Here is a 112,731-nt window from a genome sequence, read left to right as displayed (position 1 = left end):
TAGCGGTCTACCCGGGTGCTCGGGCGAGCAGCCCTCGAACACACCCTGTCTGACCTTGCTCCAGGTGGGGTTTACCTAGCCGCGCCAGTCACCTGGCGCGCTGGTGGTCTCTTACACCACCGTTTCACCCTTACCCCAGACGCGGACGTCTGTGGCGGTCTGTTCTCTGTGGCACTGTCCCGCGGGTCACCCCGGGTGGGCGTTACCCACCACCTCGCTCTGTGGAGCCCGGACGTTCCTCGGCAGGGCCGAAGCCCTGACGCGGTCGTCTGGCCAACTCATCCGCGTCCCCAAGGGTACGCGACCCGGAGTGGTCGGGGCCGCACCTCCCGGCTCCCGAGCTCGTCCCCCGCCGAGGCTCACACCTCGACCGTGTACCCCAGCGTCAGCTCGTCGCCGCTGACCCCGCGGATGCCCCAGCTCTCGCGGGGGCTCTCGATCAGGACGATCTCGAGGTCGTCGACGGGTAGGTCGAGCGGACCGCAGACGCGCTCGTACATCTGCCGGATCAGCTCTCGCCGGGCTTCACGGCTGCGTCCGGTGAAGGCGACCACCTGGACGACGAGGTACCGGGGGCCGCGCTGCGGGGCGACGAGGTCGTCGTCGTCGAGCCAGACGAAGCGCTGGAACTTCTTCTCGGGCGGGTACTGCCAGGCGTCGACGAGCGCGGCGTGCAGCGCGTCGGAGAGCTCTTGACGCTGGTCGCGCCACTGCGAGCGCCTGCCGTGCACGATGATCTGACCCATGCGGGCGACCTTAGGGGCGTGCCGGGGACCCGTGCAAGGATTGTGTGCATGAAGTTCGACGACGCCTCCTGGCACACCGAGGGAGACTTCCCCGAGGGTCTCCCACCCGAGGCCGGTGCGACACACATCGGCATGTTCCTCACCTGGTTGATCCGGGCCCAGCACCTGTCGGACGAGGTCTTCGCCGACGCACCCGAGGACATCTTCGCCGTGCAGGCGGGCACCATGTCAGGCGCGGAGTTCCTGCTCACCTGGTTCGACGGCCAGCTCGGAGACGCCGTCCTGTCGAAGACCGGTGCGGACTTCGCGATGGCGTACTACGAGGGGGCCGGCGGGGACGTCACCTTCCTGTCCGACTACGCAGAGGCCTTCTCGGACGTCCCCGGGATCGACACGCTGTACAAGGTGCCGGACACCCAGGAGAGCTACGACCGCGTCGGCCCGATGATCTCCTACCGCTTCGAGCAGTGGCTGCACGACGGCCGTCCTGCGTTCCTCAGCTGAGAGGCACGACGATGACCACCTCTGCATGGACGACCCTGTCGTCGACCGTCGCGTACGAGAACCCGTGGATCCGGGTCCGCGAAGACGCCGTCGAGAGGCCTGACGGCTCCGAAGGCATCTACGGCGTCGTCGAGATCCGCAACCCTGCGGTGTTCGTCGTCGCCCTCACGGACGACGACGAGGTGGTGCTCGTCGAGCTCGAGCGCTACACCATCGGCCAGATGTCGCTCGAGGTCCCCGCAGGCGGCTCCGACGGTGAAGACCTGCTGCTCGCCGCGCAGCGCGAGCTGCGCGAGGAGACCGGGCTCGAGGCCGACTCGTGGGAGCCCATCGGCTCGATGCTCACGCTCAACGGTGTGTGCCACGCCCCCGAGCACGTGTTCCTCGCACGGGGCCTCCGTCCCTCCGCGCAGGCGCACGAGCAGGCGGAGGAGGGCATCGTCGGGACGCGGACGGTCCCGTGGGCACAGGCCCTGGACCTCGTCCGGGACGGGACGATCACCGACGGCGAGACGGTCGCCGCGCTCATGTACGCGGCGCTCGCCCTCGGTCGGGTGCGATAGGACGATTCATACACGAAGCGCACATCTCGTCCACGTCGGCTAGCCTTCCTCCAGGACCGCACCTCACCGGTGCGCGCTGAGCGAAGGAGCTTCGATGACGACCTCCCTGACCGACCCAGACTCCGCCCCTGAGGTGCTGCGCAACGATGCCGGCGCCCCTGTCGGGATCGTCGAGAAGCATCGGTGGACCCCGCCGAAGATCGCCCTCTGGGTCGCGATCGGTCTGCTCGGAGGTCTGGGCTGGACCATGATCGCGATCGTCCGCGGCGAGCAGGTCAACACGATCTGGTTCATCGTCGCGTCGGTCTGCACGTACTCCTTCGCGTACAGGTTCTACGCGCGCTTCATCGAGCGTCGCCTCATGCGTCCCGACGACCGCCGGGCGACACCTGCCGAGCGCATCGACAACGGCAAGGACTTCGACCCGACCGACCGTCGGGTGCTCTTCGGCCACCACTTCGCCGCGATCGCCGGCGCCGGGCCGCTCGTCGGGCCTGTCCTCGCGGCACAGATGGGGTACCTGCCGGGGACCATGTGGATCATCTTCGGCGTGGTCGTCGCGGGCGGCGTGCAAGACATGCTCGTGCTGTTCTTCTCGCTGCGGCGCGGCGGCCGGTCGCTCGGTCAGATGGCTCGCGACGAGATCGGCCGGGTGGGCGGGACCATCGCGATGGTCGTCGTCTTCGTCATGATGATGATCGTCCTGGCGGTCCTCGCCCTCGTGGTCGTCAACGCCCTCGCGGAGAGCCCGTGGGGTGTGTTCTCGATCGGCTGCACCATACCGATCGCGCTGTTCATGGGCGTGTACCTGCGGTTCATCCGGCCGGGGCGGGTCACCGAGATCTCGCTCGTCGGCTTCGTGCTGCTCATCGCGGCGATCGTCGGCGGTCGTTACGTCGCCGAGAGCTCCTTCGGCGAGGTGTTCCACCTCTCCCCCGTGGCTCTCACGTGGGCGCTCATCATCTACGGCTTCGGCGCCGCGGTGCTGCCGGTGTGGTTGCTGCTCACCCCGCGGGACTACCTGTCGACGTTCATGAAGGTCGGCACGATCCTCGTGCTCGCCGCAGGCATCGTCGTCGTCATGCCGATGGTCCAGATGCCCGCGGTCACCGAGTTCGCGAGCAACGGCGAGGGCCCGGTGTTCTCGGGTTCGCTGTTCCCCTTCCTGTTCATCACCATCGCCTGCGGAGCCCTCTCCGGGCTGCACGCGACGGTCGCCTCAGGCACCACGCCCAAGATGGTCCAGAAGGAGTCGCAGGTCCGGCTCATCGGCTACGGCGGCATGCTCATGGAGTCCTTCGTGGCGATCATGGCGCTCGTCGCCGCGATCTCCCTCAACCAGGGCGTGTACTTCGCGATGAACATGCCCGAGGCCATGACGCAGGGCACCACCCAGGGTGCTGTCGAGGCCGTCGACGGTCTCGGGATCACCGACATCGCGGGCGACCCCGTCGAGGTGTCGTGGGAGACCGAGATCGACGGCGAGATCGTGACGCTCACCGGGGCCGAGGCTCTCGACGCCGTCGCCTCCGACGTCGGCGAGCCCTCGGTGGTCTCCAAGACCGGTGGCGCACCGACCCTCGCCGTCGGCATGGCGAACATCTTGCACAACGTGTTCGGCGGCAAGGCGATGATGTCGTTCTGGTACCACTTCGCGATCATGTTCGAGGCCCTGTTCATCCTCACGACGGTCGACGCCGGCACCCGGGTCGCGCGGTTCATGCTCTCCGACTCTCTCGGCAACTGGGTGCCACGGTTCCGCAACCCCTCGTGGCGGCTCGGCAGCTGGTTGTCGACCGCTGTGGTCGTCGGAGCGTGGGGTGCGCTGCTCATGATGGGCGTGACAGACCCGCTCGGCGGGATCCGGACGCTGTTCCCGCTGTTCGGTATCGCCAACCAGCTGCTGGCCGCAGCAGCGCTGACCATCGTCACCGTGATGGTCGTGCGCCGCGGGTACGTGCGGTGGGTGTGGATCCCGCTCGTGCCGCTCGTGTGGGACGTGGTCGTGACCTTCACGGCGTCGTGGCAGAAGATCTTCTCCGACGTCCCAGCGATCGGGTACTTCGCACAGCGCTCGCTCTACCAGGACCGCATCGCCGCCGGTGAGTTCACCGACGCGGCGGCTCTCGCAGACGCCGAGGCCGTCGTGCGGAACACCACGGTCCAGGGGACGCTGTCGATCATCTTCGTGCTCATGGTCGCCGCGTTGCTCGTCACGGCAGCACGGGCGATCTGGGTCGCACTGAGGTCCCCTGGGGAGGTCACGACCTCGGAGGACCCCTTCGAGGAGTCCTCGCTCTTCGCACCGCAGCACCTGCTCGCGACGCCAGCCGAGAAGGAGCTCGAGGCGGAGGTCGCGGCGGGCGGCAGGCCGGCGCCCAGGCGCGGCGGGCACGACGGGCACGGTCCCGGCGGTCGCTCACCCGGTGCCTCCGACGGACCGGACGGAGCGGGACGATGAGGAGCGTGGGAGGTACGCAGGTGACGGATCGCGAGGTCGTCGCTCACGACGTCGACGTGACGACAGGGTCGAACGCCGCGGCTCACGACCCGGCGTCCCGGCGGAGCCCCGCCACCCGTCTGCTCCGCCGGTCCTGGCACCACATGACCCGGGCCGCCTCCGGCATCCGGTGGTACGTGCACGAGCTCATGGGCGACACCGCCTACGCCAAGTACGTCGCCCGGCACGAGGTACTCCACCCGGGGGTCGAACCGTTGACCGAACGGGCGTTCTGGCGGCAGCGGACCGACGAGGCGGAGCGGGCACCCGTCGCCCGCTGCTGCTGAGCCGACGACGGGCGTCCCCACCTCTCGCCGCTGACTAGACTTCTCCGGGTGCTGATCCTGCTGCCCCCGTCTGAAGGCAAGTCTCCGGCGACCGCAGGGACGCCCGTCGACCTCGCCGCCCTGAGCGCCCCGTCGCTCACCCGGCACCGCACGAAGGTCATGCGGGCCCTCGCCAAGGCCAGTGCCCGCAAGAATGCCCTCCACGTCCTCGGCGTCGGGCCGAGCCTGGCTGAGGACGTCGCCCGCAACACCCGGCTCGACTCCGAGCCCGCCGCCCGGGCTGCGTCCGTCTACACAGGGGTCCTCTACGCGGCCGCCGGGCTCGACGACCTCACGGTCGAGCAGGCTGCGCTGGCCGCTGCCTCGGTCCGCACGGTCTCAGCCCTCTGGGGTGCGGTCTCCCCCGACGACGTCATCCCCGCCTACAGGTTGTCGATGGGCACCGACCTCCCGGGCGTCGGCCCGCTGGCCCCGACGTGGCGGCCCCACCTCGAGAAGGTGCTGAGCCCGCTCGCGACCGGCGACGTCGTGGTCGACTGCCGCTCGGCCGCCTACCTCGCCGCGTGGAAGCCCGCGAAGAGCACCGACTGGGTGAGCGTCCGCGTGCTGCGCGAGCTCGACGGCAAGCGGTCTGTCGTCTCCCACAACGCGAAGCACACCCGCGGGGTCCTCACCCGCCACCTGCTCACCCGCGCGGGCGAGCAACCGCGCACCGCCGAAGAAGTCCTCAAGGCCGCGCACGAGCTCGTCGGCGGCGCGCTGCTCGACGCGACGCTGCTCGACGGCAAGAACGGCGCGTCGACCCTCGAGCTCGTCGTCGTCTGACCCGGACGCCGTCCGACGCCGCGCTCCTCGGCACAGCGCCGTCGCAGTCCGCCGCGACTCACCCCAGCGTCGACGCGTGGTCCGGCACGTAGGTCTGGAGCTCGCGCGGGGTGCGCCTGTAGCCGGTCGACGCCGGGCGCTCCGGCAGGGAGATCGGCGGGTGGGTCACCTCTTCGTAGGGCACCGTCGAGAGCAGGTGGGAGATCATGTTGATCCGCGACCGCTTCTTGTCTTCGCTCTCGACCACGAACCACGGCGAGGCCGGGGTGTCGGTGTGGATGAACATGTCGTCCTTCGCGCGGGAGTAGTCCTCCCAGCGGGCGATCGACTCGAGGTCCATCGGCGACAGCTTCCACTGGCGCATCGGGTCTTCGAGCCGCGACGCAAAACGCTTCTCCTGCTCGGCGTCCGAGACGGAGAACCAGTACTTGCGGAGCATGATGCCGTCGTCGATGAGCAGCTGCTCGAACACCGGGCACTGCGCCATGAAACGCTTGTGCTCGGCAGGCGTGCAGAACCCCATGACCCTCTCGACGCCCGCCCTGTTGTACCAAGACCTGTCGAAGAGGACGATCTCTCCCGCGGCCGGCAGGTGCTCGACATACTTCTGGAAGTACCACTGAGACTTCTGCCGCTCGGTCGGTGCCGGCAGCGCGGCGACGCGCACGTGCCGGGAGTTGAGGTACTGCGTGACGCGCTTGATCGCCGAGCCCTTTCCTGCGGCGTCGCGCCCCTCGAAGACGATCACCAGCCGCTCGCCCGACTCGCGCACCCACTCCTGGAGCTTGACGAGCTCGGACTGCAGCCTGAACAGCTCTGCCTCGTAGACGGACTTCTTGAGCTTGGGCAGCTTCGGCGGAGAGTCGTCGCCCGTGTCCTGGGGACCTCCGGGGACGTGGACGTCGCCGGCCTCCGTGGCCGGGACCGGCTCGGTCGCCTTCGAGCGGCGGGAGCGGGATGAGCTGGTGTCGTTCGCCATCGGACGTCCTCCTCGGTGCGGGCCCACGAGCAGGGCCGACGTGTGGTGCTGCGACCCATCATGCACCCCAGCCCGCCTGCACGGCCCGGCCGGGAGACCCCGATAGCCTCAGACGATGACCGACACCGAAGAGCCACTGTCCGGGGGCAACGCGTCGCAGGGCGTGGTGCGGGTCGGGGAGACAGTCCGCAAGCCGTGGACCGCCGCGACGCCTGCCGTCCACGAGGTGATGCGACGGGTCCGCGCGGCTGGTGTCGACGTCCCCGAGGTGATCGGCCAGGACGAGCAGGGCCGCCAGGTGCTCGAGATGATCCCGGGGACGCTCGCCATGGACTCCCCGCCGCTGACCCACGAAGAGCTGGCTCGCGTCGGACGGCTGGTCAGGTCGATCCACGACGCGACCCGCGACCTCGTCCCCGACCCGGCCGTCCCGTGGGAGGACCTGCTCCCGACGACAGGCGCGGACCTCGTCTGCCACAACGACCTCGCGCCCTGGAACCTGCTCGTCGGTGAGCGGTGGGTGTTCATCGACTGGGACGGGGCCGGTCCGAGCACCCGGCTGTGGGACCTCGCCTACGCCGCCCAGTCCTTCACGATCAACGACTCCAGGATCGACCCGGCCGAGGCCGCAGCTGGCCTGGCAGCCTTCGTCGAGGGATACGGGGCCGACCAGGCGCTGCGAGACGAGCTCCCGCAGACGCTGGGCCGCCGCACCGCAGCGATGCACGATCTGCTGCGCTCCGCGCACGAGACGGGCCGCGAGCCCTGGGGCACCATGTACACCGCGGGCCACGGGTCGCACTGGCGCGAGGCCACCCGGTACGCCCGCGCGCACGAGGAGACCTGGCGGCGCGCGCTGCGCGGTCGCTGACCGGTCAGATCTCGGGCGGGATGCCGATCGCGGTGATCTCCGACGTGCCGTCGGCCCAGTACCGGATCATGCTCACCGACGCCGGGGCGATCCGGATGCGGTGCCACTGCGAGGCCGGCGCCCCGAAGGCCGTCCCGATGACCGATCGCAGGGCGACGGCGTGCGAGACCACGACGACGGTCTTGCCGAGGCTGCTCGCGATGAGGTCGTCCATCGCTCCTGCGAGGCGCTGCCCGGTCTGGGCGATCGACTCGCCCCCGGGGATCGCGAAGGTGCCGGTCTCGTGCCAGTCGCGCAGCTGACCAGGCCACCGCTCTTCGATCTCGTCGGAGGTCAGCCCCTCCCACTCGCCGAAGTCGCCCTCGGCCAGGCGTGGGTCGGTCACCACAGCGCGGCCGAGCCGGCGGCTGATCGCCGTCGCCGTCTCCTGCGTACGGATCATCGGGGAGGCGACGATCGCCGTAGCACGCGGGACGTCGGGCCAGATCTGCCGTCCGATGCGGTGCACCAGGTCGGCGGCCTGCGCGGCCTGGATCCGGCCGTGCCCGCTCAGGCTCGGTCCGGGGACCCCGCCGCCCGAGTAGGCGCCGCTCGTCGTGTGGGGCGTGACGCCGTGCCTGATGAGGATCGCGGTGAGCGGCTCGTCGGTGTCAGGACGGTATGTCGCGCCCGTCGGACGGGCGACCTGGAGCCGGGTGTGGCCGACGTCCCCGCCGGAGACCTGGTGCTCGGCAGCCTCGTCGGGGGTGATCGTCTCTCCCGGCTCACGCGGTCCTGCTCCCCCGGTGGTCTCCGGCGTCTGGCTCATCGTCACTCCTTCGGGCGGTCGTCCTTGATACGGACCAGGATGCGCCCACACTCTTCGCAGCGCACGACGTCCTCAGGGGCTGCGGCACGGATCGCGGAGAGGTCGGTCTGGTTCATGTCGAGCTGGCAGCCCTCGCAACGACCGCCGCGCAGCGCTGCGGCACCCTGGCCACCGAGCTGCGTGCGGATCTTGTCGTAGAGCGTGACGAGCGCGGCGTCGAGCCCGTCGACGGCCTTCGCCCGGTCGGCCTGGACGACCTCGAGCTGGGCGTTGATCTCCGCGGTCTGGGCGTCGACCTCGGCGAGGGCGGCGGCCTTCGCGTCGGCGGTCTTCTGGTGCGCCTCGTCGAGCTTCGCGAGGGTGTCCTCGTGGGCCTCGAGACGCTCCATGACCTCGAGCTCGACCTCTTCGAGAGCCTCCTGGCGGCGGCCGAGCGACTCGAGCTCGCTCACGAGGGCCTGGGCGTCCTTGGCGCCGACGGCGCCCGAGTCGAGGCGCTGCTGGTTGCGGGTGGCACGCGTGCGCACCTGCTCGACGTCGCCCTCGGCCTTGGCGAGCTCGCGGCGGAGGTCGCTCGCGGCGGTCCTCGACGCGACCAGAGCGCTGTTGAGGTCGGCGAGCTGTCCGTCGATCTCCTTGACCGTCGCGAGCGCGGGGAGCGTGGTGCGACGGTGCACGAGCTGCTGGGCTCGGGTGTCGAGCGCCTGGACGTCCAGGAGTCGGCGCTGGTCCTCGACAGGGGCCTTGGTCACAGCTGGTGTCCTTCCGTTGGGTCTTCAGAGTTCAGGTCGTCGGCGTCAGGCGAGCCGAACCGTGCGGTCCACGGGTCGGTGCGCAGGACGCTGACTCTGGTCACCACCGTAGTGCCGTCGGCGGTGCAGTCGTGCACGAGGTCCTCGGCTGCGTAGGCGAGCCAGGGCCACTCGCTCGCGAAGTGCGCGGTGTCGATCAGGAACGGCGTGCCGCTGCCCGCCGGTGCTCCCGCTGCCAGAGCGTCGAGGCGCGCCTGCTCGCGGGCCTCGGACACGCCGTGGTGCTTGAGGTCGGAGGTGACGTAGACGTCGGCCCCGGCGGCGCGCGCGGCACCGATGAAGGAGTCGCCCGAGCCCCCGAGCACGGCGACGGTCTCGACCGTCGCGTCGAGGTCACCCGAGGCCCGGACGCCCTGGGCCGTGGCGGGCAGGACAGCCGCGACGTGCTCGGCGAAGGCCCGCAACGTCGTGGGGCTGGCGAGGCGACCGACCCGCCCGAGGCCCGTCGCCGCACCGGGCTCGTGCGGGTCGAGCGGCCGGCGGTCGACGATGCCCAGGAGGTCTGCGAGCGCGTCGTTGACGCCGCGCTCGGCGGCGTCGCCGTTGGTGTGCGCGACGTAGAGCGCGCACCCGGCCTCGACGAGCCTGTGGACGACCGAGCCCTTGACCGTCGTGGCGGCGACCGAGTGGACGCCCTTCAGCAGGAGGGGGTGGTGGGTGACGACGAGGTCGGCACCCCAGGCGACCGCCTCGTCGACGACGTCCGCGACGGGGTCGACGGCGAAGAGCACGCGGCGCACCTGGCGCTGCGGGTCGCCGACGACGAGGCCGACGGCGTCCCAGTCTTCCGCGGTCGACGGCGGGTAGCGCTCGTCGAGGAGGTCGACGACGCGGGCGAGCGTCGGAGACGGGCTGGTGTCGGTGGGCTGTCCTGGCTCGTCGGTCACTGTGGCAGGTTACCGTCCGGCGGGTGGCTGGCGCTGGACCCGGCGCGAGGCACGACCGGTCGACGGGCGTCCGTCAGCTGTTGAGCGAACAGCTGGAGACGACCTGACCGTCGATGATCACGGACGACTCCGCCGTCCATCCCGGCCCGAGGTCGCTCACACCGAGCGTGAGGTCGCCGAACGGGGTCCCGTCGACGTCCGTGGCACCGTCGGGCGTTCCTGCAGGCAAGACCGTGTTGGTGATCTCCTCGGTGCCGTCGGCACCGGTGACCACGAGCTCGACGGTAGTCGGCTCTGCAGTGCTGCGGTGCCACCTCCAGCTCGCTGTGACCTCTTGCGCCGGGTTGAAGGTCGTCCGCTCGACCCAGAACCGTCGCTCGGAGGTGACGCTGCTGTCCGCCCGGATCGTCACGCCCGTCGGCGCGAAGGAGCCAGAGTCGAGGATCGGGAAGCCGCAGTCGACCATGTCGGAGCTGCTCGATCCTGCGGTCGACCAGGGGAACGAGAAGCACGCGAGCACGACGCTCACGACAGCGACCCCTCCGGTGACGCGGTTCTCCCACTCGCCGGTCGCCGGTTCGCCGATCGTCCCGCGCGCGCCCGGCCGCCCGGTCCAGGTGCCGTCACGGCGTGTGGCGATCCGGGCCACGAGCGGGTGGGCGCGCACGGTCCGTGTCCGCAGGACGACGGTCCCGAGGAGCGAGTCGGCGAAGGTGCGTTCCTCCGGGTGCCAGAGGGGGCGCAGGTACCCGATGCAGAGGATGGCGTCGAGCAGGTGGGCGAGGTCGCGCAGCACCGTGCGCACGAGCCCGACGGGCTGGCCGGTCTGGTCGTCGACGACTGCGATGCCGACGATGCGCTTGCCGGGAGTCGCACCGCCGTAGGCCTGGAGCAGCACGAGGGAGAGCACGGCGGCGGCGACGGCGACCTTGCTCCCCCAGGTCAGGCCTGCGAGGGTGAGGCCGTCAGAGTCCGGGAACGGCACCGGGAGCGTGAAGGTGCTGGTCCCGTACGCGGCCCCGGCGACGAGGAAGATCAAGCCCCCGAGGACGAAGCCGTCGATGATCACGGCGACCACGCGTGACGACCACGCGGCGTAGCTCCTGTCGTCGAGGACCTCGGGGACGACGTCGGGGCGGGAGTCGGCGATGACCATCAGACCATCCTGGCACGGGCGTCCGCCCGGACCGAAGAGGGGCGTGGGCGAGGTCAGGTGCGCAGCGCACCCGCGACCACGGCGAGCCACCCAGCCCAGAAGGCCTTCCACCGCTCGCCGTCGGCTGCCGAGGTGAGCCTCTCGTGGCTGACCGTGACCCGGCAGCGTCCCTCCCCCGCTGTCGCGAGGGTGAAGAGGATGCTGCCGAGCGGAGCGCTGCCGTCGGCGAGCGCGAGACGCAGCGCCTTGGAGGTCGGCTTGGACCGGAGCGTGACGTCGAGACCGGGGAGCAGAGCGGCACGGGTGCCCTCGTCGAGGAGCGCCGTCCGGAGGTCGCTCTCGTCCGCCGAGAGGGTCGCGGTCTTGCTCACGGCGAAGGACCCGTCGGCCATCTGGCCGGGGACCCGCTGCCCGGTGAGCCGTCGGACTCCGACGGCGACGCCGTGCGCCCACCACCCGGCGAGGCCGTGCTGCTCCCCCGCCCAGGTGGCGATCTCTGAGTGCGAGGCTCCCCGGCCCGGACCGTCCGCGGCGAGCGCGACCCACTCGTCCCAGCCGCGTCCAGTTCCCGCGCGGATCTTCTCGTCGGACATCTCAGGAGCGGAGGAGTCGGGGCTCGTCTCCTCCGTGCCGGCAGACAGGCGGTCCTGGCGTTCCTGCTCGACGAGCCCGGTCAGAGGGGCGAGCGCGCTGAGGTCGACGATGGCGGCGGCTGTCATGGACCGAACCTAGTCGTGATCAGCCCCCGGGGACCAGGGCCGTAGGCCCCTGCCCGGGCTATCCGAAGACCGTGAGGTCGACGTCCTCGACGCTCATGAGCGACGGCAGGTGGTGCACCCCAGCACCAGCGGCCCGCACCCGTTCGACAGCGAGGGCCGCCATGAGCCCCGTGGCGCGGGACTGCCCGACGCCCGTGGCGCTGCCGTGGACGCGCTCGGCGTCGCGGACCTGGAGGTACCAGCGCTCACCGCCGGGCATGGGGATGCTGGTCGGCAGGTGCCGTGCTCCGGGTACCCAGGTGAGCGCGGCGAGGGAGGTCGTCGCGAACCGTGAGTCGAGGCCGAAATAGCTGCGGACGGGGCGGTCGAGCTCTGCGGTCAGGGTCGTCTGGTCGGAGAAGTCTGTGCGGTACAGGCGGCGGCGCCCCGTGGGGAGGTCGAAGGTGGCAGGGCGGGTGTAGCTGCGGACCGGCGACCCTGTCGCGGGGTCCACGAAGCTCTGCCCGAGCATCCCGTAGACCCAGGCGGCCCCGGCAGCACCGTGCTGCTCACCGGCACCGAGGACGATCGCGACGTCGAGCGGGAGGGTGCTCTGCCTGGCTGCGGCGTGCGCCAGCAGGTTGGTCAGCCCGGGGGCGATGCCGACGCTGAGCGCGACAGGTGCGGCGAGGTCGAGAGCCTCGATGCCGGCGATGTAGGTCGCTGTCGCGGTGATGTCGACGAAGGCCGCTCCGGCTCCTGTCGCGGCGGTGACCACGCGCGGGTCTTCGCGTCCGGAGGTGTTGAGGACGATGTCGGCCGATGCAGCGGCGCGCGCGACGGCGGTGAGGTCGCCGAGGTCGAGGACCAGATCGGCGCGGGTCGCATCCCGTCCGGCTGTCGTCACGGTGTGCCCGCGGGAGCGCAGGTGCTCGACGGCGTAGCTGCCGGCTGCGCCGTAGCCGCCGAGGGCGAGGACCGTGAGTGCGGAGCTGCTGGGCTGGGGCTGGAGTGGGGCGGGGGACGTCATCAGATCCTCTTCTCGAACAGTGGTGTTTGAGATGGAACCTAGCACAACATGAACACCGCTGTTTGAGATCGGTGCGACGTCGGCTAGCCTGAGCCTGTGACCACCACCTCCCCACGACGCTCGGATGCCCGACGCAATCGCGAGGCGATCCTCGCGAGCGCCCTGACGCTCTTCGCGCGGGACCCGAATGCGTCGATGTCGGCCATCGCCGCGGCGGCAGGCGTCGGCAGGGTGACGCTCTACGGGCACTTCGCCGGCCGCGACGAGCTGGTCGAGGCCGCGCTCGCCGCAGCGGTCGAGCAGTCAGACCGGCTGCTCGCCGAGGTCGACCTGTCCGGCGACCCCCTCGACGCGCTCGTCCGGCTCATCAGGTCCTCGTGGCGCCAGGTCGAGGCCAACAGCGCCGCGCTCGACGCGGCGCTGGCAGCCCTGGGCACGGATCACGTGCGCGCGTCGCACGACGGTGTGCTCGCCCGGGTACAGGAGATCATCGAGCGTGGGCAGGGCTCGGGGACGTTCCGCGTTGACCTGAGCGCGGGCTGGCTCACGGCCGTCGTCTACTCGACGCTGCACACAGCCTGCGCGGAGGTCGCGTCGGGCCGGCTGGCGGCCGACGAGGCGGAGAGCGCCATCATCGCGACGGTGACGAGCGCCCTGGCCGCCTGACCACGACGCCCGCAGGGCGACCTGCTCGCGCCGGGGAGCGACCTGCTCGCGCAGCGGACAGGGGGTGCGCCGACGAGCGAGAGGGTGGTACACCACCGTCGTAGGCCGCGGGCCCACGGCAGCGGCTCTCCCGTCGACATCACGCACAAGGAACGGTCCGTCCCATGACACCGACGACGACGCCCCGTACAGGCTCGCTCCTCGCCCTCGCGCTGGCAGGTGCCCTCCTCAGCGGGTGCAGCGGCCCAGCAGACAGCGAGGCCACACCCGCTCCCGCAGCAAGCCTGGCAGCGACGAGCACCTCGGCACCGGAGCCCAGCGCCGAGCCCGCAACGGCGACCGCGACCGCGACCGCGACCGACGATGCGCCTGGCGCGACGGCCGGGGACTTCCCCACCTGCGACGAGGTGAAGGCAGTGCTCGGACCCGTGGTCGAAGGCCTCGTCGAGCTCGACGAGAGCGAGAACGGTGTGGCCACCGGGGCCACCGGCGCCGCCCTCGGCTGCAGCTGGTACACGCCCGAGACAGACGGATCGAGCACGGCCCTCGATCGGTACGGCTTCATCTCCCTGGGCGTGTCCCACGACCCCGAGTACACCGCGGAGAGCATGGAGCCGCTGGGGTGGGTCGTCGACGACCCCGCGGTCTCGGCCGCAGGCGCCTGGGCCCTCAAGGTCGGCGGAGGCTACGACCCAGCCGCCCAGCTCGACGCGACAGGTGTCCAGGTGGTGCGGGACGGCGTGGTCGTCGTCCTCACCTCAGGCGGTGTCGCCCTCCAGGACGTCCCCCAGCTGGCAGCACTAACCGAGGAGTGGGCGTTGGGCGCCGGGGTGGCAGTGCTCGACCTCATGGGCTGACCCCGGGGGCTGGCTAGAGCAGGCCCGGCGTCTTGCCCGGCCGCATGCCGTCAGGTCCCGGTGCGCGGCGGGCACGGGTCGCGATGTAGCGCAGGAGTGCGCTGTCGACGAGGAGGACGACACCGATCGCCCCGGCCCAGAGCTGACCCTGGACGATCCCGAAGGCCAGGAAGGCGAGCCCGAGGACCGCGAGCGCCACGGCGACGGCGGGGCGCAGCTGCGCGAGCCCGTCGAGGCCGGTGGGCCGGGCAGGTCGGGGCGCGTCGGGGAGCGGGGGTCTGGCGTCGTACGTCATGTCGGCTCCTGTGGTCGGGGTCTCGGTCCCGCGCATCGCCGACCGCCAGGGCGGACCGGGCACGGGTCGGACACCCAACCCTAGGCGCAGTGCTCGTCACCCGCCCGAGAAGAGCGTCGGCACGGCCCCACCGCTGTGTCCCGGGCCGTCCTGGCTCGCTGGTCTCACCTCCGTCGACGACCGTCGCGTCTCGGCCGACACCTCGTCGGAGTGGGCCATCAACTGTGCGCGGTCACAGTACGTGACTCAGTCGTGCGGCGCCGGGCACACACAGAACGTTCTCCTGCCTCGAAAGCCTCGCCCTCTGGGACTGTGACCGTGTACAGTCCACCGCGACACATCCTCCAGGTCAGGTCATGGACGACCGCCGAACCCTCGACCACCGTCGCGGCCCCTGAGGACCCGGGTCACCTTCGAACAAAGATGCTCGACAGGAAAGGACTCCCCCGAATGCACCCAGCACGACGACGTCTCCCCCGCAGTCTCGCGGCGGCGGCCACGGCAGGTGCCGTGCTCCTCACCCCGCTCCTCGCGACCTCCGCGAGCGCGGCCGACGACCCCACCGGACCTGTCGACGCCGGGATCGTGGTCGACAAGGTCGACGGCCTCCCCGCGGACTTCATCAACGGCGTGGACATCTCCTCGATCCTGGCCCTCGAGGAGAGCGGCGTGACGTTCCGCGACTGGGACGGCCAGACCGCCGACGTCTTCGACGTGCTCGAGTCGGCCGACGTGAACTACGTGCGCGTCCGAGTGTGGAACGACCCCTTCGACGCGCAGGGCAACGGCTACGGCGGCGGGGACAACGACATCGCTGCGGCGGTCGAGATCGGCGAGCGCGCCACAGCGCACGGCATGAAGCTGCTCGTCGACTTCCACTACTCCGACTTCTGGGCCGACCCCGCCAAGCAGAAGGCCCCCAAGGCCTGGTCCGCCATGACGGTCGCGCAGAAGGCCGAGGCCACCGAGGAGTACACGGCCGACGCCCTCACCCAGCTCAAGGACGCCGGCGTGGACGTCGGCATGGTCCAGGTCGGCAACGAGACCAACAACGGCGTCGCCGGGGTCACGGGCTGGGCGGGCATGTCGCAGATCTTCAGCGCGGGCAGCAGCGCCGTCCGCGAGGTCTACCCGGACGCCCTCGTCGCGGTGCACTTCACCAACCCTGAGCGCGCGGGCTCCTACGCGAGCATCGCGAAGCAGCTCGACACCTACGGCGTGGACTACGACGTCTTCGCGAGCTCGTACTACCCCTTCTGGCACGGGTCTCTGAGCAACCTCACGACTGTGCTGGACCAGGTCGCGACCACCTACGGCAAGCAGGTGATGGTCGCCGAGACCTCGTGGAACTACACCCTCGAGGACGGCGACGGCCACGAGAACACCATCCGCCCCGCGACCGTCTCGTCGAAGTACCCGTCCTCCGTCCAGGGTCAGGCGACGGCGGTCCGCGACGTCATGCAGGCCGTGAGCGACGTCGGCCCCGAGGGCATCGGCGTCTTCTACTGGGAGCCCGCGTGGCTGCCTGTGGGCACGCCCGACCAGCTCGAGCAGAACAAGCTCTTGTGGGAGGCGCACGGCTCCGGCTGGGCCTCGAGCTACGCGGCCGAGTACGACCCCGAGGACGCCGGCGAGTGGTACGGCGGGTCGTCGTGGGACAACCAGGCGCTCTTCGACGTCCAGGGGAAACCGCTCGAGTCGCTCCGCGTCTTCCAGTACGCCCGCACCGGTGCCACCGCGCCGCGTGAGGTCGTCAGCGTCGAGAAGGTCACCCTCAGCGTCGCCGACGGCTCGCCCGTCGCGCTGCCCGCGACGGTCCAGGTCACGTACAACGACGGCAGCGTCGAGGCGCACCCCGTCACCTGGTCGATCTCGGTCGACTGGATCCGTGGCCCCGGCACGTACACGATCTCGGGGAAGACGGTCGACGGTGTCGCTGTCTCGGCGACAGTGACGGTCACCGCGGTCAACCACGTCGTGAACCACAGCTTCGAAGACGCGAGCACCGCCCCGTGGACCCTCAGCGGGCCGGGTGCGGGGACAGGCGCGTCGATCACCGCTGACGTCGACGCAGCAGACGGTGCCCGCGCCCTGAAGTTCTGGGACGATGCCGCCTACGCCTTCAGCGTCGAGCAGACGATCACCGGCGTCCCGGCCGGGACCTACACGCTCACCGCGAAGAGCCAGGGCGGCGCAGTCGGACCGACCGACACCCTCACCCTGAGCGCCTCGAGCGGTGGGACCGAGCTCTCAGCCCCGATCACCCTCGACGGGTGGCGCGTCTTCAGCACCGCGACCGTCGGCGACGTGGTCGTCGGCGACGACGGCACCGTCACCGTCGCAGCCCGGTACTCCCTGAGCGCAGGAGCCTGGGGCAACCTCGACGACCTGCGCCTCACCCGCGTCGAGACGTCCGGGGACATCGACACGAGCAGCCTGGAGAACGCCCTCGCGGTCGCCCAGACTGTCGACCGCGCGCTCTACACCCCGGAGTCGCTCGCGACCCTCGACCTCGCGGTCGAGACGGCCGGTGTCGTGCTCTCCGGCTCGCGCGCCACCCAGGACGACGTGGACGCTGCGACGGCCCTCGTCGACGCGGCTGTCGCCGGGCTCGTCGAGATCGAGGCCGAGCTCGTCTCGATCTCCGTCACGCCGCCGACCCGCACCACCTACGCGGTCGGCGACACCTTCGACCCGGCCGGGATGACGGTCACGGCGACCTACGCTGACGGCTCGACGGCCGACGTCACCGCCCAGGCGACAGTGACCGGGACCGACTTCTCGACTCCCGGCACCAAGGCGCTCACGGTGACCTTCGAGGACCAGACCGCCACTGTCGTCGTCACCGTCGACGGGACCACGACCCCCGAGGTCCCGGGCACCCCGGAGATGACGCTCAACGCCACGTCGGTCACCGCGGGCGACGACGTCACCGTGACGGTCACCGGGCTGGAGCTCCCGGAGGTCGAGATCGGCATCGAGAGCGAGTACCAGCGTCTGGCCGGGGTGACGGTCACCGACGGCACCGCGTCCGCGACGGTGACGATCCCGGCCACCCTCGAGGCCGGGACGCACACCCTCCAGGCGCGCGACGCCTCCGGGGTCGTGCTGGCCCAGGCCGAGATCACGGTCGCCGCCGCGACCGTGATGACACCGACGGACCCGACCGCCCCGGGCACCACCGAGCCGACCGGAGCCGCGACACCTGCCGCCGGCTCGGGCACGGGGACGACCGCCACCGGGACGCTCAGCCAGACCGGTGCCGACGTGGCACTGCTCGCCGGGCTCACCACGCTGCTCGTCGCGGCGGGTGCCACGGTGCTCGTCCTGCGCCGCCACCGCGCGGGTACCTCACCCGTGCGCTGACGAGGAGCTGCAGCACCGGACGGCGGGCCGGGACATCGAGGAGCACAGCTCCTCGGGTCCTGGCCCGTCGTGGTCTGCACCGGTGGACGTCGTCGTCGGTGCTCGGTGGTGGCGCCCCGCTCCGGACCGACGATGCTGCGCGGCCCTTCTCCGGTCCCCGGTGCCGGGCTCCGGCATCTCGAGCCGCTGCGCCTGGTCGTCCGGTCAGCGCAGCAGGAAGAGGCTCGCGGTGATGGTCAGGCCGATGACGAGCCTCTCGAAGAGCTTCTGGTCGATCGAGCGCAGCAGGCGCCTGCCGACCACCGCCCCGAGCAAGACCAGCGGCACGAGCACGAGAGCCGTGCGCAGGGTGTCGAGGGTGACGAGGGACAGACCGATCGAGAAGGGCAGCTTGACGAGGTTGGTCGCGAAGAAGAAGCACGCGGCGGTCCCCATGAACCGCAGCTTGGTCGCCCCGACCGACAGCAGGTAGAGGCTCATGACAGGCCCGCCCGCGTTGGCGACCATGGTGGTGAACCCGGCGAGGGTCCCGTAGACCGACCCGACCCCGAGGTGCGGACGCTGAGCAGCTAGGTCTTCTGCAGGGACCGACGCACCGAGCGCGACCGGCATGTCAGCGGCGTCAGCGGCACCGGCGTCGCCGGACCCGTCCTGCGCGGCATCGCGCTCCGCCCGCCGGGCCGACCGACGGTCGACGAACCAGCGCAGGGCGCGGACCGCGAGGAGCGCCAGCAGCACCCCGCCGATGGTCCGGCGCATGACGAGGTCGTCGACCCGCGCGAGGAAGACCACCCCGACGAGCACACCGCCCAGCACGGGCAGCAGCATCCTGGACAGCAAGCGCCAGTCCGCCTGGCGCCAATAGCTGCTGACCGCGACGAGGTCCCCGCAGAGCAGCAGCAGGAGCAGCAGCCCTGTCGACTCCTTCGCAGGCATGACCGTGGCGATCAGCGCGACGCCGAGCGTCGAGAGCCCCGGCAGTGCGGACTTGGAGACGCCGACCGAGAGCGCGACGAGGGCGAGGACGAGCCAGGTCGTGAGGGTCATGGAGGGTGGAGGACGCTCAGCGTCCAGGCACCCCGGCCTGCTCGTCGGCGGACGTCCAGAGAGCGCTGGCCCCGTCGGCCAGGTCCTGGGACCCGGGGTGCTCGGCCGTCGCGAGCGGGACGAGCACCGTGTCGACCAGCCTCTCGAGGTACGAGGGGTCGAGAGGCTTGCCCGTGGTGACCTTCTGGTAGGAGATCATCGCAGGGGCGATGGTCGCGATCATGTCGAGGTCGCGCCCCGGGGGGATCTCGCCCCGGCGCTCGGCGCGGTCGAGCAGGTCACGCATGAGCTGTGTCCGCGCCTCGACGAACTGGCGCTGGAAGGCCGCGGCGACCTGAGGGTCCTCGCGGATGACGGCGGTCAGGCCGGCCATGAGGTCTTCGGTGTCCGAGCGCAGGTGCTTGACCTGCCGGATGCTCAGCAGGTCCCCGCGGAGCGATCCCGTGTCAGGGATGTCGTCGACGGTGAGGTCGCCGTAGCGCCGGCAGGTGATCGCGTCGACGGTCAGATGCGTCTTGGACGGCCAGCGCCTGTAGAGCGTGGCCTTGCCCGCGCCTGCGCGCTCGGCGACGGCGTCCATCGTCATGTTCTCGAAGCCGCGCTCGACGAGGAGCTCGCGGGTCGCGTCGAGGATCGCCTCGTCGCGCGACTCGTCCCGGCGCCGTCCGGGCCGGCGTGCGCGCTCGGGCGACGTCGCTGTCACGTCCTCGTGCTCCACGTCCATCAGGCCCCCTCTCGTCGGTGCCCATTGTGGGCAGAGAGCACCGCGAAGAACAAATCGAGACCGAGGGGTTCCGGAACTGGTCAGTTCTGTATTACGGTCAGTGCTCCGACCACGACGTCCCCGGAGACACCCATGCCCTCACCCTCCACGCCCCAGAAGCCCGCGGCTCCGCCCGCCGGGCTGGCGGCGACCCCGACGTCGACGCACGGCTCGCGCCGCTGGCTCGTCCTCGCGACCGTCGCCCTCGCCCAGCTCATGGTCGTGCTCGACGCGACCATCGTGAACATCGCCCTCCCCTCGGCCCAGCTCGACCTGGCCTTCAGCGACAACGACCGCCAGTGGGTCGTCACCGCCTACGCCCTCGCCTTCGGCAGCCTGCTGCTGCTCGGCGGGCGGCTCTCCGACATGCTCGGCCGCCGCCGCATGTTCCTCATCGGCCTCGTCGGCTTCGCCCTCGCCTCCGCCCTCGGCGGAGCAGCCGTGAACTTCCCGATGCTCGTGGGCGCCCGTGCGCTCCAGGGTGTCTTCGCAGCCGTGCTCGCACCGGCCGCTCTCTCGGTCCTGACGACCACCTTCACCGACCCCAAGGAGCGCGGTCGCGCCTTCGGTGTCTTCGGCGCGATCGCCGGGATGGGCGGCGCCATCGGCCTGCTCCTCGGCGGCTTCCTCACGCAGAACCTCGACTGGCGCTGGAACCTCTACGTCAACGTGCTCATCGCGGTGATCGCCTTCGTCGCGGGCACCGTGCTGCTCCCCCGCGGCGGGCACTCGGGTCGTCAGTCCCTCGACGCCCCGGGCGTGCTGCTCGGGTCTGTCGGGCTCTTCGCCCTCGTCTTCGGCTTCTCCCAGGCCGAGCCGCAGGGCTGGGACGCTCCCGTCACCTGGGTCTCGCTCGCCCTGAGCGTCGTGCTGCTCGTCGCCTTCGTGCTGCGTCAGCGGACCTCCGCGAACCCGGTCCTGCCCCTCGGCATCATCCTGGACCGCGACCGCGGCGGCGCGTTCATCGCGATCCTCGTCGCCGGCTCGGGCATGTTCGGCGTGTTCCTGTTCCTCACCTACTACCTGCAGGCGACCCTCGCGTTCAGCCCCATGCGTACGGGCACGGCCTTCCTACCGATGGTCGTGTCGATCATCATCACCGCGCAGATCCAGAACAACATCCTGCTGCCGCGCCTCGGCCCGCGGATCATCGTGCCGATCGGCATGGCCCTCGGCGCCCTCGCGATGTTCTCCTTCACGCTCCTCGAGGTCGACAGCACCTACATCCACGTCCTGCCAGGTCTGATCCTGCTGGGTGTCGGGATGGGCTCGATCATGCCGCCGTCCTTCCAGATCGCGACCCTCGGCATCGACCGCCGCCAGGCTGGAGCGGCCTCGGCGATGGTCTCGACCTCGCAGCAGGTCGGTGGCGCGATCGGCACAGCGCTGCTCAACACGCTCGCTGCGACGGCCGCGACCAGCTACATCGCGACGCAGTCCTCCCAGACCCCGCAGGTCATGGCCGAGGCGGCCCTGCACAGCTATTCGACCGCCTACACCGCGTCAGCCGTGATCTTCCTGCTCGGCGGGATCGCGACGGTGTCGCTGTTCCGCACCCGCACCGACCGAGCCGCACGAGCCGCCGCGAGCGCACCGCTCGACGGCGACCAGGCCCCTGTCGTCGCGCACTGACGATCGCCCTGCACCGGGTCGTGACCAGACCCAGCTCAGCACGACGACGCGCCTGCGAGATCTTCGCAGGCGCGTCGTCGTGTGAGAGAGGCGGTCGAGAAGAGGCCCGGAGGCGCGTAGGTCCGGCGCGACGGCTGGTGACGCTGTCGTTTGCGCTCCGGACCGGCGGCCGCCCCGTTCCTCTCGGCTCAGCCCGCCAGACGCACCCGGTACGTGCGCACCTCGAAGGGCGTGAGCGCGACGGCGATCTCGCCGCCGGGTGCTGAGACCTCGGCCGCGACGTCTTCGATGAGCGACGCCTCGTGGACCGCCGCGGCAGGAGCCGCGACCTGCACTGTCCCGGTCACGCGACGCCCGTCGGGCTCGTAGACCCGGACGACGAGGTCGCCCGAGCGGTCGGCCGCGAGCTTGACGCCCGAGACGACGATCCCGTCGGTGGCCGAGACCAGGGCCTCGACCGGCGACCCGGTCCGCTCGCGGGCCGGGAGGTTGAGGGCGAGCCCGGCCTCGGTCGCGTCGGCCGTCGACGCACCGATGACAAACCCGTAGCGATGCGTGTGCTCCCCCTGGTCGGTCTCCGGGTCGGGGAAGCGCGGCGCACGCAGCAGCGAGAGCCGCAGCGTGGTCGTCACACCCGTCTCGGGGTCGGCGTCGCGGGTGACGTCGTAGCCGTAGGTCGAGTCCGTCACGAGCGCAGCGCCGAAGCCCGGCTCGCTCACGTGCACGAACCTGTGCATCGAGGTCTCGAACTTCGCGACCTCCCAGCTCGTGTTGGTGTGCGTGACGCGCTTGGCGTAGCCGAACTGTGTCTCGGCGGACGTGTGCTCGGCCTGGATCGCGAGCGGGAAGGCGATCTTGAGGAACTTCTCGGTCTCGTGCCAGGCCGTGGTCTGGGTGATCTCCACGGTCCGCGACCCAGGCCTGAGCACCAGCTCCTGCACCACACGCGACGCCGAGAACGACCGCTCAATGCGCACGTGTGCCGCACCGTCGCGCGTCTCGTGGTGCAGGGCGTCGACCCTGCGGAGGTCGTCGACGCGGTTGCGGTAGTACCTGTCGACGTCCCACGCGTCCCACATGTTCGGGAAGTCCTGGTGCAGCTGGAGCAGGTTCGCCTCCTGTCCTGTCGCGACGGTCTCACGCCCTGTCGTGAGGTCGACGGCCGAGGTGATGAGACCCTCGGCCGAGATCGTCACGCGGACGAGGTCGTTCTCGAGCACCAGCGTCCCGTCGGCCTGGGTCAGGGAGACGGTCCCGGTCGCCGGCGCCGCGACAGCCGCCGAGTGACCGGCCACGCCGTCACGCAGCAGCGGCGAGGCGTTGAAGACGATGCGCTCCTGCCCCTCCCCTGCGAGCACAGCCTGGGCCTGCTCGATGATCGCTGTCGCCTCGGCCGCCACCCGGGCGTACTGCTCGACGGCCTCACGGTGCACCCAGGCGATCGAGGTGCCCGGCAGGATGTCGTGGAACTGCAGCAGCAGCACCTGCTTCCACAGGGCGTCGAGCGCGTCGTGCGGGTAGTCGAGCCCGGCCCGGACGGCAGCCGTCGCGCTCCACAGCTCGGCCTCGACGAGCAGGTGCTCGGTGAGCCTGTTGCCCTGCTTGGTCTTGTGCTGGCTGGTCAGGGTGGCGCGGTGCAGCTCGAGGTAGAGCTCGCCGACCCAGACCGGCGGCTTCGGCAGCTCGCTCTTGGCCCGCTCGAAGAACACGTCGGGGTGCTCCCAGCGCACGCGTGCGCTGCCCTCGAGGTCGGCGAGGCGCTCGGCCTTGCCGGTCATCTCACGCGTGGTGCCACCACCGCCGTCCCCCCAGCCGACAGGGGCGATCGACCCTGTCGCGACGCGCGACTCGCGAAACTGGCGGGATGCCTTGGCGACCTCCATGCCGGACAGCTGGGAGTTGTAGGTGTCCATCGACGGGAAGTGCGTGAACATCCGGGACCCGTCGATGCCCTCCCACGCGAAGGTGTGGTGCGGGAACTTGTTCACCTGGTTCCACGAGATCTTCTGCGTGAAGAACCAGTCGAAGCCTGCCCGTCGCATGAGCTGCGGCAGGGCCGGGGAATAGCCGAAGGAGTCCGGCAACCACACGCCCGCCGAGCGCACACCGAACTCCTGCTCGAAGAACTGCTGCCCGTAGAGGAACTGCCGGGCGATGGCCTCACCCGTGGGCATGACCGTGTCCGACTCGACCCACATGCCGCCGAGCGGCAGAAAGCGCCCGTCCGCGACGGCGGCCTTGACCTTGGCGTAGACCTCGGGGCGGTGCTCCTTGATCCACGCGTACTGCTGCGCGCTCGACATGCCGTAGAGGAAGTCGTCGGTCTGCCCGATGAGCTCGGTCATGGTCGACGTGGTGCGGGCGACCTTGCGGATCGTCTCGCGGACGGGCCACAACCAGGCGGAGTCGATGTGCGCGTGACCGACGGCCGACACGACGTGCGCGCTGGCCTCGGCGGGCGAGGCGAGGGCCGGGGCGAGCGCGGCACGGGCGTCGGGAGCCGTCTCGGGGATGCGCTGCAGGTCGAGGACGTCGAGGGCGTCGTCGAGGGCCTGGAGGATGCGCATCCGGCGCGGCGAGCTCTCGGGGAGCTCGGCCTGGAGCTCGAGCAGCACCTCGACGTCGAGGGAGAGCTCGTGCACCTCGGGCTCGAAGACCGCGAGGTCCGCGTGCCGGAAGGTGTACAGGCGCTTCGGCGAGGAGGTCCGGACGTCGCCCTCCTGGGTGGGGAGGAAGGGGTGGTAGTCGAGCAGGACAGGGTTGGAGGCGGCCTCGAGGAAGAGGTCGACGGTCTCGTCACCGTCGGCGTGGTCGGCGACCGGCACCCACTGGTTGCGCGGGTTGAGGGACTTCACGGGTTCACCGTCGGCGGTGTAGACGAGGCCTTCGCACTGGAAGCCCGTCATGTTCTGGTCGAAGCCGAGGTCGACAAGCAGCTCGACCCGGCGGCCGGCCCACTCGGCAGGAACCGTGGCCGCGAGGTGGAACCAGGTGGTCCCCCAGGCCGGTCCCCAGAGGGACCCGACCTCGAAGGGGCTGAAGTCGAGCGCCCGACCCTCGGCCGGGGCGATGGGCTCCCCGGGGAGCTCGTGCCACGACACGTCGACAGGCGTGCGGTGGGAGTGGATCGCGGGGCGGATGCGCTCGGTCAGGACACGGGCGGCCCGTCCTGTGGTGAGGGGGATGTCGTCGTGCATGGTCTGGGTGATCCGTTCGTCGGGAGCGGTGGTCCGCAGCACTGCGGGCGGCGGGTCGGTCGGCTCGGGTCGGTGGGTGAGGCGTGGCAGGTCGGAGAGACGAGGTCGAGGCGGTCAGATCCGGTCGAGGTGGACGAGGTGCGAGCCTCGCCCGATGGGTGCGGGTCGTGTGACGCGCACCGGTCAGGTCGACAGCGTCGCGGCCGCTCCCCCGAGGAGCGCAGAGTCGTCTCCGACGGTCTCGGTCGAGTCGTCAGCGCCGCCGGTCGGCCTCTCGAGGCGGGCGACCCCGCGGCCGTCCAGCAGCACGCTGTCGTCCACGCGGGACTGCAGGACGACCTGCGGTCCCCGGCCGTCTCGGTCGGCCGCGTGCATCCACGCGTCGAAGAAGCTGCCGCCGGGTGCGCACGACGCCCTGTACGGCGCCGAGTCGTCGAGCACCAGCCCGGCGGCAGACGGTGCAGGTGCAGGGGCGTCGCGCAGCTCGCGGGCGAGCTCGGCGAAGGCGTGACCCGTCGGCTTCACACGTCCGTGCTCGTCGATCAGCCCGAGGTCGTACTCGACCGGCGGGAAGTCGAGCATGCTGCGCGAGACGTCGTGCGAGCACCACCAGGTGATGCCCGACAGCCCCGGCACGTCTGCGGAGTTCCGGACGGTCTGCTCGAGGAAGGACACGGCGTCGTCAGGGTCGACGACTGTCGTGGGGACCCCGACCTCTTGCAGCCAGACGGGGCGCTGCGCGTCCGTGTGCCACGCAGCCGCGAGCTGGACCAGGTACTCGGCGTGCCGCACCGACCCGGTCCCGAGCCCACCGTGCCGCTGGGCAGCGCCGTTGAACACCCACGAGTGCACGACGGTCTCGTCGCCGAGCTCGGCGGCGTGCTGGGGCACGAAGGGCTGACGCTCGTCGTACCAGGTCGCGTCGTAGGCGGCGTGGGTGACGATCCCGTCGGTCACCTGCCGCGCGGCGCCGAGCAGCCGCTCCAACCAGGCCTGCGCCTGGGGCGCGTCGATCTCGTGCGGTCGGGGGTGCGGCCGGGCGGCGAACTGGTTGACCTCGTTGCCGAGCGTCAGCCCCAGGAGGTTGGGCTTGTCACGCAGCACGTCGCCGAGCGCCCGGAGATAGCTCTCCTGGCCCGCGAGCGCCTCGGGGTCGGTGAACATGTTGCGCTCGTGCCAGGTGGTCAGCCACGCGGGCAGGAAGTCGAAGCTCGACAGGTGACCCTGCAGGGCGTCGACGTTCACGTCGAGCCCGGCCTCCCCCGCGGCGTCGACCATGTCGGCGACAGCGGCGAGACCGGCTGGGCGGATGAGCCCGCGGTTCGGCTGGATGAGGTCCCACAGCGGGAAGATGCGCACGTGGTCGAGACCGAGCCCGGCGATCTGCTCGAAGTCTCGGCGGACCTCGTCGAGGTCGAGGTCGAGCCACGAGTGGAACCAGCCGACACGCGGCGTGTAGTTGATGCCGAACCTCATCGCTCGGACCTCCTGCCGGGACGCTCGGCAGTCCCGGGTGCCGGGTTCCGACCGGGCTCGTGCAGAGGGTGCCGGTCGAGCGGGTCGGGCAGGACAGATCTCATGGAGGTGCTCCGGGGGTGTGAGGACGAGGTGCCGGGTTCGGCTGCGAGCAGCGGATTCGGTGGGTGGACGCTCACCCCTTCACGCCGCCCTCTTCGATGCCCTTGAAGAAGTGCCGCTGCAGCGTCGCGAAGACGATGGCGATCGGGATGAACGCGATCATCGAGCCTGCCGCGATCATCCGCTGGTCGTTCGCGAAGGTCCCCGAGAGGTACTGCAGCCCGATGGTCAGCGTGAACTGGTCAGGGCTGGTGAGGACGATGAGCGGCCAGAGGAAGTCATCCCATGCGCCGATGAAGCTGAAGATCGCGATGACCGCGACGGTCCCGCGCACCGACGGCAGAGAGACGCTCCAGAACCGTTGGAAGGCGTTGGCGCCGTCGATGACGGCGGCCTCGTCGATCTCACCGGGCAGCTGGCGGAACGCGTTGTACATGAGCAGCACGTTGAGCGCGGCGATCATCCCCGGCAGGGCGACTCCGAGCAGCGTGTCCGCGAGGTTGAGGTTCCGGATGGTCACGAAGTTGGCGATGATCGTCGCCTCGCCGGGCAGGATCAGCGTCGCGAGGAACAGACCGAGCGCGATCTTGCGGCCGCGGAAGCGCAGCCGTGCGAGCGCGAAGCCGGCGAGCGTCGAGAAGACGACGTTGCCCGCGACGGCCAGGGCGGCCACGAAGAGCGAGTTCCCGATGAAGGACAGCACGGGGATCGCATCCATGACGCGGGTGTAGTTGTCGAGGGTCGGCTCGGACGGCCACAGCTGCGGGATGCGGGTGTAGATGTCTTCGCCGGTGCTCTTGAGGGAGGTCGAGAGCTGCCAGAGGAACGGTCCGATCGAGATGAGCAGCACGAAGATCAGCAGCACGTAGCGCAGCACGAGCTCGCGCCGGGTCACCGACCCGAAGACCTTCGACTGGCGGCGACGGGTCTTCCTCTCCGGCGGGGCGGGCGTGGGCGGGACGACGGCGGGGGTCTTCTGGTCGGTCACGGGGCTCATTCGCTGCCCTTTCCGTTGAGCTTGCCGAGCAGGAGCAGCGGGACGAGCGTGATGAAGAACATGAGGATGCTCAAGGCGCTCGCATAGCCGAGGTCGCCGGTGAATCCGCGCGAGTACTGCTGGATGAGCATGACCAGGGTCATGGCCTCACCTCCGGCGCCGCCCGTGCCACCGGTCATGATGAACACCTCGCTGAACACGCGCAGCGCGGCGACGCAGACGAGCACCGCGATGAGGAGCATCGCGCCGCGCACGGCAGGGAGCGTCACGGCGAAGAAGCGTCGGACCGCACCGGCGCCGTCCATCGCAGCCGCTTCGTGGAGGTCCTTCCCGACGTTCCCGAGCGCCGCCAGGTAGATGATCATGTAGTACCCGAGGCCCTTCCAGACGGTCAGGCTGACCGCGCTGAGGACGATGAGCCACCGGTCGGTGAGGAACGGCAGCGGACCCTGGATGATCGACAGCTCTTGCGCGAGCCCGTTGACGAGGCCGCGGTCGTCGAGCATGAAGGTCCAGATGAGCGCCACGACCACCGCCGAGGCGATGACCGGCGTGTAGAAGGCCGTCCTGAAGAACGTGATGCCTGGGATCTTCTTCTCGACGAGCAGCGCGATGAGCAGCGGCAGCACTGTCAGCAGCGGCAGGCACACCAGCATGAAGACCACGCTGTTGACCAGCGCGTTGACGACCTGGTCGTCACGCAGGATCAGCGAGAAGTTCTCGAAGCCGATGTACTTCTCGTTCCCGCCGAGCGGCTTGGCGTTGGTGAAAGCCATCCGGACCGTGTTGAGCGAGGGCCAGATCGAGAACACCATGAGCCACCCGAGCGCGGGGGCGAGGAACAACCACGGCGTGATCCGGCGTGTGGTGCGTGTGGGCCCGGTGTCCCGCCGGGGACGACCGGAGACCGGTCCTCCCGCGGCGGGAGCGGAGACGTCGGTGACGGTCATCTCCGCGTCCTACTGGCGGGCCAGGAGGTCGTTGAGCTTCTCGACCGACGCGTCGAGGGCCTCCTGACCGCTGATGTCGCCGCGGATCGCGAGGGCGATCTGCTGGGCCAGGTAGTCGTTCATCGCACCGTTCACGGTGTACGGGGTGAGCACCTCGGCGGTCTCGAGGGAGGCGAAGCCGAGCACCCGGGCGTCGCCCGACGGGGTGCCGTCGGTCTCGGTGAAATACGAGTCGTCCGAGGACCCGAGGGTCGACGGGAAGACGTTGGCGACCCGGGCGAAGTCGTTCTGGTTCTGCGCGTTCGTCACGAACTCACCGAAGGCGATGGCGGTCGCGAGGTTCTCGCTGTTCGCCGAGACGCTCACACCCTGCACGTAGAGCGGCGAGATGTTGAGCGCCTTGCTCATCGCGACGTTGCCCTCGAGGCTCGGGTTGTCCTTCTGGAAGTCGTCGATCGACGTGGCGCCGCCGGTCGTCCAGGCGACCTTCCCCTGCGTGAACAGCTGGGAGTTGCCGAGGTAGTCGGCGTTGAGCACGCTCGGCGGCATCTCGCCGTTGGCGTAGGCCGCAGCATAGCGGTCGATGATCGCGGCGGCCTCGGGGGTGTTGAAGACGAACTCGGTGCCGTCCTCGTTGAGGATGTCGATGCCCTCGAGCGTGAAGTCGCCGACGCCGGGCACGCGGCTGATGAGGTAGTTCTCGGGGCAGTTCTCGGCCATCGTCGAGGCCTGCTCGAACAGCTCGTCCGTGGTGGCCGGCGGCGCCGAGGAGTCGAGACCGCACGCGTCGAGCTGCTCGGCGTTCCAGTAGTTGACGTCCGTGCCGAGGTACCAGGGGTAGCCGTAGACCCCGTCCTTGCCGGTGAAGCGGAACGCGTCGACCGACCCGTTGACGTAGGTGGCGTCCATGTCGGTGCTCTGGCTGACGTCGTAGAGCAGGTCCTGCTCGGCGAGCGGGAGCACGAAGTCCGGCGGAAGGTTGACGACGTCCGGGAGCGTGTTCGTGGAGGCCTGCGAGAGGACCTTCTCGGAGTAGCCGTCGCCCGGCTGGTCGACGAGCTCGACGGAGGTGCCCGGGTTGGCCGCCTCGAAGTCGGAGATGACGCCGTCGAGGTACTCCTTGTAGGTCGGCGTGAGCGACCAGGTCTGGAACCGGATCGAGCCGGCGACCTCTCCGTCGGCGTCGGAGCCGCCTGACGACCCTCCGCCGCCGCAGCCTGCGAGCAGGGCTGAGGCGACGAGGACGCCGACTCCTGTAGCCAGTGGTGTGCGGGAGAACCTCATGGTGCTGCTCCTTCGTTGGAGGGGCCGGCCGGCGGCGCTCGTCGTCGAGCGGCGCGCCGTGATGGGCCGAGGTGACCGTCGGGACACCGGGTAGATGACCGCGGTGACGCTGGGTGATGAGGTGTATCTTTGGCAACTAAACCGAGTAAGTCAAGGCCGTGTCAACCGGTTAAGTGCCGACTGAGGTGAGGATCGATGATGAGTCCCCGGGTCACACCACCGCGCCGCCGTGCGACGCTCAGCGACATCGCCGTGCGGCTGGGCGTCTCCAAGGCGGCGGTCTCCTTCGCCCTCAACGGGCGGCCCGGCGTGAGCGAGGAGCTGCGCGAGCAGGTGCTCGCGGTCGCCGCCGAGCTCCACTACCGCCCCAGCTCCGCGGCGCTCGCCCTCGGCGGGTCCAGGGCCGACGTCATCGGGCTGGTCCTCAACCGTCCCGCCCGGACCCTGGGCACCGAGGCGTTCTTCCCCGAGCTCATGGCCGGCATCCAGGCCGGCCTCGCCCCGACGCACACCGGCCTGCAGACCCTCGTGGTCGCGTCCCTCGCCGAGGAGGTCGACGCCTACCGCACGTGGCAGGCCACCCAGCGGGTCGACGGCGTCATCCTCATCGACCCGAGGCGCGACGACGAGCGCGTCGCCCTCGTGGCGGAGCTCGGGCTCCCTGCTGTGCAGATCGGCAGCCACCCGAGCGTCGACCCGACGGTCCCGACCGTCTGGGTCGACGACCACGAGGTCGCCACCCGCCTCTTCGACGCGATGTTCGCCCTCGGGCACCGCCGTGTCGGGTACGTCATGGGTCCGCTCGACCTCGAGCACACCGAGCTGCGCCGCCAGGCCTTCCACGACTGCGTCGGACGCTACGACGCCGGGACCCCGGTGTCCGTCGAGACGGACTACTCGGCAGAGGAGTCAGCGGCCGCGACGCTCGAGCTGCTGCGCCGCGACGACCGCCCGAGCGCCCTCGTCTACGACAACGACGTCATGGCCCTCGCGGGGCTGCGCGTCGCGCAGGAGGAGGGGGTGGCGGTCCCCCGCGAGCTGTCGATCGCGAGCTTCGACGACTCGATCGCGATGCGGCTCGTGCGGCCGTCGATCACCGCGCTGACGCGTGACACGTACGCGCTCGGGGAGCTTGCTGCGCGGACGCTCATGCAGGTGGTCACGGCGGCGGGGTCCGATGCGATGGTCGAGTCTGTCGCGGGGATGACACCGACGCTGTCGGTGAGGGAGAGCACGGCGCCGTCGCTCGACGCGCAGGGGTGACCAGCCGCCGGCCCGACCTGCGTCGTCACCCGTGAGACGAGCGACGCGCCTCACCCCCAGCGTCGCGACCCCGCTGCTGCACCCGCACACCGGCGTCGGGTAGAGCGCCGCAGGTCGCGGCAGGGGGCGTACTGGTAGATCTGAACCCGGATGGGCTATCGTCTGCCGCAGAGGGAAAAAACCCGCCTCGCCCCGGCGAGCGGAGCCGCGTACGCGTCTCACCGGAGTCGCCACTTCTTCATCGAAGGAGTGCGCCCATGCCCGTGCGAACCGTCGCCACCACCACAGTCTCGTCGTCCCCTCCACGCCTCCGAGACGCGTGGGTCGCGCTGTCCGGTCTCTCCGCTGTGTTCCTCTTCGAGATGCTCGACAACTCGGTCCTCAACGTCGCGCTCCCGACGATCGGCCGCGACCTCGCGGCCTCCACAGGGTCGTTGCAGTGGGTGTCGGGGGCGTACTCGGTCGTCTTCGGCGGACTCATGCTGCTCTTCGGTGCGGTCTCCGACCGCGTCGGCCGCCGCCGCGTCATGCTCGTGGGGCTGACCCTGCTCGCGTGCACGAGCATGCTCACCGTGATCGTCACCTCCGTCGAGCAGCTGGTCGTCGTCCGCGGGCTCATGGGGGTCGCTGCCGCTATGACGACGCCGGGATCCATGGCGCTGGCCTTCCGCCTGTTCTCGACCGAGGACCTCCGCGTCCGGGCGCTCACGGTCATCTCGACCGCAGGGCTCGTCGGGCTCGCGGTCGGACCGACCGTCGGCGGGTTCGTCCTCGCCGTGGCCCCCTGGCAGGTGCTCCTCGTCGCGAACGCGCCGATCGCCGCGATCGCCTTCCTCGGCATCCGGGCCGGCATCTCCGCTGATCGGCCGGACGACCTGCACCGTGACCCCGTCGACGTCGCGGGCGCCCTCCTCGGCACCGCGACCGTCATCGGGGCGCTCGTCGCACCGACCCTCTTCGTCGTCTCGACCTCCGACCGGACCGCCTGGTTCGCCATGGCCGCGACCGTCGTCGCGGCGACCGGGTTCGTGGTCCGGGAGCGCACCGCACGGCACCCGTTGCTCGACCTGCGGCTCGTCACCCAGCCGCTGGTCGCCAGCGGCCTCGCGTACAAGGCGGCCGCCGGCCTGGCCATGGCGGGACTGTCGTACATGGTGACCTTGCAGCTGCAGCTCGCGTGGGGGTGGTCGCCGGCTCTCGCTGCTGTCGGCACCCTGCCGCAGGTCGTGGTCCTGCTCGCCAGCGGACGGCTCGTCGGACCGTTCGTGCGACGAGTGGGCCTCGACCGCGCAGCATGGACGAGCGCCGCAGCGGTCGTCGCCGGCCTCGCCGTCTTCGCCACGCTCGGGCGCTTCGGCTATCCCTGGGTCCTGACAGGACTCGTGCTCGTCGCCGCGGGGATGCGGGTGGTCGGTGTCGTCGCCGGCACCACCGTCCTCCGTGGCCTGCCAGCGGACCGCACCTCCGTCGGGGCTGCGCTCGTCGACACCGCCAGCGAGCTCGCGACGGCGGTCGGTATCGCCGCCACCGGGACGATCCTCGCCGCCCTCGTCGGCGGCAGCATCACCGCCACGACGTGGACCCCGGCCCAGTCCCACTCGTTCCAGGCGGCGATCTCGGTCGCCGGCCTCACCCTCACCGCCGTCGCCGCCGCGCTCGTCGGTCTCGGCGCCGTCCGTGCGCGCCGCACCACCCCCTCGTCCACCCCGATCGTCCAGGAGCCCTCCGATGTCTGACACCACCACCCGCCCCCCGTTCGACCCCGAGCTCGCCACCTTCCTCACCGCTCTCGAGGCACGTGGCCCCTTCACGCTCACCGTCGAGATGCTGCCGCACATGCGCCAGCTCGACGTGACCGAGGAGGTCCTCGACGAGCGCCTCCGGTCCCACGGCTACGGACGGCAGACCGTGACGGTCCCCGGCCACCTCGGCGACCCGATCCAGCTCGCCGTCATCCAGCGTGCCGACCGGACCGGCGCGACGACCGCCGTCTACGGCATCCACGGCGGCGGGATGATGTTCGGCCACTACCTGTCCAACATGGACTCCTACGACTGGCTCCTCGAGCACGACGTCGTGCTCGTCAGCGTCGACTACCGCCTCGCCCCCGAGCACCCGGACCCCTACCCGGTCGAGGACTGCTACGCCGGGCTCGTGTGGGTGGCCGAGCACGCGGAAGAGCTCGGTATCGATCCCGAGCGCATCGTCGTCGCGGGGCAGAGCGCGGGCGCTGGGCTCGCCGCCGGCGTCGCGCTCCTCGCGCGCGACCGTCGAGGCCCGGCGCTGATGGCCCAGATCCTGGTGTCACCGATGCTCGACGACCGCGACGAGACCGTCTCGACCCAGCAGATCGACGGGATCGGGGTCGCGGACCGGCAGATGACCCGCTTCGGCTGGGACGCCTACCTCGGAGAGCGCCGCGCCACCGACGACGTGTCCGTGTACGCCGCCCCCGCCCGCGCGACAGACCTCTCAGAACTGCCGCGCACCTACATCGACTGCGGCAGCGCCGAGGTCTTCCGCGACGAGACTGTCGCCTACGCCAGCGCGATGTGGGCTGCTGGTGTCAATGCGGAGCTGCACGTCTGGCCGGGCGCCTTCCACGGCTTCACCAGCATGGTGCCGCAGGCGGCTGTCTCGAAGAGCGCGACAGCGGCGCTGGCCGACTGGACGCGACGCCTGCTGGCGACGCCGACGCCGGTCGCCGCGCTCGACTAGGCAGGCTGTACCCGTCGGCGGCCGAGGATCGGACGAGCGGGCTCGCATCCCAAGGGATGAGAGATGTCTTCGGCCGCCGTCACCACCAGATGTAAGGGCAGGCTAACCTTCTGGTCATGGACCTCACGGCGATCCCACGCCCACGCCCAGCACTCGCTCTTCTCACAGCTCTGACTGTCGGCCTCGTCGCCGCGTGCAGCACCGAGACCGACTCGCCTCCTGAGTCGTCTGCGACTGCCGCGACCACGACCATCACGCACGCCTTCGGTGCGACCGACGTGGGTAGCACAGACCGCGTCGCGGTCCTCGACGGCGACCGCACGCTCGAGGCTGTCGTCGCACTCGGCATCGACCCTGTTGCTGCCGTCGTCCCGCCACTGACTGGCGACTACGCGCCCCTGGTGCGTGAGGAGCTCGACGGAGAGCCCGCCGACGTCGGGACCTCCGACGGAGGCATCAACCTCGAGGCGCTGGCTGCCGCCGAACCCGACCTCATCGTCATGCAGAGCGAGGGGGCCGAGGAGCTCTACCAGCAGGTCTCCCAGATCGCCCCGACCGTCGCCGTCGAGTACACGCCCTCCAGCTGGAAGGACACCCTCACCCAGATCGGCGGCTTCCTCGGCAGGGAGGACGCTGCAGCCGACCTCGTCACCGCGTACGACGAGCGAGCCGCCGAGGCCGCAGCGACCGCGACGCAGGACACGGGCACGCTGTCGATCGTCCGGGTACGGACCGACGGGGTCCGGTACATGACGCAGGAAGGATCCTTCCCGTGGTCGGTCGCGCTCGACCTCGGCCGCCAGGCGCCGGCGGTCCAGGACCTCGGCGAGGACGGTACGCAGGCGGTCGACGTGAGCCTGGAGCGGCTCGACCTGCTCGTCGCCGACGACATCGTCATCCTCGTCGACGCCGGCGCCGAGGCTTCCGCGCAGCAGGTCGAAGACCTGCTGCGCGTCATGGCCCCGGACGCGACGTACTCGCAGATCCCGTCGAAGGACGTCTTGTTCGGGAACGTCCTGACCGCCCAGGCCTTGCTCGACACCCTGACGACCAGCTGACCGGACGGCGTCAGTCAGTGCCGTCGCCGGCACCCAGCGTGAGGTCGGGGCCGATGCCCAGACGCTCCTCGGCCCGCTCCACGTCGGCGAATCGCTGCCCCTGCACGACGAGCAGCACCTTCTTGGGCACCGTCTTGAGCCAGATCCTGCCGCCGTTGTCCAGCTCCCAGTAGTGGTCTCCGTCTTGGGATCCGGAGGGCTGACCCAATCGTCCGCTCAGCGCTGACTGCAGCCCATCTGCGGCGCCCCGCAGCCCCCTCGAGTCGCCGCTCTTGTCGGAGACCGCGATCGTGACCTGGGCTAGCGCATCATCTGCGACGAGGGAACGGACGGTCGGCAGGTTCACGGAGTACCCAGAACGGTGGTGGACTCCGCTCGACGTCTCCAGCTTCAGCTGCCATCCGAGACGCTCCGCGAGCGCCTTGAAGTCGTCCCGACCGAGCGGCCACGACACCGAGACGAAGGCTTCGCAGATGGTGTCGATCTGAGCGTCGGTGACTCTGGAGAGCGCGTCCATCCGACGATCCTAGGGCGGCTCCGTCGTCCTGGACCTCGTCGGGCCCGTCCAGCCGGCAGAGACCTCCGTGCACCCCCGCGATGGCGATCTCGCAACCTCTGCGTTGCGAGGTGCGCCTGTGGCCGCCCATGGTGAGCAGGTGCGCGTGCCGGAAGGGCGGACCGCCCCTGCCGAGAGGCCCGGCGCGTCCCCCGAAAGAGCAAGCACCGGTCTCGTACGACACCTCATGAGGTCAGACCAGCTCAGCAGAAACAACGACCACGGTCAGGAACTGACGGGCTTGATGTGCACAGTCCGCCACTTGAAGCCATCCTGGTCCTCCACGGCTTCGTAGGTCGCTTCGACCCTCTGGCCTGCTTCCAGCGTCCGGTAGCCGTCCATCTCGATGTCCGAGTAGAAGCCCCAGACTGCAGGACCGTCGTCGATCTGGAGATGACCGAAGCCGCCCTCGGCGTCCCAGGAGACGACGACGCCCTTGCCGTGCTCTAGGTTGTCCATCGCTCGCCTCTACTTGGTGATCTTGAAGGTCTTGAACATCGTCTGGTTCTAGTCGACGAGCTGCTGTTCCCGACCGCACCTGAGGGTGGTGAGCGCGGCAGCCGTCGTGGCAGCTCCGGCGGGGTTCGTCAGGATGGGTCCCGGGTGGCGTGGGTCGAAGGTGGATGCCGAACCCTTGGCGAACTTGGTCTTGAGGGCTGCGGACGTGGTGAGGGTGTGGTTGCTGAGGCTCGGGACCATCTCCTCCACCCCATCGACCACCGCAGCGCATTCCTCCATGCTCAGCCCGTCTCGCAAGATTCTCAGGAGCCCCTAGCTCCCGACTAGGGGCTGAGGTCCCGCCGACCTAGGCAGCACGAACGCACTCAGCTTCACATGGTGTGCGGGAACCTTCTCCCAGGGCGAGTCGCCCACGAAGCGCGATCGGGAGCGGCGCTGCCGATAAGAGACGCCTCGCAACCCATGGGTTGCGAGGCGTCTCATCAATCGACCGGATCGTCGAACAGCTGTGCCCGGAGAGCGGGCGAGAACCGCGCCGCGCGGAACCGACCGTCAAGGCTCATCGTGGACGATCCGTCGCTGCCCCTCGTTCATCTGGACGGCAGTCACGACGGACGGGTCGTCGTCTGCTGCGAGCATCTCCACCACGTCGTCCGGCAAGGTGTCCTCCCCCGCCAGGTACCAGCGGGCGATCGCTGAACCTTCTGCCGCCCTGCGTCGAGCGCACTGGGGATCAGGGGCGAGTCCCTCGGCTGGCGCGTCAGCTCGCTCGACCGCCAGCTGCATCATCGCCGGGATGCGGTGGGCCCCGTGCCAACTCTGAGGAGAGAGGCTCACAGAGATCTCAACGTCGCCGGCGAACCACCTGCTCCAGCTCCACACAGGCTCCGCTCGACGTAACGGCCCCACCTGCCCCGAATTCAGCAAGGCGTGCAACGACTCCGTCCATCGCTCCTGCTGCACGTCGTCGCCGCGGACGAAGATCGACAGCGAGGGAGGATGGCCCGCAGACTCGACAGACCACGACGGATCGGCCACGAACGACCACGAGCCGCTCCGAAGCCCTCGAGTCCACCCGGTCTCGGACAAGACGAGCGCCATGCTCTCGACGGTGCCGAGCACCTCTGACTGCGCAGCGCGTCGCAGCAGCTCGACCACCCCGGACGGGAGCCGCCGAAGGTCGCACTCTTCACTCATCGCCAGTCCCCCATGGCCTGAACCTATCGCCCGACCGGGACGCTGGCAGATCGAGCTCGTGCCGACAAACCGCCGAGCCGCTCACATGAGCGCACTCACGGCCGGAAACCCGACACGCGCCACCGCCTCGCATCCCTAGGGTTGCAAGGCGTCTCGTCCAACCCCTGGCCTCCGACGTATGGACTTGATCGGTAGATGGCGGTGTTCTGTGCTCGCTCGGCGGCGGTTTCGGCCAGGTGACTTGCGGTTGCCGACAGGGTCCGGTTCAGCACTTCTGCGACACCTATCTCGCATCGGGTGTACCCAACCAGGACAGGCCTCAGGGTCGCGCGGATCCGCTCCGCCCGGCCTCTTCGTCACCGGGAGTCATGGACGCCGGTATCGCCGACATCTGCGTCCCCAGCTTCGTCGTCGACCCACTCGAAAAGGTCGCCTGGCTGACACTGGAGGGCGCGGCACATCGCATCCAGCGTCGACAGACGGACAGCCTTGGCTCGACCGTTCTTGAGTATTGCGATGTTGGCCGGCGTGATGCCCACCCGATCGGCGAACTCCTTGACACTCATCTTCTGACGCGCAAGTTGCACATCGATCCGACTGACAATGGCCATCGCTCAGACAACCGCATCCATCTCGACCTTGAGCTCCGTCGCTCGGACGAGCAGGCCTCTGAGGACGACGACCAGCAGGACGACCGCGAGTCCAACCATGAGACTGAGCAACTCAGTTAGGACGATCCACGGAGCAGAAACGTTCTGGATCGTCTGCCATGCGCTGGTAACCAGCACGATGCACCATCCAGCACCGAGGGCGCCGAGGATGACATCGACCCACCGCCGCGCACCAGCGTCGAAGATCTCGTGACGAGCAACCCGGCCTAGCAGCTCCCACGTGGCCAGCAGTGTGGCTTGGATGCAGGCAAGGAAGGCGATCAACGAAATGGCCAGCTGCCATCGCGCCCAAGCGAACTCCGGGAAATCGGTCGCCATCCATCCGGAGACCACCGGCACGACCACGACTTGGGCGAAGAGGAGGCCGAGGCCCGATAGGACGACGACAACTTGAAGGGTTCGAGTCAGACCGCGAGTCATACATCGAGTATCAGCAGACATCTATCGAAAGTCAATCGAATCGAGCTGCGCGGACGGCGCGCGGCCAGTTTTTCACCTTCGCTCCGGACGGAGCAGGACGGGGTGGCGGGCCGCCGTCGCGACACCGCGATCTGGCGCGCGGCGAACTGCCGAGATGATGAACCCAAACGGCCGCGGCATGCGCGCCGTAAACGACCGTCCACGAGACACCACGGCAGGCGAGCGTCCAGATCGGCGCGCCGTGTCTCATGGCCCGTGTCCGAGACCTATGTGCCGCGAGGGACGTTGACGGTACATTCGGGTCATGGCTTCGATCGGATACGCGCGCGTCTCGACCCGGGAGCAGAACCCGGACGGGCAGACAGACCTGCTCGCCGCCGCGGGGTGCGAGAAGGTGTTCGTCGAGCACGCCTCGGGAGTGCTGGCCAAGCGACCCGCGCTCGACGACGCTCTGGACTACCTGCGCTCAGGTGACACCCTCGTGGTGACCAAGCTCGACCGGCTCGGGCGGTCGGTGCGCAACCTCAAGGAAGTCGTCGAGAGCCTCCAGCAGCGAGGCATCGGTCTCAAGGCGCTGTCTCAGGGCATCGATACCACGACACCGGGTGGCCGCCTGTTCTTCCACATGCTCGCCGCCATCGCCGAGTTCGAGCACGACCTGATCGTCGAGCGCACCCAGGACGGCCTTGCCGCCGCCCGAGCCCGAGGTCGCAAGGGTGGGGGCCGGTTCAAGATGACGGCGACCAAGGCGCGCCAGGCACGGGCGATGTACGACGAGAAGTCCTACACGGTCCAGCAGATCGCTGAGACGTTCGGGGTCTCGCGCGGCACGATCTACCGCCACCTCGCCCAAGACGCACGCCCGATGTGAGGTGAGGGGACGTGCCGGCGCGGTGGGAGGTCTCCGACAAGATCGCTCTCCTGCGCCAGCACGACGACGGTGTCCCATGGACACGGCTGGCAGCCGAATCGGGAGTCCCGCTGCGCACACTCTCGCGCTGGGCGCGCGCCTACCGGGCTGACCCCACCTCGCACAGCTTCGCTCGGCGCCAACGCAGCGATCATGGCCAGCGCCGCATCCCGGCAGAGCTGATCGAGATAGTCGAAGCGCTCGCCCTGGCAAAGCCAGCTCCCACAGTGGCGTTCATCCACCGCCGCGTGGCTGGGATCGCGCATGACCGCGGCCTGTCTGCCCCCAGCTACTCCAGCGTCCGGAGCCTAGTCACCGGGATCGATCCCGGGCTGCGCGCTCTGGCCGAGCACGGGGACGCGGGATACCGGGACAGGTTCGAGCTGGTGCTGCGGCGCTCGGCCGAGCGACCCAACGAGCAGTGGCAGGTCGACCACACTCTCCTGGACGTGGCGATCCTCGGCGCCAAGGGAACCCAGGTGCGCCCGTGGCTGACTGTGGTCCTGGACGACTACTCCCGCGCCGTGGCCGGCTACACCCTCTTCCTCGGCGCACCTTCGGCCGAGCAGACCGCGCTCGCCCTGCACCAGGCCGTCAACGCCAAGACGAACCCGGGCTGGCCGGTCTGCGGGCTGCCCGAGGTCCTCTACAGCGACCATGGTTCGGACTTCACCTCCGCTCGCCTCGAGCAGGTCTGCCTGGACACCCACATCCGGCTGATCCACTCCCGTGTCGGGATCCCTCAAGGGCGGGGGAAGATCGAACGGTTCTACCGGACCATCACCACTGAGCTCCTGCCGCACCTGCCTGGGTACATCCCGCACGGCACCAACGGCGCACCGGTCACGACCCCGGCACTGACGCTCGAAGACCTCGACGCCATCCTCGAGCAGTACATCGTCGCCGAGTACAACACCCGCACCCACTCCCAGACCCACCAGGAGCCGACCGACCGGTGGAGCGCGAGCGGCTTCATCCCACGCAGCCCCGCCCACCCCGAGGACCTCGACCTGCTCCTGCTCACCGCGGCCACCACCCGCAAGGTCCAGCGCGACGGCATCCAGTTCGCCTCGACTCGCTACCTCTCCACGGTCCTGGCCGCCTACGTCGGGGAGCAGGTCACCGTCCGCTTCAACCCACGCGACGTCGGGGAGATCCGCGTGTACTTCAACGACGAGTTCTTGTGCCGGGCGATCGCCCCCGAGCTGTCCGCCGAGTCGATCTCCCTCGACCAGCTCCAAGCCGCCCGCCGCCAACGCCGCCGCGACCTCAAGGACCAGCTCCGCCAACACCGCACCCTCGCTAGTGCCCTGCCCGGCGATACCCGTTACACCCCACCAGCAGTCAGCACCGACGACACAACACCGCCACCGGCCCCAGAGCCCCGACCACGACATGGACTGCGTCTGTATGCCACCGACTAACAAGCTCTCCGTGCTCGGCAAAGACGACGATGGCCGGCGGTTCCTGACCGGCACCTTCGACGAAGTCAACTCCGCCGCCCCGCACCCTCACACCGTCCCGTCCTTCCACAGCACCCGCGAGCACCGGCGGTTCACCGAGTTCGCCGACACCGTGCGCACCCACCGCTACATCGGACTGTGCTGGGGCCCACCCGGGATAGGCAAGACGCTCTCAGCCCGTCACTACGCCGGCGTCGACGCCTGGGAGCAGTGGCAGTCCGTGGTCGCCGACACCGTCGGACCCGTACCTCCACGCGTCCTAGAAGCACGCACCGCGTTCTACACCCCCACGGTGGCCGCCACCATCAAGCAGATCGACCAAGGCCTACCCCGAGCCTGCCAAGCGATCTCCTACGCGATCGACTACGCCGAGCTCGGCCTCGTCGACCCCTACCTCTACGACGCCTCGCGCTCCTCCGGGCGCACCGAGCTCCTCATCATCGACGAAGCCGACAGGCTCAAGAGCACCGGCCTCGAGCAAGTCCGCGACTACTACGACCGCCACCACATGGGCGTCATCCTCATCGGCATGCCCGGCATCGAAAAGCGCCTCGCTCGCTACCCCCAGCTCTACAGCCGTATCGGTTTCGCCCACGAGTACCGACCCCTCGGCACCGACGAGCTCACCGCTGTGCTCACCGCACGGCTACCCGCACAGCACCACACCGAGCATGACCCGATCGCGCACGCCACCGCCCTGGCCACCATCGCCCGCATCACAGCCGGCAACTTCCGACTCCTCGATCGACTGGCCACCCAGATCGAACGCATCCAGACCATCAACGACCTTCACACCCTCACCCCAGAGCTCGTCGACGCCGCCAGAGAAGCCCTCCTCATCGGCCACTGACCGCTACCAGAAGCACGCCACCAAGCGATGTGATCTACACGCCAGGTGCTCTCGGCCCTGCGCGGGCGAGGACTGCAGCTGGTCGGGGCCACTACCGTCGTCCTCACCGTGGGGCACTACACCGCCTACACCTACGTGTCGCCAATCTTGCTCTCCGCAGGCGTCTCCCAGGACGCCCTGAGCATCGTCCTGCTCGCGTACGGAATCGCTGGCGTAGGCGGCCTGGTGCTGGCGGGTGCCCTCGCAGACCGGTTCCCCGTGGGCCTCCTGCGTGCGACAGTCTTAGTGACCGCCGCCGCGCTCGGGGTAGTCGCTCTCGTCGCCCAGAGCGCGACGGGGGTCATCGTGTCGGTCGTCGTGTGGGGGGTCGCGTTCAGCGCCGTGCCGACCCTGCTCAATGCCGCCGCCCTGCGAGCGAGCACAGTCCCCGACGCTGCACCCGCGGTGGTCAACGCGATGTTCAACGTCGGGATCGCCGCCGGCGCCTGGCTCGGCGGGCACGCATTGCTGACTGGTGGCACGACCACAGTCGCTCTCGTCGCGGCGCTGCTCGTAGGGCTCTCACTCCCCCTCACGCTGTCTGGTCGGCGCGAGAGGGCAGCCCGCCCGCCCGCGCCAGGGCCAGTGGGAGCCGTCAGCGACTCCTGAGGTCAGGCTTGTGAGGTGTAGCGAAGACCGTGGCCGAACTTGTATCTCGGGGAGTCGGTGTCGAAGGGGACGTCGGGACGGCTGTTGCGCACGGCCTCCATGCTTGCCGGGATGTCGAAGGGCAGGGCGCCTCGTGGCTCGTCGACGCCGGTGAGGACGTCGAGCAGTGCGCTGTCGTTCGCTCCATAGTTCGCGATGACGGCAGAGACCCGGTCGGCGACCGGTCCTAGGATCGCCGGGCGGTCGAGGAACACGTCGACGACCACAGGAGCGTGCTCCGCCAGGTCCGCCAGGTGCTGGAGGACCTCTGGGCTGAAGTCGAGGGAGCCCGCGTGGAAGTAGTTCTCGAAGACCGTCGCCCGTGTCTCGAACGGCGCGTGCGTCCGGACGATGATCACGTCCGCCTGCGCAGGGTCGTCCACGACAGTCCCGTACATTGCTGCGACCTCCGGCGCGATGCCTTCGACGTACAGCCGCGAACCGCGAGCCAGAGGCAGCAACGGCGCTCCCCCCTCGGTCAGCGAGGTGTTCTCCAGGAGGGTGAGGGAAGCGCGCTGGGCGGCCTGCCCAGCAGCCACGAAGGCTGCCGAACCCACGAGCTGGACCGCAGCGTCGACGTCGACGTACCGGGTGTCGAAGAGACCGAGCGTGAACTTCTCCCTCAGGAGGCGCCGCGCGGACTCGTCGATGCGCGTCTCGGAGATGTCGCCGGCCCGCACCAGGTCGACCAGCATCGCTGGGTCGGCCTCTCCTCCGAACTGGTCGGCTCCGGCCTCGATGACCTTGAGCATGCGCTGACGCGGGGAGAGATCTTCGACGCCCCAGGCTCGCGCGGGGAACGGTTCTCCTTCGACCTCGGAGTCGTTGATCAGTCCCCAGTCGGTGCACACGATGCCGTCGAAGCCGTACTTCTCTCGCAGCAGCCCCGTGATGACCGAGCGGTTGAAGCCGAATCCCACCTCTTCGAGGTCTGTGCCGACCGGCATGCCGTAGTACGGCATGATCTGGCTCGTGCCCGCCTCGAACGCGGCCTCGAAGGGCACGAGGTGGAGGTCGAACTGTCCTCCCGGGTATACCTGCTCGCGACCGTAGGCGAAGTGGGGGTCTTCGCCGTCCTTCTGCGGGCCTGCCCCCGGGAAGTGCTTGGTCATGGTGGACACAGATCCCGGGCCGAGGGCCGGGCCCTGGAACCCGCGGATGTAGGCCGCCCCGAGGGTCGCGGTCACCTCGGCGTCCTCACCGAAGGTGTCGAGCTGTCGGGCCCAGCGCGGTTCTGTGGCCAGGTCGACCTGCGGGTGCAGCGCGAGCCGGATGCCGACGGCTGAGTACTCCTGCCGCGCGACGTTCCCGAACTCTTCGACGAGCGAGGCGTCGCGGGTCGCGGCGAGCCCGAGCGTCTCGGGCCAGACCGAGAACGCGCCAGCGAGCAGCCCTGCGAGTGGGTTGTCGCTGTAGGAGTGGCGGGGGTCGCTGGAGACGGTGACCGGGATGCCCAGGCGGGTGCTGGCCGCCAGCGCCTGGAGGCGGTTGTGCCAGCGCGCCATCTCCTCCGCCGTCCCACCGGTGAGGAGGTTGAAGTGGTTCATGGCGCGCCCGACGACGTACTCGTGCGTGGAGGGGATGTCCCAGTCTGCGTCTCCGCCTGACAGCTGACCTTCCTCGCCCATCGAGATCATCGTGTGGAAGAAGAGCCCTGCCTTCTCCTCGAGCGTCATCTGGCCGAGCAGGATCTCCACGCGCTCGTCGACGGGCACCGCCGGGTCCAGGTACCGGGTGTCGAGGGGGGCTGGGGTGACGGTGTTCTCGTCGGTCATCGAACTTCCTTGATCCTGTAGACGGTGATGGCTCCGGTCACGGCGACGACGGCCGCGACCAGGTAGAACAGCGAGTACCCGCCGATAGCGGTGGTCGCACCCAGGGCGATGACGGCAGGGGCGATGGCCGGTGCGATCGACTGGGGCAGGGCGTTGGCGACGTTGATCATCCCGAGGTCTTTCGCGACGTCGTGCTGGTCAGGGAGCACCTGGGTCGCCAGCGCGAGGGAGACAGACTGGAACGCGCCGGCGCCGAGCCCGATGATCGCCTGGCCTGCGACGACGACCCACAGTGACGGGGCGAAGGCGAGCACGACCAGTCCGGAGACCATGATCAGGCTCGCTGCGGCGACGAACGGGCGTCGCCGTCCGAGGCGGTCGGAGAGCACGCCAGCGAGAGGCCCGCTGATCGCCAGACCGATCGTCGAGGCGATGTTGCAGACCAGGATGAAGGTGATCGCGGTGCGCTCGTCGAGCTCGAAGCGCTCTGTGAGGTAGAGGGGGAGGAAGGTCGCCACACCTGCGTACCCGAACATCACGAGGAAAGTCGTCAACCAGGTCCACCCGAAGTCGGGGTGCTTGCGGGGGTTGAAGATGAAGGACCCGAAGAAGTCTCGGACGCCGTACCTCGTGGCTGGCTTGGTCTCCAAGACCTTGTCGTGGAGGACGAGGGAGAACAAGGCGACGAAGACGAGGGCGACGATGCCCGGCACGACGAACCTCAGTAGGTCGCTGTCGATGAAGTTGACGGCAAAGCTGCCCGCCAAGATCGCGAGGCTGGTCGTGACACCGACGATCCCTGATGCGAGCCCGCGTCGGGCCACTGGCACCTGGTCGGAGATCGTCGCGTTGAAGGCGGCGAGAGAGCCGTTGACGCCTGCCTGCACCAGACACCACCCCACAAGCGCGACCCACACGCTCTCCGCGGCGCCGATCAACGTCAGTGCGGCGAGCGTGAGCAACGCGCCGCCGAGGATCCATGGTCGGCGCATCCCGAACCTCGACGTCGTCCTGTCCGAGAGACGACCCACCATGGGGTTGACGACCAGGGCGAAGAGCGCTCCCACACCAGAGACCAGCCCGAGAGCAGCAGCGGCCTCGGACGGAGTCTCGGTGATGTGCTGAAGCTTGAACGCAAGAGAGACGAAGACGGGCGTCAGAACAGCGAAGTACAGCCCGAAGTTCCCCAGACCGAGCATCGTCAGGTAGCTACGCGGTAGTAGGAGCGGCTCTCTAGGGCCGGCTGGACCGGCGGCGTGGTGACCAGCTGACGCTGCCGGGGTATGGATCTCGCTCATGGGCATCTCCTTTGATCGCGCCCTAACAGCGCGACCATAGACCCAATCTCGCTTCTCTGGCAACCGAATCTCGATGGACTGGGAACTCGATGTGGGGCAGGATGGTTCGGTGCGAGCGCAAGCGGAGACCAGGGCAGAGAGCGCGATGCGCACACGGTCAGCGATCCTCTCAGCGGCCCGCCGGCTCGTCGTCGACCGGGGATTCGAGGCCGTCTCGCTGCGCGAGGTCGCCGAAGCCGCAGGCATCTCCCACCCTGGCCTCCAGAAGCACTTCCCCTCGAAAGCCCTCCTGCTCGTGGCGGTCCTGGAAGAGTGTGCGACGCCCCTCGCTGAGCCCCGCACTGTGGACGCACTCCTGCAGCACGTCCGCGACGTCGCCGCTGATCCGGTGCAGACGCGACTGGAGGTCTCCCTCGCGGTGGCCGGCTGGGACGAGGAGCATCCTGCGCACGACTGGTACGACCAGCTGCACCGGTGGCGGGAACGAGTCGTCGGCCGCCTGCTCGTCGACGACGTAGTCGCGATCGACCACCAGAGGCAGGTGCGTCGGCTCGTGGCGATCTGGGAGGGGCAGCAGGTTATTTCCGCCTACCTCCCCGACCAGCCGTCGGCGGACGTCGTCCTCAAGCACTCGCTGGCCCCGTCCCGGGCCGCCGAGGCCACCACCGCCTATGCGCAGGCACCGGTCGATCATGTCGGCCTGGCGACGATCGGCCACGAGGAGCACGAGGGATACGCCCCAGGCAGACAACGCCGGGAACGCATCATCAGCGCGGCCGTGGAGCTGTTCGCCACACAAGGTTTCCACGCGACGACGCTCAACGAGGTCGCAGCCCAGGTCGGATCGAGCGCGTCCACGCTCCGGCACTACTTCGGGTCGAAGGAAGACCTCCTGACAGCCGTGCTGCGCCACCGCGACGCCGAGCTCGTGCTCTACGAGAAGGCACCCACCGCGTCCGCCACGCAGATCCTGCGATCAGCCGGCGACGACGCACGTCGCGACGAAGAGCAAGAACCGGGCCTCATAGCGCTCTACGCGACGATGTCGTGCGAGGCTGTCGTGAGCAGTCACCCGGCGCACGACTACTTCTCGGCACGGTTCGCACGGACCCTCGCCTACTTCGAGAACCTCCTGCACCGGGCTGCCCTGGAAGGAGGTCTGCTCCAGCCTTCTGACGCGCGCCTCGAGGCCTCGACCCTGGTGGCGCTCTGGGACGGTCTGCAACGCCAGTGGATGGCAGACCCCCTCGCGGTCGACATCGGCGCTGAGCTCGACACCCACCTCGCCGGTCTGCTGAACCCAGACCAGGCACACTCGACGTGATCGGCTCAGTGGGCCATGTCGTACCCGGCTCGGGCCGTGAGCACCTCGCCCACGTGAGATTCCGCCCATCGGGCCAAGGCCGTCAGCGGGTCTCGCAGAGTCTGACCCAGTGCGGTCAGCTCGTACTCCACACGCGGAGGCATCTCGTCGAAAGCGGTGCGGGTCACCAGACCGTCACGTTCGAGCTCGCGCAGCGTCTCTGCAAGGACTTTCCCACTGATTCCCTGGACGGCCTCTCGAACCTGACCGAAGCGCAGCGGCCCGCCGCTGAGCGCGATGACGATCATCGCGGTCCACTTGTTGGCGATGCGCGCGAGCGAGGTGCGCGACGGGCAGGACGAGACCATGACGTTCCACTCTGGCTGCGACACGAGATCCTCTTCCCAGTTACGTTGAGGTAACAGGTTACCAAATGCAACCATGGAGTCACACTATCCAACAGAGGAGAGCATCATGAGCACCCAGACCCCTGAGCAGACCGCCGCCACCTACTTCGACGCACTGTCCAGCGGAGACGTCCCGACCGCGATGAGCCTGTTCAGCCCGGACGTGGTCTGGCACCAGCCCGGCGCGCACCAGTTCTCCGGAGACCACACGGGAGTCGAGGGCGTGGGCGCCCTGCTCGGCGGCATGATGGAGACCAGCGAAGGAACCTTCCAGCTCGTCGTGAGCGGCGACGCGATGGTCAACGGCGACATGGTTGCCGTCCCTGTCCGGTTCTCCGGCCAGCGCACCGGCGCATCGATGGACATGTCGGGGATCGACCTGCTGACCGTCCGCGACGGGAAGATCGTCGAGGTGCATCTCTTCTCCGAGGACGCGGCCTCGGAGAACACCTTCTGGGGTCACGTCTGATCGCAGGCCCTTCGGGGAAGGAGCGGACTGCCACGGCGCGTCGGCCCCTTCCCTCTGCCTGTTGGGCAACGAGCACGATCGGTGCGACCACGTCAGTGGTCGCACCGATCGTGCTCCCCCACTGCCCATCACCGCTTGAGACGAAAGGACCGACCATGGCCGAGCCCCACGAGAGCATCCGCCGCGCCACCTCCTCCGCGCCCCGAGCGATCGAGGTTCGCGGTGCCCGGGTGAACAACCTCGCGGACGTCGACGTCGACGTTCCCCTCGGCCAGCTCGTCGCGATCGCCGGCGTCTCCGGGTCTGGAAAGTCCTCGCTCGCGCTGGGCGTCCTGTACGCCGAGGGGTCGCGCCGCTACGTCGAGGCCCTCTCGACCTACACCCGCCGCAGGATGACCCATGCGCCCCGTGCCGCGGTCGACTCGGTCCGCCACGTCCCGGCAGCCCTGGTCCTGCGACAGCGCCCGCAGGCCGGCGGCATCCGGTCGACCTTCGGCACATCGACCGAGCTGCTCAACGTCCTGCGGGTCATGTACTCCAGGCTCGGCTCGCACCTGTGCCCGAACGGGCACCGCCTCTCCCCCACGATCGACGTCGCGGCCAACCTCGACCTCACCTGCCCGGTGTGCGCCGCTGTGTTCTACCCCCCGGGCGCGGAGACCTTCGCCTTTAACTCCGACGGCGCCTGCTCGACGTGCTCGGGCACCGGCGTGGTCCGCGACGTCGACGACCAGCGCCTGGTCCCCGACGCGTCACGGTCGATCGCCGACGGGGCGGTCGCCCCCTGGGGCATGTTCGGGCTCGCCGTCATGCCCCAGGTCGCCGAGGCCCTCGGCGTGCGCATCGACGTCCCCTACGCCGAGCTCTCAGACTCCGAGCGCCACACCGTCCTCGACGGGCCCGCGGTCAAGCGGCAGATCACTGTGCCGTCCAAGAGCGGCAAGCTCTTCGACCTCAACTTCACCTACCGCAGCGCCCGGCAAGCCGTGCGCGAAGCGATGAACAAGGCGACGAGCGAGCAGGGCCTGGCGCGAGTCAACCGGTTCATCACTGCCGGGACATGCCCGGCGTGCCACGGCACCAGGCTCAGCGAAGCGGCTCGTGGGACCCACGTCGCAGGGATCGACCTGGCCCAGGCCACGGCCCAGACCCTCAACGAGGTCGTCGTCTGGGCACCGTCGGTGGTGCCCGACCTGCCCTCCGAGATGCACTCGATGGCACGGATGATCGTCGAGCAGCTCACCGACACCGCGCGCCGCCTCGTCCAGCTGGGGCTGGGGTACCTGACCCTGGACCGGGCCACCACCACGCTCTCGACCGGGGAACGCCAACGCGTCCAGCTCGCCCGTGCCGTCCGCAACCAGACCTCGGGCGTCCTCTACGTCCTCGACGAACCCTCCATCGGCTTGCACCCGGAGAACATCGCCGGCCTCATCGGGGTCATGGACGACCTCCTCGAGGACGGCAACTCCGTCCTGCTCGTCGACCACGACGTCCAGGTGCTGCGGGAGGCCGACTGGATCATCGAGATCGGCCCCGGTTCTGGAGCAGACGGCGGGCACGTCATCGCGACAGGGCCTGTCGCAGAGGTCGCGGCAGACCCACGGTCGGTCATCGGGGGCTACCTCAGCGCCGCGCAGCCCACGCTGGTCCGAGACCGCGTCCCGGCAGACCAGGTCTTCGCCGACGGCGCCGTCACGATCAGCACGGGTCAGATCCACACGGTGCACGCCCTCCAGGCGTCCGTCCCGAAGAACAGGCTCACGGCCGTCACCGGGATGTCGGGGTCCGGCAAGACGACGCTGATCCTCGAGAGCCTGGTCCCCGCGCTGGCCGCCCGGCACCAGGGCGACGACCTACCGAGCCACGTCCGCTCGCTCGAGACCGCCGGGATCGACCGCGTCGACGTCGTTGACGCGACACCCGTCGGGACCAACATCCGGTCGACGATCGCCACCTACGCCGGCGTGCTCGACGACCTGCGCCGCAGCTTCGCGCAGCTCGACGCCGCAAGACAGCGCGGTCTCAAGGGTGCGGACTTCTCGTACAACACCGGGTCGCTGCGGTGCCCCCGGTGCGAGGGAACGGGCCAGGTGGTCCTCGACGTCCAGTTCCTGCCCGACGTCGACATCCCCTGCCCCACCTGCCAGGGCTCGCGGTACAGCCCAGCGGCGGCCGAGATCGAGCTGGCCACGGCCGTCGGGCCGATGTCCCTGCCGCGGCTCCTAGCCCTGCCTGTCGTCGAAGCCGCGGCAGCCCTCTCAGGACTGCCACGCACCCACGCAAAGCTCACGACACTCGTCGACCTGGGCCTCGGATACCTGTCCCTCGGGGAGACCACCACCGCGCTCTCCGGTGGCGAGGCCCAGCGGCTCAAGCTCGCCGCCGAGCTACCCCGCAACCAGGCCGGCACCCTATTCGTGATGGACGAACCCTCGGTCGGCCTCCACCCACAAGACGTGCGCGTGCTGCTCTCCGTGATCGACAGGCTCCTCGGTGCGGGAGCCACGGTCATCGTCATCGAGCACGACCTCGACGTCATCGCCAACGCCGACCACATCATCGACCTCGGCCCTGGCGGAGGCGCCGCCGGAGGCCACATCGTGGCCACCGGCACACCGGAACAGGTCGCCGAAGACCCACGAAGCGTCACCGGCGTCTACCTCGGCCAGGCGCTGGCCCGGCACAGATGACCACGGCCGTGGCGAGGCATACCCCACGGCGTGAACCTCAGAGCGAGGTCCAGTGCTAGGAACCGCCTCGGCGAAGACGAAGGAGGGGAGAGGCGCTAGGCGCCTCTCCCCTCCTCACAGCGCCGCAGGGTCAGATGCCCATCGCGCGCAGCCACTCCACCACTGATCGCGGCTGGACGCCCAGCAGGGCCTGCGCGGACCGTGCCTGGTCGATCTCCTCGTCAGGCTGTCCGAGGCGATACTCGTAGGAAGCCACGACGGGAGCGGACGCATCCTCTCCGAAGAGTGGACGGATCATGTCGCCGAACTCCTCAGGTGTGATCGCCGTGTAGCTCACCGACGTCCCGAAGTACTCGGAGAACCCCTCGGCAAGGTCCGATCCCAGCAGCCCCGGGAGCGCACCCACACCGACGACGCCAGAGACCTCGGTGGAGCTGAGCAGACGCACGACGACGTCAGCGACGTCGAGGTGGGAGCTCCACGACGTCGCATAGTCATCACGCAACGGGTAGGGCAGCTCTCCCTGCCGCGCCGCGGCGATCATGGGGGGAAGCAGCAAGTTCTCCAGGTACAGACGAGGTGCCACGATGGCGTAGGAGACGCCGGACGCAGCGAGCTCGCGAGCCATCACGTTGGGAGCGTCCTGGCTATCGCCCTCGACGTCGACCGCATAGCCGCTGGTGGAGAACACGACGCGCGCGGGCTTGGCCTTCTTGAGCGCGGCGCCGATCGCCAGAGCCTGCTCACGCTGGGCGTCGGGGTGCCCGAGCGGCAGGTGGACGAAGACTCCTTCAGCACCTTCGTAGGCGGCAGCCAGCGACTCCACGGAGGAAGCATCGACCTGAACGGCATCAACACCCTCGACCTTCGATGTGTCGCGGACTGCGGCGCGGACGGAGTGCCCGGCAGCGAGGAGGGCGGAGACGACGGGGGAACCTTGGGCGCCGGTGGCGCCGTGCACGATGAAAGTCATGCGACCATTACTGCATACGATGCATCAGTTACGTCAACTGCAGTATTGGAGTCAGTGCCCATGTCTTTCGACCACTGTGACCTTCAGGAGTGCGGGGTCGCCCGGTTCTTGAGCCTGCTCGACGGACCATGGGCGACCCTCATCGTGCGGGAGCTGCTCACGGGACCGCACAGGTTCAACGAGCTTCTGGCTGCACTGCCAGGCATCAGCGCGCACACGCTCACCAGCCGCCTGCGCAAGTTCGTCGCGCACGACCTGGTGACGCGCACGGCATACGCCGAGATCCCCCCACGCGTCGTCTACGAGCTGACCCCGGTGGGACATCAGCTCCGACCTGTCCTGGACGCCATGAACACCTGGGCCATGACGGTCCCGGCGAGCGTCTTCGGGCTTGAGGATCATGCCGAATGGCAACCGCACAGCCATGACGAGAGGAAGTGACCTGAAGATGGGCATGTACGAGATGTTCGTGCGCCCTGCCGGGCGTGACGGCAACGCAGGTGGACGCCTGATGGCGCAAGAAGGAACGTCGATGGCTCGCGAGGTGGTGGCTCTGCTCGGCTCTCTCCCCCCTCGAGGGAGGGTCCTGGAGGTCGGCTTCGGGCCCGGGGTTGGAATCGCAACGCTCTTGAAGGTCCACCCTGAGGTGCAGGTCTACGGTGTCGACCACTCCGCGCTCATGCACGAGCACGCAGCAGCCCGCAACGCCGACGCCATCGAGGCTGGGCGCGTGGTGCTCTTGCTGGGCAGCGCTGGACACCTCCCGGTCGAAGACTGCTCGTGCGATGCCGCGATGGTCGTCGACAACCTCCACTTCTGGCCCGACCCGCACGCAGGCCTCAGAGAGCTCCACCGAGCCCTTCGCCCAAGGGCAAAGGTCGTCTGCGCCTTCACCCCACCCTCTGGCGGCCCTCCCTCGTCGCTGGTCGAGATGTTCGCACAGACCGGCTTCGAGGAGATCGACGAGAGGCAGACGACAGCTGGCTACCTGCTGCACGCTGTCCGTCCATGACCTCCGGCCCCCTCTAGAGACACGACTTCTTCAACTCACGTCGTGCTGTGACCCGCACGATCTCTAGAGCGCTCATCACCGCTCCGGACCGGTCACCATCGGGCTCCAGACCTTCGGCCCCGGCGAATTACTGGCCCAAGAGCTGTTGGTCGCTGGCCCCTGAGGCGTCGGCTGCGCTGGGTCAGGGACGGGTGCCTCGGGGGCTGCGCCCTCCAGCAGGTCGTCGTGCGACGCTCTGCCGTCGCCGAGCTAGGTCGGCGCGCACCGCAAGCAGCGTCATAACGACCAGGATCCCGGCAGCCTTGAGCAGCCACGCCTCGACCGATCCCGCGTCGAACTCACGGTCGTCGTCCGCCCCCACGACGGCGCGGTACGCGACGACTGCGCCGACGAGGACCAGGACGGTGATCGCGAGGGTCTCCGTGGCCGCGGCGAAGGACCGCCCAGGGGGAAGAGGCAGCAGGACCACCAGCACACCCAGCACCAGTGCGACCACAGACGCTGGGTTCGCGACCGCCTCTGCCAGCTCCGCGTCGAGATAGCTCCGGCGCCCCGGCGGGCCCATCATCGCCGTCGAGGTCACCGCAGCCACGAGGACGACGCCGAACATCGTCCCCCACAGACCTGCATACGCTCTCATCAGACCTCCGCGCCCAACCATCGCCGCCGCTCACACCGGTTGTCGAAGCCAGGAATGACGTCCCCGACAAAGTTGCCGCAACCCTACAACTGCACCTCAGGTCACGTTCGGCACGGTGCGCGAGGGGCGTTGTCGCCTACGGCTGGCGGATGACCCTCTAGCGCTCCGTCGTGACGCCGGCTGTGGTCGATCAGCCGAAGATGGCTCAACGGGCCTGATCAAACTTCACCAAAAGACTCCGTGACTGAGTGCCGGGCATGGCACTGGCTCTGCGGGACCTGGTCAGGGCGTCCCCAGGTGCGGGAGGCGCAACGCCCCCTCCCTGGATTCACCAGAAACGCCTGATGCTGGGTTTCGGGCGGACGAGGTTTCGGGAGCGGGTTTCGGTGCGCCCGCGGCCGGCGTGTCGCACTCAGACTGGCCGAGCCGCGACCTCACCCAAAAACGATGGCGGTCTCAACCGATCACCGCACCACCCCGCTGTCTCTCGAGGGTAGATCCTGGCACCTGGTGGCTCGAGTCGACATCGGACCCGCCGCGCCCGATTCTGATCGCCTCATCTGCCCCTCAAGCATCGAGACCCTTTACAGATCATTAGGGGAATCGCGTCGCTATGCCCCGATAGCCGGACGCAGGTGCGTAGGATCTCTATCGTGCGCCATCAGTCGAAGTTCACGAGCCGCGAGTGGAGCCACGCGCTGCTTCCTGAAGTGAGTTCAGCCCGTCGTGTGCTGGCGACTGCTGACCGGCTACTACGCAGTGGAGAATCGTTTGACGCTGAGATTGACGCCATCTTGGCGACGTACTCAATCGGGGTCGAGCGGCTGATGAAGCTGGCCTTGGGGACGTCTGCAGTCTCTCGCGGCGAGGGGTGGCCGAAGATGGGCTCTACTCGAGACGGATGGGGCCACGCGCTCGATGAGATGGACGCACGCCTGCAAGCAGAGCTCGCCACTGCGGTGCGAGACGGGGACTGGGAGCATCGACGTCTCTTGGAGTCTTGGGTCTGCACCCTTGAGAAGGACCCTGTCTGGAACGCGGCTGTCCGCACCCTGCGCAACTACGCTGACGCTGGCCGCTACTACCACCTCGATCAGCTCCGAGGGGGTGCGGTCAAGGCGCGATCCTCACACGAGATGTGGAACGAAGTCGAAGAAATTGCCATCGAGACCAACCCAGTTCTCAAGGCCCTGCATCTGGCAGCGATACGGGGTGAGGGATTTGAGGAATTCGAGCTGGCTGTGCGGGCCACTGTCGCCGACGCGATCAAACGTTGGACGAGCCTAATCTGCATTTTCGGTCTTCACGGCGTCCTCGGCGAAGACTGGCGAGCGATCGGAGCCGATGCCCTCCCCGACGACGCTGTACCCGTTCACGCTCTACCAGAATGCGAACTGACGCCTCCTTCAGGTCTGTAAGACAGCCTGGAGATGCGACCAGTAGCGGTCACGGGCACTGGCCCAGTCCAGGACCCGCCTCGGGCGCGTGTTGATGCGTTCGGCAAAGTCGTCGAGGTCGCGCATGGAGAACGAGCGGAGATCTGCGCTCTTGGCCAGGTACTGGCGCAGGAGACGGTTGGTGTTCTCGTTGGTGCCGCGCTGCCACGGGCTGCGACGGTCGCAGAAGTAGACCTCGATGCCCAGGTCAACGCTGAGTTCCTGGTGTCCTGCCATCTCTCGGCCACGGTCCCAGGTCAGCGACTTGCGCATCGAGGCTGGTAGCTGAGAGAGGTCGTCGCGGAGCGCCCGACGCACAGCGTCGGCCTTGTACCCATCGGGCAGAGCTACGACGCGCACGAAGCGGGTCGAGCGTTCAACCAACGTCGCCACGGCCGAGGGTCGTCGGCCCATAACCAGGTCACCTTCCCAGTGCCCGACCTCGACCCTGTCTTCGACCGCGGCTGGACGGTGGTGGATCGAGACCATGTTCCTCAAACGCCCTCGCCCATCAGTCGCCCGGACCATACGCGGTCGGCGCACAGACTGCCCCGATCGCAGATGCTTCGAGGGCCTGTCGCCGAGCTCACGCCGGCCTGCGATGTAGATGGAACGGTAGATCGCCTCGTGAGAGACCCACTTGGAGGCCTGATCTGGGTACTGCTGCTTGAGCCACACCGCGATCTGCTGAGGCGACCAGTCCGCCTCGAGCCTGCCCTGCACATCTGCAAGCAGCGCAGGGTCCGCGGCTAGGCGGGAGACCTTCGGCCGACGCGCCCGGTCGAAGGCAGCCACGTCCGCAACCGACGCACGATAGAGATGGCGACCACCGTTCCGGACGATCTCGCGCGAGATCGTCGACGGCGACCGTCCGAGTTGATGCGCGATCGACCGGCTCGAAAGACCTGCAGCCAAACCACGAGAGATCTCCTCCCGCTCACCGCTGCTCAAGTGACCGGGATCCCGCCGTCGAGGCTCAGGGCGCACCCCTCCGCTCCTGGCCAGCTCACCGCGGACAGCAGCTGGGCTGCACCCCACCGTTCGAGCGATCAAGCGGCTTGAGTCTCCAGCCCTCCACCTGTCCCACACCACATCAGCCTGCATCCGCGTCAACGCCACATCACACCTCCGGTACGTCATCCTGCCCGAGGGTGGTGCGGTGATCGGTTGAGTCCACCATCGTTTGCGGTTCGCCTATGGTCGCGAGCTCGCACCACACCAGGCCGCCCAGCAGCGCCGCGCCGTGGGCTCTCCCACGAGCCCACGTAAGGCGGTCCAGCAGCCACCCAAGGGCAAGGACGGTCCCCGCAGGTCAGGGCCGGCACGGACACCGGCCCGGATATCTCTCGACAACCTGAGTGCCCTCTGACCACCTGACCGCCCGCACACCGCTCGCGCCCTCACCCCAGCAACACCAGCCGGCGACTACGTAAGCGCGACCCGTGCACAGCCTGGATGGTCTGTGGGGCCCCCGCCGCCCGATCATCTCGCCACAGAAACCGCCGTCAAGGGCGCTACGCGTCACACGCGAGACAGCTACGTCGCCCCCTCTGACAACGACGTCTGAGGCGAAGAATCCGCAGTTATCGGGCAAGGGGTAGACCGGCTCGAACTACGCGACGCGACGCGCGGACGGGCCACTCCACGCATAAGGTTCGCTAGCGGACCGGACAACGTTCAAAGTGCGGTCCCGAGCGGATCGGCGGGGACCCAGGCGACACGTCCTTGCCAGTGGACCTGTCGCGATACTGGGAACAAGAAAGCGATCCAGGGGGCGTCATGCCGGCGTTGGGGTCAAGGCGGGGAAACCGCAATGGCTCGAGCTGGTACAGGGACCCCAAGGATGAGCTCCAACTGTAGAGACGCAACTCGTGGAAGATCGGACAATTGGACATCGTAGAGGGTGTTAAAACCGGCAGAATCGCTGGCCATGACTCGCAAGACGTACTCGGGACGTCCACTGAGGCGTAGTACCTCGATCACCTCCGGTAGAAGGCTGGCCGCCTGTTCGAACTCTTCAAACCTGCCGACAGTCCCGGGCTCCAAAGATACAAAGACGAGGGCGTGGAACGTGAGACCGACGCGCTCGGGATCGATGATGGCTCGGTAGCCAGCGATGTAGCCCGCCCCCTCGAGGCGGCGCAGCCTCCGGTGGCATGTCGACAGGGTGGACTTGGTGAGAGCGGCAAGGCCGGCAAGGGTGATGCGGGGGTCGCGCTGCACGGCGTTCAGGATTTTGGCGTCGATCTCGTCCACTGTGAGGTTACCTCCGGATGTGGGACCTAGCTTCTTAAGTCCCACGGTTGGTTGGGCGATTACTCACGCAACGCGAACGCTGCCCGATGTCTTACGTTCGTAGAAGTCTAGATTCTGGATGGGTATATTCGCAGCCGGGGCGGTTGCGGATGGGTGCCACCCCGCGTTGGGCGCAACCGTTCCACCGTTGAGGGGACGCGGCGTGCGCGCCCGTTGAACGGCGCTAGTGCGAGCGCGACAGAGTGCGCCCAATCGCACCTTCGGGGTAGAGCGCGGGACCACCTGTCATCCCGAGGCCCGACAGCGGGATGACCGAGAGCGCGGCCAGAGCGAGGCGCCCATCGGTAGAGCAGCAGAACGCAGCGGACAGCTGGAGTTCGTGCCGGTAGCCAGCGCTTCCCGGCTGACAAAGCTGAGCTGATCGGTCTTCGCCAGCGTGGGCCCAACGGGACGAGCCCAGACGTTGGCCAACGGCGATCGCATCGAAGACCCCTGACTAGGTCGCCGGCCGGCAGTTCGCACGCGCCCAGGTCAAGAACCGGACCATTTCAGGGCCTCGACGCACTCCGCACGCGGCGGCGTCAACTGCCTGAGATAGATGAGACACGCTCGATGCCACTGAACCAAACCGTGTTCGGGGCCGTGCTCGCACGGCCCCGGGACCCGCATTCAGTTGAATGGGATCCCATGGCCCCTCGGATCGCAGACCAAGAGGCGAGGCTCTTCGTACGGGCGCAGTGGTGGCCACAGTGCTGGACTAACGCACTGTGGCCACCTGTGGATGACCCGCCCGCAGACGACAGATCAGGTCACGCCACCTGCTCCCCGCAGGTATCAACCAGCGGTGATTTCATCACCTCGCCTGCGCCGGGCGGCCAGAGTCAGACCTGCACCGCCGAGCACGAGAATTACGCCGATCCCGACCACTCCTGCCACCCCGGCGCCGGTCTGCGCCAGCGGCGGCATGTTCCCTGGAGACGGGGGCGCCGCCGGAACGTTGACAGTGATCTGCACCGTTGATGGCGGTGACGTCACGGGACTACCACCCGGAGGCACGGCCGTGGCGGTTGCCGTGTTCGACAGAGAACCCATCGAAAGGTCTGCCTGGGTCACTACGTATGTTGCCGTGAACGTCGTCGACGCTCCTGGCAGCAGTGTCGCGACCGACTCGGGCGTGACGGCACCTAGCTGGCCACTGCCAGTGAACGCTCCCTCGACCACGTCGACGTCGGACACCGTGACGTTGCCCGTGTTGGTCACGAGGAAGGAGTAGGTGATCGTCTGGCCAACTCGTGTGATGACAGTCTGATCGGCCGTCTTCACGATTGTCAGCGCCGGCGCGGCGATCGAGGGGATCTCGACCGTCGAGGGCGGCGACTCGACCGGCGGACCGGTGGGCGGGACGCCCGTGGCCGTTGCCGTGTTGGTCGTGGACCCACGTGCCATCGAACTCACCCTCGTCGACCGTGACGTCAGTCATCGTCACGTTGCCCGAGTTGGTCACCAAGAACGAGTAGGTCAGCTCCTGGCCCACCTCGTACGACTCCTGACCAGCGGGRTCCACCGACTTCACAACGGTCAGCGCCGGCGCAGCGATCGAGGGGATCTCGACCGTCGAGGGCGGCACCGGAGGTAGCTCGGTACCCGGAGGCGGCGTGCCACCAGCGGTTGCCGTGTTCGCCAGAACACCTCCATCGACGTCCGCCTGGGTGACGGTGTAATCGGCGGTGAACGTGGCCGACTGGCCGGGGATCAGCGTGGCTGACTCAGGAGTGATGGCCCCCAGGTCGCCAGTGCCCGAGAACTCCGTCTCGACGGGCGCCGCGTCGGTCACGGTGACGTTGCCGGTGTTCGTGACGACGAACGAGTACCTCACGACCTGCCCGGCGGCGGTGATCTCCGTGAGGTCTGCGGACTTCACGACTGTCAGCGCCGGGGTCGGGGCCGAGGGGATCTCCACCGTCGAGGGCGGCGACTCGACCGGCGGACCGGTGGGCGGGACGCCCGTGGCCGTTGCCGTGTTGGTCGTGGACCCACGATCGACGTCAGCCTGGGTCAGCGTGTACGTCGCGGTGAACGTCGTGGAGTCACCCGGCGCGAGAGTAGCGACCGAGGCAGGCGTGATCGCTCCCAGCTCACCCGTGCCATCGAACTCACCCTCGTCGACCGTGACGTCAGTCATCGTCACGTTGCCCGAGTTGGTCACCAAGAACGAGTAGGTCAGCTCCTGGCCCACCTCGTACGCCATCGAACTCACCCTCGTCGACCGTGACGTCAGTCATCGTCACGTTGCCCGAGTTGGTCACCAAGAACGAGTAGGTCAGCTCCTGGCCCACCTCGTASGACTCCTGACCAGCGGGGTCGACCGACTTCACMACRGTCAGCGCCGGCGCAGCGATCGAGGGGATCTCGACCGTCGAGGGCGGCGACTCGACCGGCGGACCGGTGGGCGGGACGCCCGTGGCCGTTGCCGTGTTGGTCGTGGACCCACGACGATCGACGTCAGCCTGGGTCAGCGTGTACGTCGCGGTGAACGTCGTGGAGTCACCCGGCGCGAGAGTAGCGACCGAGGCAGGCGTGATCGCTCCCAGTTCGCCGGTGCCATCGAACTCACCCTCGTTGACCGTGACGTCAGTCATCGTCACGTTGCCCGAGTTGGTCACCAAGAACGAGTAGGTCAACTCCTGGCCCACCTCGTACGACTCCTGACCAGCGGGGTCGACCGACTTCACAACGGTCAGCGCCGGCGCAGGTGCAGCCGTCACTTCTGCAGAGCTCTCGGGACTAGTGACTGTCTCTCCCCCGGGGGTGTCACCCGAAGCGGTCGCGGTGTTGCTGATAGTGCCTGCATCGACGTCGGCCTGCGTTGCTGTGTAGGTGGCGGAGCACGTCGTCGTGCCGCCGATGGCGAGCGTCGTGACGTCGCAGACGATGGCGCCGACCTCGCCGGTGCCGGAGAAGGCTGTCTCGGCGATGGACACTCCGGACAGCGCTGTGTTGCCAGTGTTTGAGACGGCGAAGGAGTACGCGAGCTCCTGGCCCGCCGCGGAGATGGTCTGCGGAGAAACGGTCTTCGTCATCGAGATGCTCGGAGTGAGCGGCGTGATCCCGACAACCTGGGTGAAGGCATCCCCTTCAACGCCCACCCCGGCGTTGCTGAAACCGATGGTGATGCTCTCCACGGTGGGCGTGGGCGTACTGATGGCGTAGGTGCCGCAGCCGAAGCCGGCGGGATCGCAGCTATTGGTCGAAGCGGCAGTGCCCACTCGACCTGCGGGGTTGATGATCCCTACTGTCGTTCCTCCGTTGGTGATTGCGACGTTCGAGGTCTGCGATCCGGGGGTGTCGAGGCTGAAGGTACCGCCGGACGTGAGGGTCTGGGGGGTGTTCCGGTACTCCGAGAATGTCGGGGGGTTAGAGGCGGGGATCACTCCCGAGCCGATGTCACCCGTATAGAAGACGGGCGTGGTCACCGGCTCGGAGAACGCGTATGTGATCGAGCCGCAGCCGCTCGGCGCCGTACTCGTGCAGGTCGTGTTGATGAACTGCAGGGCTTCGGTCGTGGTTGGCGGGAAGAAGGCTGGCGACGGCCCGCCGAAGACGAGTCCTCCCGAACCGGCGAACGTCACCGGTCCGGTCAGGGTGGCAGTGACGACAACACCGCTCGGCGTGGTTCCCGTCGCGACGTTCCCCGCGATCGTCCAGGACGCGGGGTACTCCGAGCCCGCCGGGACTGCCTCAGCGCGGGGAACCGAGAAAGCGAAGGCGTTGAGCATCGCCATCACTAACCCTAGGACTACTCCGAGCACCAACGCACGGAACGGAACGGAGTGACGGTCGAGTCGCAATAACCCGAGCCCTCCGCTGCGAGAATTGGTCATAACCTGCCCTTTCATATCGTCTACGTCGACGCGAGGCCGTGGCCCCGCACGGTCTTCTCCAAGACGGAATCTACGGCAAGAAGAGCGTGATCGCCATCACTTCATCCCGACCCGAAAGCAAGGTTTATGGCCTGTATTCTCGGGGATCCGCTCACGTATGGGAAATATTCTCGCTCGACAAAGAGATGTCAGGAACTTTTTGATCGTAAATACGGTTAGGTCGAGATTTTGTGGGCCTGCACCTCGATCCGGTGGCGTGGTCGCGCCGGCGCCCAAACGTAGGTCCAACCCAGCGACCGGCCCCGTCTGCCACGTCGAACGAACCATTGGCGCCAGGGGTCAGGCAACAGCACGAAACACGCCCGTCTGGAGTAGCAGCAGAACTCCCGCCCCTGGCACGGGGCGGGCCTTCTGGCTTCGCGGCCTGGCGGGGCCGCGTCAGGTTCTAGCCTGACGTCACTCGCGCTGGGCGGTGGCTCGAGCGCCGGGGCGGACCTCGCCGATCTCGTCCCGACCGGCGACGAGGCGCGAGCCCCGCAGGCCGGCGAACGCCGTGACGGTGAGGCCGATCAGGAGGACAAGTTGAAGAAATCCGTCGACCATCGAGAGAAGGACCCCTGGTGCTCCACAGGTGGTCGCTCCGTGGCACCCTCCGCGCTCAGCGCCAGCGGAACCCGTCGACGACGCGGGCAGCACCAGGGATCCGCCTCACGCCCTCGAGCAGCGCGAGGCCGACCCCGGTGCCCACCACGTTGAAGAGCAGGTCGTTCACGTCAGCGACGTGCCCACCTCCGAGGAGGTTCGCCGTCACGTACTGCGACACCTCGATCAGCAGGCTCAGCCCCGCTCCCAGGAGCAGCACCTGCCACCACGGCGCACGCACGAAGAACAGCGGGAGCAGCACCCCCAGCGGCACGAAGACCGCGACGTTCGTCACGGCGTCGACGACCTCGTAGCCGACCAGCGGCACCAGGTTCAGGTACGCGTCCCACGGCTGGCCGGAGGAGGGCTTGCCGAGGAAGATCGGGAACACCGTGTTCGCGAGCACCCCCGCCAGGTAGACGCACAGCGTCAGCGCGACGGCTGCCCGCTGCGGGGTGAGCCGCGCGCGTCGGTGCAGCGACCACAGCAAGACCACGAAGGCCAGAGCGGCGACGGGGACGACGACCGGTAGCACCGGAACCTGATGAAACATCTGAGCTGCTCCCAGTCGCGGGTAGAGACGGCAGTGTCCACCTGCGCACCGGGCACCCGGGCACGGCGTGGGCACGGGGCACCGCTGCGACCTGCACGGGGGCCCCTCCGACACCGTAGAGCGGATCGCCCCGGAAGAGGTCCACCGCAGGCATGACCCTGTGCCGCCCCCGTGCTCCCCAGGGTGGACCGAGGATCCACACGCCGCGCTGCTGGTGGTCGGCCGGGGACCGCGAAGGATGCCGAGGACGGCGAGCCGTCCGCAGGCACCGACCCCGGGGTCGAGTCAGCGAGGTCGGGTCAGCGGGGTCGACGGCGGGTGAGGAACCGGAAGCTGACGTCCCAGACGTACTCGAGCGGTCCCCTGGGGAAGAACCGCAGCCAGACCTTGGCGAAGAGGATCACCAGAGCGCCGATGACGAGGAACATCAGGATGGTGCCGATCAAGGGGTCGAGCATCGGTGAGAGAGGAGAGCTGCCGATCCAGCGCTGGGCCACCCGGCCGAGGACGTTCTGGAGCACGTAGCAGCTCAGTGCCATCCGGCCCACGAGAGACAGGTGTCGCCCGGCCACACCGATCGGGCGCCGCTGGTAGAACGCGGCCATGAGCGCGAGGATCCCGAAGGCGGTGAACGGCGCAGCCAGGAACCTGCCGAAGCCGTACGTCTCCTGGGAGAGGAAGAACGCCAGGTCCAGCGGGATCCCGACCCCGAATCCCACGACCATGACCCAGCGACGCAATCGTGCTCCTCGGGCGTCGAGGATCCCGTGGCGGTACACCATGGCGCCGAGCGTGAAGCACACGAGACCCAGGGTGAAGATGGAGCCGGTGTCGCTGCCGATCGTCAGGTCGCTCAGAACCGTCAGAGCGTTGTTGTGGATCTCGTACGTATAGGGCGGCCTCCCCTCCGTCACCCAGAACTCACCCGGGAAGACGATGCCTGGGGTGCCCTGGTAGTCGGTCACGACCAGGGGAAGGAGGACGAGCGAGACGTGTGTCGTGAGTGCGACGCCGATGAAGATCCACTGGCGCTTCTCGGGCATCAGCAGGACGAAGGCCACGACGAACCCGAGGATCGCGTAGACGCGCAGGACGTCGAACTGCACGACGAAGATGTAGTTCAGCACTCCGTCGAGGAAGAGCAGGCCGGCACGGACGAGATAAGTGCCCGGCCACCGGAGACCACGCCGCGCCGCCGCCTGCCGCTGGATCTCGAGACCGATCCCGAACATGATGGTGAGCAGCCCGAGGAACTTGCCCTCCGACGTCCACGAGAGCAGCTCGGCCCACCGGACGTCGATGACACGCTCGCCGAAGAAGGCCTGGAACAACCAGATGTTGCTGGCCAGCGTGCCCAGGATGGCGAGTCCACGGATGACGTCGAGCGAGGCGATGCGAGGTCTCTTCGAGAGGTCGACGGGTTGAGGGAGAGGTGGCGTGACGGGTGTGCTCATGCCCCCGAGTCCATCGTGAGGCGTGTTGCCAGGACGTCTGTGATTCTCGATATGCAGGCGAGACGTCCGCGAACCCGCACCCGCACCCGGGCCCGGGCCCGGGCCCGGGCCCGGGCCAGCCTCTCAGGCCGGGCCGAAGACCTCGATCTGCGACAGCTCGACCTCGGAGAGCGCGGTCAGACGCACGGCGACGACCGCCCCTCCCCCGCCCTCCTCGGGTCGCGTGCGGAACGGACGCGTCTGGCAGGCGAGGTCGAAAGTCTCCTCGCGCACGTCGAGCGGCACGACCCGGCCGTCAGCCGTGACGCCCTCGAGCCGCCAGGCGGCGTCGACGGGGTCGGGGACGGCGGGGAGGCCAGCGGGCTCACCGGCGAGCGTCACCGTGTAGAGCGAGACCACCGCGGGCTCGGTGAGCGCGAGCTCGACGTGCTCACCCGCAGCGAGGACGACGACGGTGTCACCGCGGTCGTCGGTGACACCTCCCGCCTCGATGACGAGCAGGTCGCGCAGCGGCTCGCGGAGGCCCAGCTCGGTGCTGATCGACGTGGGTCGGCTGTCGCGAGCCCAGCCCGTCGGCTCGTCCGACAGCACGAAAGCGATGTGCCGTGCAGAGGCGAGGACGGCCGCCGGCACCGCGACGCGCTCCCAGACCTCCCCGTCGACGCGGACCTCGCTGACGTACGGTGCGCCCGGGTTCTCCGCGGTGATCTCAAGGGGGTGGTCGCGGCCCTGCGGGTGGAGCGTGACGCGCGGCAGCAGCGGCGGGGTGAGCACCATCCCCCCGGTCCCCGGCACGAGCGGGTAGAGCCCGAGCACCGCGAAGAGGTACCACGCGGACATCTCCCCGTTGTCCTCGTCCCCCGGGTAACCCTGGCCGATCTCAGAGCCGACGAACAACCGGTCGCGCGCCTCGACGACCACGCGGTGCGCGTCGTCGTGACGCCCCGCGAAGCAGTACGTGAGCGGGATGTGGTGCGCCGGCTGGTTGGAGAGCCCGAGCATCCCCATCCGGACGTCGCGCGCCTCGGACATCTCGTGGATGACAAACCCGTAGGACCCGACGAGGGACGGGTCGGCGGTTTCCGGGGTCGCGAAGAAGGCGTCGAGGGCGGCGCCGAGCGCCTCCTCTCCCCCGTGCAGCTCGGCGAGGCCGGCGCCGTCGTGCGGCGCCGTGAAGGCGGTCCCCCAGGCGTTGGTCTCGGTGTAGTCGTGGCCCCACTCGGCCGGGTCGAAGTCCGCCTCGGCCACCCGCCACCCGCCGTCCTCGTCGCGCCCGAGGAAGAAGCCGAGACCACGGTGGAACACGGAGCGGTAGCCGAGGGCGCGGCGCGCGAGGTAGTCGGCCTCCGCGGTCAGCCTGTCGATCCGAGCGGTCGCGGCGGCAGTGGCGTCGCCGGTGGCGGTGGTGGTCGTGGTGGACAGAGCAGACGGACCGGGCTGCGCGTCCGCCTGGTCGAGCAGGGCGAGCGCCAGCCGCGCCGCCGAGGCGTCGTTGATCGCGTTGTCGAGGGTCCATGACATGCCCTCGTGGACCCGCGTGTCGACGTAGCCGCGGAAGATCCCGGGCCGCAGCCCCTTCCGGCCGACCCGGGCGTCCGACGGCGGGACGGTCGCGTGGTGCAGCGCGGAGCGGTACGCCTCCTCGAGGCGGAACGGCACACCCTGGGCGGCGAGCCCGGCGAAGACCGTGTCGCTCGTCGTGCCCGTCATGCAGTCGACGGGACCTGGCGCGCTCCAGCGGGCCACCCATCCTGCGTCCGCGAAGTGCTGGACGAAGCCGTCCGCGAGCGCCCCGGCACGGTCCGGGGCGAGCAGCCCGAGCAGCGGCCAGGCGGTGCGGTAGGTGTCCCAGAAGCCGTGCGTCGCCGAGAAGCTCCCGGGGCGCACCTCGCCGTCGACCGGGCTGCGGTAGTGCGGCCCCTCAGGACCGGGCTCGTCGTAGGCGTTGGGGTAGGTGAGCACGCGTCCGAGGCTCCCCGCGAGCGAGCGGAGGACGTCGGGCGAGACCTGGTCGGGGTCGTGCACCTCGACGGCCGAGAGTGCGCGGCGCCAGGCGGCCGCGGCCTCGCGGAGCATGTCGTCGACAGTCCCGGCCGTCGTCGCGTTGACTCGGGCCTGGTCGGCGTCGATCGTCGAGACGCCGATGATCACGTCGGCCTCGGTCTGCGCGAGGGTCACGGACCCGCGCAGCTCACCGTCGGTGTGGGTGAGGGTGTGACTCAGGACATCGGGGATCACCGCGTGGACGTGGTGGTCGGGGCGGTCCCCACCGTCGCGGAGCAGGACGTCGAGGCGCAACGCCCCGTCCTCGACGACCCAACGGGCGTCGGCGGCCTCGCCGAGATGGTCGACGACGAGCGAGAGTGAGTCGCCGTGGGAGCGGACGCGCAGCCCGACGGCGTGCCGGGCCGCGGTGAGGACGACTGACACGCCGTCGAGCTCGACCTCGTAGCGGTCGGGCCCGGCGTGCTCGTCCTCGCGGTCGAAGCGGAGCGCACGCGCGTCACGGTCCGTCGGCGGGGTCGCCGAGGCGCTGGGCATGAGCTGGAAGACTCCACGGTCGCCGATCCACGGGCTCGGGATGTGGCTCGTCGCGAAGGCCTGGATCGCGGGGGCGGCCATCTGGTAGCGGTACGGCCAGTTCCCTGCCGACGCGTCGGTCATCGGCAGGCCGAAGACGCCGCCGTGCGGGATCGAGACGACCGGGGCTGTGTTCCCACGCGAGAAGCTGTCGGAGGAGTGCGTGCCACGGCGGGTGTCGACCCAGCCGAGCAGGTCGTCGGGTCGGGGCCGGGCCTGGCGGACGCGGACGTCGCCGACGAAGACGGTGGTCGCCTCGGAGGTGGCGCCGACGACGGCGAGCACGGCGTCGACACGCCGCCCGACCCAGGGCCCGAGGTCGACCGTGCGACGGTTCCACTGGTCGACCCAGAGGCGCTTGTCGGCAGCCTGGGCGGCGGGATCGAGCGGGGTGCCGTGCTGGTCGTCCGGGGGTGGGGTTCCGGTGGACAACCTGGTCCCGTCGTCGAGGCGCAGGTCGAGGGTGACAACGGCGGCGGCGTAGCGGTCGCCGCTCCCGGCGACAGGGAGCACGTCGTAGACGAGCGCGTCACCGGGCCGGATGGCGACGCCTCGCTCTCCTGGGAGGTCGAGGAGCTCGATCTCACCTCCACCCGGCGGCATGTCGACCTGGAGGCACCGGCTCGGGTCAGGCTCTTCGGTGGCAGCGGGCGCAAAGGTGGGTACGGCTCGGGACAGTGACGGCGACGGTGTCTTCACCCGGATCAGGCTGGACGACTTAACCGTATTAGTCAACGCCACGAGAGCACTTCCGTGCCGACGGGAGCGCAGACGCCCGCTCTCCCGTCAGGGACGGAGGAGCGGGCGACCGGGCGTGTGACCGTGCAGACCTGGGCTACCTCACTCGGTGTAGGTGGTGTCCTGCCCGTAGAGCTCGCGCGTCACCGCAGATACGTAGGCACTGTGGTCGCCGGCACGCAGGTCGTAGCTGACGAACACGCCGAAGCCCTCGGTGACGGTCCGGGCTGCGAGGTCGGACGCGAGGGTCACGGGTGTCTGGTTGAGGTCGACCGCGGCGGCACCGAGACGAGACCTGTCCACGGTCGAGAACTGCGGCGGGCTGAACTGGCCGTAGTACGGGTTCCAGATGTAGTCGAGAGTGTCGAGGGTCGCAGCCGGTGCCTGCTGCAGGGTCTCGGCCGTCTCTCCGATGTCGTAGAGCGTGATGAGGCTGTCGTCCGGGAGCTTCTCGCCGAGCGCGTCGACGAGCCAGACCGCGGAGTCCGGGTTGGCGGGCGGTGTGCTGCCCGTGCCGTAGGCGACCCACTCGTCGTCGATGTCGACACCGTCGAGGTCGTAGGTCTCGACGACGTCGGCCACCTGGTCGGCGAAGGCCTCCGCTGCCGCCTGCGACGGGAAGTTGGCGAACCCAGCGGCCTGGTGGTTGCCGAGCAGCGAGAGCGTCACCTTGATGCCCTTCTCCTGCAGCGGGCGGATCTGCGTGGCGGCGTCGTCGAGCGTCGCCTGCACCTGCTCGTTGAGGTGGAGGTAGGCGTTCTCGCCGTCGTAGTTGATGTTCGCCGCGAAGATGATGGCGACGTCGAAGGCTGGCGACCCGTCCTCGAGCGCGTACCGGCCGACGTTCGCGAGGTCGTTGCTGTTGACCTCGACATAGGCGATCGAGACCGGGCCGGCCGGCACCGGCCCCGTCTCCGGCGCGCCTGTCGCAGCTGCCGTCGCCGGAATGATCCCTGCTGCGGTCAACCCCAGGGCCGCTGCGGCGACAGCACCGAATGTGGCCAGCGGACGTGGTGAGCGGTGCTTGTCGTTCGGTCGTCGAGACATCGGTACTCCCCGTTGAGCGTCTGTCGTCGGCCGTGTGCCGACCAAGACCCACAAGAACGGACTTAACCGGGTAAGTCAAGCATCTCGCAGGCCCTCGTGCCATACTCCCCTCGGCATGACGAAAGTCACCGATGTCCGGTCTTGTCCGGTACTGAGCGTATCCGGTACGGTTCGTATCGGGAAGCGGTGGGGCATCGGGTGTCAGCCCGACCCGCTCCCTCCGGAGTCGGGCGCCACGCCCACCCGGCGTCCCTTCAGCGGACACCGCTCACAGCAGCTGGTCCGGATCCCGAGCGCCAGCTCGCACTCACCTCGGGCAGCTCGCCCATCAGCGCACGCTCTCGGCTCGGTCGCGCCCATCTGCACCCTCGAGAGATACCTCACAGGAGAAGACTCATGAACAAGCTCACTAAGGCCGCTCTCGCTACAGGCGTCGCGACAGCCCTCCTCGTCGGCGGCGGCACGACGCTCGCGCTCTGGAACGACGCCGTGGACGTCGGTGCTGGCGGCGACATCACCACCGGGGCCCTGACCCTCGACGCCACCGGCGGGAGCTGGAGCGACGACCCGGACCAGTGGGTCCCGGGCGACTCCTTCACCTACACCACGCAGGTCTCGATCGTGGCGCAGGGCGACAACCTCGTGTCCGAGCTGTCGATCAACCCCTCGTCCATCACCGGCACACCTGCCCTGGTCGACGCGCTCGCGACGACCATGACCGTCGACGCTGTCCAGAACGGCGCCATGACCGCGGTCGCCGGGCAGGAGAACGTGTTCACCGTGACGCCCACCGACGCGACCACCGGCACACCGGTCGAGGCGACCGTCACGATCACCGTCGACTTCCCCTCCGACTCGGTCAGCGAGCTGGTCGCCCAGGGTGCCACCGCAGAGCTGTCCGCACTCCAGCTCCGCCTGAACCAGGTCGAGTCGGCCTAGCACGCAGCCCCGCACCACCTCGCAGGAGCCGTCCGGCGCCGCGACCGTCTGCACCACCTGTCGAAGGAGTCACCATGAGCCCATCACCTCGCCGCACTCCTCGCGGGTCGAGCAGAGATCGCACGCCCGCCCAGGGACACCGGCGCGTCCGCGTCGGACGGCACCTGTCGATCGCCGCAGCCCTGGTCGCGGTGGTCGCGACAGCCGTCACCATGTCGACTGCCACGGGCACCCTCGCACTCTGGAACGACAGCATCGAGATCCCCGACGCGACGATCGAGGTCGGGAGCATGGGGCTGACGATCGCAACGGGCTCCAGCTCGGCACCCGCCGGCCAGACGACGGTCCTCCTCGGCGCCCAGACCTGGGCGACGATGCTCCCCGGAGACGTGGTCGGCGTCCCGATCACCCTGACCAACCCGGGCACGGTGCCCGTCCAGGTCTCAGCCGCGCTCGACAGCGCAGCAGCAGGCCAGAGCGATGCGACCATCTGGCTCCAGCAGGGGGCCTGCCCCGCGGCCGGCACCGCCGGCATCAGGCTCACGGACCAGGCACAGCAGGTTCCCGGAACTTCTCTCTCAGGCGACGGCACGCTCTGCCTGCAGGTCGCCCTCTCATCCCAGATCCCGGCCGCACGGCAGGGCACGACGATCGTCCCAGCCTTCACCCTCACCTTCACCGCAGCCGCCGAGAGGACACCATGACCGCCGAGACCCGCACCAGGCGCCCGTGGCGGCTGCGTGCGAGTGTCATCGCGGCGGTCGTCGTCGGCATCGCCTGCGCGGCACCGACCGCCTACGCCGCCTGGACCGCACAGGCCACGGCGAAGGGATCGGTCAGCGCGGGCCGCGTCACCGCCACCCTGTCGGGCGACCTGGCGAGCGTGCTGACCAACGCCCAGATGACCACGACACGCTCGGTCACTCTGACGAACACGACCGCAGGGACCTCCACGCAGCCCGCGCAGACCTCGCTGAGCCTCGCCGTGGCCAGCGGGGACGCCACCCTGGCCAGCAGCACGACGCTGGTCGCATGGCCCACCACTGCTGCGGCACAGTGCACACCTGGTGCCGCCGTCGGTCCCGGAAGCACCCGGTCGACGTGGGCTGCCGGCACGACAATGACCTCGTCCCTCAGCCGCGGTCAGAGCACGACGTACTGCGTCCGGACCACGGTTGGCGTCGGGGCCGGGAGCGCGACAGGGACACGCTCGCTCGTCGCCTCGGCTTCGGCGACGGTGTCCGTCGGGAGCTTCAGTGCTACGCCTGCGACGATCTCGGGTGTGGTCTCCACCTCTGAGATCCGCACATATATCGTCGCTGGAGACTACTGGTACATGAACAGTCCGTCCGGCCAGGCACTCTGCCTCGACGTCACGGGAGGCGTCAACGCTGCGCCCGGCGCGACACTGAGCACCTACGCGTGCCACAGCCAGACCACGTCGGCCTACTGGAACCAGCAGCTCACGATGGTCGACGTCGGTGGAGAGTACGCCGTCTTGCCCATGCGTGCCCCTGCCGGACTCGTCCTGCAGGCGACGGGCTCACGAGTCACTGTCGAGGCACGCGTGGTCAGTGCCGTCACCCAGCGGTGGTCCCCCCAGTGGCTCGCGACCAACACCTGGCGGTATGTCAACCTCGGCACCGGCATGTGCCTCACCGCACCCGCTTCAGCAGGACCGCTCACCATGAGCGCCTGCGCCGGGACAACCAACCAGGCCTTCGTCCTCAGAGGCGTCGGCTCGGTCGCGGCACAAGACCCTGACACTGACACTGACAGCGTCACGACGGACGAGCTGGCCGTCCCAGGCACGAGCGACGGCCGGGCGCTCCACGACCCTTCCTCGTCCGAGCCTGCAGAGAGCGCGTCAGACCCAGCAGCACCCGGTCCCGCCGAGACCGCAGAAGGCACCTCGCCCTCTGACGCACGGGTGGCCGATGAAGGTCTCGTCGACGAGACGGAGGCCGACGACGAGGCTGCTAAGGACGACACCTCCGGCCCGTCCGCGAGCCCTGCGACCAGGTACGGTCCCGACCTGACGGAGGGAGCGACGGGTGACTGAGACGACGGCAGCTCGTCCCCACGTTCGCCGCAGACGGTCCGCAGTGTCAGCTCTTCGAGGTGCCGTCCTCACGATCGGGGTGCTGACTCTCCTGATCACCTCGTCGTCGATCGCAGCCGCCTGCCCGACAGTCGCCGCTCGACCGGCGGCCGCCCCCGCCCCGCCGGAACAGGTCGTCGAGCTGTCCGCCGACGGGACGACCTACTCCAGGTCGCTCACCGACCTGTTCGGGCCGGTCAGTCTGAGCCCAGGCGACCACGTCGACGGCTCCTTCTGGGTCCGCAACGCGGGTGCACGTCCGGCGCGGCTCACGCTCTCCGTGCGAGACGTCAAGGTATCCGACCCCGACACGCTCCAGGCGCTGACTCTCTCGTCCAGAGCTGTGGGCGGAGAAGGAGGGACCGTCCCTCTCGCGGAGGTCTCCGAGCACGCGACGCTGGCTTCAGGAGAGACCCTCGAACCAGGTGAGGCCACCATGATCGTCTCCACCCTCGCTCTCGAGGACCTGACCGGCCTGCAGGGCCAGCAGAGCACCGTCGATCTCACGGTGCGCGTCACACTCTCAGGTACAGCGACAGGCTCCGCACCCGGCACTGAACCCGTGCCGACCGACACAGCCCCAGAGCCGTTGGGCACGGCCTCCACTCTGCCCGGCGCGACGCCGCCCGGCTCCTCCGAGAGCGGGCAGCGCGCCTCCTCGACCGAAGACGGGTTGCTCGCACAGACCTGGGACACGCGGCTCGCCTCGACGGGGGGCGTCGCCGTCGCGTCGACGGTCGTCGCCGGAGCACTCGTGGCTCTCGGGCTCCTCCTGTGGTTCGCCGCACGTCGTCGCCGAGTTCACGCCAGCGAGCCTGATGGTGGCGGGGCACCGACGTCTGCCGTGGGCGAGGATCGAGCGTGAGCGAGGAGACCCGCCGGTCGCGCGGCAGTCGTCGACCAGGCCGCGACCAGAAGCGCCGTCGCAGCGCGCGGGCGACGGTCGGGCTGCTCGTCGGCACCGTGCTGCTCTCGTGCGCGGCCCTCGTGGCTCTGGTGGCCGTCGTCGTCCCGGCCGTCGGGGGCGCGACGACCTACACGGTGCTCACCCGGTCCATGGAGCCTGGGCTGCCACCGGGCACCCTTCTTGTCGTCCGACCGACCCCGGTCGACGACCTGCGCGTCGGCGACGTCATCACCTTCCAGCTCGAGTCCGGCAAGCCGACCGTCGTCACCCACCGCATCACCGAGGTCCAGCTCGCCGAGGACGACGAGAGGCTCTTCACGACCCAGGGCGACGCCAACGCGAACGCCGACCCCGAGCCGGTCATGCCCGTCCAGGTCAGAGGGTCGTTGTGGTACGCCATCCCGTACCTCGGCTGGGTGTCGAGCCTGCGGAGCAGCGATGCCGCCGACGTCTGGATCCCGGTCGTAGCCGGTCTGGTGCTCTGCTACGCAGCCGTCATGGTCGTCGGGGCCGTCCGGGACCGTCGCCGGCGGCCCGACGAGCCCGACCACGACGGACAGGGGTACGACGGGCCGATCGAGGACTGACAGGCGCAGTGCTGGGGTCCCGCGCCTATCGGTCCTCAGCCTGTCCTCAGGCCGGCGAGGCCTCGGCCCCACCAACCCTCGGTCCTGTCGGCCCTCCTCCCGGCCAGTCCTCGGTCAGGACCGGACGTCGTACACCAACCGTGCGAACTGACCCACCGCGGTCGCGGAGACGAGGTGCAGGCGGTCTGACTCGACGCGGCGCGGGAGGAGCGGCGCCCCTCCCGTGAGCGCCACGGGCGCGACCGACAGGGCGATCTGGTCGAGCGCACCGACGTCGAGGAGCTGACCGGCGAGGTCGCCGCCGCCCACCACCCAGATGTCCCCGTCGCCAGCCGCCTCACGGATCGCCGGGAGCGCGTCGGCGACCGGACCGGAGACGAACCTGACGTCGGCGCCGTCGGGGACGGGCAGGTCGCGGGTCGTGAAGACGAAGGTCGTCTTCTCGCCGTGGAAGTCCTGCCACTTCTCCGGGTGGGCGAGGATGTCCTGCTCGGCGAGGATCCACTCATAGGTGGTCGAGCCCTCCACCAGCACGGCGGCGTCGGCCGGGAACAGCCCCGCGTCAGGGGTCTCGCCGTTCTCGACGGCGAACAACCACGCCAGGGAGTTCTGCTCGTCGGCGATCCAGCCGTTGATGGTGGTCGCGGTGTCGAAGATGATCTGTCCCATGACCGCGACGCTAGACCCGTCCACCGACACGGGGAAGAGCGACGCTGAGGACGGTCTGACCGGCCTCCTCGCGGGTTCCCGGCGCTAGGCTCGGTGCCCATGACGACCATCACGGAAGACTTCCTGCTGCTGGTGCTCGACGGGGCGACGGGCAAGCCGCGGCTCGACAGCTCGTCGCTCTCCCTCGGTCTGGCCGGAGGTGTGCTGCTCGATCTCTCGCTCGCCGGGAGGGTCACCGTCCCTGAGCGCGGAGCGCCCGACGCCGGTCGGGTCGTGATCATCCCTGGACCGACTCTCGGTCATCCCGTGCTCGACACCGCACTGTCGATCATCGCCCGCGACAAGCCCCACAAGCCCGAGACCGTCGTCTCCCGCCTGTCGAAGAACCTGCGTGAGGCCGTCTTCGCGTCGCTCGAGTCACGAGGGATCGTCCGGCGCCACGAGCAGAAGGTCCTGGGCATCTTCCCGAGCACAGCCTGGCCCGTCACCTCACCCCTCGCCGGAGACACCGTCCGGCAGCGCCTCTGGTCCACGCTCGTGCTGAAGCAGGATCCTGACGCCCCGACAGCCGCGCTCGTGGCGCTGCTGCTCGCGACAGACTCGCTGCACAAGGCGCTCCCCGGGCAGGACCGGCGCGCGCTCAAGCAGCGCGCGAAGCAGGTCTCCGAGGGCAGCTGGGCCGCAGAGAGCGTCCGGAAGGCGATCAGCGCCGTGCAGACCGCGATCATGGCATCGGTGATGGTCGCGACGACGGCCGCTGCGACCTCGTCGTCGTCCTGAGGCCGGTCGACCCGTCACCGCTTCGATGGCGCAGAGGCGCTGTCCACAGGTCCGCGATCGCCTCTGTCCCTCGAGCCGAGCCCGCCCTACGATGACGCCGTGACCACCGAAGACACGACCACGGACCGTTCGACTCTCGTCGACCTGCTCGCGCGCTACCGCCGGGTCGCCGCGGCGCGCTCGTACGACGAGTCGCTCCAGCTCTCGCTCCCCCGTGTCACCGACGCGAGCCAGGCAGATGCGGAGATCCTCGCTGCCGCCGGACGTCCGCACGACGCCGTCCGCACCCTCGGGCACGACGAGGCCGTCGCGGAGCTGCGTCGGCTCGGCACGCAGTGGTCGGTGGCCGAGGCAGCCTCGGTCTGGGTGGCGGGCCTCTGGTCGGCGCCGTGGGCGTGGCGCCCCGCACTCACCGGGACCCTGCTAGCGAGTCGGCTCCCGGACCACCCCTTCACGCCGTATGGCGTCGACACGGCGGGCGGCGCGCACAGCGTCGACGGCCGGTCACCCGCGCCGGACTCCATCTCTGCGTCGACCCCGACCACGTCGCCGTGCCGGGTGTGCGGGACGCAGGGGACGACGAACGTCGCGGTGACCGACGCCTGGTCGATGCGCCATCTCGACGGTGCACCGATCGACGGTGACGTCGTCGGCCACGTCCTCGCGCTGAGCGAGCTCGAGGGTCGCGAGCGGCCTGTGTCGAGCGAGCACGACCTCTGGACCTTCCGCGCGATCCTCACGGTCCTGCGGACGCTGCCGCAGGGCACGAGCCAGTCGAAGGCGCGCGCGGCGCTCAAGCAGGCGCGTCTCCTCGACACCGTCTCGCCCTACGCCGTCGGCTCGGCCCTCGAAGAGCTCGCGCTCGTCGGCGTCGTGGCGACCGCGTCACGACCAGGGCTTGCCGAACGCTGGTCCGACTACTCGGAACGAGACGAGCGTCCGAGCGTCCGGGTCGAGGTGCAGGCGCCCCTCGCGTGGTGGAGCTCTTCGGACGGGCTGCGGGACAACGTCCTCCGTGAGGTCTTCGGAGGGCTGCTGCCTCCTGAGACCTTGTCCACGGACGTCGACCTCGACAGCCCTCACCCGACGCCGGTCCCCGCTCGCGGTGCGACCGTGGCCGCCGCGACCCGTGCCCGCGAGCGCGCGCTGTCCCGGCCGGCGACGACGTCGGTGCCTCGATCGGTGGGGTCAGGCCCGGCCGCTGCCGGAGACGTGTGGGCCATGCGGGTCGCTCCCGACGCGTGGGTCACGCTCTACGTGTGGGCTGTCGAGGAGCTGGGCGGTCGCCCGTACGCGCGGGTCGAGTTCCTCGCGGGTCTCTCCTCCGCCTTCCCGAGCCCGGCGGAGCGGGCCGAGGTGCAGCCGCGCTACGACGGCCGGTGGTGGTTCTTCGCGCACTCCTTGGACAAGACACCGGGGGCTCGCAGGATCCTGCAGGACGCTCCGGCACCGACGGTCGCGTCTCCCGACCCGGACCGGACCTCCAACGGTGCGGCCAAGAACCTGGGTCACCTCGCCCGGGCCTGCTTCCCCGAGCTGCACTGAGCGGGTCGACCTCAGCGGTCCCGCACGGTCGCCCAGATGCCTCCGGGCAGCCGGCTCGTCATGCTGGGCGCTCTTGACGCGTCGCTTCCCGCACGGAAGCATCACGCACACGTCGCCCCGTCAGACCAGCCCGAGGAGCTCCCGTGACGCGCACGACCAGCGAGCAGCACTGGGAGATGATCCGCGCCGAGCGCGGGCGTCTTGGGGACGACCTCGAGGCTCTGCGGCCTGCGGAGTGGTCCGCACCGACCCTGTGCGCAGACTGGTCGGTCGAGGACGTGGTCGCCCACCTGACCGCTGGGGCGAGCATCGGACGGTGGGGGTGGCTGCGGAGCATCGCGGGGGCAGGTTTCCGGCCCGCAGTCCACAATGCGCGGCGCCTCGCCGAGCACCGGGGTCCGACGCCGGCACAGACCCTCGACCGCTTCCGGGGTGTCGTCGACTCGCGCGTCGCACCGACCGGCGACCTGTGGGCGTGGCTGGGCGAGGTGGTCGTGCACGGCTCTGACGTCAGAGAGCCTCTAGGGATCAGGACCGCACCGGATCCTGACGCGGTCCTCGTCGTCGCGGAGGGGTACGTCCGCAAGGACTTCGCTGTGGCCTCCCGCTCCACGGCGAGAGGCCTCCGCCTTGTCGCGACCGACAGCAGCTTTCGCGCCGGCGACGGGCCGACGGTCGAGGGCACGACCCTCGACCTCGTCCTCGCGATGGCCGGGCGTCCGACCGCCGCGTCGCGGTTGCGCGGGGATGGTGCCTCAGTGCTCGTCGAGCGTCTGCCTCTCTGACACGGAGCCCGGGACAGCGAGCCTCCGAGACGCCGCACCTGCGCAGTGACGTGGCGGAAGCGATGCGCGCTCGATGCCCGGCGCCCACTGCCCGTCCCTCGTGGTGCTCGGAGGATCGCCTCACGGTGCTCTCGCAGCACGCCGCTGGCGGGCGCATACTCGTCGGGATGAGCGACGACACGCACCAGACCCAGGCCAGAGCATCCGGCCCGGTCGACGACGCGTCGATCGAGGCGACGATCCTCGACCTCCTGGCCCAGCGGGCAGACACCTCGTCGATCTGCCCGTCGGACGCAGCGAGGTCGATCGGCGGCGAGGGCTGGCGTGACCTCATGGACGACACCCGTCGCGTCGCACGCCGGCTCGTCGCCGAAGGGCGGGTGCAGATCACGCAGGGCGGGACGGTCGTCAACCCTCTCGAGGCTCGAGGCCCGATCCGGATCCGCTGGCCCCGCGGGTCCTGACCTGGCGCGCAGGGCGCGCGCAGCGGGAGCAGCGGCAGCAGCGGGCGCGCTGTCGGCGCGGCGGACGCACTGCTGGTTCCGAGGATTCGCCGCTGGCGAGAAGAGAGCTCACAGCCCCCAGACGCACTGAGCCCGCTCGCGCGGGTGCGAGCGGGCTCAGTCGACGAGTGTCCCGTCAGGACGCTCTCTATGCTGCGGCAGTCAGGACCTGCGGTCCCCGTCGGTGCCCTCGGGCACCGGAGCGCCGGTGACCGTCGGCGCACCGACAGTGACCGGGGTCCGCGACTCCGCCTGCGCGTCCTCGACGACGGCCTCGGCCTCGGCCTCGTCGTCGTCCGCGAACAGGTCCTCGGACGTCGCGGCACGGTACTGCTCTTCGTCGAGGATGCCTTCACGCTTGGCCACGATGACGGGCACCAGCACCTGGCCCGCGACGTTGACCGCGGTGCGGCCCATGTCGAGGATCGGGTCGATGGCGAGCAGCAGACCGACACCCGCGAGCGGCAGGCCGAGGGTCGAGAGCGTCAGGGTCAGCATGACGATCGCGCCGGTGAGCCCGGCGGTGGCAGCCGAGCCGATCACGGAGACGAAGGCGATGAGCAGGTAGTCGGTCACCGAGAGGTCGATGCCGAAGATCTGCGCGACGAAGATCGCGGAGATCGCCGGGTAGATCGAGGCGCAGCCGTCCATCTTGGTGGTCGCACCGAGCGGCACGGCGAAGGACGCGTAGGCGCTCGGGACGCCGAGGTTGCGCTCGGTGACACGCTGCGTCAGCGGCAGGGTGCCGATCGACGAGCGAGAGACGAAGGCCAGCTGGATGGCAGGCCAGGCACCGCGGAAGTAGCTGAGGACGCGGAGCCCGTTGATGCGCAGCAGCACCGGGTACAGCACGAGGAGCACGATCGCGAGACCGATGTAGATGGCCGCTGCGAAGGTACCCAGAGGGGCGAGCAGGTCCCACCCGTAGGAGGCGATCGCGTTGCCGATGAGGCCGAGCGTTCCGAGCGGGGCGAGACGGATCACCCACCAGAGGATCTTCTGGATGATCTCGAGGGCCGACCTGTTGAAGGTGAGGAAGGGCTCGGCCTTGCGCCCGACCTTGAGGGCGGCGATGCCGACGGCGAGTGCCATGACGACGATCTGCAGCACGTTGAAGGACAGCGAGGTGCTGGCGGTGACGCTGCCGCTCTCGGCGACCTGCGTGCTCGTGTTCGCACCGAGACCGAGGAAGTTCGCCGGGAGCAGGCTGTCGAGGAAGTCGAGCCACGAACCCGTCCTGCTCGGCTCGGAGCCGTCGGCGATGTCGAGGGTGGTGTTCTGCCCCGGGCGCATGATGACCCCGAGGGCGATGCCGACGGCGACCGAGACGAGCGCCGTGATCGCGAACCACATGAGCGTCTTGGCGGCCAGGCGGGCACCGTCGGCGACGTGCCGGAGGTTGGTGATCGAGGCGACGATCGCGGTGAACACGAGCGGCGGCACGAGGGTGCGCAGCAGGAGGACGAAGGACGAGCCGATGGTGTCGAGGGTTGTCGTCAACCAGTTGGCGCCGCCCTCGGGTGTGCCGTCGTCGACGGTGCCCATGGACAGTGCCCACCAGCCGAGCAGGACTCCGAGCACGAGCGAGCCGATGATCTGGACGCTGAAGGAGGGGGCACGCAGGCGGCGCCTGCGGGTCGACGGGGTCTGTTCCGTCGTGGTCGAGCTGGTCACGTGAGGCCTTTCGGTGGTGGCAGGCAAGCAGGCTGGCGGGCATCGTGGCGCGGCCATGACGACGGGAGACAAGGTCGTGGAGGCGGGCACGCCAGAGGGATGCAGACGATGCAGGTGACGCGCCGGAGCGGACCGTTCAGGTCAGGGGCGACGCGAGTGCGGCATGGGCGAGCGCGGGCTCGGCTCGGGGTGCGGCGACGGCGAGCAGGCGTCGAGGGTGGCGCAGGAGCGCTGGCGACGACGCGAGGTGAGACTCAGCCGAGGGTCAACAACAGCAGGGCAGACAGCAGGTGGACTCCGTCAGCGGGCTCGCGTGACCGAGGTCAGCGGCGCGGTGAGCGGGGTCGTTCCACCCGAGTGTCACAGTCTGTCTCCTGAGGGATCGTGGCGCGGAGTACCCGCGACGAGCAATGCTAGCCACTGCTCCCGGCCTGTTCAACAGGTGGGAGGGACGAGCTGCTCCGTAGTGCACTGCCCCCTCCCCACCCAGCACTCTCAGCACTCCTGTGCGCCGGTCAGGGCACCTGCGTCGTATCGCCCTGGGGGCCACCCATCTCTGGGAGGCTCACCACGAGCTTCTGAGCAGAGACCCCACCACGCAGCGTGTCGAGCGCACTCTGCAGAGCACCTAGATCCGTCCCGACCACCTGCGGCCGAGGAAGCAGCTGGTGCCGGCCCTCGGCCAGAGCGCGCGGGAGATAGCCGGACCAGACGGCAGGTCCGACGTCGCTGGTCGCGATCGCGCTCCCCCAGACGAACCGCGCCCGCACACCGTGCCGCAGGCAGCGGGCCTGGAGCGCGACGTTCGACCAGACCAGGCGAGTCATCAGGCGCACCCGCGACCAGGCGAGCCCGGGGCGGCGAGGCTGGTCGTAGAAGGACACCGACGGGCTGGTCAGCGCGACCCGCCGGGCGCCGGTCTTCGCAGCGATCTCGACGCAGGGCTCGGCCGAGCCCACGGCGATCGCCACGACGCCCACCACACGTGCTCCGCGGGTCGCAGCGACGACCGACGCGACGACGTCGTCGGCGCGGTAGTCGAAGACGGCCTCCGCTCCGAGCGTTTGCATCGTCCCGTGGTGCTGCGGCGAGGCTGTGGTGATCACTCGGTACCCGGCAGCGCGGGCGAGCTGGACGGCGTTGCCGCCCACGCTCGTGGACCCGCCCCACACCACGACGACCTCGTCGTCGGCGGTCCGGTCCTGGTCGAGCCGGATGTCGTCGAGCCGGGTGTGGTCGAGACCCAGCTGCGACGTCTCGAAGAGTGCAGCCGCAGCCGTGGACAGTGCGAGCGGCAGCACCACGGCATCCTCGAAGGCGACGTGGTCCGGTATCGGTGCCGCGAGCGCCTCGTCGACAGCCACGAGGTGCTGGAACCCTCCGCCGGACACGTGGTCGCGTCCCTTCTCCAGACCCGTCGCGTAGGCGACCAGCCGGTCTCCGGCGGCGAACCGGTGCACCCCTTCACCCACGGCCACGACCACCCCCGCGACGTCTTCACCCAGCACCACCGGGTAGTCGAGCCACCTGTACATGAGGCGACCGTTGGACTGGATGATGGCGTCGAGCGGGTTGACCGCGACGGCACGCACCTGGACCACCACCTGACCAGGGCCCGGAGTGGGGACCGGTGACGGCCGGACGACCAGGTCGGCGAAGGGAGCCTCGATCCACGCGGCGGAGTTGCTGGTCATGAAGAGCTCCAGAGATTGGTGATGACACGATGTGACATCACTCTAGATCCGATGTCACTCCGTGTCATCATGGGGTCATGCCCCGATGGTCCCCCGACGCCGCCCTCGTCCTCGAAGAAGCCGCCATGGCCCTGTTCGCCGAGCACGGGTACGCAGAGACGACGGTCCCGCAGATCGCCGAGCGCGCCGGGCTGACGACCCGGACGTTCTTCCGGCACTTCGCCGAGAAGCGGGAGGTCGTGTTCCTGCGCGACCGCGAGCTGCCGACCGCGGTGCGCACGATCCTCGAGGCCCTCCCCACAGGCCTGGGCAGCAGTCAGCTCGTCGAGCAGGGGCTGAGCCGGGCTGCGGTCGAGCTCGAGCAGTGGCGTGCGCCGATCAGCCGACGAGACGCGATCATCCAGACCGACGAGCACCTGCGCGAGCGCGAGCTCCTCAAGCTCGACCACCTCGCGGCCGCGATCGAGCAGGGACTCGTGGCCCGAGAGGTACCGGCGGCAGAGGCGCACGTGGCCTCGAAGGTCGCCGCGCTCGCCTTCGACCTCGCCCTGCGGCGGTGGCTGGATGCCGAGGGATCGTCGCTCCAAGACGAGCTCGACCGAGCCTGGTCCGCTCTCCGTCAGGTGTAGTGCTTCTCCCCGCGCGCCGCCTTCTCGACGACGTCCTGGATCCGCGCGGCCCGGACCGACGGCGTCTTGATGCCGCTGAGCCGGAAGTAGATGCGGAACTTCTCGACCTTGGTGAGGCCGTCGATGAAGGCCGCGGCAGCGGGGTGCGTGGCGAGGGCCGCGAGGAGGTCGGCGGGCGCCACGGCGTCCTTCTGCCGGTACGCGGCATCCCAGCGACCGTCAGCCTGAGCCCGGGCGATCTCGGCAAGGCCACCGGGCTGCATGCGCCCCTCCTCGATCAGCCGCGCTACGTGCTCACGGTTGATCTGCGACCACGGGCTGTTCTTGCGGCGCGGGGTGAACACGTTGAGCATGAAGTTGTCGTCGAGGCGCTGAGCCTGACCGTCGATCCACCCATAGCAGAGCGCCACGTCGAGCGCCTCGGACCAGGTCATGCCGACGGCCTTGGACGTCTTCTTCCGCAGCTTCAGGCGCACTCCGCCGGGATCGGGCGACCCGGCGAGGTACTGCTCCCACTGCTCGACGGTGACATCGAGCACGGGCTTGTCGGCGACACTGACCATGGTCGTCATCGTAGCGACGGGTGCTGACAGGGGTACCAGCAGCCCCTCCCGGGCTGCACAGACTGTGCCTAGGTTGGGAGGCATGGCACAGACACCCATCCCCACGCTGACCCTCAACAACGGCGTCACCATGCCCGCCCTGGGCTACGGCGTCTTCCAGACGTCTCCTGACGAGACGCGCACCGCGGTCCAGACCGCGCTCGAGACCGGGTACCGCCACGTCGACACGGCTGCTGGCTACGGCAACGAGCGCGAGGTCGGCGAGGCGGTCCGTCAGTCCGGCCTGGCTCGCGAGGACGTGTTCGTCGAGACGAAGGTCTGGATCAGCGACTACGGCACCGACGCGACGCTGCACGCCTTCGACAAGAGCGCGGGCAAGCTGGGGCTCGACCAGATCGACCTGCTGATCCTGCACCAGCCGCTCACCACCCGGTTCGACCTGACGCTCGAGGCCTACAAGTCTCTGGAGACGCTGCTCGAGGCCGGCAAGGTCCGGGCGATCGGCGTCAGCAACTTCATGGAGCGAGACCTCACGGCCCTCCTCGAGGCGACGACGGTCGTCCCGGCCGTCAACCAGATCGAGGTGCACCCGTACTTCAGCCAGCCCGAGGTCCGCGCTCTCGGCGAGAAGCACGGGATCCTCACCCAGGCGTGGTCACCGATCGGTGGGATCACCTTCTACCCAGGCTGGGGCGAGCAGCGCCGCAGCACCCTCGACGACCCGGCCATCACCGCCGTCGCCGAGGCGCACGGCGTGACCCCGGCCCAGGTGATGCTCGCGTGGCACCTGCAGCAGGGTCGCTCGGCGATCCCCAAGTCGGTCACGCCGCACCGCATCACCGAGAACTTCTCAGTCACCGGCATCGAGCTCACCGCAGCAGAGCTGGCCTCGATCGACGCACTCGACACCGGCGTGCGCGGCGGTCCAGACCCCGCCACGATGACGCTCGAGAGGTACCACCTCGAGATCCCGGAGGCCTGAGCGCGCCTGGGACGTCAGGAACTGAGGCGCGGCGCGAGCGTGTCCTCGTCGCCGTCGTGCCCCGATGCTGTCGCGGGTACCGGAGGGACCGCGGGCACGGCTCAGGCCAGCCCGAGCGACCGCCGGACCGCCCGCTCGACGCCGCGCAGCTCAGCGAGCCCGCGCAGCCGCCCGACGAGCGAATAGCCAGGGTTCGTGACGCGCCTCGCGTCGTCGAGCAGCACGTGACCGTGGTCGGGCCGCATCGGGATCTGCTCGCCGCGCCGCTCTTCCTCGACCACCAGGGTGGTGATGATGTCGACCATGTCGGCGTCACCGTCGAGGTGCGGCGCCTCGGTGAAGGACCCGTCCGGGTCGAGCAGCACGCTGCGCAGGTGCGCGAAGTGGATGTCCTCGGCGAAGCGCGTCGTCATCGCAGAGACGTCGTTGTCCGCACGGGACCCGTACGACCCGACGCACATCGTCAACCCGTCGCTCGGCGAGGGCGCAGCGTCGAGCACCTGCTGGGCGTCGTCAGCGGTCGAGACCACGCGCGGCAGCCCGAACATCGGCCGGGGCGGGTCGTCGGGGTGGATCGCCATCCGTACGCCGACCTCTTCGGCGACGGGGACGACGGCCTGCAAGAACTCCGCGAGGTGGGTGCGCAGCCGTTCGGCCGGCACGTCGTCGTAGGTGGCGAGCGCCTCGCGGAACCGCACGAGGTCGTAGTGCTCTTCAGCCCCGGGGAGCCCGGCGAGGATCGTCGCCTGCAGTCGGGCTCGCGCGTCGGCGTCGAGGGAGGCGTGCAGCGCAGAGGCTCGTTCCAGCTGGGCGTCGGTGTAGTCGGCCTCCGCGCCGGGACGGCGCAGCTCGAAGAGCTCGAAGGCCGCGAGCGCCGTCGCGTCGAAGCGCAGCGCGAGGGCGCCGTCGGGCATCGGGAAGGCGAGCTCGGTGCGGGTCCAGTCGAGGACGGGCATGAAGTTGTAGCAGACCGTGTCGAGCCCGCAGGCCGCGAGGTTGCGCAGCGACTGCTGGTACGCGGCGACGGCCTCGTCGCGGCGCGGGCCGCCTGTCTTGATGTCCTCGTGGACGGGCACGCTCTCGACGACCGACCAGGTGAGCCCGGCCGCCTCGATCTCCTGCTGGCGCGCCCGGATCTCCTCGACGGGCCACACCGCCCCGTTGGGCAGGTGGTGCAAGGCGGTGACGATGCCCGTCGCGCCGGTCTGCCGGACCTCGGCCAGGGTGATCGGGTCGGTGGGCCCGAACCAGCGCCAAGTGTGCTTCATCGCAGAGTTCTCCTTGTGGCGGGGATGTCCTGATCCTATGAGGCCGGACAGTCGCGCGGGGCGGCCGTCCGGCCTGTGGTGCGGGGTGGTGGAGCTGGGTCCTCAGCCCTGTCGCGACACGAACCGCACGGACACCTCAGCCGTCGTCGCACGCAGCCGCGCGTTCGGCAGCACACCTGGCCCGCAGGCCGCGCTGCCGAGTCCGTGCTGGGCGGCGTCGAGGTGCATCCAGAGCTTCCCGTCCGGGACGAGGTCGTGCGGGTGCGCGGCCGCGTCGAGGGCGGAGTCCGACCAGGGTCGCAGCGAGAGCTCGACCCCGGTCACGCTTCGTCCGCCCAGCCGGCTGGGGCTCGCGTCGAGCGTGAGGTCAGAGCCGTCGGGGAACCGCAGCGCAGCGTGCGTGACACCACGCCGCGCGCCGTTCTCCTGCGGGTGCGTGTATCGCGTCTGCAGCTCGCGCACCGTGTGCACGTAAGAACCGCCGACCGCGGCGACGCGAGAGTCGGAGTAGGACTCCTCAGGCCCGAGGCCGTGCCAGCGCACTTCGACGTCTTCGGCACCAGGCTCGTCGAGCACGAGCAGCACACCGAGGCGCGCGATGCTCTGGCCCCAGCGTCCCTCCGGGACGATCGACACGTGGAGGTCGACGTCGTCGGAGCCGTCGGCGACCGGTCGCCAGGTGTACACGGTCCGGAATCCGTTGCGCGTCCGCGGTCCCGCGGTCCGTGCGGTGACGACGAACGCACCGTCGTCGGTGATCTCGGCGGAGATCTTCCGCTCCGCGAGCAGGTGCAGCCCGCTCTCCTTCCACACGCTCTCGTCGGAGAGATCGGTCCAGCTGCCCTCGCGGCGGTCGTTGTCGGTCGGTGCCCGCCACGCGTCGACGCGCAGCTCGGCGACCGGGCGACCGTGCAGCTCGAGCAAGGTGCCACGCGCGTCGAAGCGCGCATGCCCGACGGTCACGATGCCGTCGGCTGCCTGGTGCGCCCGACCTGTCGCGACGGGCTGGGCAACTGCCGGCGTCACCGTGACCTGCCCGGCCGAGACGACGAAGGGTCCGGCCGCGTCGTCAAACCACGACTCGTCGAGCGCGTCGGCCGTGTGCTGGACGGCTCGCAGGGTCCACCACGTCGGTGTGTGGTCTGGCGTCGGCAGCGGCAGGTCGGTCGGTGGGCGGACGATCGTCTCCTCCCCCGGCGCGAGCCGGAGGTCCTCGAACGTGCCCGAGGCGAGGACGTCGTCGCCGTGGTGCAGCGACCACTCGAAGGTCAGGTGCGAGGTGTCCCGGAAGGCGTAGCGGTTCCGGACGAGCAGCGCGTCACCACCCGGGACCTCGTCGATCCGGACGGGCGCGAAGACCGCCGCCACCTCGATCAGCGACGGGGCGGGCGTCCTGTCGGGCAGCACCAGACCGTCGGCGATGAAGGTGCCGTCGTGGAAGGCCTCGCCGAAGTCCCCGCCGTAGGCCGCGAACTCTGTGCCGTCGGCGTCGCGGCGCGTGAGGCCGTGGTCGATCCACTCCCAGATGAACCCGCCCATGAGCCGCGGATAGCGGTCGAAGATCGCGTCGTAGTCGCTCAGACCACCCGGGCCGTTGCCCATCGCGTGCGCGTACTCGCACTGCACGAAGGGCATCTGCCGGCGGCGGGCATCGGCCTCGGCGCGGGCGAGCGGTGCCTCGATGCCCTGCCCGATGAGCTCGGTCTCCTCGCTCGTGGCGTACATGCGGGAGTAGACGTCGACGTCGTCGGAGGACCAGTCGCCCTCGTAGTGGACCGGGCGGGTGGGGTCGAGCGCGCGCACCGCAGCCGCCATGGCGCTGACGTTGCGACCGCTCCCGGCCTCGTTGCCGAGGGACCACAGGACGATGCTCGGGTGGTGGGCGTCGCGGCGCACCGTGCGGGTCGCGCGGTCGACGAGGACGTCTTCCCACGCAGGGTCGTCCACGGGGTTGCCGGTCCATCCCCCGTCGATGAAGCCGTGGGTCTCGAGGTCGTTCTCGTCGACGACGTACAGCCCGTGCTCGTCGCAGAGGTCGAGGAAGTGCGGGTGCGGCGGATAGTGGCTGGTGCGGACCGCGTTGACGTTGTGGCGCTTCATGAGGAGCACGTCCTCGAGCATGCGCTCGGGTGTCACAGCCCGTCCGCGCAGCGGGTCGAACTCGTGACGGTTGACGCCGCGGAGCTTCACGGGGGCACCGTTGACGAGGAAGACGCCGTCCTCGATGGACACGGTGCGGAAGCCGGCGCGAAGCGTGATGGTCTCCCCCGGTGCTGTGACGATGACGTCGTAGAGCCGCGGGCGCTCGGCGCTCCAGGGCTCGACGGTCGCCGTGGCGGTCTCCCCCGCAGCGACGTCGATCCCGAGCTCGGGCACGGTGACGCGTCCGCCGGTCGCTCCCTCGACGTCCACGGTCAACGACCCCGTGCCGGTGAGGTGGTCGAAGTCCGCGAGCACGCGGGCGTGCGCGACACCAGCCTCCGGACGGTGCTCGAGCGTGACGCTACGGAAGATCCCCGACAGCCACCACTGGTCCTGGTCCTCGACATAGCTGAGCGCCGACCACTGCGTCACGCGCACCGCGAGCAGGTTCTCGCCCGGGACGGCGACGTCGGTGATGTCGATCTCCGTGGGCAGACGGGAGCCGTGGGAGGTGGCGATCGGTGTCCCGTTGAGCGACACCTCGAACCACGAGTCGACACCTTCGAACCGCAGGTAGGCGCGCCCGCCGGTCGCCCACCGCTCGGGGAGCTCGAAGGTGCGGCGGTACTCCCCCGTCGGGTTGGCGTCCGGGACGAAGGGCGGCTCGACCGGGAAGGGGTAGAGCACGTTGCTGTACGCCGGGGTGCTGTAGGGCCAGGCGTCCGGCGCACCGGCGAGCTGCCAGTGTCCGGGGACCTCGATGGTGTCCCAGCCGTCGCCACGGTCCGCCGGGTCTGCACCGGTGTCGGCCGACGGGAACAGCCGGAAGCGCCAAGGACCGTCAAGACTCACCGAGGCGGCATCCGACGATCCGGTCGGCGGGCGGAACCTCGCGGGGACGGTCCCGGTCGGCAGGCTGACGGTGTCGTGACGGGTCACGTGGGCTCCTCAGACGTCGGTGTCAGCGACGACTCCCGAGGCCACGGCAGCAGATCACGCCGCAGGTCAGAGCAGGGAGAGCCAGGGCGTCGTCGCCGTGTTCAACGATGAACACTATCCGGGTCCGTCGACAGCGCTCAACCGGCACGTCTCTCTGATCGAGACTGGCGACTCGATCCGATCGACCGTAGAGAGACAGCCCGTCACGTCCGCGAGCTACGGGGTCAAGACCTCGTCGAGGAGTTCCCGGCAGCACCCACGCCGTCCGGCACGCGGTGGGTCGAGACGGTCAGGAGGAGTAGTGGAACCGGCATGCGGCGACACGTATCTCGTCTCCGACCACCTTGTAGACGAGCCGGTGCTCGTCCGTGATGCGTCGCGACCAGTAGCCGTGCAGCCCGTGCTTGAGGGCTTCGGGCTTGCCGATGCCGACATTCGGGGAGTCGTCTGCGGCACCGCGGGCGATGTCCCGGAGCAGATCGTTGATCCGCCGGAGGACGCGTCGGTCCTGACCTTGCCAGTAGAGGTAGTCGGACCAGGCATCCTGGTCCCACACGTACCTCACTCGAGCAGCTCGCCCTCGGCCCCCTGGCCTGACTCGAGCCTCTCGATCGACGACAGCAACCGCCGCGCGTTCGCCGGGTTCTGCAGGAGGTACGCGGTCTCCTTGAGCGACTCGTAGTCCGCCAAGGACACGATCACCACGGGCTCACGCCCAGCCCTGGTGATGACGACCTCCTCCCGGTCGTCGAGGACCGCGTCGAGAGTCTCTGCGTAGTGCGCACGGGAGTGCGAGTAGGTCATGGTCTTCACGAGCACCTCCTGGGTACAGGATATTGTACGTCGGCAGACCAGGTCTCGGCAGCTCTTCTCCGGCACGATCACCACAAGCGCAGTGAGCGATTGACATCCTGGAGCTCAGTGAGAGCCTCGTGACGTCCTCCGGCGGCGAAGGCCGCTCCGGACACGTCCGGTTCGTCGGCGGTCCAGCGGTCCTCGGCTTCTGTGCCGACATCACCAAGGGCGACTTCCGGACGTTCGGAGCAGGCCAGTGGATCGAGCACGACGTGATGGTGGGCCCGGAGGGACTCGAACCCCCGACATCCACGGTGTAAGCGTGGCGCTCTAACCAGCTGAGCTACAGGCCCTTGAACGAGCGGTCGACACACTACCTGGTCGGACGGCTCTGCGGCAGCCACCACCCGTACGACGATCAGTACCTCTCGTCACCCGACTGGCGATGCCGGACAGACTGAGGCGTCGCAGCAGCCGAGCAGCACCGCCTCGGTGCCGTCAGAGCGCCGCGACAGCCTCGAGGTACCCCGAGAGGTCCCGTCGCTCCCCGCTGCCGTTGACGACAGCCCACCGCACGACACCCTCGGCGTCGACGAGGAAGCTCCCCCGCACCGACCGCCCGCGCTCCGCGTCGAAGACGCCGTACGCCCGGGCAGCCTCACCGTGCGGCCAGAAGTCCGACAGCAGGTCGAAGCCGAAGCCCTCCTGCTCGGACCACGCCTTGAGCGAGTACATCGCGTCGCAGGAGATCGCGAGCAGCCGCACCCCGGCCGTCTCGAGAGACGACAGGTTGTCGCGGAGCTCGCACAGCTCTCCTGTGCAGATGCCCGAGAAGGCGAAGGGGTAGAACACGACCAGCACGGGTGTGCCGCGCAGTGCGCTGAGGCGCACGGGGGTGCCGTGCGTGTCCTTCAGCTCGAAGTCGGGAGCGAGGTCACCGACGACGGTGGCTGCGACGTCTTCCGTGCTGGTCGTCTGGTTCACTTGCCGCGGCCGCGGGTGGCGAGCTTGGTCGCCGCCCAGTCGGGTGCGATCGCGAAGGTGGTCGTGGCGTGCAGGCCTGCCGTGGTGCCGGCTTCCTGGATGTCGCTGTGACCCACGTGGCCCTCGCGTCCGGGCTTGGGCGTGAAGATCCAGATGATCCCGCCGTCGTCGAGGACGGTCTGGACGTCGACGAGGGCGTCGGTGAGGTCACCGTCGTCTTCGCGCCACCAGAGGATGACCCCGTCGCAGACGTCGTCGTAGTCCTCGTCGACAAGATCGGTCTGCGTGATCTCCTCGATGGCCTCTCGGAGGTCGTCGTCGACGTCCTCGCCCCAGCCGAACTCCTGGACAACGAGCCCTGAGGCGAAACCGAGACGGTCCGCATCTTGAGGCTCAGTGGTCGCTACCACGGTGATGTCGTTCCCTTCACGCGAGTGCCGGTCGCAGGTCCGCGCCGGATAGATCGATGGTGGCAAACGTAGCCCACCTCACGCCACGTCGCTCCCGGTATGCCTCAAGGATCGCGAACGTGTCGCCCACCTGGCAAGCAGATCGCCCCTCTCGAGGTGCCGCCCGACCCGGGGAGCCCGGGCGCGCCGACGGGTCCGCAGCCCACGCCTCAGGCGCAGAATCACCGCAGACCGCCCCAGAACACCCGCTGTCACGAACGTCACGTGCTCTCCACAGCCCGGCAGGTGGCTTTACCCCTCGCGATGCGATGAGAATGGACGGATCGACCGGAGTTGACGAAGCCTTTGCGCGCAGCACACACGAGCGCGAGGGAGCGACGACCGGGCCAGGCGAGCGACGGGGCACACCGCCCCACAATGCTCTGAACACGATGTGAGGTTGCTGGTGGCAACGCATGACGAGACGAGGCCGTTGATCAACGGCCTGTTGAGCCAAGTCCCTGATATCGACCCCTCTGAGACCTCGGAGTGGATCGACTCCTTCGACGGGCTGCTCGAGGAGCGTGGCGGGCCGCGGGCTCGGTACATCCTGCTCAACCTGCTGAAGCGGGCTCGGGAGCGCAACGTCGCCATCCCGACCTCGATCAACACCCCCTACGTGAATACCATCGGTGTCCACGAGGAGCCGTACTTCCCCGGCGACGAGGTCATGGAGCGCAAGTACCGCTCCTGGAACCGCTGGAACGCCGCCGTCATGGTGACGCGCGCCCAGCGCCCCGGCATCGCCGTCGGCGGGCACATCTCGTCCTACGCGTCCGTCGCGACGCTGTACGAGGTCGGCCTCAACCACTTCTTCCGCGGCAAGGACCACCCGGGCGGCGGAGACCACATCTACTTCCAGGGTCACGCCTCCCCCGGTGTGTACTCGCGCGCCTTCCTCGAGGGTCGCCTCTCGGCGGAGGACCTCGACGGGTTCCGCCAGGAGCACTCGCACGAGGGCGGCGGCCTGCCGTCGTACCCGCACCCGCGCCAGATGCCCGACTTCTGGGAGTTCCCGACGGTCTCGATGGGCCTCGGCCCGGCGTCGGCGATCTACCAGGCGTGGACCAACCGCTACCTGCACAACCGCGGGATCAAGGACACCAGCCAGCAGAACGTCTGGGCCTTCCTCGGCGACGGCGAGATGGACGAGCCCGAGAGCCGCGGCATGCTGCAGCTCGCTGCCCAGCAGCAGCTCGACAACCTCACCTTCGTGGTCAACTGCAACCTGCAGCGCCTCGACGGCCCGGTCCGTGGCAACGGCAAGATCATCCAGGAGCTCGAGGCGCAGTTCCGCGGCGCCGGCTGGAACGTCATCAAGGTGATCTGGGGCCGCGAGTGGGACGTGCTGCTCAACGCCGACAAGGACCGCGCTCTCGTCAACCTCATGAACGAGACGCCCGACGGCGACTACCAGACGTACCGTGCCGAGGACGGCGCGTTCATCCGTGAGCACTTCTTCGGTCGCGACCCGCGCACCAAGCAGCTCGTGGAGAACCTCTCCGACGACGACATCTGGGCTCTCAAGCGTGGTGGCCACGACTACCGCAAGCTCTACGCGGCGTACGCGGCGGCGACGGCCCACACCGGCCAGCCGACGGTCATCCTCGCGCACACCATCAAGGGCTACGGTCTCGGTTCCGGCTTCGCCGGCCGCAACTCCACGCACCAGATGAAGAAGGTCGCCCTCGCGGACCTGAAGACCCTCCGCGACTCGCTGCACATCCCGATCACGGACGAGCAGCTCGACGCCGACCCGTACGCACCCCCGTACTACCACCCGGGTGCTGACGCTCCGGAGATCCAGTACATGCTGGACCGCCGCAAGAAGCTGGGTGGATTCGTCCCCGAGCGTCGCTCGGTGTCGACCCCGGTCACGCTCCCGGACGCCTCGCGCTACGACATCCTCAAGAAGGGGTCGGGCACGCAGGAGGTCGCCACGACGCAGGCCTTCGTGCGCCTGCTCAAGGACCTCATCAAGGACAAGGAGTTCGGCAAGCGCATCGTGCCGATCATCCCCGACGAGGCCCGCACCTTCGGTCTGGACTCGATCTTCCCGTCCGCGAAGATCTTCAACACCCAGGGGCAGAACTACCTGGCTGTGGACCGCGACCTCATGCTCTCCTACAAGGAGTCCGAGGCCGGGCAGATCCTGCACACGGGCATCAACGAGGCCGGCTCGGCTGCGGCCTTCCAGGCCGTGGGCACCTCGTACGCCACGCACGGCGAGGTCACCGTCCCGTTCTACATCTTCTACTCGATGTTCGGGTTCCAGCGGACGGGCGACCAGTTCTGGGCCGCAGGCGACCAGCTCACCCGCGGGTTCATCATCGGCGCGACCGCAGGCCGCACGACCCTCACGGGTGAGGGTCTGCAGCACGCCGACGGCCACTCGCCGCTCATCGCCGGCACGAACACCGCGATCGTCCAGTACGACGCGGCCTACGGCTACGAGCTGCGCCACATCGTCCGCGACGGCATGCAGCGCATGTACGGCACCGACGAGTCCCGCGACCAGAACGTCATGTACTACCTCACGGTGTACAACGAGCCGATGGTCCAGCCGGCCGAGCCGGAGGACGTGGACGTCGAGGGCATCCTGCGCGGCATCCACAAGGTCGCGACCGCCGAGGGCGAGGGCCCCCGGGCCCAGATCCTCGCGTCCGGCGTGGGTGTGCCATGGGCCCTCGAGGCCAAGGAGCTCCTGTCCAAGGACTGGGGAGTCCAGGCCGACGTGTGGTCTGTGACGAGCTGGAACGAGCTGCGCCGCGACGGTCTCGCCGCCGAGCAGCACAACTTCCTCAACCCGTCCGAGCCGGCCCGCGAGGCGTACCTCACGGAGAGGCTCAAGGACGCCCAGGGTCCGTTCGTGGCCACGAGCGACTTCGACCACCTCGTGCCCGACCAGGTCCGCCAGTGGGTCCCGGGCGACTACGCGGTGCTCGGTGCGGACGGCTTCGGCTTCTCCGACACCCGCGCAGCAGCACGCCGCTACTTCAAGATCGACGGCCCCTCGGTCGTCGTGCGCACGCTCCAGCAGCTCGCCAAGCGCGGCGAGGTCCCCGCTGAGGCAGCCGCCCAGGCGATCGAGAAGTACAAGCTCCACGACGTGAACGCCGGCACCTCCGGCAACGCGGGCGGCGACGCCTGACCGGTCCCCGCTGACAGCGCGAAGGCCCGCACCCTCCTCGGAGGATGCGGGCCTTCTGCGTCCGTGCCGGGCACCGGGCATGCCCGAGCCCGCTCACGCACGACGAGATCGGCACTTCGGAGCGAGATCGACCCTCATAAGGACCGATCTCGCTCCGAAGTGCCGATCTCGCACGTTTGCCTACCCGGACATCAAAACCAGCCGACCCAGCTGGCCGGCGGAGCTACCGCGGCCGAGCTGAGCCATCAGAGTCTCAGGTCCCGGAGAGCTTCTGCTCGGCCTGGGCGATGGCCTTCTCGAGCTCCGGACGGATCTTCGCGACGGCGCGCTTGTCGGGGCTGTACGAGAGCGAGTCGAGGTGGTGACGGGCGTCGAAGAGCCTGTCGGCCTCGAGGGCTGCCAGGACCACCTGACGGCCGACCTCGGGCGTGTGCTCCTTCGCGCGCCAGTGGCCGACACCGAGCCCGAGCCCCTCGACGGGCTGACCGGCATCACGGAGCGTCGAGATGGCCTCGACGAGAGCCTCGCCGCTCGGGTCCCGGTCTGCGGCCGTCGCGAGACGACGGATCGCTGCCTCAGGGTCGTCGTCGAGGGAGAGCCGGGCCAGCTCGACGAGCGGGTACCAGGCACGCGGGTTGCCCGCGAGCTCTTCGGCGAGGGCCCACACCGCGAGATCAGCAGCGCGCTGCTTCTCGTGGTCGGCGACCTCGGCCGCGAGCGGGTCTTCGTTGTGGGTGCTGTCCGCCGCACGACGGCGCACCACCTCGGACAGCGCCTGGAAGGCGCGGATGTTGTTGGGGTCGTCGACGAGCATCGCGCGCAGCGCGTCCTCGTGGAGGGTGTCGCCGCGGCGGTCACCCTTGGTCGGTCGACGGGTACCGATCGTGGACGCCGAGTGGTTGCGGCGCATGAGCTGACGGAGTCTGGGCATGAGTGCCATACGCCGACGATAGCCGGTGAGGGCCGAGAGCACCGGTCGGAAGGCTGTGACCGGCCCTCGTCAGAGGCTCGCGACGCGCCCGCAGGCACGAGTCGTGAGGCCGTCACCGCGAGGTCGGACGGGCCCCACCTTTGTCGCTTCCCCACAACTCTGCTCCCGCCTGCGACCTCGCAGGTCGTATGCTCTGGGGATGCCACCCGCTGCTCAGAACGCGAACGTCCCGGCGGCCAGCACCCCCGGGACTGCCGCGAACCTGCAACGCGTCCGTGACGGCAGCGGGCTGCTCACCGCTGCCGCGCTGCGACGTCTCGACGAAGACCTCCCCTGGTACCGAGCCCTGCCGGCCGACGAGCGGTCGTGGGTAGGGCTCGTCGCGCAGTCCGGCATCACGTCCTTCGTCACCTGGTACGCCGACCGGACGATGACACCCCACGGGGTCGGGGACATCTTCGCTGCGGCGCCGACAGACCTCACGCGGTCCATCTCGCTCCAGCACACGCTCCAGCTCGTCCGGATCGTCGTGGAGGTCGTCGAGACCCACTCTGACCAGCTCGCGGCCCCCGGCGGCGAGCGCGACCTGCGCGAGGCAGTGCTCCGGTACTCCCGCGAGGTGGCCTTCTCGGCCGCCGAGGTCTACGCCCGCGCCGCCGAGGTCCGCGGCGCGTGGGACGCCCGCCTCGAGGCGCTCGTCGTCGACGCGATCATCCGCGGAGACCAGGACAACTCGCTGCGGTCACGGGTCTCCGCCCTCGGGTGGTCCGGCCTCGGCGAGGTCCTCGTCATGGTCGGCACGACGGTCTCCCCCCTCGACGACATCCGCGCGGCCGAGCTCCGCAGGGCCACGAGCCGCGCCGCCTGCGACGTGCTCGTCGGCATCCAGGGCGACCGTGTGGTGCTGGTCCTCGGCGGCGAGGGCGACCTCATCGGGGTCGCGAACTCGCTGCTCCCGCGCTTTGGTCCCGGGCCGGTCATCATCGGTCCGTCGATGCAGAACCTCGACGACGCCTGGCGCTCGGCGACCGCAGCCCTCGCCGGGCTGCGCGCGGTGCCCGCGTGGCCGCAGGCCCCGCGGCCGGTGCTCGCCGACGAGCTGCTGCCCGAGCGTCTGCTCACCGGAGACCACGAGGCGCGCCGCACCCTCGTGCGCCTGGCCTACACGCCGCTGTCCGAGGCGACGGGCTCGGTCCTCGACACCCTCTCGGCCTACCTCGGCAACGGGCGCTCGCTCGAGGCCGCGGCGCGCGACCTCTACGTGCACCCCAACACCGTGAGGTACCGCCTGCGCAAGGTCGCCGAGCTCACGGGCTGGGACCCGCTCGACGCGCGCGAGTCCTTCGTCCTGCAGGTGGCCCTGGCCGTCGGCAGGCTCGCCGCAGCGCGCTGACCCTCGCGTGCGTGCGCCACGGCCCACGGCCAGAGCGCACGCACCGAGGCCAGCCGTCGGCGACCGACCCGTGAGCGGCTCGGCCGCCTGAGCACCCTCCACTTGTAGGGTGTGCACAAGGACCGCAGAGACACTTCGTGCGGGTCGTGACGGCCCGGACCCCCAGAGAATCGGGCAGAGTAATACCGTGCTTGCCATCGTGTGCCCTGGACAGGGCTCCCAGACCCCCGCCATGCTCGCCCCGTGGCTCGAGCTGCCGGGTGTCTCCGACCAGCTCGCCTCCTTCTCGACCGACGGGCTCGACCTGCGTGCCCTCGGCACCGAGGCCGACGCCGACGCCATCCGTGACACGCGCGTCGCCCAGCCACTCATCGTCGCCTCGTCGATCATCGCGCTGCGCGCCGTCCTCGACGGCCGTGACGCCGCGGACGTCGTCGACGTCACGGCTGGCCACTCGGTCGGCGAGCTCGCCGCTGCGGCTGTCGCCGGGGTCCTCGACGACGTGAGCGCCGTCGCCCTCGTGACGCGCCGCGCCGCCGTCATGGCCGAGGCCGCAGCCGCCAACCCCTCGGGGATGTCCGCCGTGCTCGGCGGAGACCCTGACGAGGTGCTCGCCGCGATCGAGGCAGCCGGGCTCTGGCCCGCCAACGTCAACGGAGGCGGCCAGGTGGTCGCCGCCGGTTCCCTGGACGGCCTCGCGGCCTTCGCGGCGAACCCGCCGGCCAAGGCGCGTGTCATCGCCCTCAAGGTCGCCGGCGCCTTCCACACCCCCCTCATGGAGTCGGCTCGTGCCGCCTTCGCCGAGGTGACCGCCGGGTGGGCCGCCGCCGACCCGCGCGTCACCTTCCTGTCGAACGCCGACGGTGCGTCCTACGCGAGCATCGCCGACGACGCCTCGCTGCCCCTCGGCAGCGGCCGGGACGTGCTCGACCGCCTCACGGCGCAGATCACCGCCCCGGTCCGCTGGGACCTCTGCCAGGAGAGCCTCGCGGCTGCCGGTGTCACCGGTCTGCTCGAGCTCATGCCGGGCGGGGTGCTCACAGGCCTGGCGCGCCGCGCGCTCCCCGGTGTCGAGACCGTCGCCGTGAAGTCGCCCGCCGACCTCGACGCAGCCCGTGACCTCGTCGCCCGCCACTCCGGCACGACCACCCTCCCCACCGCAGAGGACGCGCAGTGACCCTCCAGATCAAGCAGTCGACAGGTCCCGAGTTCTCCCGCATCCTCGGCCTCGGCGCCGCGCGCGGCACGAACGTCGTCACCAACGACGACATCGCCGGCCCGATCGACTCCTCCGACGAGTGGATCCAGCAGCGCACCGGGATCATCACCCGCCGCCGCTCGGACGCCCACGTCACGGTCATCGACCTCGCGGAGGAGGCCGCCCTCAAGGCGATCGCCGCCGCGGGCATCACGGCGCAGGAGATCGACGCCGTGATCCTCTCGACAGTCACGTACTTCCACCAGACGCCCGCCGGCGCCGCGCTCGTCGCGGACCGCATCGGCGCGACGCCCGCAGCGGCCTTCGACATCTCGGCCGCCTGCGCCGGGTACTCCTACGGCATCGGGCAGGCCGACGCGCTCGTCAGGTCCGGCGGCGCCCGCAACGTGCTCGTCATCGGTGCCGAGAAGATGAGCGACTTCATCGACCCGACCGACCGGTCGATCTCCTTCCTCCTCGGCGACGGCGCCGGCGCTGCAGTCGTCGGCCCCTCCGACACGCCCGGCATCGGCCCGACCATCTGGGGCTCGGACGGCTCGAAGGCCCAGACGATCCGTCAGACACACTCCTGGCAGGACCTGCGCACCCAGCCCGAGCTCGGCTGGCCGACGCTGCGCCAGGAGGGCCAGACGGTCTTCAAGTGGGCCGCGTTCCAGATGCCCGTCGTCGCCCAGCAGGCGCTCGACGCCGCCGGTGTGACGGCCGACGACATCCAGGTGTTCGTGCCTCACCAGGCCAACATGCGGATCATCGACCAGTTCATCAAGCAGCTGAAGCTCCCCGACACGGTTGTCGTCGGACGTGACATCGCCGACACCGGCAACACGTCGGCGGCCTCGATCCCGCTCGCGACGGACCGGCTGCTCGCCGAGGGCCAGGCGAAGTCCGGCGACCTCTCGCTGCAGATCGGCTTCGGTGCCGGCCTCGTCTACGCCGCGCAGGTCGTCGTCCTGCCGTAGGTTTCACCAGTACCTCTTTCTCGACCCCCCAGCAGTTCACCAACACAAGGAGACACACCCATGGCTTACACCGAGCAGGACATCCTCGCGGGCCTCGCCGAGATCGTCGCCGAGGAGACCGGCCTCCCGGCCGACTCCGTCACGTCGGAGAAGTCCTTCACGGACGACCTCGACATCGACTCGCTCTCGATGATGACCATCGTCACGCACGCCGAGGACAAGTTCTCCGTCACCATCCCCGACGACGAGGTCAAGAACCTCTCGACCGTCGGCGACGCCGTCAGCTTCATCAACGGCGCTCAGGCCTGACGAACGCCTGACCGCGGGGTCGGAGGTCTCACCTCCGGCCCCGCGCCCAGCGGTCGCCCTGGCAGCACACCCGCGCCGGCGCCGCCCCTCACACTTCGCCCCTCTCCCCCCGTTACCCAGGAGCACTTCATGAGCAACGCCCGCGATGTCGTCGTCACCGGTCTCGGCGCCACCACGCCTCTCGGCGGCGACGTGGAGTCCACCTGGAAGGCCGCTCTGGCCGGTGAGTCCGGCGCACGCACCCTCGACAACGACTGGGCCGAGAAGTACGGCATCGCCGTGGACTTCGCCGCGCAGCTCAAGGTGACCCCCGACCAGGTCCTCCCCCGCCCCGAGATCAAGCGCATGGACCCGTCCGCGCAGTACGCGATCATCGCGACCCGCGAGGCCTGGGCCGACGCCGGCAGCCCGGACACTGACCCCGAGCGCATCGGCGCTGTCGTGTCGTCGGGCATCGGCGGCATCTGGACGACCCTCGACGCGTGGGACACGCTGCGCGAGCGCGGCGGCCGTCGTGTGCTGCCCATGACCGTGCCCATGCTCATGCCGAACTCCCCGACGGCCTACGTCGAGCTCGAGATCGGTGCCCGTGCGGGCGCGCACGCTCTCGTCTCCGCGTGCGCCTCGGGCGCCGAGGCCATCGGCTACGGCATCGAGATGATTCGCTCCGGTCGCGCCGACGTGGTCGTCGCCGGTGGCACCGAGGCAGCCATCCACCCGATGCCCCTGGCGGCCTTCGCGGCCTCGCGCACGCTCTCCCTCCGCAACGACGACCCGGCGGCTGCCTCGCGGCCCTACGACGTCAACCGTGACGGCTTCGTGCTCGGCGAGGGTGCGGCTGTCGTCGTCCTCGAGAGCGCCGAGCACGCCGCAGCCCGCGGAGCCCGCGTCTACGCCCGTCTCACGGGTGTCGGCCTGAGCTCGGACGCGTACCACATCACCTCCCCCGAGCCCACGGGTCGTGGCCAGATCGCCGCCATGAGGTCCGCTCTCGCCGACGCCGACCAGACGACGCGCGACATCGTGCACGTCAACGCCCACGCGACGTCGACCTCGGTCGGCGACCTCATCGAGGCCCGCGCCATCCGCACGCTCCTCGGCGACGAGGCGGACCACGTCGCGCTCTCGGCGACGAAGTCGATGACCGGTCACCTGCTCGGTGGCGCGGGTGCGCTCGAGACAGTCTTCACGGTCCTCGCCGTGCACAACCGGACGGCCCCGCCCACGATCAACGTGTCCGACCCGGACCCCGAGCTCGACATCGACCTCGTGCGCGACACCCCGCGTGCGCTGCCCGAGGGTGACATCGCTGCGATCAACAACTCCTTCGGCTTCGGCGGCCACAACGTCGCGCTGATCGTCCGCAACGCCTGAGACCTGACGCGGCCGGCTGACGAGCGGGCCAGGAGCCCGGACGGCACCCACGGCGGCACGACACGAGAGCGGTTCCGACCTTCGAGGTCGGGGCCGCTCTCGTCGTCTGGACGACGGTGCCGCAGCCGGGTTGCCCGGGCCCCTGGGCAACCCGTCTGGACGCCCCTCCGCTTCTCGAGGGACTGCCCCCGCGGTCTTGCGAGGCACGACCTCTGACCCGGGGGGCCGGACCGGCCTCGGAGGCGCGCTCGGCTCTCTCAGCCGGCCGAGGCCGGGTCGACGACCTCGCTGATGCTCTCCCACACCAGCGGTGCGAGCGTCCGTGAGTACGCGGGCGTGATGTGGTGGTAGTCGCGGTAGACCAGCACGCTGCCGATGACGGCCGGGCAGGTGTCGTCGGCGCAGAACCAGCCGAGGGTGTCGACCAGCGTCACGTCGGCCTCCGCCGCAGCCTCGACCTGGAGGTCGAGCGGCAGTGCCTCCGCAGCAGGCCGTGCGCAGACCGTCGGGTCGTCGGCGTTGGCCACCACGCACTCCGTCGTCGCGTCCTCCTGGAGCATCTGGGGGTTGTCAGCGAGCACGACGACCGGCAGGCCCTCGTCGACCAGCCCGGTCCAGGCCTCGACGAAGCCCTCGACAGGCCCGACAGCTCCGTCACCGACGACGAAGTCCACGTCGGTCCGGTTGGACGTGACGACGACGTCGATGCTCGCGTCGTCGAGGAGCGCCTGGGTGGTTGCCTCGTTCGACCGCTCGCAGACCCCGTCACGCTCCACGTCGGAGACCGGCTGGGCAGTCGTGTACGGGCAGCTGCTGCGGAGGTACGTGACGACCCGGACACCCTGCTGCTCGGCGACCTCCTGGAGCGCTGGCAGGTACTGCTCGGCGTGCGAGTCGCCGACGAGAGCGACCACGTGCTCTGCATCTGCCGGACCGAACTCGCAGCGTGGGGCGGGCTCGGGGCTCTCGGACGCCTTGCAGCGCCCCTCAGCGCCCTCAGGGAGCTCGTCGCGGGCGTCCTCCGGTGCCGGGACGATCACAGGGTCGCCCGGGGCGAAGGAGACGATCCCGGCCGACGAGAGCGATCCGGCCCCCAGCTCCGTCGGCGCCGAGGCGAGCAGGGTCTCGGCCAGCGCCGAACGCTCCTCGGCGCGTGCGGCCCCGAGCGCCCCCGGTACCTGCACGGTAGCCACACTGACCAGGAGCACCGCTGCGGCGACGGCGAGGACCCGCCGAGCGCTGGCCTGCGGGGCGAGCCCTCGGTGGAAGGGCACCTCGACGACCCTGCGGGACACCCCCGCGAGGACGAGCGAGAGGACGAGCACCACGCCCAGGACGACGGTCGAGGCCTCGCTCGTGGTCGAGCTCCCGACCAGCCGAGCCACCGCGTAGGGGGCCAGGACGAGGAGCGGCCAGTGCCACAGGTACACCGAGTAGGAGACGTCACCCAGCCACAGCACCGGCCGGACAGAGCTGAGGCGCCTGACGGCCGGGGTGCTGCCAGCGCGCGCGGAGAAGATCACCAGTACGGCCCCCACGGTGGGGACGAGCGCGAGGGCCCCCGGGAAGCCGTCGAGCGGGACGAGCACCATGCCACCGGCGATGAGCAGCAGACCGACCCACGCAGAGACGGCGCGGGCTGCAGCCCCGGGCGTGCGCAGGGCGCTCAGCGCGAGCAGAGCACCGACGCCCAGCTCCCAGAACCGGGTGTGGCTGACGAAGTACGCCGCAGGGTCGCCGCTCCGGGTGATCACCACGGAGCAGGCGAAGGAGACGACGGTCAGCACCAGGACCAGGGTCAGAGCGGCTCTGCGGGCGTCGGCAGATCCCGAGGCCGCGCGTGCCGTGCGGGTCCGGGAACGCCACCACAGCAGCGCGACGAGCAGCACGGGCCAGACCACGTAGAACTGCTCTTCGATCGACAGAGACCAGAAGTGCTGGAAGGGGCTCGGTGCCGTGCCCTCGGCGAGATAGTCGACCGAGTCGGAGGCGAGCAACCAGTTCTGCACCCACAGGAGCGAGGCCGTGCCCTGGCGGGTGACCTCGGCCCAGCGGAGCTCGGGCAGCAGCGCGAGAGCCGCGACTGTCGTGGAGACGACCACGAGGGTGGCGGCCGGCAAGATCCGTCGGGCGCGTCGGGCGTAGAAGCGGGCGAGGCCGAGCCGTCCGGTCCGCTCGACCTCGCCGATCATGTGCGAGGTGATGAGGTAGCCGGAGATGACGAAGAAGACGTCGACACCGACAAAACCAGCAGGCAGCAGAGTCGGCCACAGGTGGTACAGCACCACCCCGGCGACGGCGAGGGCACGCAGCGCCTGGATCTCCGGGACGATCGTCGTCGACCGCCGCGGGACGCCGACGGCTGTCGTGGCGTCCGGGTCGGGACGCGAGAGAGCGCTAGCGATGACGCCCTCCCGGGCCGCGTGCGTCAGCCGACGCGGTGCAACCAGCGGACCGGTGCACCGGCACCGGCGTAGCGGAAGGGCTCGAGCTCGTCGTCCCAGGCCTGGCCCAGCGCGAGGCCGAGCTCTTCCTGCAGACGGTGCGGGTCGTGAGCGTGCACGAGGGCCGCACGGATGCGGTCTTCGGGCACGACGACGTTCCCGTGAGCGTCGGTCGCAGCATGGAAGATGCCGAGCTCAGGGGTGTGGCTCCAGCGTGACCCGTCGACGCCAGGGCTGGCCTCCTCAGTGACCTCGTAGCGCAGGTGAGTCCATCCGCGCAGCGCCGAGGCGATGCGCGAACCCGTGCCCTGGGGGCCCTGCCACGAGTACTCGGACCTGAAGAGTCCGGGCGCAGCAGGCTGCTCGATCCAGTCGAAAGACACACTGGAGTCGAGGACGTTGCTCGCCGCCCACTCCAGGTGCGGGCAGAGCGCGCGCGGTGATGAATGCACAAAAAGCACGCCGCGGGTGATGGCACCAGCCATGTGTGTCCCTCCTAGAGTCGAGATTCGTCTTCCCCAACGACCTCGAGCATCTGGACGAGAAGTCACATGCTCCACGACATATATGTACTGCTGAGGACATCATGCCTCACGGACCCGCGGTTGACCAGCAGGGCGGCGCGCCCTGTGCACAGAGCGCGCCAGGCTTGCCGGCCGACGCCAGCGTCACACGACGGTCTGCGTGCACTGGGTGCTGGCCGGGTCCGGCGGAGATGTCAGAGCGACTCGCGGAGCGCGCGCATCGCCTTCTTCCGGACGGCCTTGTCCAGGCGGTCTAGGTAGAGGTAGCCGTCGAGGTGGTCGACCTCGTGCTGCAGGCAGCGCGCCATGAGCTCCGTGCCCTCGACGACGACCTTGTTGCCGTCGAGGTCCGTCCCCTCGACGCGGGTGTACCAGGCGCGCTCGGTCGGGTACCAGAGACCGGGGACCGAGAGGCAGCCCTCGTCGCCGTCCTGGTACTCGTCCTCGGACAGCTCGACGATCTTCGGGTTCAGCACGTAGCCGATCTCGTCGTCGATGTTCCACGAGAACGCCCGGAGGCTGACACCGATCTGGTTCGCGGCGAGGCCTGCGCGCCCGTCGTCGTTCACGGTGTCGAGGAGGTCCTCGACGAGGCCCCTGACCCTGTCGTCGATCGTCGTGATCTCTTCGCACGGGGTGCGGAGCACGGGGTCGGGGACGACGCGGATCTCTCGGATAGCCATGGCTGTATCTTCCCACGACAGCACCGACGTCTGCATCACTGACCGCGCGCATCGGCGCGTCCCCAGCGATGCCGCCGCCATCTCGCGAGCGGACGCCGTCCAGCCCTGTCCACGGCGAGCCCACGCCCGGCGGACCGCGCACCACGCACCCGCCGACCTGCGCCGACTCCTGCACCCGCCCGCTAGGATCGTGCGCGAGCCCCGTTAGCTCAGATGGTCAGAGCGTCCGACTCATAATCGGCTGGTCGCCGGTTCAAGCCCGGCACGGGGCACCGAGCGCGTGGTCGAGCTCGAGCCGCGCGCGCTCAGCACCATCTGCGCAGCACTCTTCGCCGACGCGCACGGACCTGCGCGGCGGGCCCACTGCAGGCAGACAGCCATAGGCTCGCGGTTCGAGGTGGATCGAGCACTTCTCAGACCTTGCGTGAGCCGGAGAACAGTGCACTCAGGCCTGAGATCATCATTCTCGATTGTTGGATGACGAGAAGGCGCAGGGAACGAGTCCCGACATAAGTCGAGCATCGTGGTCCCTTGATTCCCTCGACCGACGACGCTACGGTCGTGCAATCAGGGCCACAAGCAGGGGAAACGTGAGTAGCCACGATGCGCGTCTGCACGCGCACCGTCATTTCTCGACGCCCCTTTCTCGCCAAGGAAACTCGCCACGGGGGGCGCCGCCACAGAGGGCACGAATATCTCTTGTCCACGGCCGTCTCTCTCGCGACATCGGATCTCGAGGCGAGGCGCTCGCTCCTCCAGCCAGCCGGCCTCGCGTTCTGGACGCTCGAGCACAGAGGCGGGACTGGCGTCCTGAGATTCGGAGACCTACCGAGTGACTGATCCACCCATTCCCCCTCTCCACGGCGGACTGACGCGCAGGCAAGCCCTCAAAGGAGCAGGGACCCTCGCTGCCCTCAGCGGCATCGGTGCGCTCACAGCAACCTTTGCGCCCACAGCAGCCGCAGCGGGCAGCTCCCAGAACACCTGGCCCTACATCGACAACGCCGGTGACCCGCTCCTGCGGTCCATCCAGGCCGGAGATCGGTTTGCGCTCGTCCGTGCTGGATCGGTCGCGACACTTCTGTCGTACGTCGCGAACCAGTTCCACGCCAGGGTCGAGCCGATCGTGACCATGAGCGGTCACAGGACACAGAAGGACAACGCCGCCTCTGGAGGTATCCCGACCTCGAACCACAGGTCGGGCACCGCCATAGACATCAACGGCTTCAAGCACCCGTACAAGCAGCCGACGGGTTTCACCGCCGCCCAGGTTGCCACCATCAACAAGATCTGCTCAGAGACCTCAGGGGTCGTCTACTGGGGTGGGAACTTTACTGCCGCCTATCTCGACGGCATGCACTTCGAGATCAACGGAACCGCGGCACAAGCCGCGGCTGCAGCAGCCCTCGTCGCAGGAGGGGTCGTCACACAACCTATCGAGGAGACACTCATGGCTGGTCCCGCCCGCATCGTCGACGCACGCACCGGGAAGAAGTACTTCGTCGACATCTCGACAGGAGCATTCGTCCACATCCCCTCGCCCGAGTTCGACACCGTCCTTGGAGATACCTTCGGCGGGCCCAATGTCGGGGTGAACGACCGCCAGTTCGACGTCCTGAACGACTTCGCCACGCGAATCCGTCAGCAAGCACGTACCTCCTGATCATCGACAGCGTGGGTGGCGTCGAGATCGCGCCACCCTCGCTGTCGACGGCTCACACAGCACTCTCTGCACTCTCCAGCGCGCTACGGTGGCTCGATGGGCCTCCTGTCGCGTTCCGAGAAGCTCCCGCCCGACGTGCGCGCTGCGCTCAGCCTCGACCGGGCAGACCGCGTCCTCGCCCACGGTCGCCTCGACGACGGATCGTGGGCGGTGGCCACCAGCGCCTCGCTGATCCGGTCCGACGGCACCTCGACCGCCTCGTGCACGTGGTGCGACGTCGATCGTGGCTCGTGGGACCCCGAGTCGTCGACCCTGACGGTCACGTGGGTCGACGGCCACGCCCCGCTCCGGCTGCGCATCGCCGAACCCACGAAGACCTCCCTGATGCGGGTCTTCCGGGAGCGGGTCCAGGCCTCGGTCGTGATGTCGGAGACGGTTCCTCTGGGCGCCGGTTTGACCGCACGTGTCGCCGTGCGCAAAGATCACGTCGGCAACCTGCTCACCCAGGTCGTCGGAGACGCGGGAGCAGACCTGTCTGCCCCGCTCGCCCAGGCCGCGGTGCGGTCCGCGCTGGCCCGTCTGAGGTCGGCGTCAGGAGCACCACCTGAAGCCTGGTAGTGTTTTCTCCGGTCGATCCCGCGTAGCTCAGTTGGCAGAGCATCCGACTGTTAATCGGACGGTCACTGGTTCGAGTCCAGTCGCGGGAGCCACACAGAAGGCCCTTGATCAGCAGCACTGCTGATCAAGGGCCTTCGTCGTGTCCGCCGAGCATCGGCCCTATGGTGAGGTCAGAACGGCGCCGGAGTCACCACCGCGACACTGCCCCGAGTGGCTTTGGTCACCATCGCGTTCTCTCAGCGGCGTGTCCCTCGCCCCAGGAGCGCACGCGAGGCCAGACGGAGCGGAGCCGTCCCGAACCTCGCGTCGACGATCTCTCGGTAGGCGGCGCGCATCGCTGAGCGTCCGCGGTCGTCCTGCGCCAGATAGGTCGCGCCGATGGCCGCGATCCCTGCCTCGACCCCTGTCCACAGCAGATCTGCGTCCATCTCGAAGTCCCAGGTCACCACGTGCGCCTCGGCCTCCAGCCCGGCCCCGGCCAGCAGCTGGGTGAGCCCGTCCTCGGTACGGGCGAAGTCGTCCCGCGCGGGCGTCGCGGTCGACGCAGGCCGCTCGACGCCTGCGCGCTCCACGACCTCGGCCCACATCGCGTTCATCGCCGTGAGCTCGGAGGGCCAGATCGTCACAGCGAGATCACCACCGGGACGCAGCACCCTGACCATCTCCGCGACACCTGCTCGTGGGTCACGGAGATGGTTGACCACATATCCGGCGACCACGGCGTCGAAGCTGTCGTCGTGGAAGGGCAGATCAGGCAGCGCCGCCTCGATGCACGTCGCGGCAGGAGCGGTCACCGACGCGATCGCGAGCATCTGTGCCTCGGGGTCGACGGCTGTGACGTCCCATCCCCTCCCGGCCGCTGCCAGCGGCAGACGCCCAGGCCCCGTGCCGACGTCCAGCAACCTGCCGCCGGAGGGCTCGACCTCGTCGAGGATCGGGTCGATCGTCCCGTCGCACAGCCGCCCGAAGGTCCGTGCGTAGGTCGTCGCGTCGTTCCATCCTCTGGCCAGGCCTGTCGTCGTCATGCCGGGAGGCTAGACCAGTGGCCGTCACCTCCCCCTCGTGGCCTCGAAGTGTGGGACGTCTGTGCTGGGACGGGCCGTCGTCACACTCTCACCCCGACATCACCCCGATCTCACCTCCCTCTCACCTCTGTCTCGCCTGTCGTGCTCCGCGAGCCACGGCTACTGTCGGCCCATGAGCGCCAGTGACCCGTTGAAGGCCAGCACGGTCTACCTCGACGCGCTGACCGCCAAGGACAGCGACCACGACGCCTCGGTGCTCGGGATCGCCACGGCGATGTCGGGCCTCGAGTCGTTCATCACCCCGACCCCGGACACCAGCACGGTGTTCTTCGGGGGTTTCATCGCGCTCGAGGCTGCGGTGACCATGCTCAGCCATGCACGAGAGGTCGACAGGCTCCAGGTGATCGCGGAGCTCCGCAACGTCATCGAACGAGCTGACGGGTACTGAGACCCAGACCAACCCGCTCGACGACAGGCGTGAGCAGCAGCACGACCACGATGACCTCGTGCGGCGCGTGGACGCCTTGGAGCACACGTCCTGCACCCGCGCCCGCGGCGAGCGCCACGACAGCCCAGCGCGCTGCTGGAGGCCACCGACGCTCGAGGAGCAGGATCGCCGTCGCACCCGCCACGGCGACGACCGTGTGGTTGCTGGGGAAGCCCCAGTCCCCCGGGGCCGGGCAGTCGACCGCCGTGATGTCCCTGCACACACGGTCCGCCGCGACGACGGCCTTGATCCCTTCGCTGGCGGCGTAGGCCGCGACGACCCCGACCGCGCCGGAGACCGCGAGCGCTGCAGAGTGGACGCCGGAATGCAGTGCACGCCACCCGACGGTGACAGCAACCAGGCCCAGCACGATCACGAGGATCTCGGCTAGGCGGTCAGCACCCCAGATCCCTGCAGTCGTCGGGGCGATGCTCCGGGCAAGCTCGCTGCTGGGTCCGCGCAGTGCCCAGGCGAGGCCGAGACCGGCGGCGCACACGACCAGGAGCGCCGTGACGCCCAGCACGCGGGTACGGGCGGACTTCCGTGTCCAGGTCCGGGTCGGCGTCCTGTCCGGTCTCTTGTCGGCGTCGGGCGTGAGGGCAAGCGGGCCCCCCGGGTGTGGCTGGGTCATGGCGCGAGGCTACGAGGGCCGTCGACAGGGGCTCGGGAGAGTCGGTGTCGTGCCTGCGAAGGGTCTGCACATCCGCTCGGTCACACCTGTCTGGAAGAGGCCGTGCCTGTCCTGACGAGGCCGAACCCTTCCCGACGACCTCGGGAGAACGCGCGTCAGTCCCGGGCACCCTGCTCGCGGATCTCGCGGCGCTGCTGCTCGAGGGTGAGCAGGTCGGTGAAGGCCTGGTTGTAGGCCTCAGCCTCGGCGACGGGGTCAAGGCGCTGGAGACGGCTGCGGGCGTTGCCGATCTTGCGCGTGATGCCGAGCTCGACGAAGGCCCGGACGACGCCCTGGACGTAGTCGTCGATCGCCCCGGGGCGGTCTTCGGGCAGGGGCGCGACCGAGAGCTCGTTGACGAGGGCGAGCACGGGTGGCGAGCACTCTTCGGTGATCAGGCCGACCCACTCGGAGTCCTGACGCTGAGCGGCGGTCGCCAGCCCGCCAGCCGCGCGGATCGCCTCGTGGACGGCTCGCCAGGCAGGCACGGTGAAGGCGTCGCCGGGGAGGTCGTCGACAGCAGCAGCCGGGATGTGGTGGGGGTACTGGAGGATCACCTCGAGGGTCTGGCGCTCGAGGCGGGCGATCGGGTCGGACTGGCTCGGCCGCTGGAACCCGTCGCCGGTGTCGGCTCCGGGCAGACGTGAGCCACCGTCGCCGCTCTGCTCGGTGCCCGACGGGCGGCCACGGTCGTTGCCTCGCTGCTGTGAGCTCTGCCCGCCCTGACCGCGGCCGGCGGACTGGACGGCGCGCAGCACAGACTCTCCGTCCATGCCCAGCCACCCGGCGAGCATGCGCGCGTACTCGGGGCGCAGGGCAGTGTCCCGGATTCCTGCGACGACCGGCGCGGCGGCCCGCAGTGCTGCGACCCGCCCCTCGGCCGTGTCGAGGTCGTAGGTCGCGAGGGTGGTCTTGATGACGAACTCGAAGAGCGGCTGGCGTCCTTCGACAAGAGCCTGGACGGCCTGGGGGCCGCGAGCCTGGCGCAGGTCGCAGGGGTCCATGCCGGAGGGCTCGACGGCGACGAAGGTCTGCGCGTAGAACTTCTGGTCTTCGCCGAAGGCGCGCATGGCGGCCTTCTGCCCGGCGGCGTCTCCGTCGAAGGTGAAGATGATCTCGCCACCCGAGGAGCCACCCCCGGCGAGCTGGACGCCGCCGCCAGCGCTGGTGTCGCCGACGAGGCGACGCGCGAAGCGCACGTGGTCGGAGCCGAAGGCCGTGCCGCAGGTCGCGACCGCTGTGGTCACCCCTGACAGGTGCGCGGCCATGACGTCGGTGTACCCCTCGACGACGACGATCTGCTTGTTCTTGGCGATGTCGCGCTTGGCGAGGTCGATGCCGTAGAGGACCTGCGACTTCTTGTAGAGCGCGGTCTCCGGGGTGTTGAGGTACTTGGGGCCCTGGTCCTCGTCGTACAGCTTGCGTGCTCCGAAGCCGATGGTCTCGCCGGTGACGTCGCGGATCGGCCAGATGAGCCTGCCCCGGAAGCGGTCGTAGATCCCGCGGTTCCCCTGGCTGACCAGACCGGAGGCCGTGAGCTCGGCCTCGGTGAAACCCTTGCCGCGCAGGTGCTTGAGGAGCCCGTCCCAGCCCTTGGGGGCGTAGCCGATGCCGAAGTGCAGCGCGTCGTTGCGGTCGAAGCTGCGCTCGGCGAGGAAGGCGCGGCCGGCGGCCGCCTCGGGGCTGAGCAGCTGCTCGGCGAAGAAGGCCCCGGCGATGCGGTTGGCCTCGAGCAGGCGCTGGCGCTTGCCCGGCTCTTCGGTGCGACGCGGGCCGCTGCCCTCTTCGTAGCGGAGCTGGATGCCGACACGACCGGCCAGGTACTCGACAGCCTCGGAGAACCCGAGCCCGTCGATCTTCTGCACGAAGGAGATGACGTCGCCGCCCTCGTTGCAGCCGAAGCAGTGCCACCGGCCCACCTGGGGGCGCACGTGGAACGACGGGGAGCGCTCGTCGTGGAAGGGGCACAGGCCCTTCATGGAGCCCACGCCGGCGGGACGCAGGGTGACCTGCTCGCCGACGATCTCCTCGATGCGCGCCTTGTCACGGACAGCGTCCACGTCTTCGCGTTTGATGAGACCAGCCACGTCGTCGAGTCTAGGCGTCCCCGACGCTCCGGATGACCTCGTTGCTGCGGCCTGTGGACGCCGGGGCGTCCAAGTTCCCCTGTGGACGCGGCTGGAACGCACGTCCGGCCCTTCGAGCTTCCGCGCCTGCCCGGAGAGACGTCTACGCTCGCGGGGCAGCACAGCCCTCGCTCCGGCTCGCGCCCTCCTTGTGCACATCGCGCTGAGTCCACAGGGCCTTCTTCTCGTCCGACCTCGGCACGTCGGCGCAGGTACAGTCGCTCAGAGCTGCCCTCGCCGTCGCAGGCACCTGCCCAGAGCCTTCCCGAGTGCTCTGGAGCGGTCGTCACAGGCCGCGATCAGGTGCCCGCCGCGGCCCGCCGGCAGCACGACAGACAGAGAAGGCCGGGCGCGCCCGGGAGCGGAGGACACATGACGTGCGAGGCGATCAGCGGAGCCCTGGACCGGGCCGAGCAGACCGGCACGACGACGCAGGCAGACGCTGCCCTGCTGCTCGGCGCGCGCGGCGACGACCTCGAACGGCTGCTCGTCCTGGCCTCGCGGATCCGCGACGAGGGTCTCGAGCGCAACGGTCGCGCTGGCATCATCACGTACTCGAAGAAGGTCTTCGTCCCGCTCACCAAGCTGTGCAGGGACCGCTGCCACTACTGCGTGTTCGTCGAGACGCCCGGGAGCCTGCGCGCCTCGGGTGAGCAGTCCTTCATGGAGCCCGAGGACATCCTCGCCGTGGCGCGCGCCGGCGCCGCGCTCGGCTGCAAGGAAGCTCTCTTCACCCTCGGTGACCGTCCGGAGGACCGCTGGCCGTCGGCGCGAGAGTGGCTCGACGAGCACGGCTACGGCTCGACCCTCGAGTACGTCCGGGCCATGGCTGTCCTGGTCCTCGAGGAGACCGGTCTGCTCCCCCACCTCAACCCCGGGGTCATGTCGTGGGCCGAGCTCCAGCGGCTGCGGCCTGTCGCACCCTCGATGGGCATGATGCTCGAGACGACCGCGACCCGTCTGTGGTCGGAGAAGGGCGGCGTGCACTACGGCTCCCCGGACAAGGACCCGGCGCTGCGGCTGCGCGTGCTCGAGGACGCGGGTCGTTCGAAGGTCCCCTTCACCACCGGTGTGCTGCTCGGCATCGGCGAGGACGACGCCGACCGCGCCGAGGCGCTCTTCGCGATCCGTGCGTCGCACGAGCGGTACGGGCACATCCAGGAGACGATCGTCCAGAACTTCCGCGCCAAGCCGCGCACCGCGATGCAGAACGACTCCGACCTCGAGCTCCAGGAGTACATCGCTGCGGTCGCCGTGGCACGTGTGATCATGGGTCCTGACGCGACGGTCCAGGCACCGCCGAACCTCACCGACCCGCACGAGCTCGGGCTGCTCGTCCGCGCCGGGATCGACGACTGGGGCGGCGTCAGCCCGCTCACCGCCGACCACGTCAACCCTGAGCGTCCCTGGCCGCACATCGGCGACCTCGCGGCGCTGACCGCGACCGCCGGTTTCGACCTGCGCGAACGCCTCACGGCCCACCCGCCGTATCTCGCCGACGCCAGCACGTGGGTCGACGACCGCATCCGCCCGCACCTCGACCCTCTCGTCGACCCCGAGACCTTCCTCGCGATCGAGGACGCGCCCGTCGTCGGTCGGCCCTTCGACCCACGGGTCACCCCTGTCCTGGCGACCCGCGCGTCGACAGCCGCACTCAGCCCCGCTGTCGCCGATGCCCTCTCCCGGGCCGCGAGCGCGCCTGCAGGCCTGTCGGACGACGACTATCTCCTGCTGCTCGAGGCGGACGGAGCCGACCTCGACGCCCTCGCGGCCCTCGCCGACGAGGTCCGTCGCGAGACCGTCGGTGACGACGTGACCTTCGTCGCCAACCGCAACATCGACGCGTCGCTGTTCTCCCCAGACCGTCTGACGGTCGAGCGGGTGGGTGCCCTCGTCGCCGAGGCACGCTCGCTCGGCGCGACAGAGATCTGCGCGCAGGGCGCCGTGAGCGGCGGACCCGGTTACGACTACCTCGACCTGGTCGAGGCGATCCGCGCCCAGGCACCGGAGATGCACCTGCACGCCTTCAGACCACCCGAGGTGCACGAGGGCGCGGCACGGCTCGGGCTCTCGCTCGCGGAGTTCCTCGCTGCGCTGCGAGCAGCCGGGGTCGACACCGTGCCGGGTACAGGTGCCTTCGTGCTCGACCAGCGCGTCCGTGAGGTGCTCGGTGGTCCGTCGGTCCTCACGGTCGAGCAGTGGGAGCGGTCCATCACGACAGCCCACGGGGCGGGGCTGCGGTCGACCGCGACGATCGTCTACGGGCACGTCGAGTCGCCCGAGCAGCAGCTGGCGCACCTGCGTCGTCTCGGCGCGCTGCAGGACGCGACGGGCGGGTTCACCGAGCTCATCGCGATGCCCTTCGTCCCGCTGGACGCCCCGGGCGTCACCGGGACGAGAGGCGGGCCGACGCTGCGCGAGACACGCGCGCTGCACGCTGTCGCGCGCCTCGTCCTCACCGGTCGGATCGACAACATCCAGACGGCGTGGACCAAGCTCGGCATGCGCACGAGCCAGACGCTGCTGCTCGGCGGGGCGAACGACCTCGGCGGGCTGCTGCTCGACGGCACGCTCCACCCCGAGGCTGGTGCAGAGGCCTACAGGGCACTGGACCGATCCGACGTTGCCCGTCTCGCCGACGAGATCGGTCGCCCGGTCCGTCAGCGCACGACGGACTACGGTCCGGTCACCACGCCCTCCGTCTCCACGTCTGGGGCTGCCTCTGCGGACCAGGATCCGGCAACAGTACGCGGGGCAGACGCCGCTCGAGAGGCTGGCGCAGCTGGCTCGGCCGGCACCGGGGCACACGGAGGAGACGGCGGCGCAGGAGTCGCCGTGCCCGCGGACCGCGAGCGCACCGACCTCATCAGCGGGGCACGCCTGCCGTGATGGCGAGCCCTCGGCCGAGCACGGTCGTCCTGGTGCCCGGGTTCTCCGGGAGCCCTGACGACTACGCCTTCGTGCACCCGATGCTGGCTCGCCGCGGCCCTGTGGTCACCGTCGACCTCTCGACAGAGGCTGCTGGTGTCTCCTTCGACGCGCAGGTCGAGCACGTCCGCCGCACGATCGACGACCTCGCCGACCAGCGCCACCAGCACGACGGCGGGATCGGAGAGCAGGAGGACGACGGCGCCCACCCGATCGTCCTCGTCGGCTCGTCCTTCGGTGCGCTCGTCACGACGGCCGTCGCTGCGGCCGACCCGCGTGTGACCGGGCTGGTCCTGCTCGGCGGGTGGCTCGCGCCGGACGACCGTCTCCGAGACGCCCTCGACCACCTGCTCGCCGTCCGCGAGCGCACCCCGGACCTTCTCGATGCCGTCGCACGTCTCCTGCTGCTGAGCCCGTCGGCTCCGAGCGGTGCGGCGCCTCCTCTCCTCCCAGCAGACGAGCTCACCGGCCGACGCCTGGCGTGGGCACGCTCCGTCGATCTGCGCCACGTGCACGTGGCAGCCCCGGTCCTCGTCGTGACCGGGCGAGCAGACGCGCTCGTCTCCCCCGCCCTCACGCAGGAGCTGGTCGGCACCTTCGACGACATCCGCCACGCGGAGCTCGACGCCGGTCACGCGCTGCTCGCGGAACGTCCCGCCGAGGTCCTCTCCCTCGTCGAGGCCTTCGTCGACGGCCGACTCGCGCCAGGTCCTGTCCAGGTGGCCCAGGTATGAGCACCGCTGCGACCGTGACGCAGGTCGAGACCGTAGTCGTCGGCGCCGGCTTCGCTGGTCTGGGGACAGCCATCCGGCTCCTGCGGTCCGGGCGCACAGACTTCGTCGTGCTCGAGCGCGGCGACGGCGTCGGCGGTACGTGGCGGGACAACCACTACCCGGGGGTCGGGTGCGACGTACCGTCGCACCTCTACTCGTACTCCTTCAGGCCGCGTGCGGAGTGGTCGGCGGTCTTCGCGCCAGGCGAGGAGATCCGCAAGTACCTGACCGAGGCTGTCGAGGACGAGGGCCTCGGCCCGTACCTGCGGCTCGGTACCGAGGTCCTGTCGATGCTGTGGGACGCCGACGTCCAGCGGTGGTCGGTCGAGACGACGACAGGCGCGTACAGCTGCCGCACCGTGGTGGTCTGCGCGGGGCGACTGTCCGAGCCGCGTGTCCCGGCAGCTCCTGGCCTGGGGTCTTTCGACGGGCCCGTGTTCCACTCCGCCCGGTGGGACCACAGCGTCGAGACGGCAGGGAAGCGCGTCGGGATCGTCGGGTCCGGGGCGTCTGCAGTGCAGATCCTGCCGCAGGTGGCCCGGGACGCCGGCTCGGTGGTGCTGTTCCAGCGCAGCGCTCCGTACGTCGTCCCGCGGGAGAACCGTCAGTACTCACCCGCCGAGCGCCGGGGTCTGAGCAGGGTCCCGGGTGCCGTCGAACGGCTGCGGTCCCGGATGTTCTGGGACATGGAGCAGGGTCTAGCAGCTCGTCGCGCCGTCCCGGGCTTCATCGACCGCCTGCGGGCGACCGCGCTCGGGCACCTCGCCCAGCAGGTGCCCGACGAGTCGCTGCGGGCAGTCCTCACCCCGGGCTACGAGATCGGCTGCAAGCGCGTGCTGCTCTCCGACGACTACTACCCCGCTGTCGCGTCGAGCACCGTCACCGTGGTCCCGGCTGCCCTGCGGGAGGCGCACGGGTCCACTGTGGTGGCCGAAGACGGCAGCGAGCACGAGCTCGACGTCCTGGTGCTCGCCACAGGCTTCGAGTCGACCCGGCCACCGTGGGCGGAGCGTGTGGTCGGACGGGACGGCAGGACGCTCGCCGAGCACTGGGACGCGGGGATGAGCGCCTACGCGTCGACGAGCGTGCACGGGTTCCCGAACCTGTTCGTCATCAACGGACCGCAGGCGAGCCTCGGGCACAACTCGGCCGTATTCATGATCGAGACGCAGATCGAGCACGTCCTCGGGGCGCTCGAGCACGTGCGGTCCTCCGGGGTGCTCGAGGTGTCGCGCACCGCCGAGGAGGAGTACTCCGCGTGGCTCGACGAGGCTGGGGAAGGCACCGTGTGGCGCACCGGTGGTTGCACCAGCTGGTACCGCGACGACCGCAACGGGCGCCTCACACTGCTGTGGCCGGACTTCGCCTTCACGTTCCGCGAGCGCTTCGGCACCTTCGACCCGGCGGGGTACGCCGGCGCAGGTAGTGTCCTGGGGTGAACGCGACCCACCCCGACGAGTCCCCCACCGCTGCTCCCCTCACGGAGGCGCCGACCACCCACGTCGCAGGCGACGCCCATCAGCCGGACCCGCGCACCGACGCCCTCGCCGACGTCCTCACGTCCTGGGAACCTCGCGCAGAGCACCTCCAGGTGCTGCGCACCGAGTACCTCGCGTATCTCGCCGGCGGCGGGACCGCTGACCGGGACGCGTCGCCCCAGCACCTCACCGCGAGCACCTTCGTGCTCAGCCCCGACCTGCGGCACGTGCTGCTGTGCTATCACCGCAAGGGCCGGTTCTGGGTCCAGCTCGGTGGTCACGTCGAGCCCGGCGACAGGTCGGTCGCTGCGGCAGCAGCGCGCGAGGCCCACGA

Annotated in this window: 103 protein-coding genes, 3 tRNA genes, 1 other RNA gene and 2 pseudogenes (2 of these 109 cut by a window edge); 51 read left to right on the top strand and 58 right to left on the bottom strand. The window is 69.6% G+C overall.

All coding sequences use genetic code 11. The features are described from left to right. Together rnpB and ASG53_RS09450 are read right to left on the bottom strand one after the other, a co-directional pair. An RNA gene (gene rnpB, locus ASG53_RS13405) (RNase P RNA component class A) lies at positions 1 to 281 on the bottom strand (it extends 99 nt beyond the left edge of the window). 78 nt (positions 282 to 359) lie between these two features. After that, the gene (locus ASG53_RS09450) at positions 360 to 746 is read right to left on the bottom strand and encodes a tautomerase family protein (RefSeq protein WP_056131957.1); all 387 of its coding nucleotides are present in this window, start codon (positions 744 to 746) and stop codon (positions 360 to 362) included. 48 nt (positions 747 to 794) lie between these two features. Between ASG53_RS09450 and ASG53_RS09445 the strand changes: the two genes are divergently transcribed. From ASG53_RS09445 to ASG53_RS09425, 5 genes are all read left to right on the top strand, one after another. Continuing rightward, positions 795 to 1,250, top strand: a complete 456-nt coding sequence (locus ASG53_RS09445) for a DUF7832 domain-containing protein (RefSeq protein WP_056131954.1) — start codon at positions 795 to 797, stop codon at positions 1,248 to 1,250. 11 nt (positions 1,251 to 1,261) lie between these two features. Next, a complete protein-coding gene (locus tag ASG53_RS09440) occupies positions 1,262 to 1,813 on the top strand; it encodes an NUDIX domain-containing protein (protein ID WP_056131951.1) in 552 nt (183 codons plus the stop codon). A 94-nt stretch (positions 1,814 to 1,907) separates the two neighbouring features. Then, on the top strand, positions 1,908 to 4,274 hold the full coding sequence (locus tag ASG53_RS09435) for a carbon starvation CstA family protein (protein ID WP_082543950.1): 2,367 nt from the start codon (positions 1,908 to 1,910) through the stop codon (positions 4,272 to 4,274). Between the two features lie 20 nt (positions 4,275 to 4,294). Next, on the top strand, positions 4,295 to 4,600 hold the full coding sequence (locus ASG53_RS20600) for a YbdD/YjiX family protein (RefSeq protein ID WP_327286726.1): 306 nt from the start codon (positions 4,295 to 4,297) through the stop codon (positions 4,598 to 4,600). A 48-nt stretch (positions 4,601 to 4,648) separates the two neighbouring features. Further along, positions 4,649 to 5,425 carry a YaaA family protein gene (locus ASG53_RS09425; RefSeq protein WP_056131948.1) on the top strand — a complete coding sequence of 259 codons (777 nt, stop codon included), beginning with the start codon at positions 4,649 to 4,651 and terminating at the stop codon, positions 5,423 to 5,425. 58 nt (positions 5,426 to 5,483) lie between these two features. Here the strand turns inward: ASG53_RS09425 and ppk2 are convergent, their stop codons facing one another. Next, entirely contained in the window at positions 5,484 to 6,404 is a 921-nt protein-coding gene (gene ppk2, locus ASG53_RS09420) for a polyphosphate kinase 2 (protein ID WP_082543949.1), read from the bottom strand. Between the two features lie 115 nt (positions 6,405 to 6,519). Here ppk2 and ASG53_RS09415 point away from each other — a divergent pair, with 115 nt between their 5' ends. Beyond that, entirely contained in the window at positions 6,520 to 7,275 is a 756-nt protein-coding gene (locus ASG53_RS09415) for a phosphotransferase (RefSeq protein WP_056131945.1), read from the top strand. A 4-nt stretch (positions 7,276 to 7,279) separates the two neighbouring features. On the opposite strand, the gene ASG53_RS09410 is transcribed toward ASG53_RS09415, so the two are convergent. From ASG53_RS09410 to ASG53_RS09385, 6 genes are all read right to left on the bottom strand, one after another. Beyond that, positions 7,280 to 8,083, bottom strand: a complete 804-nt coding sequence (locus ASG53_RS09410; RefSeq protein WP_082543948.1) for a histidine phosphatase family protein — start codon at positions 8,081 to 8,083, stop codon at positions 7,280 to 7,282. Between the two features lie 2 nt (positions 8,084 to 8,085). Then, positions 8,086 to 8,835 carry a zinc ribbon domain-containing protein gene (locus tag ASG53_RS09405; protein ID WP_056131943.1) on the bottom strand — a complete coding sequence of 250 codons (750 nt, stop codon included), beginning with the start codon at positions 8,833 to 8,835 and terminating at the stop codon, positions 8,086 to 8,088. Then, the gene (locus ASG53_RS09400) at positions 8,832 to 9,782 is read right to left on the bottom strand and encodes a Nif3-like dinuclear metal center hexameric protein (RefSeq protein WP_056131939.1); all 951 of its coding nucleotides are present in this window, start codon (positions 9,780 to 9,782) and stop codon (positions 8,832 to 8,834) included. Before ASG53_RS09400 ends, ASG53_RS09405 begins: the two co-directional genes overlap by 4 nt. A gap of 73 nt (positions 9,783 to 9,855) precedes the next feature. Then, complete coding sequence (locus tag ASG53_RS09395) at positions 9,856 to 10,938, bottom strand: RDD family protein (RefSeq protein ID WP_056131936.1); 1,083 nt, start codon at positions 10,936 to 10,938, stop codon at positions 9,856 to 9,858. A gap of 53 nt (positions 10,939 to 10,991) precedes the next feature. Then, positions 10,992 to 11,657 carry a hypothetical protein gene (locus ASG53_RS09390; protein ID WP_056131933.1) on the bottom strand — a complete coding sequence of 222 codons (666 nt, stop codon included), beginning with the start codon at positions 11,655 to 11,657 and terminating at the stop codon, positions 10,992 to 10,994. Positions 11,658 to 11,715: 58 nt separating this feature from the next. Then, on the bottom strand, positions 11,716 to 12,666 hold the full coding sequence (locus tag ASG53_RS09385) for a saccharopine dehydrogenase (RefSeq protein WP_056131929.1): 951 nt from the start codon (positions 12,664 to 12,666) through the stop codon (positions 11,716 to 11,718). Positions 12,667 to 12,762: 96 nt separating this feature from the next. Between ASG53_RS09385 and ASG53_RS09380 the strand changes: the two genes are divergently transcribed. After that, positions 12,763 to 13,332 (top strand): TetR/AcrR family transcriptional regulator, encoded by a 570-nt coding sequence (locus ASG53_RS09380; RefSeq protein WP_056131923.1) that lies wholly within the window; start codon positions 12,763 to 12,765, stop codon positions 13,330 to 13,332. Positions 13,333 to 13,496: 164 nt separating this feature from the next. Beyond that, a complete protein-coding gene (locus ASG53_RS09375; protein WP_056131920.1) occupies positions 13,497 to 14,189 on the top strand; it encodes a hypothetical protein in 693 nt (230 codons plus the stop codon). A gap of 13 nt (positions 14,190 to 14,202) precedes the next feature. Here ASG53_RS09375 and ASG53_RS09370 read toward each other — a convergent pair whose 3' ends face one another. After that, the gene (locus ASG53_RS09370; RefSeq protein WP_156382738.1) at positions 14,203 to 14,484 is read right to left on the bottom strand and encodes a hypothetical protein; all 282 of its coding nucleotides are present in this window, start codon (positions 14,482 to 14,484) and stop codon (positions 14,203 to 14,205) included. A gap of 510 nt (positions 14,485 to 14,994) precedes the next feature. On the opposite strand from ASG53_RS09370, the gene ASG53_RS20595 reads away from it, so the two are divergent. Beyond that, complete coding sequence (locus ASG53_RS20595; protein WP_327286725.1) at positions 14,995 to 17,850, top strand: glycosyl hydrolase 53 family protein; 2,856 nt, start codon at positions 14,995 to 14,997, stop codon at positions 17,848 to 17,850. Between the two features lie 204 nt (positions 17,851 to 18,054). On the opposite strand, the gene ASG53_RS09360 is transcribed toward ASG53_RS20595, so the two are convergent. Beyond that, positions 18,055 to 18,897, bottom strand: a complete 843-nt coding sequence (locus ASG53_RS09360; protein ID WP_056131914.1) for a TSUP family transporter — start codon at positions 18,895 to 18,897, stop codon at positions 18,055 to 18,057. Positions 18,898 to 18,913: 16 nt separating this feature from the next. Continuing rightward, positions 18,914 to 19,621: a TetR/AcrR family transcriptional regulator gene (locus ASG53_RS09355; protein ID WP_056131911.1), complete on the bottom strand. Its 708-nt coding sequence runs from the start codon at positions 19,619 to 19,621 to the stop codon at positions 18,914 to 18,916. A 132-nt stretch (positions 19,622 to 19,753) separates the two neighbouring features. On the opposite strand from ASG53_RS09355, the gene ASG53_RS09350 reads away from it, so the two are divergent. Continuing rightward, the gene (locus ASG53_RS09350) at positions 19,754 to 21,292 is read left to right on the top strand and encodes an MFS transporter (protein WP_056131908.1); all 1,539 of its coding nucleotides are present in this window, start codon (positions 19,754 to 19,756) and stop codon (positions 21,290 to 21,292) included. A 188-nt stretch (positions 21,293 to 21,480) separates the two neighbouring features. On the opposite strand, the gene ASG53_RS09345 is transcribed toward ASG53_RS09350, so the two are convergent. The 5 genes from ASG53_RS09345 to ASG53_RS09325 form a co-directional block, all read right to left on the bottom strand. Next, entirely contained in the window at positions 21,481 to 24,489 is a 3,009-nt protein-coding gene (locus ASG53_RS09345; RefSeq protein WP_056134000.1) for an alpha-mannosidase, read from the bottom strand. Positions 24,490 to 24,672: 183 nt separating this feature from the next. Further along, entirely contained in the window at positions 24,673 to 25,965 is a 1,293-nt protein-coding gene (locus ASG53_RS09340; RefSeq protein ID WP_056131906.1) for a glycoside hydrolase 5 family protein, read from the bottom strand. Between the two features lie 175 nt (positions 25,966 to 26,140). Next, complete coding sequence (locus tag ASG53_RS09335) at positions 26,141 to 27,064, bottom strand: carbohydrate ABC transporter permease (protein WP_082543946.1); 924 nt, start codon at positions 27,062 to 27,064, stop codon at positions 26,141 to 26,143. Beyond that, the gene (locus ASG53_RS09330) at positions 27,061 to 28,014 is read right to left on the bottom strand and encodes a carbohydrate ABC transporter permease (protein ID WP_200945484.1); all 954 of its coding nucleotides are present in this window, start codon (positions 28,012 to 28,014) and stop codon (positions 27,061 to 27,063) included. The genes ASG53_RS09335 and ASG53_RS09330 overlap by 4 nt, the downstream gene beginning before the upstream one ends. Before the next feature lie 9 nt (positions 28,015 to 28,023). After that, positions 28,024 to 29,298 carry an extracellular solute-binding protein gene (locus tag ASG53_RS09325; RefSeq protein WP_056131903.1) on the bottom strand — a complete coding sequence of 425 codons (1,275 nt, stop codon included), beginning with the start codon at positions 29,296 to 29,298 and terminating at the stop codon, positions 28,024 to 28,026. A 198-nt stretch (positions 29,299 to 29,496) separates the two neighbouring features. Here ASG53_RS09325 and ASG53_RS09320 point away from each other — a divergent pair, with 198 nt between their 5' ends. From ASG53_RS09320 to ASG53_RS09305, 4 genes are all read left to right on the top strand, one after another. Next, positions 29,497 to 30,561 carry a LacI family DNA-binding transcriptional regulator gene (locus ASG53_RS09320; RefSeq protein WP_235533890.1) on the top strand — a complete coding sequence of 355 codons (1,065 nt, stop codon included), beginning with the start codon at positions 29,497 to 29,499 and terminating at the stop codon, positions 30,559 to 30,561. 257 nt (positions 30,562 to 30,818) lie between these two features. Continuing rightward, complete coding sequence (locus ASG53_RS09315) at positions 30,819 to 32,297, top strand: MFS transporter (protein ID WP_056131896.1); 1,479 nt, start codon at positions 30,819 to 30,821, stop codon at positions 32,295 to 32,297. Then, positions 32,290 to 33,279 carry an alpha/beta hydrolase gene (locus tag ASG53_RS09310; protein ID WP_056131893.1) on the top strand — a complete coding sequence of 330 codons (990 nt, stop codon included), beginning with the start codon at positions 32,290 to 32,292 and terminating at the stop codon, positions 33,277 to 33,279. The genes ASG53_RS09315 and ASG53_RS09310 overlap by 8 nt, the downstream gene beginning before the upstream one ends. 116 nt (positions 33,280 to 33,395) lie before the next feature. Then, positions 33,396 to 34,337, top strand: coding sequence for an ABC transporter substrate-binding protein (locus ASG53_RS09305; RefSeq protein ID WP_056131890.1), 942 nt, complete (start codon positions 33,396 to 33,398; stop codon positions 34,335 to 34,337). A 10-nt stretch (positions 34,338 to 34,347) separates the two neighbouring features. Here ASG53_RS09305 and ASG53_RS09300 read toward each other — a convergent pair whose 3' ends face one another. From ASG53_RS09300 to ASG53_RS09275, 6 genes are all read right to left on the bottom strand, one after another. Beyond that, complete coding sequence (locus ASG53_RS09300; protein WP_056131887.1) at positions 34,348 to 34,854, bottom strand: DUF6301 family protein; 507 nt, start codon at positions 34,852 to 34,854, stop codon at positions 34,348 to 34,350. Positions 34,855 to 35,118: 264 nt separating this feature from the next. Then, the gene (locus tag ASG53_RS09295) at positions 35,119 to 35,352 is read right to left on the bottom strand and encodes a cold-shock protein (protein ID WP_056131883.1); all 234 of its coding nucleotides are present in this window, start codon (positions 35,350 to 35,352) and stop codon (positions 35,119 to 35,121) included. Positions 35,353 to 35,400: 48 nt separating this feature from the next. Continuing rightward, entirely contained in the window at positions 35,401 to 35,613 is a 213-nt protein-coding gene (locus ASG53_RS09290) for a hypothetical protein (RefSeq protein ID WP_156382737.1), read from the bottom strand. Between the two features lie 291 nt (positions 35,614 to 35,904). Further along, positions 35,905 to 36,453 carry a hypothetical protein gene (locus ASG53_RS09285; protein ID WP_156382736.1) on the bottom strand — a complete coding sequence of 183 codons (549 nt, stop codon included), beginning with the start codon at positions 36,451 to 36,453 and terminating at the stop codon, positions 35,905 to 35,907. Positions 36,454 to 36,905: 452 nt separating this feature from the next. Then, positions 36,906 to 37,160 (bottom strand): helix-turn-helix domain-containing protein, encoded by a 255-nt coding sequence (locus tag ASG53_RS09280; RefSeq protein ID WP_056131874.1) that lies wholly within the window; start codon positions 37,158 to 37,160, stop codon positions 36,906 to 36,908. 3 nt (positions 37,161 to 37,163) lie between these two features. After that, positions 37,164 to 37,640 (bottom strand): DUF2975 domain-containing protein, encoded by a 477-nt coding sequence (locus ASG53_RS09275; protein ID WP_056131864.1) that lies wholly within the window; start codon positions 37,638 to 37,640, stop codon positions 37,164 to 37,166. 304 nt (positions 37,641 to 37,944) lie between these two features. Between ASG53_RS09275 and ASG53_RS09270 the strand changes: the two genes are divergently transcribed. The 4 genes from ASG53_RS09270 (at position 37,945) to ASG53_RS09255 (ending at position 41,511) form a co-directional block, all read left to right on the top strand. Next, on the top strand, positions 37,945 to 38,511 hold the full coding sequence (locus ASG53_RS09270) for a recombinase family protein (RefSeq protein WP_056131862.1): 567 nt from the start codon (positions 37,945 to 37,947) through the stop codon (positions 38,509 to 38,511). Positions 38,512 to 38,522: 11 nt separating this feature from the next. Then, complete coding sequence (locus ASG53_RS09265) at positions 38,523 to 39,974, top strand: Mu transposase C-terminal domain-containing protein (protein ID WP_156382735.1); 1,452 nt, start codon at positions 38,523 to 38,525, stop codon at positions 39,972 to 39,974. Further along, positions 39,961 to 40,863 (top strand): AAA family ATPase, encoded by a 903-nt coding sequence (locus ASG53_RS09260; RefSeq protein WP_082543944.1) that lies wholly within the window; start codon positions 39,961 to 39,963, stop codon positions 40,861 to 40,863. Before ASG53_RS09265 ends, ASG53_RS09260 begins: the two co-directional genes overlap by 14 nt. Positions 40,864 to 40,971: 108 nt before the next feature. Continuing rightward, positions 40,972 to 41,511, top strand: a complete 540-nt coding sequence (locus ASG53_RS09255; RefSeq protein ID WP_162246146.1) for an MFS transporter — start codon at positions 40,972 to 40,974, stop codon at positions 41,509 to 41,511. Between the two features lie 2 nt (positions 41,512 to 41,513). Here the strand turns inward: ASG53_RS09255 and ASG53_RS09250 are convergent, their stop codons facing one another. Beyond that, complete coding sequence (locus tag ASG53_RS09250; RefSeq protein ID WP_056131855.1) at positions 41,514 to 43,325, bottom strand: glycoside hydrolase family 3 protein; 1,812 nt, start codon at positions 43,323 to 43,325, stop codon at positions 41,514 to 41,516. Continuing rightward, positions 43,322 to 44,623 (bottom strand): MFS transporter, encoded by a 1,302-nt coding sequence (locus ASG53_RS09245; RefSeq protein WP_056131852.1) that lies wholly within the window; start codon positions 44,621 to 44,623, stop codon positions 43,322 to 43,324. The genes ASG53_RS09250 and ASG53_RS09245 overlap by 4 nt, the downstream gene beginning before the upstream one ends. A 73-nt stretch (positions 44,624 to 44,696) precedes the next feature. Between ASG53_RS09245 and ASG53_RS20675 the strand changes: the two are divergent. Further along, positions 44,697 to 44,867 (top strand): annotated as a pseudogene (locus ASG53_RS20675) (TetR family transcriptional regulator); the annotation flags it as partial. Here ASG53_RS20675 and ASG53_RS20310 read toward each other — a convergent pair. Further along, on the bottom strand, positions 44,793 to 45,155 hold the full coding sequence (locus tag ASG53_RS20310) for a hypothetical protein (RefSeq protein ID WP_235533889.1): 363 nt from the start codon (positions 45,153 to 45,155) through the stop codon (positions 44,793 to 44,795). The pseudogene ASG53_RS20675 and the gene ASG53_RS20310 overlap by 75 nt on opposite strands. Positions 45,156 to 45,176: 21 nt before the next feature. Between ASG53_RS20310 and ASG53_RS09240 the strand changes: the two genes are divergently transcribed. Further along, positions 45,177 to 45,947 carry a TetR/AcrR family transcriptional regulator gene (locus tag ASG53_RS09240; RefSeq protein ID WP_235533888.1) on the top strand — a complete coding sequence of 257 codons (771 nt, stop codon included), beginning with the start codon at positions 45,177 to 45,179 and terminating at the stop codon, positions 45,945 to 45,947. A 5-nt stretch (positions 45,948 to 45,952) separates the two neighbouring features. On the opposite strand, the gene ASG53_RS09235 is transcribed toward ASG53_RS09240, so the two are convergent. Beyond that, on the bottom strand, positions 45,953 to 46,369 hold the full coding sequence (locus ASG53_RS09235) for a winged helix-turn-helix transcriptional regulator (protein ID WP_156382734.1): 417 nt from the start codon (positions 46,367 to 46,369) through the stop codon (positions 45,953 to 45,955). 31 nt (positions 46,370 to 46,400) lie between these two features. Here ASG53_RS09235 and ASG53_RS09230 point away from each other — a divergent pair, with 31 nt between their 5' ends. Further along, positions 46,401 to 46,802, top strand: a complete 402-nt coding sequence (locus ASG53_RS09230; RefSeq protein ID WP_056131847.1) for a nuclear transport factor 2 family protein — start codon at positions 46,401 to 46,403, stop codon at positions 46,800 to 46,802. Positions 46,803 to 46,957: 155 nt separating this feature from the next. After that, positions 46,958 to 49,495 carry a hypothetical protein gene (locus tag ASG53_RS09225; protein WP_056131844.1) on the top strand — a complete coding sequence of 846 codons (2,538 nt, stop codon included), beginning with the start codon at positions 46,958 to 46,960 and terminating at the stop codon, positions 49,493 to 49,495. 130 nt (positions 49,496 to 49,625) lie between these two features. On the opposite strand, the gene ASG53_RS09220 is transcribed toward ASG53_RS09225, so the two are convergent. Beyond that, positions 49,626 to 50,468 carry an SDR family oxidoreductase gene (locus tag ASG53_RS09220; RefSeq protein ID WP_056131842.1) on the bottom strand — a complete coding sequence of 281 codons (843 nt, stop codon included), beginning with the start codon at positions 50,466 to 50,468 and terminating at the stop codon, positions 49,626 to 49,628. A gap of 108 nt (positions 50,469 to 50,576) precedes the next feature. Between ASG53_RS09220 and ASG53_RS09215 the strand changes: the two genes are divergently transcribed. Continuing rightward, positions 50,577 to 50,909: a winged helix-turn-helix transcriptional regulator gene (locus ASG53_RS09215; RefSeq protein ID WP_235533887.1), complete on the top strand. Its 333-nt coding sequence runs from the start codon at positions 50,577 to 50,579 to the stop codon at positions 50,907 to 50,909. Next, on the top strand, positions 50,893 to 51,480 hold the full coding sequence (locus ASG53_RS09210) for a class I SAM-dependent methyltransferase (protein ID WP_162246145.1): 588 nt from the start codon (positions 50,893 to 50,895) through the stop codon (positions 51,478 to 51,480). The genes ASG53_RS09215 and ASG53_RS09210 overlap by 17 nt, the downstream gene beginning before the upstream one ends. A gap of 181 nt (positions 51,481 to 51,661) precedes the next feature. Here the strand turns inward: ASG53_RS09210 and ASG53_RS09205 are convergent, their stop codons facing one another. Then, positions 51,662 to 52,120: a hypothetical protein gene (locus ASG53_RS09205; protein ID WP_156382733.1), complete on the bottom strand. Its 459-nt coding sequence runs from the start codon at positions 52,118 to 52,120 to the stop codon at positions 51,662 to 51,664. 653 nt (positions 52,121 to 52,773) lie between these two features. On the opposite strand from ASG53_RS09205, the gene ASG53_RS19845 reads away from it, so the two are divergent. Then, positions 52,774 to 53,538 (top strand): hypothetical protein, encoded by a 765-nt coding sequence (locus ASG53_RS19845; RefSeq protein ID WP_156382732.1) that lies wholly within the window; start codon positions 52,774 to 52,776, stop codon positions 53,536 to 53,538. On the opposite strand, the gene ASG53_RS09200 is transcribed toward ASG53_RS19845, so the two are convergent. From ASG53_RS09200 to ASG53_RS09165, 10 genes and pseudogenes are all read right to left on the bottom strand, one after another. After that, positions 53,527 to 54,696, bottom strand: coding sequence for an IS30 family transposase (locus tag ASG53_RS09200; RefSeq protein ID WP_082543941.1), 1,170 nt, complete (start codon positions 54,694 to 54,696; stop codon positions 53,527 to 53,529). The genes ASG53_RS19845 and ASG53_RS09200 overlap by 12 nt on opposite strands. 654 nt (positions 54,697 to 55,350) lie before the next feature. After that, complete coding sequence (locus ASG53_RS09195) at positions 55,351 to 55,812, bottom strand: Lrp/AsnC family transcriptional regulator (RefSeq protein ID WP_056131831.1); 462 nt, start codon at positions 55,810 to 55,812, stop codon at positions 55,351 to 55,353. A gap of 834 nt (positions 55,813 to 56,646) precedes the next feature. Continuing rightward, complete coding sequence (locus ASG53_RS20670; protein ID WP_082544044.1) at positions 56,647 to 57,258, bottom strand: DUF7507 domain-containing protein; 612 nt, start codon at positions 57,256 to 57,258, stop codon at positions 56,647 to 56,649. 4 nt (positions 57,259 to 57,262) lie between these two features. Further along, positions 57,263 to 58,060 (bottom strand): annotated as a pseudogene (locus tag ASG53_RS09190) (DUF7507 domain-containing protein); the annotation flags it as partial. After that, positions 57,987 to 59,594 carry a DUF7507 domain-containing protein gene (locus tag ASG53_RS09185; RefSeq protein ID WP_056131825.1) on the bottom strand — a complete coding sequence of 536 codons (1,608 nt, stop codon included), beginning with the start codon at positions 59,592 to 59,594 and terminating at the stop codon, positions 57,987 to 57,989. The gene ASG53_RS09185 and the pseudogene ASG53_RS09190, both read right to left, overlap by 74 nt. 555 nt (positions 59,595 to 60,149) lie before the next feature. Next, positions 60,150 to 60,296: a hypothetical protein gene (locus ASG53_RS19840; RefSeq protein WP_156382731.1), complete on the bottom strand. Its 147-nt coding sequence runs from the start codon at positions 60,294 to 60,296 to the stop codon at positions 60,150 to 60,152. A 55-nt stretch (positions 60,297 to 60,351) separates the two neighbouring features. Then, entirely contained in the window at positions 60,352 to 60,888 is a 537-nt protein-coding gene (locus tag ASG53_RS09180; protein WP_056131821.1) for a VanZ family protein, read from the bottom strand. A gap of 299 nt (positions 60,889 to 61,187) precedes the next feature. Beyond that, a complete protein-coding gene (locus tag ASG53_RS09175; protein WP_056131819.1) occupies positions 61,188 to 62,342 on the bottom strand; it encodes a DUF418 domain-containing protein in 1,155 nt (384 codons plus the stop codon). A gap of 123 nt (positions 62,343 to 62,465) precedes the next feature. After that, positions 62,466 to 65,621, bottom strand: a complete 3,156-nt coding sequence (locus tag ASG53_RS09170; RefSeq protein ID WP_156382730.1) for a glycoside hydrolase domain-containing protein — start codon at positions 65,619 to 65,621, stop codon at positions 62,466 to 62,468. Positions 65,622 to 65,762: 141 nt separating this feature from the next. Then, positions 65,763 to 66,707 (bottom strand): endo-beta-N-acetylglucosaminidase H, encoded by a 945-nt coding sequence (locus tag ASG53_RS09165; RefSeq protein WP_056131813.1) that lies wholly within the window; start codon positions 66,705 to 66,707, stop codon positions 65,763 to 65,765. 396 nt (positions 66,708 to 67,103) lie between these two features. Between ASG53_RS09165 and ASG53_RS09160 the strand changes: the two genes are divergently transcribed. The 5 genes from ASG53_RS09160 to ASG53_RS09140 all read left to right on the top strand — a co-directional run bounded on the left by ASG53_RS09160 (position 67,104) and on the right by ASG53_RS09140 (position 71,241). Beyond that, on the top strand, positions 67,104 to 67,646 hold the full coding sequence (locus ASG53_RS09160) for an alternate-type signal peptide domain-containing protein (RefSeq protein ID WP_056131811.1): 543 nt from the start codon (positions 67,104 to 67,106) through the stop codon (positions 67,644 to 67,646). Positions 67,647 to 67,720: 74 nt separating this feature from the next. Further along, complete coding sequence (locus tag ASG53_RS09155; protein WP_156382729.1) at positions 67,721 to 68,350, top strand: hypothetical protein; 630 nt, start codon at positions 67,721 to 67,723, stop codon at positions 68,348 to 68,350. After that, positions 68,347 to 69,708: an RICIN domain-containing protein gene (locus ASG53_RS09150; RefSeq protein WP_056131806.1), complete on the top strand. Its 1,362-nt coding sequence runs from the start codon at positions 68,347 to 68,349 to the stop codon at positions 69,706 to 69,708. The genes ASG53_RS09155 and ASG53_RS09150 overlap by 4 nt, the downstream gene beginning before the upstream one ends. 79 nt (positions 69,709 to 69,787) lie before the next feature. Further along, positions 69,788 to 70,612, top strand: a complete 825-nt coding sequence (locus tag ASG53_RS09145; protein ID WP_056131803.1) for an LPXTG cell wall anchor domain-containing protein — start codon at positions 69,788 to 69,790, stop codon at positions 70,610 to 70,612. Then, positions 70,609 to 71,241, top strand: coding sequence for a signal peptidase I (locus ASG53_RS09140; protein ID WP_082543937.1), 633 nt, complete (start codon positions 70,609 to 70,611; stop codon positions 71,239 to 71,241). The genes ASG53_RS09145 and ASG53_RS09140 overlap by 4 nt, the downstream gene beginning before the upstream one ends. Positions 71,242 to 71,355: 114 nt before the next feature. Here ASG53_RS09140 and ASG53_RS09135 read toward each other — a convergent pair whose 3' ends face one another. Next, a complete protein-coding gene (locus ASG53_RS09135) occupies positions 71,356 to 71,910 on the bottom strand; it encodes a dihydrofolate reductase family protein (protein ID WP_056131798.1) in 555 nt (184 codons plus the stop codon). Between the two features lie 99 nt (positions 71,911 to 72,009). On the opposite strand from ASG53_RS09135, the gene ASG53_RS09130 reads away from it, so the two are divergent. The 4 genes from ASG53_RS09130 to ASG53_RS09115 all read left to right on the top strand — a co-directional run bounded on the left by ASG53_RS09130 (position 72,010) and on the right by ASG53_RS09115 (position 75,484). Next, positions 72,010 to 72,690: a GOLPH3/VPS74 family protein gene (locus tag ASG53_RS09130; protein WP_056131793.1), complete on the top strand. Its 681-nt coding sequence runs from the start codon at positions 72,010 to 72,012 to the stop codon at positions 72,688 to 72,690. Between the two features lie 99 nt (positions 72,691 to 72,789). After that, complete coding sequence (locus tag ASG53_RS09125; protein WP_056131790.1) at positions 72,790 to 74,235, top strand: hypothetical protein; 1,446 nt, start codon at positions 72,790 to 72,792, stop codon at positions 74,233 to 74,235. Positions 74,236 to 74,378: 143 nt separating this feature from the next. Continuing rightward, positions 74,379 to 75,020: a maleylpyruvate isomerase family mycothiol-dependent enzyme gene (locus ASG53_RS09120; RefSeq protein WP_082543936.1), complete on the top strand. Its 642-nt coding sequence runs from the start codon at positions 74,379 to 74,381 to the stop codon at positions 75,018 to 75,020. Positions 75,021 to 75,187: 167 nt separating this feature from the next. Next, positions 75,188 to 75,484, top strand: coding sequence for a DUF3253 domain-containing protein (locus ASG53_RS09115; protein WP_056133970.1), 297 nt, complete (start codon positions 75,188 to 75,190; stop codon positions 75,482 to 75,484). 201 nt (positions 75,485 to 75,685) lie between these two features. Here ASG53_RS09115 and ASG53_RS09110 read toward each other — a convergent pair whose 3' ends face one another. Together ASG53_RS09110 and ASG53_RS09105 are read right to left on the bottom strand one after the other, a co-directional pair. Then, positions 75,686 to 77,197: a dicarboxylate/amino acid:cation symporter gene (locus tag ASG53_RS09110; RefSeq protein WP_056131787.1), complete on the bottom strand. Its 1,512-nt coding sequence runs from the start codon at positions 77,195 to 77,197 to the stop codon at positions 75,686 to 75,688. Between the two features lie 515 nt (positions 77,198 to 77,712). Then, a complete protein-coding gene (locus tag ASG53_RS09105) occupies positions 77,713 to 78,891 on the bottom strand; it encodes an alcohol dehydrogenase catalytic domain-containing protein (protein WP_056131784.1) in 1,179 nt (392 codons plus the stop codon). Between the two features lie 77 nt (positions 78,892 to 78,968). Here ASG53_RS09105 and ASG53_RS09100 point away from each other — a divergent pair, with 77 nt between their 5' ends. Then, positions 78,969 to 79,520, top strand: coding sequence for a TetR/AcrR family transcriptional regulator (locus tag ASG53_RS09100; RefSeq protein WP_056131781.1), 552 nt, complete (start codon positions 78,969 to 78,971; stop codon positions 79,518 to 79,520). Here the strand turns inward: ASG53_RS09100 and ASG53_RS09095 are convergent. After that, on the bottom strand, positions 79,511 to 80,083 hold the full coding sequence (locus ASG53_RS09095; RefSeq protein WP_056131776.1) for a YdeI/OmpD-associated family protein: 573 nt from the start codon (positions 80,081 to 80,083) through the stop codon (positions 79,511 to 79,513). The genes ASG53_RS09100 and ASG53_RS09095 overlap by 10 nt on opposite strands. 82 nt (positions 80,084 to 80,165) lie before the next feature. On the opposite strand from ASG53_RS09095, the gene ASG53_RS09090 reads away from it, so the two are divergent. Further along, on the top strand, positions 80,166 to 81,065 hold the full coding sequence (locus tag ASG53_RS09090) for an aldo/keto reductase (RefSeq protein ID WP_056131773.1): 900 nt from the start codon (positions 80,166 to 80,168) through the stop codon (positions 81,063 to 81,065). Positions 81,066 to 81,166: 101 nt separating this feature from the next. Here the strand turns inward: ASG53_RS09090 and uxuA are convergent, their stop codons facing one another. The 8 genes from uxuA to ASG53_RS09055 form a co-directional block, all read right to left on the bottom strand. Continuing rightward, on the bottom strand, positions 81,167 to 82,333 hold the full coding sequence (gene uxuA / locus ASG53_RS09085; RefSeq protein WP_056131770.1) for a mannonate dehydratase: 1,167 nt from the start codon (positions 82,331 to 82,333) through the stop codon (positions 81,167 to 81,169). A gap of 102 nt (positions 82,334 to 82,435) precedes the next feature. After that, positions 82,436 to 85,414: a glycoside hydrolase family 2 TIM barrel-domain containing protein gene (locus ASG53_RS09080; RefSeq protein WP_056131767.1), complete on the bottom strand. Its 2,979-nt coding sequence runs from the start codon at positions 85,412 to 85,414 to the stop codon at positions 82,436 to 82,438. Positions 85,415 to 85,703: 289 nt separating this feature from the next. Continuing rightward, positions 85,704 to 85,979 carry a Txe/YoeB family addiction module toxin gene (locus tag ASG53_RS09075; RefSeq protein WP_056131764.1) on the bottom strand — a complete coding sequence of 92 codons (276 nt, stop codon included), beginning with the start codon at positions 85,977 to 85,979 and terminating at the stop codon, positions 85,704 to 85,706. Beyond that, a complete protein-coding gene (locus ASG53_RS09070; protein WP_218928379.1) occupies positions 85,976 to 86,218 on the bottom strand; it encodes a type II toxin-antitoxin system Phd/YefM family antitoxin in 243 nt (80 codons plus the stop codon). Before ASG53_RS09070 ends, ASG53_RS09075 begins: the two co-directional genes overlap by 4 nt. 77 nt (positions 86,219 to 86,295) lie before the next feature. Next, on the bottom strand, positions 86,296 to 86,478 hold the full coding sequence (locus ASG53_RS19835; RefSeq protein ID WP_156382728.1) for a hypothetical protein: 183 nt from the start codon (positions 86,476 to 86,478) through the stop codon (positions 86,296 to 86,298). A gap of 7 nt (positions 86,479 to 86,485) precedes the next feature. Then, positions 86,486 to 86,562: transfer RNA gene (locus ASG53_RS09065), tRNA-Val, on the bottom strand. A gap of 145 nt (positions 86,563 to 86,707) precedes the next feature. Continuing rightward, positions 86,708 to 87,193, bottom strand: a complete 486-nt coding sequence (locus ASG53_RS09060) for a peroxiredoxin (RefSeq protein ID WP_056131762.1) — start codon at positions 87,191 to 87,193, stop codon at positions 86,708 to 86,710. After that, positions 87,190 to 87,603 (bottom strand): DUF3052 domain-containing protein, encoded by a 414-nt coding sequence (locus tag ASG53_RS09055; protein ID WP_056131759.1) that lies wholly within the window; start codon positions 87,601 to 87,603, stop codon positions 87,190 to 87,192. The genes ASG53_RS09060 and ASG53_RS09055 overlap by 4 nt, the downstream gene beginning before the upstream one ends. Positions 87,604 to 88,048: 445 nt before the next feature. On the opposite strand from ASG53_RS09055, the gene aceE reads away from it, so the two are divergent. Beyond that, on the top strand, positions 88,049 to 90,793 hold the full coding sequence (gene aceE, locus ASG53_RS09050) for a pyruvate dehydrogenase (acetyl-transferring), homodimeric type (protein ID WP_056131756.1): 2,745 nt from the start codon (positions 88,049 to 88,051) through the stop codon (positions 90,791 to 90,793). A gap of 253 nt (positions 90,794 to 91,046) precedes the next feature. Here aceE and ASG53_RS09045 read toward each other — a convergent pair whose 3' ends face one another. After that, on the bottom strand, positions 91,047 to 91,733 hold the full coding sequence (locus ASG53_RS09045) for a hypothetical protein (RefSeq protein ID WP_056131752.1): 687 nt from the start codon (positions 91,731 to 91,733) through the stop codon (positions 91,047 to 91,049). Between the two features lie 190 nt (positions 91,734 to 91,923). Here ASG53_RS09045 and ASG53_RS09040 point away from each other — a divergent pair, with 190 nt between their 5' ends. From ASG53_RS09040 to ASG53_RS09020, 5 genes are all read left to right on the top strand, one after another. Further along, positions 91,924 to 93,117, top strand: coding sequence for a PucR family transcriptional regulator (locus ASG53_RS09040; RefSeq protein ID WP_056131748.1), 1,194 nt, complete (start codon positions 91,924 to 91,926; stop codon positions 93,115 to 93,117). Between the two features lie 187 nt (positions 93,118 to 93,304). Beyond that, complete coding sequence (locus ASG53_RS09035) at positions 93,305 to 94,294, top strand: ACP S-malonyltransferase (RefSeq protein WP_056131745.1); 990 nt, start codon at positions 93,305 to 93,307, stop codon at positions 94,292 to 94,294. Further along, the gene (locus ASG53_RS09030) at positions 94,291 to 95,295 is read left to right on the top strand and encodes a beta-ketoacyl-ACP synthase III (protein WP_056131743.1); all 1,005 of its coding nucleotides are present in this window, start codon (positions 94,291 to 94,293) and stop codon (positions 95,293 to 95,295) included. Before ASG53_RS09035 ends, ASG53_RS09030 begins: the two co-directional genes overlap by 4 nt. Before the next feature lie 60 nt (positions 95,296 to 95,355). Beyond that, positions 95,356 to 95,604, top strand: coding sequence for an acyl carrier protein (locus ASG53_RS09025; RefSeq protein ID WP_012866416.1), 249 nt, complete (start codon positions 95,356 to 95,358; stop codon positions 95,602 to 95,604). Positions 95,605 to 95,733: 129 nt separating this feature from the next. Continuing rightward, positions 95,734 to 96,978 (top strand): beta-ketoacyl-[acyl-carrier-protein] synthase family protein, encoded by a 1,245-nt coding sequence (locus ASG53_RS09020; protein WP_056131740.1) that lies wholly within the window; start codon positions 95,734 to 95,736, stop codon positions 96,976 to 96,978. A 257-nt stretch (positions 96,979 to 97,235) separates the two neighbouring features. Here the strand turns inward: ASG53_RS09020 and ASG53_RS09015 are convergent, their stop codons facing one another. The 3 genes from ASG53_RS09015 to def form a co-directional block, all read right to left on the bottom strand. Next, positions 97,236 to 99,290: an acyltransferase family protein gene (locus ASG53_RS09015; protein WP_268793429.1), complete on the bottom strand. Its 2,055-nt coding sequence runs from the start codon at positions 99,288 to 99,290 to the stop codon at positions 97,236 to 97,238. Positions 99,291 to 99,406: 116 nt separating this feature from the next. Beyond that, the gene (locus ASG53_RS09010; protein ID WP_056131735.1) at positions 99,407 to 99,907 is read right to left on the bottom strand and encodes a DUF3145 domain-containing protein; all 501 of its coding nucleotides are present in this window, start codon (positions 99,905 to 99,907) and stop codon (positions 99,407 to 99,409) included. A 233-nt stretch (positions 99,908 to 100,140) separates the two neighbouring features. After that, positions 100,141 to 100,629, bottom strand: a complete 489-nt coding sequence (def, locus tag ASG53_RS09005) for a peptide deformylase (RefSeq protein ID WP_056131733.1) — start codon at positions 100,627 to 100,629, stop codon at positions 100,141 to 100,143. Positions 100,630 to 100,827: 198 nt separating this feature from the next. Between def and ASG53_RS09000 the strand changes: the two genes are divergently transcribed. The 4 genes from ASG53_RS09000 to ASG53_RS08985 all read left to right on the top strand — a co-directional run bounded on the left by ASG53_RS09000 (position 100,828) and on the right by ASG53_RS08985 (position 103,002). Next, positions 100,828 to 100,901 (top strand) — tRNA-Ile (locus ASG53_RS09000). Positions 100,902 to 101,461: 560 nt separating this feature from the next. Beyond that, positions 101,462 to 102,292, top strand: a complete 831-nt coding sequence (locus tag ASG53_RS08995; RefSeq protein ID WP_056131730.1) for a M15 family metallopeptidase — start codon at positions 101,462 to 101,464, stop codon at positions 102,290 to 102,292. Between the two features lie 96 nt (positions 102,293 to 102,388). Further along, complete coding sequence (locus ASG53_RS08990; RefSeq protein ID WP_056131726.1) at positions 102,389 to 102,910, top strand: hypothetical protein; 522 nt, start codon at positions 102,389 to 102,391, stop codon at positions 102,908 to 102,910. Between the two features lie 16 nt (positions 102,911 to 102,926). Beyond that, positions 102,927 to 103,002: transfer RNA gene (locus tag ASG53_RS08985), tRNA-Asn, on the top strand. 144 nt (positions 103,003 to 103,146) lie between these two features. Here ASG53_RS08985 and ASG53_RS08980 read toward each other — a convergent pair. Next, the gene (locus tag ASG53_RS08980) at positions 103,147 to 103,935 is read right to left on the bottom strand and encodes a methyltransferase domain-containing protein (protein WP_056131723.1); all 789 of its coding nucleotides are present in this window, start codon (positions 103,933 to 103,935) and stop codon (positions 103,147 to 103,149) included. A gap of 172 nt (positions 103,936 to 104,107) precedes the next feature. On the opposite strand from ASG53_RS08980, the gene ASG53_RS08975 reads away from it, so the two are divergent. Then, complete coding sequence (locus tag ASG53_RS08975) at positions 104,108 to 104,383, top strand: hypothetical protein (protein ID WP_156382727.1); 276 nt, start codon at positions 104,108 to 104,110, stop codon at positions 104,381 to 104,383. On the opposite strand, the gene ASG53_RS08970 is transcribed toward ASG53_RS08975, so the two are convergent. Further along, a complete protein-coding gene (locus ASG53_RS08970) occupies positions 104,358 to 105,053 on the bottom strand; it encodes a phosphatase PAP2 family protein (RefSeq protein WP_082543934.1) in 696 nt (231 codons plus the stop codon). The two genes, ASG53_RS08975 and ASG53_RS08970, sit on opposite strands and share 26 nt — an antisense overlap. 155 nt (positions 105,054 to 105,208) lie before the next feature. Beyond that, entirely contained in the window at positions 105,209 to 107,179 is a 1,971-nt protein-coding gene (dnaG, locus tag ASG53_RS08965) for a DNA primase (RefSeq protein ID WP_056131715.1), read from the bottom strand. A 411-nt stretch (positions 107,180 to 107,590) separates the two neighbouring features. Between dnaG and cofG the strand changes: the two genes are divergently transcribed. The 4 genes in view from cofG to ASG53_RS08945 are tightly spaced (each overlapping or abutting the next) and all read left to right on the top strand, a layout consistent with a single transcriptional unit that may run on beyond the window. Further along, on the top strand, positions 107,591 to 110,107 hold the full coding sequence (cofG, locus tag ASG53_RS08960) for a 7,8-didemethyl-8-hydroxy-5-deazariboflavin synthase CofG (RefSeq protein ID WP_235533886.1): 2,517 nt from the start codon (positions 107,591 to 107,593) through the stop codon (positions 110,105 to 110,107). Next, on the top strand, positions 110,107 to 110,880 hold the full coding sequence (locus tag ASG53_RS08955) for an alpha/beta fold hydrolase (RefSeq protein WP_056131712.1): 774 nt from the start codon (positions 110,107 to 110,109) through the stop codon (positions 110,878 to 110,880). Before cofG ends, ASG53_RS08955 begins: the two co-directional genes overlap by 1 nt. Next, positions 110,877 to 112,358, top strand: a complete 1,482-nt coding sequence (locus ASG53_RS08950) for a flavin-containing monooxygenase (protein WP_056131709.1) — start codon at positions 110,877 to 110,879, stop codon at positions 112,356 to 112,358. The genes ASG53_RS08955 and ASG53_RS08950 overlap by 4 nt, the downstream gene beginning before the upstream one ends. Then, positions 112,355 to 112,731: the 5' portion of an NUDIX hydrolase gene (locus ASG53_RS08945; RefSeq protein ID WP_082543933.1), read on the top strand. Its footprint extends 265 nt past the window's final position; 377 of the gene's 642 nt are visible here — the first part of the coding sequence; its start codon is at positions 112,355 to 112,357; its stop codon lies beyond the right edge, outside the window. The genes ASG53_RS08950 and ASG53_RS08945 overlap by 4 nt, the downstream gene beginning before the upstream one ends.

It is taken from the genome of Sanguibacter sp. Leaf3 (genome assembly GCF_001425965.1).
GTDB classification, from domain to species: Bacteria; Actinomycetota; Actinomycetes; order Actinomycetales; family Cellulomonadaceae; genus Sanguibacter; species Sanguibacter inulinus.
The sequence above is the reverse complement of the archived record's forward strand: the minus strand, read 5'-3'. Positions and strand labels throughout refer to the sequence as shown.

What these genes read in the sequence shown, in the direction of transcription:
- ASG53_RS09175 (WP_056131819.1), bottom strand. Translation starts at nt 62,342, where the DNA reads ATGAGCACACCCGTCACGCCACCTCTCCCTCAACCCGTCGACCTCTCG.
- ppk2 (WP_082543949.1), bottom strand. Translation starts at nt 6,404, where the DNA reads ATGGCGAACGACACCAGCTCATCCCGCTCCCGCCGCTCGAAGGCGACC.
- ASG53_RS09010 (WP_056131735.1), bottom strand. Translation starts at nt 99,907, where the DNA reads ATGGCTGGTGCCATCACCCGCGGCGTGCTTTTTGTGCATTCATCACCG.
- ASG53_RS08990 (WP_056131726.1), top strand. Translation starts at nt 102,389, where the DNA reads ATGGGCCTCCTGTCGCGTTCCGAGAAGCTCCCGCCCGACGTGCGCGCT.
- ASG53_RS09165 (WP_056131813.1), bottom strand. Translation starts at nt 66,707, where the DNA reads ATGTCTCGACGACCGAACGACAAGCACCGCTCACCACGTCCGCTGGCC.
- ASG53_RS09385 (WP_056131929.1), bottom strand. Translation starts at nt 12,666, where the DNA reads ATGACGTCCCCCGCCCCACTCCAGCCCCAGCCCAGCAGCTCCGCACTC.
- ASG53_RS09270 (WP_056131862.1), top strand. Translation starts at nt 37,945, where the DNA reads ATGGCTTCGATCGGATACGCGCGCGTCTCGACCCGGGAGCAGAACCCG.
- ASG53_RS09355 (WP_056131911.1), bottom strand. Translation starts at nt 19,621, where the DNA reads ATGGACGTGGAGCACGAGGACGTGACAGCGACGTCGCCCGAGCGCGCA.
- ASG53_RS09320 (WP_235533890.1), top strand. Translation starts at nt 29,497, where the DNA reads ATGAGTCCCCGGGTCACACCACCGCGCCGCCGTGCGACGCTCAGCGAC.
- ASG53_RS09300 (WP_056131887.1), bottom strand. Translation starts at nt 34,854, where the DNA reads ATGGACGCGCTCTCCAGAGTCACCGACGCTCAGATCGACACCATCTGC.
- ASG53_RS09410 (WP_082543948.1), bottom strand. Translation starts at nt 8,083, where the DNA reads ATGAGCCAGACGCCGGAGACCACCGGGGGAGCAGGACCGCGTGAGCCG.
- ASG53_RS09095 (WP_056131776.1), bottom strand. Translation starts at nt 80,083, where the DNA reads ATGGTCAGTGTCGCCGACAAGCCCGTGCTCGATGTCACCGTCGAGCAG.
- ASG53_RS09115 (WP_056133970.1), top strand. Translation starts at nt 75,188, where the DNA reads ATGAGCGACGACACGCACCAGACCCAGGCCAGAGCATCCGGCCCGGTC.
- ASG53_RS09295 (WP_056131883.1), bottom strand. Translation starts at nt 35,352, where the DNA reads ATGGACAACCTAGAGCACGGCAAGGGCGTCGTCGTCTCCTGGGACGCC.
- ASG53_RS09315 (WP_056131896.1), top strand. Translation starts at nt 30,819, where the DNA reads ATGCCCGTGCGAACCGTCGCCACCACCACAGTCTCGTCGTCCCCTCCA.
- ASG53_RS09325 (WP_056131903.1), bottom strand. Translation starts at nt 29,298, where the DNA reads ATGAGGTTCTCCCGCACACCACTGGCTACAGGAGTCGGCGTCCTCGTC.
- ASG53_RS09025 (WP_012866416.1), top strand. Translation starts at nt 95,356, where the DNA reads ATGGCTTACACCGAGCAGGACATCCTCGCGGGCCTCGCCGAGATCGTC.
- ASG53_RS09220 (WP_056131842.1), bottom strand. Translation starts at nt 50,468, where the DNA reads ATGACTTTCATCGTGCACGGCGCCACCGGCGCCCAAGGTTCCCCCGTC.
- ASG53_RS09230 (WP_056131847.1), top strand. Translation starts at nt 46,401, where the DNA reads ATGAGCACCCAGACCCCTGAGCAGACCGCCGCCACCTACTTCGACGCA.
- ASG53_RS09200 (WP_082543941.1), bottom strand. Translation starts at nt 54,696, where the DNA reads ATGACGTACCGGAGGTGTGATGTGGCGTTGACGCGGATGCAGGCTGAT.
- ASG53_RS08975 (WP_156382727.1), top strand. Translation starts at nt 104,108, where the DNA reads ATGAGCGCCAGTGACCCGTTGAAGGCCAGCACGGTCTACCTCGACGCG.
- ASG53_RS09180 (WP_056131821.1), bottom strand. Translation starts at nt 60,888, where the DNA reads ATGTTTCATCAGGTTCCGGTGCTACCGGTCGTCGTCCCCGTCGCCGCT.
- ASG53_RS09135 (WP_056131798.1), bottom strand. Translation starts at nt 71,910, where the DNA reads ATGGGACAGATCATCTTCGACACCGCGACCACCATCAACGGCTGGATC.
- ASG53_RS09370 (WP_156382738.1), bottom strand. Translation starts at nt 14,484, where the DNA reads ATGACGTACGACGCCAGACCCCCGCTCCCCGACGCGCCCCGACCTGCC.
- ASG53_RS09310 (WP_056131893.1), top strand. Translation starts at nt 32,290, where the DNA reads ATGTCTGACACCACCACCCGCCCCCCGTTCGACCCCGAGCTCGCCACC.
- ASG53_RS09415 (WP_056131945.1), top strand. Translation starts at nt 6,520, where the DNA reads ATGACCGACACCGAAGAGCCACTGTCCGGGGGCAACGCGTCGCAGGGC.
- ASG53_RS09335 (WP_082543946.1), bottom strand. Translation starts at nt 27,064, where the DNA reads ATGAGCCCCGTGACCGACCAGAAGACCCCCGCCGTCGTCCCGCCCACG.
- ASG53_RS09445 (WP_056131954.1), top strand. Translation starts at nt 795, where the DNA reads ATGAAGTTCGACGACGCCTCCTGGCACACCGAGGGAGACTTCCCCGAG.
- ASG53_RS09225 (WP_056131844.1), top strand. Translation starts at nt 46,958, where the DNA reads ATGGCCGAGCCCCACGAGAGCATCCGCCGCGCCACCTCCTCCGCGCCC.
- ASG53_RS09205 (WP_156382733.1), bottom strand. Translation starts at nt 52,120, where the DNA reads ATGAGAGCGTATGCAGGTCTGTGGGGGACGATGTTCGGCGTCGTCCTC.
- ASG53_RS09395 (WP_056131936.1), bottom strand. Translation starts at nt 10,938, where the DNA reads ATGGTCATCGCCGACTCCCGCCCCGACGTCGTCCCCGAGGTCCTCGAC.
- ASG53_RS09260 (WP_082543944.1), top strand. Translation starts at nt 39,961, where the DNA reads ATGCCACCGACTAACAAGCTCTCCGTGCTCGGCAAAGACGACGATGGC.
- uxuA (WP_056131770.1), bottom strand. Translation starts at nt 82,333, where the DNA reads ATGAAGCACACTTGGCGCTGGTTCGGGCCCACCGACCCGATCACCCTG.
- ASG53_RS09040 (WP_056131748.1), top strand. Translation starts at nt 91,924, where the DNA reads ATGCCACCCGCTGCTCAGAACGCGAACGTCCCGGCGGCCAGCACCCCC.
- ASG53_RS09250 (WP_056131855.1), bottom strand. Translation starts at nt 43,325, where the DNA reads ATGACCGACGAGAACACCGTCACCCCAGCCCCCCTCGACACCCGGTAC.
- ASG53_RS09350 (WP_056131908.1), top strand. Translation starts at nt 19,754, where the DNA reads ATGCCCTCACCCTCCACGCCCCAGAAGCCCGCGGCTCCGCCCGCCGGG.
- ASG53_RS09435 (WP_082543950.1), top strand. Translation starts at nt 1,908, where the DNA reads ATGACGACCTCCCTGACCGACCCAGACTCCGCCCCTGAGGTGCTGCGC.
- cofG (WP_235533886.1), top strand. Translation starts at nt 107,591, where the DNA reads ATGACGTGCGAGGCGATCAGCGGAGCCCTGGACCGGGCCGAGCAGACC.
- def (WP_056131733.1), bottom strand. Translation starts at nt 100,629, where the DNA reads ATGGCTATCCGAGAGATCCGCGTCGTCCCCGACCCCGTGCTCCGCACC.
- ASG53_RS08950 (WP_056131709.1), top strand. Translation starts at nt 110,877, where the DNA reads ATGAGCACCGCTGCGACCGTGACGCAGGTCGAGACCGTAGTCGTCGGC.
- ASG53_RS09345 (WP_056134000.1), bottom strand. Translation starts at nt 24,489, where the DNA reads ATGCACGACGACATCCCCCTCACCACAGGACGGGCCGCCCGTGTCCTG.
- ASG53_RS09390 (WP_056131933.1), bottom strand. Translation starts at nt 11,657, where the DNA reads ATGACAGCCGCCGCCATCGTCGACCTCAGCGCGCTCGCCCCTCTGACC.
- ASG53_RS09020 (WP_056131740.1), top strand. Translation starts at nt 95,734, where the DNA reads ATGAGCAACGCCCGCGATGTCGTCGTCACCGGTCTCGGCGCCACCACG.
- ASG53_RS09280 (WP_056131874.1), bottom strand. Translation starts at nt 37,160, where the DNA reads ATGGCCATTGTCAGTCGGATCGATGTGCAACTTGCGCGTCAGAAGATG.
- ASG53_RS09130 (WP_056131793.1), top strand. Translation starts at nt 72,010, where the DNA reads ATGACGACCATCACGGAAGACTTCCTGCTGCTGGTGCTCGACGGGGCG.
- ASG53_RS09375 (WP_056131920.1), top strand. Translation starts at nt 13,497, where the DNA reads ATGACACCGACGACGACGCCCCGTACAGGCTCGCTCCTCGCCCTCGCG.
- ASG53_RS08980 (WP_056131723.1), bottom strand. Translation starts at nt 103,935, where the DNA reads ATGACGACGACAGGCCTGGCCAGAGGATGGAACGACGCGACGACCTAC.
- ASG53_RS09360 (WP_056131914.1), bottom strand. Translation starts at nt 18,897, where the DNA reads ATGACCCTCACGACCTGGCTCGTCCTCGCCCTCGTCGCGCTCTCGGTC.
- ASG53_RS09100 (WP_056131781.1), top strand. Translation starts at nt 78,969, where the DNA reads ATGCCCCGATGGTCCCCCGACGCCGCCCTCGTCCTCGAAGAAGCCGCC.
- ASG53_RS09105 (WP_056131784.1), bottom strand. Translation starts at nt 78,891, where the DNA reads ATGACCAGCAACTCCGCCGCGTGGATCGAGGCTCCCTTCGCCGACCTG.
- ASG53_RS09330 (WP_200945484.1), bottom strand. Translation starts at nt 28,014, where the DNA reads ATGACCGTCACCGACGTCTCCGCTCCCGCCGCGGGAGGACCGGTCTCC.
- ASG53_RS09440 (WP_056131951.1), top strand. Translation starts at nt 1,262, where the DNA reads ATGACCACCTCTGCATGGACGACCCTGTCGTCGACCGTCGCGTACGAG.
- ASG53_RS09235 (WP_156382734.1), bottom strand. Translation starts at nt 46,369, where the DNA reads ATGGTTGCATTTGGTAACCTGTTACCTCAACGTAACTGGGAAGAGGAT.
- ASG53_RS09305 (WP_056131890.1), top strand. Translation starts at nt 33,396, where the DNA reads ATGGACCTCACGGCGATCCCACGCCCACGCCCAGCACTCGCTCTTCTC.
- ASG53_RS09275 (WP_056131864.1), bottom strand. Translation starts at nt 37,640, where the DNA reads ATGACTCGCGGTCTGACTCGAACCCTTCAAGTTGTCGTCGTCCTATCG.
- ASG53_RS19840 (WP_156382731.1), bottom strand. Translation starts at nt 60,296, where the DNA reads ATGGTCGACGGATTTCTTCAACTTGTCCTCCTGATCGGCCTCACCGTC.
- ASG53_RS08970 (WP_082543934.1), bottom strand. Translation starts at nt 105,053, where the DNA reads ATGACCCAGCCACACCCGGGGGGCCCGCTTGCCCTCACGCCCGACGCC.
- ASG53_RS09070 (WP_218928379.1), bottom strand. Translation starts at nt 86,218, where the DNA reads ATGACCTACTCGCACTCCCGTGCGCACTACGCAGAGACTCTCGACGCG.
- ASG53_RS20670 (WP_082544044.1), bottom strand. Translation starts at nt 57,258, where the DNA reads ATGGCACGTGGGTCCACGACCAACACGGCAACGGCCACGGGCGTCCCG.
- ASG53_RS09045 (WP_056131752.1), bottom strand. Translation starts at nt 91,733, where the DNA reads ATGGCACTCATGCCCAGACTCCGTCAGCTCATGCGCCGCAACCACTCG.
- ASG53_RS09150 (WP_056131806.1), top strand. Translation starts at nt 68,347, where the DNA reads ATGACCGCCGAGACCCGCACCAGGCGCCCGTGGCGGCTGCGTGCGAGT.
- ASG53_RS09245 (WP_056131852.1), bottom strand. Translation starts at nt 44,623, where the DNA reads ATGAGCGAGATCCATACCCCGGCAGCGTCAGCTGGTCACCACGCCGCC.
- ASG53_RS08955 (WP_056131712.1), top strand. Translation starts at nt 110,107, where the DNA reads ATGGCGAGCCCTCGGCCGAGCACGGTCGTCCTGGTGCCCGGGTTCTCC.
- ASG53_RS09160 (WP_056131811.1), top strand. Translation starts at nt 67,104, where the DNA reads ATGAACAAGCTCACTAAGGCCGCTCTCGCTACAGGCGTCGCGACAGCC.
- ASG53_RS09210 (WP_162246145.1), top strand. Translation starts at nt 50,893, where the DNA reads ATGACGAGAGGAAGTGACCTGAAGATGGGCATGTACGAGATGTTCGTG.
- ASG53_RS09090 (WP_056131773.1), top strand. Translation starts at nt 80,166, where the DNA reads ATGGCACAGACACCCATCCCCACGCTGACCCTCAACAACGGCGTCACC.
- ASG53_RS09450 (WP_056131957.1), bottom strand. Translation starts at nt 746, where the DNA reads ATGGGTCAGATCATCGTGCACGGCAGGCGCTCGCAGTGGCGCGACCAG.
- ASG53_RS09285 (WP_156382736.1), bottom strand. Translation starts at nt 36,453, where the DNA reads ATGGCGCTCGTCTTGTCCGAGACCGGGTGGACTCGAGGGCTTCGGAGC.
- ASG53_RS09155 (WP_156382729.1), top strand. Translation starts at nt 67,721, where the DNA reads ATGAGCCCATCACCTCGCCGCACTCCTCGCGGGTCGAGCAGAGATCGC.
- ASG53_RS09340 (WP_056131906.1), bottom strand. Translation starts at nt 25,965, where the DNA reads ATGAGGTTCGGCATCAACTACACGCCGCGTGTCGGCTGGTTCCACTCG.